Annotated in this window: 109 protein-coding genes, 1 tRNA gene and 2 riboswitches; of the genes, 46 read left to right on the top strand and 64 right to left on the bottom strand. The window is 61.7% G+C overall.

Going from position 1 to position 115343, the window contains the following annotated elements; genetic code table 11:
• The first annotated feature begins 109 nt into the window (after positions 1 to 109).
• Positions 110 to 661, top strand: a complete 552-nt coding sequence (locus ABH939_RS25760) for a DUF4145 domain-containing protein (protein ID WP_404650353.1) — start codon at positions 110 to 112, stop codon at positions 659 to 661.
• Between the two features lie 16 nt (positions 662 to 677).
• Here the strand turns inward: ABH939_RS25760 and ABH939_RS25755 are convergent, their stop codons facing one another.
• From ABH939_RS25755 to ABH939_RS25735, 5 genes are all read right to left on the bottom strand, one after another.
• A complete protein-coding gene (locus tag ABH939_RS25755) occupies positions 678 to 1463 on the bottom strand; it encodes a tyrosine-type recombinase/integrase (protein ID WP_404650352.1) in 786 nt (261 codons plus the stop codon).
• A 9-nt stretch (positions 1464 to 1472) separates the two neighbouring features.
• Positions 1473 to 2090: a hypothetical protein gene (locus ABH939_RS25750; protein ID WP_404650351.1), complete on the bottom strand. Its 618-nt coding sequence runs from the start codon at positions 2088 to 2090 to the stop codon at positions 1473 to 1475.
• A 1-nt stretch (position 2091) separates the two neighbouring features.
• Positions 2092 to 2730 carry a recombinase family protein gene (locus ABH939_RS25745; protein WP_404650350.1) on the bottom strand — a complete coding sequence of 213 codons (639 nt, stop codon included), beginning with the start codon at positions 2728 to 2730 and terminating at the stop codon, positions 2092 to 2094.
• A gap of 239 nt (positions 2731 to 2969) precedes the next feature.
• Positions 2970 to 3413, bottom strand: a complete 444-nt coding sequence (locus ABH939_RS25740; RefSeq protein WP_404650349.1) for a hypothetical protein — start codon at positions 3411 to 3413, stop codon at positions 2970 to 2972.
• A gap of 456 nt (positions 3414 to 3869) precedes the next feature.
• Positions 3870 to 3940 (bottom strand) — tRNA-Cys (locus tag ABH939_RS25735).
• Between the two features lie 233 nt (positions 3941 to 4173).
• On the opposite strand from ABH939_RS25735, the gene ABH939_RS25730 reads away from it, so the two are divergent.
• On the top strand, positions 4174 to 5424 hold the full coding sequence (locus tag ABH939_RS25730) for a multidrug effflux MFS transporter (RefSeq protein WP_404650348.1): 1251 nt from the start codon (positions 4174 to 4176) through the stop codon (positions 5422 to 5424).
• On the opposite strand, the gene mraY is transcribed toward ABH939_RS25730, so the two are convergent.
• Positions 5421 to 6497, bottom strand: coding sequence for a phospho-N-acetylmuramoyl-pentapeptide-transferase (mraY, locus tag ABH939_RS25725; protein ID WP_003941316.1), 1077 nt, complete (start codon positions 6495 to 6497; stop codon positions 5421 to 5423). The genes ABH939_RS25730 and mraY overlap by 4 nt on opposite strands.
• 85 nt (positions 6498 to 6582) lie before the next feature.
• On the opposite strand from mraY, the gene ABH939_RS25720 reads away from it, so the two are divergent.
• Positions 6583 to 7116 (top strand): MarR family winged helix-turn-helix transcriptional regulator, encoded by a 534-nt coding sequence (locus tag ABH939_RS25720; RefSeq protein WP_054825961.1) that lies wholly within the window; start codon positions 6583 to 6585, stop codon positions 7114 to 7116.
• 93 nt (positions 7117 to 7209) lie between these two features.
• On the opposite strand, the gene ABH939_RS25715 is transcribed toward ABH939_RS25720, so the two are convergent.
• The 11 genes from ABH939_RS25715 to ABH939_RS25665 all read right to left on the bottom strand — a co-directional run bounded on the left by ABH939_RS25715 (position 7210) and on the right by ABH939_RS25665 (position 18830).
• Positions 7210 to 7986 (bottom strand): enoyl-CoA hydratase, encoded by a 777-nt coding sequence (locus tag ABH939_RS25715; protein WP_054781510.1) that lies wholly within the window; start codon positions 7984 to 7986, stop codon positions 7210 to 7212.
• The gene (gene mmsB, locus ABH939_RS25710) at positions 7986 to 8879 is read right to left on the bottom strand and encodes a 3-hydroxyisobutyrate dehydrogenase (RefSeq protein WP_003941308.1); all 894 of its coding nucleotides are present in this window, start codon (positions 8877 to 8879) and stop codon (positions 7986 to 7988) included. The genes ABH939_RS25715 and mmsB overlap by 1 nt, the downstream gene beginning before the upstream one ends.
• Positions 8880 to 8902: 23 nt before the next feature.
• Complete coding sequence (locus ABH939_RS25705) at positions 8903 to 9961, bottom strand: enoyl-CoA hydratase/isomerase family protein (protein ID WP_042923165.1); 1059 nt, start codon at positions 9959 to 9961, stop codon at positions 8903 to 8905.
• Positions 9958 to 11118, bottom strand: a complete 1161-nt coding sequence (locus ABH939_RS25700) for an isobutyryl-CoA dehydrogenase (protein ID WP_054187331.1) — start codon at positions 11116 to 11118, stop codon at positions 9958 to 9960. Before ABH939_RS25700 ends, ABH939_RS25705 begins: the two co-directional genes overlap by 4 nt.
• A 14-nt stretch (positions 11119 to 11132) precedes the next feature.
• A complete protein-coding gene (locus ABH939_RS25695; RefSeq protein WP_042445510.1) occupies positions 11133 to 12683 on the bottom strand; it encodes a CoA-acylating methylmalonate-semialdehyde dehydrogenase in 1551 nt (516 codons plus the stop codon).
• A 129-nt stretch (positions 12684 to 12812) separates the two neighbouring features.
• Complete coding sequence (locus ABH939_RS25690) at positions 12813 to 13535, bottom strand: copper homeostasis protein CutC (protein ID WP_050655248.1); 723 nt, start codon at positions 13533 to 13535, stop codon at positions 12813 to 12815.
• 1 nt (position 13536) lies between these two features.
• Positions 13537 to 14316 (bottom strand): glucosamine-6-phosphate deaminase, encoded by a 780-nt coding sequence (nagB, locus tag ABH939_RS25685; RefSeq protein WP_007726140.1) that lies wholly within the window; start codon positions 14314 to 14316, stop codon positions 13537 to 13539.
• A complete protein-coding gene (locus ABH939_RS25680; RefSeq protein ID WP_218694704.1) occupies positions 14304 to 15545 on the bottom strand; it encodes an N-acetylglucosamine-6-phosphate deacetylase in 1242 nt (413 codons plus the stop codon). Before ABH939_RS25680 ends, nagB begins: the two co-directional genes overlap by 13 nt.
• The gene (ptsP, locus tag ABH939_RS25675; RefSeq protein ID WP_218694702.1) at positions 15542 to 17215 is read right to left on the bottom strand and encodes a phosphoenolpyruvate--protein phosphotransferase; all 1674 of its coding nucleotides are present in this window, start codon (positions 17213 to 17215) and stop codon (positions 15542 to 15544) included. Before ptsP ends, ABH939_RS25680 begins: the two co-directional genes overlap by 4 nt.
• The gene (locus ABH939_RS25670) at positions 17215 to 17484 is read right to left on the bottom strand and encodes an HPr family phosphocarrier protein (protein WP_218694700.1); all 270 of its coding nucleotides are present in this window, start codon (positions 17482 to 17484) and stop codon (positions 17215 to 17217) included. Before ABH939_RS25670 ends, ptsP begins: the two co-directional genes overlap by 1 nt.
• A 2-nt stretch (positions 17485 to 17486) precedes the next feature.
• A complete protein-coding gene (locus ABH939_RS25665) occupies positions 17487 to 18830 on the bottom strand; it encodes a PTS transporter subunit EIIC (protein WP_003941307.1) in 1344 nt (447 codons plus the stop codon).
• 327 nt (positions 18831 to 19157) lie between these two features.
• On the opposite strand from ABH939_RS25665, the gene ABH939_RS25660 reads away from it, so the two are divergent.
• Together ABH939_RS25660 and ABH939_RS25655 are read left to right on the top strand one after the other, a co-directional pair.
• Positions 19158 to 19388 carry a glucose PTS transporter subunit EIIB gene (locus tag ABH939_RS25660; protein ID WP_003941324.1) on the top strand — a complete coding sequence of 77 codons (231 nt, stop codon included), beginning with the start codon at positions 19158 to 19160 and terminating at the stop codon, positions 19386 to 19388.
• Positions 19385 to 19843, top strand: coding sequence for a glucose PTS transporter subunit IIA (locus ABH939_RS25655; RefSeq protein WP_003941386.1), 459 nt, complete (start codon positions 19385 to 19387; stop codon positions 19841 to 19843). Before ABH939_RS25660 ends, ABH939_RS25655 begins: the two co-directional genes overlap by 4 nt.
• A 54-nt stretch (positions 19844 to 19897) precedes the next feature.
• Here ABH939_RS25655 and ABH939_RS25650 read toward each other — a convergent pair whose 3' ends face one another.
• The 3 genes from ABH939_RS25650 to ABH939_RS25640 all read right to left on the bottom strand — a co-directional run bounded on the left by ABH939_RS25650 (position 19898) and on the right by ABH939_RS25640 (position 24383).
• The gene (locus tag ABH939_RS25650; protein ID WP_007726130.1) at positions 19898 to 20647 is read right to left on the bottom strand and encodes a GntR family transcriptional regulator; all 750 of its coding nucleotides are present in this window, start codon (positions 20645 to 20647) and stop codon (positions 19898 to 19900) included.
• Positions 20648 to 20796: 149 nt separating this feature from the next.
• The gene (locus ABH939_RS25645; protein ID WP_081558094.1) at positions 20797 to 21570 is read right to left on the bottom strand and encodes an SWIM zinc finger family protein; all 774 of its coding nucleotides are present in this window, start codon (positions 21568 to 21570) and stop codon (positions 20797 to 20799) included.
• Complete coding sequence (locus ABH939_RS25640) at positions 21567 to 24383, bottom strand: DEAD/DEAH box helicase (RefSeq protein WP_404650346.1); 2817 nt, start codon at positions 24381 to 24383, stop codon at positions 21567 to 21569. Before ABH939_RS25640 ends, ABH939_RS25645 begins: the two co-directional genes overlap by 4 nt.
• 63 nt (positions 24384 to 24446) lie before the next feature.
• On the opposite strand from ABH939_RS25640, the gene ABH939_RS25635 reads away from it, so the two are divergent.
• Together ABH939_RS25635 and ABH939_RS25630 are read left to right on the top strand one after the other, a co-directional pair.
• Positions 24447 to 25367 carry an NADP-dependent oxidoreductase gene (locus ABH939_RS25635; protein WP_404650345.1) on the top strand — a complete coding sequence of 307 codons (921 nt, stop codon included), beginning with the start codon at positions 24447 to 24449 and terminating at the stop codon, positions 25365 to 25367.
• A gap of 107 nt (positions 25368 to 25474) precedes the next feature.
• Positions 25475 to 26176: an HNH endonuclease family protein gene (locus tag ABH939_RS25630; protein ID WP_404650344.1), complete on the top strand. Its 702-nt coding sequence runs from the start codon at positions 25475 to 25477 to the stop codon at positions 26174 to 26176.
• A gap of 1 nt (position 26177) precedes the next feature.
• On the opposite strand, the gene ABH939_RS25625 is transcribed toward ABH939_RS25630, so the two are convergent.
• Positions 26178 to 27410: an amidohydrolase family protein gene (locus ABH939_RS25625; protein WP_404650343.1), complete on the bottom strand. Its 1233-nt coding sequence runs from the start codon at positions 27408 to 27410 to the stop codon at positions 26178 to 26180.
• Between the two features lie 158 nt (positions 27411 to 27568).
• Between ABH939_RS25625 and ABH939_RS25620 the strand changes: the two genes are divergently transcribed.
• The gene (locus ABH939_RS25620) at positions 27569 to 28204 is read left to right on the top strand and encodes a TetR/AcrR family transcriptional regulator C-terminal domain-containing protein (protein ID WP_054187324.1); all 636 of its coding nucleotides are present in this window, start codon (positions 27569 to 27571) and stop codon (positions 28202 to 28204) included.
• Here the strand turns inward: ABH939_RS25620 and ABH939_RS25615 are convergent.
• Positions 28191 to 29765 (bottom strand): molybdopterin-dependent oxidoreductase, encoded by a 1575-nt coding sequence (locus ABH939_RS25615; RefSeq protein WP_020908339.1) that lies wholly within the window; start codon positions 29763 to 29765, stop codon positions 28191 to 28193. The two genes, ABH939_RS25620 and ABH939_RS25615, sit on opposite strands and share 14 nt — an antisense overlap.
• A 127-nt stretch (positions 29766 to 29892) precedes the next feature.
• Between ABH939_RS25615 and ABH939_RS25610 the strand changes: the two genes are divergently transcribed.
• Both ABH939_RS25610 and ABH939_RS25605 read left to right on the top strand, forming a co-directional pair.
• Positions 29893 to 30711, top strand: coding sequence for a shikimate 5-dehydrogenase (locus ABH939_RS25610; RefSeq protein ID WP_314677775.1), 819 nt, complete (start codon positions 29893 to 29895; stop codon positions 30709 to 30711).
• Positions 30712 to 30724: 13 nt separating this feature from the next.
• Positions 30725 to 31186 (top strand): DUF6328 family protein, encoded by a 462-nt coding sequence (locus ABH939_RS25605; protein ID WP_003941357.1) that lies wholly within the window; start codon positions 30725 to 30727, stop codon positions 31184 to 31186.
• A gap of 1 nt (position 31187) precedes the next feature.
• On the opposite strand, the gene ABH939_RS25600 is transcribed toward ABH939_RS25605, so the two are convergent.
• Positions 31188 to 32024 (bottom strand): sulfurtransferase, encoded by an 837-nt coding sequence (locus ABH939_RS25600; RefSeq protein WP_404650342.1) that lies wholly within the window; start codon positions 32022 to 32024, stop codon positions 31188 to 31190.
• Between the two features lie 22 nt (positions 32025 to 32046).
• Positions 32047 to 32670, bottom strand: coding sequence for a LysE family translocator (locus ABH939_RS25595; RefSeq protein WP_003941342.1), 624 nt, complete (start codon positions 32668 to 32670; stop codon positions 32047 to 32049).
• 102 nt (positions 32671 to 32772) lie between these two features.
• Here ABH939_RS25595 and ABH939_RS25590 point away from each other — a divergent pair, with 102 nt between their 5' ends.
• From ABH939_RS25590 to ABH939_RS25580, 3 genes are read left to right on the top strand one after another with little or no spacing between them, the layout of a single operon-like run.
• Positions 32773 to 33246, top strand: coding sequence for an Lrp/AsnC family transcriptional regulator (locus ABH939_RS25590; protein WP_003941284.1), 474 nt, complete (start codon positions 32773 to 32775; stop codon positions 33244 to 33246).
• 36 nt (positions 33247 to 33282) lie between these two features.
• Entirely contained in the window at positions 33283 to 34521 is a 1239-nt protein-coding gene (locus ABH939_RS25585; RefSeq protein WP_064112973.1) for a benzoate/H(+) symporter BenE family transporter, read from the top strand.
• Positions 34518 to 34967: a thioesterase family protein gene (locus ABH939_RS25580; RefSeq protein WP_042447890.1), complete on the top strand. Its 450-nt coding sequence runs from the start codon at positions 34518 to 34520 to the stop codon at positions 34965 to 34967. Before ABH939_RS25585 ends, ABH939_RS25580 begins: the two co-directional genes overlap by 4 nt.
• Here the strand turns inward: ABH939_RS25580 and ABH939_RS25575 are convergent.
• On the bottom strand, positions 34964 to 35992 hold the full coding sequence (locus ABH939_RS25575; protein ID WP_003941376.1) for a phosphotransferase family protein: 1029 nt from the start codon (positions 35990 to 35992) through the stop codon (positions 34964 to 34966). The two genes, ABH939_RS25580 and ABH939_RS25575, sit on opposite strands and share 4 nt — an antisense overlap.
• Before the next feature lie 221 nt (positions 35993 to 36213).
• On the opposite strand from ABH939_RS25575, the gene pdhA reads away from it, so the two are divergent.
• From pdhA to ABH939_RS25550, 5 genes are read left to right on the top strand one after another with little or no spacing between them, the layout of a single operon-like run.
• Entirely contained in the window at positions 36214 to 37302 is a 1089-nt protein-coding gene (gene pdhA / locus ABH939_RS25570; RefSeq protein ID WP_007726109.1) for a pyruvate dehydrogenase (acetyl-transferring) E1 component subunit alpha, read from the top strand.
• Positions 37299 to 38276, top strand: coding sequence for an alpha-ketoacid dehydrogenase subunit beta (locus ABH939_RS25565; protein WP_065351152.1), 978 nt, complete (start codon positions 37299 to 37301; stop codon positions 38274 to 38276). The genes pdhA and ABH939_RS25565 overlap by 4 nt, the downstream gene beginning before the upstream one ends.
• Positions 38273 to 39481, top strand: coding sequence for a dihydrolipoamide acetyltransferase family protein (locus ABH939_RS25560; RefSeq protein WP_099698308.1), 1209 nt, complete (start codon positions 38273 to 38275; stop codon positions 39479 to 39481). Before ABH939_RS25565 ends, ABH939_RS25560 begins: the two co-directional genes overlap by 4 nt.
• Positions 39482 to 39491: 10 nt before the next feature.
• The gene (locus ABH939_RS25555; RefSeq protein ID WP_081558099.1) at positions 39492 to 40697 is read left to right on the top strand and encodes an MFS transporter; all 1206 of its coding nucleotides are present in this window, start codon (positions 39492 to 39494) and stop codon (positions 40695 to 40697) included.
• Between the two features lie 29 nt (positions 40698 to 40726).
• Positions 40727 to 41380, top strand: a complete 654-nt coding sequence (locus tag ABH939_RS25550) for a hypothetical protein (protein WP_007726101.1) — start codon at positions 40727 to 40729, stop codon at positions 41378 to 41380.
• A gap of 393 nt (positions 41381 to 41773) precedes the next feature.
• Here ABH939_RS25550 and ABH939_RS25545 read toward each other — a convergent pair whose 3' ends face one another.
• The 4 genes from ABH939_RS25545 to ABH939_RS25530 form a co-directional block, all read right to left on the bottom strand.
• Entirely contained in the window at positions 41774 to 43204 is a 1431-nt protein-coding gene (locus tag ABH939_RS25545; RefSeq protein WP_003941368.1) for an NAD(P)(+) transhydrogenase (Re/Si-specific) subunit beta, read from the bottom strand.
• Positions 43204 to 43527, bottom strand: a complete 324-nt coding sequence (locus tag ABH939_RS25540) for an NAD(P) transhydrogenase subunit alpha (protein WP_003941319.1) — start codon at positions 43525 to 43527, stop codon at positions 43204 to 43206. Before ABH939_RS25540 ends, ABH939_RS25545 begins: the two co-directional genes overlap by 1 nt.
• Complete coding sequence (locus ABH939_RS25535) at positions 43527 to 44636, bottom strand: Re/Si-specific NAD(P)(+) transhydrogenase subunit alpha (RefSeq protein ID WP_217017510.1); 1110 nt, start codon at positions 44634 to 44636, stop codon at positions 43527 to 43529. The genes ABH939_RS25540 and ABH939_RS25535 overlap by 1 nt, the downstream gene beginning before the upstream one ends.
• Before the next feature lie 527 nt (positions 44637 to 45163).
• On the bottom strand, positions 45164 to 46702 hold the full coding sequence (locus ABH939_RS25530) for an AMP-binding protein (RefSeq protein ID WP_042923127.1): 1539 nt from the start codon (positions 46700 to 46702) through the stop codon (positions 45164 to 45166).
• A 191-nt stretch (positions 46703 to 46893) separates the two neighbouring features.
• Between ABH939_RS25530 and ABH939_RS25525 the strand changes: the two genes are divergently transcribed.
• On the top strand, positions 46894 to 47712 hold the full coding sequence (locus ABH939_RS25525) for a maleylpyruvate isomerase family mycothiol-dependent enzyme (RefSeq protein ID WP_003941328.1): 819 nt from the start codon (positions 46894 to 46896) through the stop codon (positions 47710 to 47712).
• Positions 47713 to 47746: 34 nt separating this feature from the next.
• Entirely contained in the window at positions 47747 to 48370 is a 624-nt protein-coding gene (locus tag ABH939_RS25520) for a Type 1 glutamine amidotransferase-like domain-containing protein (protein WP_003941379.1), read from the top strand.
• Positions 48371 to 48427: 57 nt separating this feature from the next.
• On the opposite strand, the gene ABH939_RS25515 is transcribed toward ABH939_RS25520, so the two are convergent.
• Positions 48428 to 48754, bottom strand: coding sequence for a hypothetical protein (locus tag ABH939_RS25515; RefSeq protein WP_003941297.1), 327 nt, complete (start codon positions 48752 to 48754; stop codon positions 48428 to 48430).
• Positions 48755 to 49328: 574 nt separating this feature from the next.
• On the opposite strand from ABH939_RS25515, the gene ABH939_RS25510 reads away from it, so the two are divergent.
• Positions 49329 to 49598: a GNAT family N-acetyltransferase gene (locus ABH939_RS25510; protein WP_007726096.1), complete on the top strand. Its 270-nt coding sequence runs from the start codon at positions 49329 to 49331 to the stop codon at positions 49596 to 49598.
• Positions 49599 to 49759: 161 nt separating this feature from the next.
• The gene (locus ABH939_RS25505; protein WP_039972654.1) at positions 49760 to 50986 is read left to right on the top strand and encodes an MFS transporter; all 1227 of its coding nucleotides are present in this window, start codon (positions 49760 to 49762) and stop codon (positions 50984 to 50986) included.
• Here ABH939_RS25505 and ABH939_RS25500 read toward each other — a convergent pair.
• Entirely contained in the window at positions 50979 to 52547 is a 1569-nt protein-coding gene (locus ABH939_RS25500; protein ID WP_030536828.1) for a carboxylesterase/lipase family protein, read from the bottom strand. The genes ABH939_RS25505 and ABH939_RS25500 overlap by 8 nt on opposite strands.
• Positions 52548 to 52651: 104 nt before the next feature.
• A riboswitch (TPP riboswitch) is annotated at positions 52652 to 52747 on the top strand.
• On the opposite strand from ABH939_RS25500, the gene ABH939_RS25495 reads away from it, so the two are divergent.
• The 7 genes from ABH939_RS25495 (at position 52735) to ABH939_RS25465 (ending at position 59143) form a co-directional block, all read left to right on the top strand.
• Entirely contained in the window at positions 52735 to 53478 is a 744-nt protein-coding gene (locus ABH939_RS25495; RefSeq protein WP_007726090.1) for a TenA family protein, read from the top strand. It overlaps the preceding riboswitch by 13 nt.
• Positions 53478 to 54506, top strand: coding sequence for an ABC transporter substrate-binding protein (locus tag ABH939_RS25490; protein WP_030536827.1), 1029 nt, complete (start codon positions 53478 to 53480; stop codon positions 54504 to 54506). The genes ABH939_RS25495 and ABH939_RS25490 overlap by 1 nt, the downstream gene beginning before the upstream one ends.
• A complete protein-coding gene (locus ABH939_RS25485; protein ID WP_003941393.1) occupies positions 54484 to 55287 on the top strand; it encodes an ABC transporter permease in 804 nt (267 codons plus the stop codon). The genes ABH939_RS25490 and ABH939_RS25485 overlap by 23 nt, the downstream gene beginning before the upstream one ends.
• An 8-nt stretch (positions 55288 to 55295) precedes the next feature.
• The gene (locus ABH939_RS25480) at positions 55296 to 56090 is read left to right on the top strand and encodes an ABC transporter ATP-binding protein (protein ID WP_404650361.1); all 795 of its coding nucleotides are present in this window, start codon (positions 55296 to 55298) and stop codon (positions 56088 to 56090) included.
• 288 nt (positions 56091 to 56378) lie between these two features.
• Positions 56379 to 56936 carry a LysM peptidoglycan-binding domain-containing protein gene (locus ABH939_RS25475; protein ID WP_404650340.1) on the top strand — a complete coding sequence of 186 codons (558 nt, stop codon included), beginning with the start codon at positions 56379 to 56381 and terminating at the stop codon, positions 56934 to 56936.
• 165 nt (positions 56937 to 57101) lie between these two features.
• Positions 57102 to 57584: a hypothetical protein gene (locus tag ABH939_RS25470; protein ID WP_003941346.1), complete on the top strand. Its 483-nt coding sequence runs from the start codon at positions 57102 to 57104 to the stop codon at positions 57582 to 57584.
• A gap of 212 nt (positions 57585 to 57796) precedes the next feature.
• Positions 57797 to 59143 carry a T3SS (YopN, CesT) and YbjN peptide-binding chaperone 1 gene (locus ABH939_RS25465; protein ID WP_047270244.1) on the top strand — a complete coding sequence of 449 codons (1347 nt, stop codon included), beginning with the start codon at positions 57797 to 57799 and terminating at the stop codon, positions 59141 to 59143.
• A gap of 21 nt (positions 59144 to 59164) precedes the next feature.
• On the opposite strand, the gene ABH939_RS25460 is transcribed toward ABH939_RS25465, so the two are convergent.
• From ABH939_RS25460 to ABH939_RS25450, 3 genes are all read right to left on the bottom strand, one after another.
• Entirely contained in the window at positions 59165 to 60532 is a 1368-nt protein-coding gene (locus tag ABH939_RS25460; RefSeq protein WP_404650339.1) for an acetamidase/formamidase family protein, read from the bottom strand.
• Positions 60533 to 60645: 113 nt separating this feature from the next.
• Positions 60646 to 61764 carry a methyltransferase gene (locus tag ABH939_RS25455; RefSeq protein WP_404650338.1) on the bottom strand — a complete coding sequence of 373 codons (1119 nt, stop codon included), beginning with the start codon at positions 61762 to 61764 and terminating at the stop codon, positions 60646 to 60648.
• A 129-nt stretch (positions 61765 to 61893) separates the two neighbouring features.
• A complete protein-coding gene (locus tag ABH939_RS25450; protein WP_007726076.1) occupies positions 61894 to 63009 on the bottom strand; it encodes a Glu/Leu/Phe/Val dehydrogenase in 1116 nt (371 codons plus the stop codon).
• Positions 63010 to 63226: 217 nt separating this feature from the next.
• Between ABH939_RS25450 and ABH939_RS25445 the strand changes: the two genes are divergently transcribed.
• Together ABH939_RS25445 and ABH939_RS25440 are read left to right on the top strand one after the other, a co-directional pair.
• Entirely contained in the window at positions 63227 to 63739 is a 513-nt protein-coding gene (locus ABH939_RS25445; protein ID WP_003941343.1) for an Lrp/AsnC family transcriptional regulator, read from the top strand.
• Between the two features lie 46 nt (positions 63740 to 63785).
• A complete protein-coding gene (locus ABH939_RS25440) occupies positions 63786 to 64247 on the top strand; it encodes a 6,7-dimethyl-8-ribityllumazine synthase (protein WP_404650337.1) in 462 nt (153 codons plus the stop codon).
• Between the two features lie 56 nt (positions 64248 to 64303).
• Here ABH939_RS25440 and ABH939_RS25435 read toward each other — a convergent pair whose 3' ends face one another.
• Both ABH939_RS25435 and ABH939_RS25430 read right to left on the bottom strand, forming a co-directional pair.
• A complete protein-coding gene (locus tag ABH939_RS25435) occupies positions 64304 to 64483 on the bottom strand; it encodes a hypothetical protein (RefSeq protein ID WP_404650336.1) in 180 nt (59 codons plus the stop codon).
• 212 nt (positions 64484 to 64695) lie between these two features.
• A complete protein-coding gene (locus ABH939_RS25430; protein ID WP_218695626.1) occupies positions 64696 to 65190 on the bottom strand; it encodes a DUF3558 domain-containing protein in 495 nt (164 codons plus the stop codon).
• Between the two features lie 213 nt (positions 65191 to 65403).
• On the opposite strand from ABH939_RS25430, the gene ABH939_RS25425 reads away from it, so the two are divergent.
• From ABH939_RS25425 to ABH939_RS25415, 3 genes are all read left to right on the top strand, one after another.
• On the top strand, positions 65404 to 67080 hold the full coding sequence (locus tag ABH939_RS25425; protein WP_003941369.1) for an FAD-dependent oxidoreductase: 1677 nt from the start codon (positions 65404 to 65406) through the stop codon (positions 67078 to 67080).
• Positions 67081 to 67089: 9 nt separating this feature from the next.
• On the top strand, positions 67090 to 68526 hold the full coding sequence (locus ABH939_RS25420; RefSeq protein WP_003941311.1) for an ATP-binding protein: 1437 nt from the start codon (positions 67090 to 67092) through the stop codon (positions 68524 to 68526).
• A 70-nt stretch (positions 68527 to 68596) separates the two neighbouring features.
• On the top strand, positions 68597 to 68950 hold the full coding sequence (locus tag ABH939_RS25415) for a UBP-type zinc finger domain-containing protein (RefSeq protein WP_404650334.1): 354 nt from the start codon (positions 68597 to 68599) through the stop codon (positions 68948 to 68950).
• Between the two features lies 1 nt (position 68951).
• Here ABH939_RS25415 and ABH939_RS25410 read toward each other — a convergent pair whose 3' ends face one another.
• The 4 genes from ABH939_RS25410 to ABH939_RS25395 all read right to left on the bottom strand — a co-directional run bounded on the left by ABH939_RS25410 (position 68952) and on the right by ABH939_RS25395 (position 70760).
• A complete protein-coding gene (locus ABH939_RS25410; RefSeq protein ID WP_404650333.1) occupies positions 68952 to 69278 on the bottom strand; it encodes a hypothetical protein in 327 nt (108 codons plus the stop codon).
• Between the two features lie 43 nt (positions 69279 to 69321).
• Entirely contained in the window at positions 69322 to 69813 is a 492-nt protein-coding gene (locus ABH939_RS25405) for a DUF3558 domain-containing protein (protein ID WP_257216585.1), read from the bottom strand.
• 68 nt (positions 69814 to 69881) lie between these two features.
• The gene (locus ABH939_RS25400; protein WP_232816907.1) at positions 69882 to 70235 is read right to left on the bottom strand and encodes a hypothetical protein; all 354 of its coding nucleotides are present in this window, start codon (positions 70233 to 70235) and stop codon (positions 69882 to 69884) included.
• 30 nt (positions 70236 to 70265) lie between these two features.
• Positions 70266 to 70760: a DUF3558 domain-containing protein gene (locus ABH939_RS25395; RefSeq protein ID WP_404650332.1), complete on the bottom strand. Its 495-nt coding sequence runs from the start codon at positions 70758 to 70760 to the stop codon at positions 70266 to 70268.
• A gap of 176 nt (positions 70761 to 70936) precedes the next feature.
• On the opposite strand from ABH939_RS25395, the gene ABH939_RS25390 reads away from it, so the two are divergent.
• Positions 70937 to 71992: a 2,3-butanediol dehydrogenase gene (locus ABH939_RS25390; protein ID WP_003941279.1), complete on the top strand. Its 1056-nt coding sequence runs from the start codon at positions 70937 to 70939 to the stop codon at positions 71990 to 71992.
• Here ABH939_RS25390 and ABH939_RS25385 read toward each other — a convergent pair.
• From ABH939_RS25385 to ABH939_RS25375, 3 genes are all read right to left on the bottom strand, one after another.
• On the bottom strand, positions 71982 to 72305 hold the full coding sequence (locus ABH939_RS25385) for a ferredoxin family protein (RefSeq protein ID WP_007726052.1): 324 nt from the start codon (positions 72303 to 72305) through the stop codon (positions 71982 to 71984). The two genes, ABH939_RS25390 and ABH939_RS25385, sit on opposite strands and share 11 nt — an antisense overlap.
• On the bottom strand, positions 72302 to 73891 hold the full coding sequence (locus tag ABH939_RS25380) for an FAD-dependent oxidoreductase (protein WP_404650331.1): 1590 nt from the start codon (positions 73889 to 73891) through the stop codon (positions 72302 to 72304). Before ABH939_RS25380 ends, ABH939_RS25385 begins: the two co-directional genes overlap by 4 nt.
• A gap of 105 nt (positions 73892 to 73996) precedes the next feature.
• Complete coding sequence (locus ABH939_RS25375; protein ID WP_020908376.1) at positions 73997 to 74242, bottom strand: hypothetical protein; 246 nt, start codon at positions 74240 to 74242, stop codon at positions 73997 to 73999.
• 223 nt (positions 74243 to 74465) lie between these two features.
• On the opposite strand from ABH939_RS25375, the gene ABH939_RS25370 reads away from it, so the two are divergent.
• On the top strand, positions 74466 to 74846 hold the full coding sequence (locus ABH939_RS25370) for a helix-turn-helix domain-containing protein (protein WP_007726046.1): 381 nt from the start codon (positions 74466 to 74468) through the stop codon (positions 74844 to 74846).
• On the opposite strand, the gene ABH939_RS25365 is transcribed toward ABH939_RS25370, so the two are convergent.
• The 5 genes from ABH939_RS25365 to ABH939_RS25345 form a co-directional block, all read right to left on the bottom strand.
• Positions 74843 to 76636, bottom strand: coding sequence for a long-chain fatty acid--CoA ligase (locus ABH939_RS25365; protein WP_099698365.1), 1794 nt, complete (start codon positions 76634 to 76636; stop codon positions 74843 to 74845). The genes ABH939_RS25370 and ABH939_RS25365 overlap by 4 nt on opposite strands.
• On the bottom strand, positions 76633 to 77094 hold the full coding sequence (locus tag ABH939_RS25360) for a MarR family winged helix-turn-helix transcriptional regulator (RefSeq protein WP_003941330.1): 462 nt from the start codon (positions 77092 to 77094) through the stop codon (positions 76633 to 76635). The genes ABH939_RS25365 and ABH939_RS25360 overlap by 4 nt, the downstream gene beginning before the upstream one ends.
• An 85-nt stretch (positions 77095 to 77179) precedes the next feature.
• Positions 77180 to 77311: a putative transporter small subunit gene (locus tag ABH939_RS25355; RefSeq protein ID WP_003941363.1), complete on the bottom strand. Its 132-nt coding sequence runs from the start codon at positions 77309 to 77311 to the stop codon at positions 77180 to 77182.
• Positions 77312 to 77338: 27 nt separating this feature from the next.
• Positions 77339 to 78991, bottom strand: a complete 1653-nt coding sequence (locus ABH939_RS25350) for a sodium:solute symporter family protein (RefSeq protein WP_404650360.1) — start codon at positions 78989 to 78991, stop codon at positions 77339 to 77341.
• 387 nt (positions 78992 to 79378) lie between these two features.
• Positions 79379 to 80635 (bottom strand): plasmid pRiA4b ORF-3 family protein, encoded by a 1257-nt coding sequence (locus ABH939_RS25345; RefSeq protein ID WP_404650330.1) that lies wholly within the window; start codon positions 80633 to 80635, stop codon positions 79379 to 79381.
• A 381-nt stretch (positions 80636 to 81016) separates the two neighbouring features.
• On the opposite strand from ABH939_RS25345, the gene ABH939_RS25340 reads away from it, so the two are divergent.
• The gene (locus ABH939_RS25340; protein WP_054831766.1) at positions 81017 to 81607 is read left to right on the top strand and encodes a T3SS (YopN, CesT) and YbjN peptide-binding chaperone 1; all 591 of its coding nucleotides are present in this window, start codon (positions 81017 to 81019) and stop codon (positions 81605 to 81607) included.
• 45 nt (positions 81608 to 81652) lie between these two features.
• Here ABH939_RS25340 and ABH939_RS25335 read toward each other — a convergent pair whose 3' ends face one another.
• From ABH939_RS25335 to ABH939_RS25305, 7 genes are all read right to left on the bottom strand, one after another.
• Positions 81653 to 82648, bottom strand: a complete 996-nt coding sequence (locus tag ABH939_RS25335) for an HNH endonuclease (RefSeq protein ID WP_404650329.1) — start codon at positions 82646 to 82648, stop codon at positions 81653 to 81655.
• Positions 82649 to 82823: 175 nt separating this feature from the next.
• On the bottom strand, positions 82824 to 83315 hold the full coding sequence (locus tag ABH939_RS25330) for a hypothetical protein (protein WP_042447940.1): 492 nt from the start codon (positions 83313 to 83315) through the stop codon (positions 82824 to 82826).
• On the bottom strand, positions 83312 to 84166 hold the full coding sequence (locus ABH939_RS25325) for a ParA family protein (RefSeq protein WP_003940667.1): 855 nt from the start codon (positions 84164 to 84166) through the stop codon (positions 83312 to 83314). Before ABH939_RS25325 ends, ABH939_RS25330 begins: the two co-directional genes overlap by 4 nt.
• Positions 84167 to 84199: 33 nt before the next feature.
• A complete protein-coding gene (locus ABH939_RS25320) occupies positions 84200 to 87124 on the bottom strand; it encodes a Z1 domain-containing protein (protein ID WP_404650328.1) in 2925 nt (974 codons plus the stop codon).
• Positions 87121 to 88638, bottom strand: a complete 1518-nt coding sequence (locus ABH939_RS25315) for an ATP-binding protein (RefSeq protein ID WP_404650327.1) — start codon at positions 88636 to 88638, stop codon at positions 87121 to 87123. The genes ABH939_RS25320 and ABH939_RS25315 overlap by 4 nt, the downstream gene beginning before the upstream one ends.
• Entirely contained in the window at positions 88631 to 90754 is a 2124-nt protein-coding gene (locus ABH939_RS25310; protein WP_230358890.1) for a hypothetical protein, read from the bottom strand. The genes ABH939_RS25315 and ABH939_RS25310 overlap by 8 nt, the downstream gene beginning before the upstream one ends.
• 109 nt (positions 90755 to 90863) lie before the next feature.
• Positions 90864 to 91964 carry an LLM class flavin-dependent oxidoreductase gene (locus ABH939_RS25305; RefSeq protein WP_003940656.1) on the bottom strand — a complete coding sequence of 367 codons (1101 nt, stop codon included), beginning with the start codon at positions 91962 to 91964 and terminating at the stop codon, positions 90864 to 90866.
• Between the two features lie 296 nt (positions 91965 to 92260).
• On the opposite strand from ABH939_RS25305, the gene ABH939_RS25300 reads away from it, so the two are divergent.
• Positions 92261 to 93262, top strand: a complete 1002-nt coding sequence (locus ABH939_RS25300; RefSeq protein ID WP_404650326.1) for an MBL fold metallo-hydrolase — start codon at positions 92261 to 92263, stop codon at positions 93260 to 93262.
• A 42-nt stretch (positions 93263 to 93304) separates the two neighbouring features.
• Here ABH939_RS25300 and ABH939_RS25295 read toward each other — a convergent pair whose 3' ends face one another.
• Together ABH939_RS25295 and ABH939_RS25290 are read right to left on the bottom strand one after the other, a co-directional pair.
• A complete protein-coding gene (locus ABH939_RS25295; protein WP_020908397.1) occupies positions 93305 to 94225 on the bottom strand; it encodes a universal stress protein in 921 nt (306 codons plus the stop codon).
• Positions 94222 to 95667, bottom strand: a complete 1446-nt coding sequence (locus tag ABH939_RS25290) for an amino acid permease (RefSeq protein WP_404650325.1) — start codon at positions 95665 to 95667, stop codon at positions 94222 to 94224. The genes ABH939_RS25295 and ABH939_RS25290 overlap by 4 nt, the downstream gene beginning before the upstream one ends.
• 160 nt (positions 95668 to 95827) lie before the next feature.
• Here ABH939_RS25290 and ABH939_RS25285 point away from each other — a divergent pair, with 160 nt between their 5' ends.
• Both ABH939_RS25285 and ABH939_RS25280 read left to right on the top strand, forming a co-directional pair.
• A complete protein-coding gene (locus ABH939_RS25285) occupies positions 95828 to 97621 on the top strand; it encodes an alanine racemase (RefSeq protein WP_404650324.1) in 1794 nt (597 codons plus the stop codon).
• 31 nt (positions 97622 to 97652) lie between these two features.
• Complete coding sequence (locus ABH939_RS25280; protein WP_404650323.1) at positions 97653 to 98495, top strand: hypothetical protein; 843 nt, start codon at positions 97653 to 97655, stop codon at positions 98493 to 98495.
• Here ABH939_RS25280 and ABH939_RS25275 read toward each other — a convergent pair whose 3' ends face one another.
• Positions 98496 to 99470 carry a TauD/TfdA family dioxygenase gene (locus ABH939_RS25275; RefSeq protein WP_287484189.1) on the bottom strand — a complete coding sequence of 325 codons (975 nt, stop codon included), beginning with the start codon at positions 99468 to 99470 and terminating at the stop codon, positions 98496 to 98498.
• A 111-nt stretch (positions 99471 to 99581) separates the two neighbouring features.
• Here ABH939_RS25275 and ABH939_RS25270 point away from each other — a divergent pair, with 111 nt between their 5' ends.
• On the top strand, positions 99582 to 100130 hold the full coding sequence (locus ABH939_RS25270; RefSeq protein WP_230358892.1) for a nuclear transport factor 2 family protein: 549 nt from the start codon (positions 99582 to 99584) through the stop codon (positions 100128 to 100130).
• A gap of 3 nt (positions 100131 to 100133) precedes the next feature.
• Here the strand turns inward: ABH939_RS25270 and ABH939_RS25265 are convergent, their stop codons facing one another.
• Complete coding sequence (locus ABH939_RS25265; protein WP_287484190.1) at positions 100134 to 100367, bottom strand: hypothetical protein; 234 nt, start codon at positions 100365 to 100367, stop codon at positions 100134 to 100136.
• Between the two features lie 280 nt (positions 100368 to 100647).
• Here ABH939_RS25265 and ABH939_RS25260 point away from each other — a divergent pair, with 280 nt between their 5' ends.
• On the top strand, positions 100648 to 102141 hold the full coding sequence (locus ABH939_RS25260; RefSeq protein WP_287484193.1) for a stealth family protein: 1494 nt from the start codon (positions 100648 to 100650) through the stop codon (positions 102139 to 102141).
• Positions 102142 to 102192: 51 nt separating this feature from the next.
• Here the strand turns inward: ABH939_RS25260 and ABH939_RS25255 are convergent, their stop codons facing one another.
• The 3 genes from ABH939_RS25255 to ABH939_RS25245 all read right to left on the bottom strand — a co-directional run bounded on the left by ABH939_RS25255 (position 102193) and on the right by ABH939_RS25245 (position 106007).
• A complete protein-coding gene (locus tag ABH939_RS25255; RefSeq protein ID WP_058227731.1) occupies positions 102193 to 103560 on the bottom strand; it encodes an NtaA/DmoA family FMN-dependent monooxygenase in 1368 nt (455 codons plus the stop codon).
• A gap of 20 nt (positions 103561 to 103580) precedes the next feature.
• Complete coding sequence (locus tag ABH939_RS25250) at positions 103581 to 104927, bottom strand: LLM class flavin-dependent oxidoreductase (protein ID WP_404650321.1); 1347 nt, start codon at positions 104925 to 104927, stop codon at positions 103581 to 103583.
• A riboswitch (SAM riboswitch) is annotated at positions 104910 to 105023 on the bottom strand. (Overlaps the previous gene by 18 nt.)
• Positions 105024 to 105101: 78 nt before the next feature.
• Positions 105102 to 106007: a phosphodiesterase gene (locus ABH939_RS25245; RefSeq protein WP_230358893.1), complete on the bottom strand. Its 906-nt coding sequence runs from the start codon at positions 106005 to 106007 to the stop codon at positions 105102 to 105104.
• Positions 106008 to 106346: 339 nt separating this feature from the next.
• Here ABH939_RS25245 and ABH939_RS25240 point away from each other — a divergent pair, with 339 nt between their 5' ends.
• Positions 106347 to 107720, top strand: coding sequence for a dicarboxylate/amino acid:cation symporter (locus tag ABH939_RS25240; protein WP_404650320.1), 1374 nt, complete (start codon positions 106347 to 106349; stop codon positions 107718 to 107720).
• A 172-nt stretch (positions 107721 to 107892) separates the two neighbouring features.
• Entirely contained in the window at positions 107893 to 108252 is a 360-nt protein-coding gene (locus ABH939_RS25235; protein ID WP_003940648.1) for an excalibur calcium-binding domain-containing protein, read from the top strand.
• A 52-nt stretch (positions 108253 to 108304) separates the two neighbouring features.
• On the opposite strand, the gene ABH939_RS25230 is transcribed toward ABH939_RS25235, so the two are convergent.
• Complete coding sequence (locus ABH939_RS25230; protein ID WP_404650319.1) at positions 108305 to 109432, bottom strand: alpha/beta hydrolase; 1128 nt, start codon at positions 109430 to 109432, stop codon at positions 108305 to 108307.
• 111 nt (positions 109433 to 109543) lie between these two features.
• On the opposite strand from ABH939_RS25230, the gene ABH939_RS25225 reads away from it, so the two are divergent.
• Both ABH939_RS25225 and ABH939_RS25220 read left to right on the top strand, forming a co-directional pair.
• Positions 109544 to 112726: an SNF2-related protein gene (locus ABH939_RS25225; protein ID WP_404650318.1), complete on the top strand. Its 3183-nt coding sequence runs from the start codon at positions 109544 to 109546 to the stop codon at positions 112724 to 112726.
• Positions 112727 to 112839: 113 nt separating this feature from the next.
• Positions 112840 to 113415 carry a TerD family protein gene (locus tag ABH939_RS25220; RefSeq protein ID WP_003940660.1) on the top strand — a complete coding sequence of 192 codons (576 nt, stop codon included), beginning with the start codon at positions 112840 to 112842 and terminating at the stop codon, positions 113413 to 113415.
• An 81-nt stretch (positions 113416 to 113496) separates the two neighbouring features.
• On the opposite strand, the gene ABH939_RS25215 is transcribed toward ABH939_RS25220, so the two are convergent.
• Positions 113497 to 114786 carry a plasmid pRiA4b ORF-3 family protein gene (locus ABH939_RS25215; protein WP_404650317.1) on the bottom strand — a complete coding sequence of 430 codons (1290 nt, stop codon included), beginning with the start codon at positions 114784 to 114786 and terminating at the stop codon, positions 113497 to 113499.
• Positions 114787 to 115343 lie beyond the last annotated feature (557 nt).

The following is a 115343-nucleotide window of genomic DNA, read 5'->3' as shown; positions in this document are numbered from 1 at the left end:
CCGCATCAATGACGGAGCGCGGGACAGCTTGTGATACAACACATTCATGGGATTCGATGATTCATGGGCAATGCGTACGTGTGGATACTGCGGGCTTAAGCGAGCTCAAATGAACGTCGTGATCTCAGCAGGTAGCAAAACCGCACGCAAGAAAACCCGTCACCACACGATTCTGTCGTGCCCGGATTGTGCGAGACTCACCATCCTTGAGCACACGACGCCAGGGGTGACAGACAGCTTAATCAGAGTGTCACCTGAGTCGCTTGAAGAATCCTCAGTCGTGAAACACCTTCCCGACGATGTAGCCAAGTATTTCGGCGATGCACGCCGTGCGATTGACGCGGATATCCCCGACGCCGCGGCGGTTCAACTTCGGCGCACGCTGGAGGCTGCTGCCAAGAGTCGCGGCATTCAGGAGAAAGTACTTTTCAGGAGCATCGAAAAATTGATTGCGGACGGCCACGTCACGAACAGCTTCAGCGGCGCTCTTGACCACATACGTGTAGTGGGCAACCAGGGTGCGCACGCCGGAGACGAAAGTGTAAGCGAAGCCCAGGCAGAGCAGGCCTATAGATTTACGACGCAGCTACTGCGAAACCTTTTCGAAGTGCCTGGCGAGCTTGATGCGCTCGCGAAGGAATCTAATGATTCGGTTGAGTAAATTCACTTGATGCCGTCTAACTCACCCTCATCTGAACCAAGTTGCAGTTCAGCGCTGGTTGCCCGAGCGCGCCGAGGGCAGTCATTGCATCCGCATGGTCGTCCTGGAACAGGTGCGCGTACACGCCAAGGGTGACGTTGGTGTTGGCATGCCCCATAAAATTGGACAGCACAAACGGCTGAATCCGTGCCGCAATGCACAAACTGGCGTAGGTATGTCGCAAGCTGTGGAAGCGAAAGTCGTCGGGTAGTCCCGCGCCTGCAAGATTCGCCCGGTGGACAGCGGGCCGGTACACCTGCCCGTAGAAGTTCCGATGGACTACGGGCGACTCCCAATCCAATAGCAACCGCTCCTCAGCATCCGCGAGAGGTTGGCGGGCGGACTGCTCGGCCGGGGTCATCCGCTTACCCTTGCGCGGTCCGCTTTCGTGCGTGGGTGCTCGCTTGCCGCTCGGCTTCTGCAGTTTCAGGGCAGCGGCAGGGAACAACGGCGCAGACGGCTCATCCGCTCGCGGGTGCGCTTCAAGGTAGTCGCGCAAAACCGCGACCGTTGCCCGGGTCAGTGGCACCTTCCGCCGGCTCCCCCGTGTCTTGGGGTTGTCGTAGACAATCTCCGGTTTACCCGGCATCGCGTTGGATTCCAGATTAACCAGAGGTCCGTACTTCACCAAGACTGTTCGCTCCACATGAACCGCACCGGGAGCCAGGTGATTTTGCGGTTGAGGCAGCTTGAGATCACCCACCTGCAAACCAGCCAGTTCGGCGGCGCGCAGGCCAGTCCAGGCGGCAACGTGCACCGTCACGTTGTATGGTCAAGGCGTTGCTGTCGCGAGAGCGGCCACTTGGTCCGCAGCAAGGAACTGCGCTGGGTCCACTATGCCGTCAGTAACCTTGTTGGCTGACTTCGCGGAATCGACCACCGCAACGACGGCAGTCCGGTCGGTGGGCAGCGTGACGTGGTCACACGGATTGGCACTGATCCGTCCGTCGGCAACGGCCTGGTCCAGCACCTGTTTGAGAATGAAATACTGATGCTTGATTGTGCTGGGGCGTTTGCCTTCGCTCACACGGCGCGCTATCCAACTGACGATCAGCGGGCGGGTGATCTTCTTCGGCGGGTAGCCGCCGAAGGTCGCGTCCAGGTCCGCGCCTGTATTGAGAATGTAGGCGTACCCCTGACGGGTGCGCGGCTTCAGGTCCATCCGCGAGGCCAGCCAATCCCCCGCCACCGAGCGAAACGTCACCCCTCCGGCTTTCGCGTCGAATGTGGTGCCCCGGTTCTGGTTGAAGTCGACCTCGGTCGCATAGTCCTCGGCAGCCTTCTTGTTCGTGAACCCGCCCTTACTCCGCCCCTTGCCGTCCGGGGTGCGGTACTTGACCACGTAGCGGGTCTGGCCGTTACTCGTCGTCCGCTTCTGTACGTGCGCCATGTCAGGCCACTGCCTTCGTTGTCAGGCCCAGGCGCTTCAACGCGCTACGGACAGTGGAGTAATGCCAGGTGTCGCCTCCGGTTGCAGTGAGCACCCCTTCGTCAGTGAGCCGCGAAGCAATTGCCTTCGCCCCGAAACCTTCTGTATGGAGCACTTGAATGCGTCGCTGCGTCGCCGGAGCGATCAGCCGTCCACGTCCTTGCTGTCGCTGCGCCTCTAGTCCTTCGCGGGTGCGCTCGGCAATCTTGCGACGTTCCTCTGCCGCGACTGCCAGGCGCACGTCCGCGACAAGGCGCTGACTCGGGTCCCCGCTGTCGGCACCGTTGCAGTCCATGAGTCGCCACCCGTATCGCTCCGCTCGCTTGAAGAGTTCGGCGGCGTCCAACTGGTCGCGGGTAGCTCGGTCCAGGGCACGCACCAGCAGCACGTCCGCGACGCCGTTCTCAATCGCGGCGATGGCGACAGACCTACCGTGCATCAGGTCTGCCTTGGCTCCACTGACCACGTCCATCGTCACCGTCAGCAACTCATGACCGCTAGCTTCGCACCAGCGCTCCATCGCATCTCGCTGCGCCGCCAGTCCATATCCGTCGTCGCCCTGCGCGTTGGTACTCACTCGCACGTACCCGATGATCCTCATGCCCGTTCTCTCCCTTGCTGGTTGGGGGGTGTTGCAACACAAGGGTGGTTGCGCCCCCTGCGCCCCAACCGTACCGGCGGGCGTTGCGCCCATGGCGGCGAGTTATGTTGTCTCGCTTGAATATCCGTGACCCCAAGACGATGGCGTCGACTTCGGATTTGAGCAGTTACAAACGGCAGGCCAAGCAACTGCCCACCCGCGCCCATCAAATCCGATGAGGCGACGGATGGGCCGGTCTATTAGCGGTTACGGCGGCGCGCCTGCGGTGCCAGCGGTGGCGTGGTTGCCCGTAACTGGTTGAGTGCGTCTTCCATCGGCATCAGGCCGCCACTTGCGGAATTCTGCGGTTCAGGATCCGGGGCAGGTTGTTCACGGACAGTACGAGACGGCACATGAACGACGTCTTCCAGGTAGTCATCGTCCACCAACTCTGCGTCCAGAAGGTCTCGCCAGCCGAAGGCGGATTCGTCCACAACGTCTCGCGCTGCACGGCTTTCGGCCCTGCTTCCACCAACGAACATTTCGGTAAGCAATTCCTCAAAGGGCTTGCTCGGCCCGACCTCCACCGAGACAGCAGTTTTCGCGCTCAAGCCCGCACGGTCCAACGCATCTTTGATCGCCGCGAGTTTTACCGCTGCCGGGGCGTCGTCGGCGGTGGCGATGCCTAGCAATTCCTTCGCCATACGATCCGCCGCTAGTTCCAATCTGACGCGGGCTTTCGCCTTCACCTGGTTTGTTCCAATTCGGTGATCAGCGAGAAATCGCTGTAAGGACGGGCGGTCGAACCGAGCATTTGCTCTAGTTCTGGAAAGCCGGTCTCCGACCGAACTGAAATACGACGCGGGACTGCCGCGTATGAAGGGATGCGATTGCCCGGCCTCTGACCGGGGATTGTGTACCTGCGGCTGGGCGCTGCCTTGCGGTGCCGTACCGGGTGCCAGGCTAACCCACATTTGCCCCGCTGCACCACGCTCAACCACGGCGAACGCCGTACTTCCGTGGTACCTCCGCAGCAGATGCACAACAGGTAATCCGACAGTAGGCAACCACTCTCCGCAACTACGCAACGGTGCATGAAATAGCGCTCTCACCTGCGAATACAAATCGGGGCTGACCGTGGTGGCCAGCCCCGACGCCCGAGCGGATGACGGGACTCGAACCCGTGTGAACGGCTTTGCAGGCCGGTGCCTAGCCACTCAGCCACACCCGCGTCAGTGAGTAACTCTGCCCTGGGTGACGATCTCGAACCACAGTTCCGCTCAGCATGATTCGAGTGCATTCTCGCCAAGCGTTCCAGTCTCTGGGAAAAGTGCGGGCCTTTCGGGAACAAATCGGTCAGTCTCGATGCTGACTCCCTCGGTGGGCGCAGGTCATTCGATTGCGGCCCGAATTTCGACCGAACGACCGAGCAGTTCGCCAGACCCAGACAACCCAGAAGGTTTCATGAGTGCCGAGAACACCGCCATCGCCCCGCTTGTGAAGACAGCCCCGCTGGAAACGAGCAGTATCGACCGTAAGCCGAGCGTCGGGAAGATTCTTGCCCTCGGTTCCATGACTGCACTCGGACCCTTCACCATCGACATGTACCTGCCCGCGCTGCCGGATATCGGTGCCGATCTCGGAGTCTCGTCGTCAACGGTTCAGCTGACGATCACCGGAACCCTCATCGGCCTCGCACTCGGACAGCTGTTGGTCGGGCCGCTCTCGGACACTCTCGGCCGCAAGAAGCCGCTGCTCGCCGGGATCGGTGTGCACATCCTGGCTTCGCTGCTGGCGGTCTTCGCACCGAGCATCGCGGTCCTCGGCATCCTGCGGGTTTTCCAGGGCATGGGCGCGGCGGCCGCGGCAGTGGTCACCATGGCGATCGTGCGCGACCTCTACAGCGGTAACACCGTTGCCGTTGTGATGAGCCGGCTGATGCTCGTGCTCGGCGTTGCGCCGATCCTGGCGCCCAGCATCGGTGGCGCCCTCCTCGTCTCCCTCGACTGGCGCGGGATCTTCGTCGTCCTGGCACTGATCGGCGTCGGCACGGCGATGATCGGTGCGTTCGGACTCTCCGAAACACTGCCGAAGGAAAAGCGTCGCCCGAGCGGATTGACGTCGGTTCTCCGAACCTACGGTTCGCTGCTCGGCGACCGCACGTTCATGGTCCTCACGCTCGTCTCCAGCGTCGGCATGGCGTCGTTGTTCGCGTATGTCTCGGGCGCGTCGTTTGTCTATCAGGATCAGTACGGCCTCAACCAGCAGGAGTTCGCACTGCTCTTCAGTGCGGGCGCGATTGCGTTGATCGGCGCTTCGCAGGTAAACGTCCGACTGCTCGACCGGTGGACTCCTCAGCAGATCACCAAGTGGGCCCTCGTGGCTGCCGTTGTCTCCGGGGCCGTCGTCATTGCTGTCGCGGTCCTGGAACTGGGCGGGCTCGCTGGATTCGTGATCGCACTGTGGGTCATGGCCGGTGCCATCGGGTTCGTTCTGCCCAACGCCCCGGCACTGGCGCTCGCTCGTCACGGCGAAGCGGCCGGTACTGCCGCGGCAATGCTCGGGGCATTCCAGTTCGGCGTCGGTGCGGCCATCGCGCCGGCAGTCGGCCTGCTGGGAAACACGAGCACAGCCCTGGCCGTCACGATGACGGCGTGTGTGTCGCTCGGTCTGATCGCTCTTCTGGCTACGACCCGAAAGAGTGAATCGGTCTAACCGGCAGCGGAGAACCACTCGCTGTAGAAGGTGGCAAGTCCCAGGACGCACGAGATCGCGACGAAGATCCAGAATCTTGCGATCACGACGGTTTCCGGCCAACCGAGTAACTCGAAGTGATGATGGATCGGGGCCATCTTGAATACGCGTCGACCGGACGATCGGAAGACCAGAACCTGGATGATCACCGACAGGATCTCAGCGACGAACAGGGCGCCGATGATGACCATCAGCAGCTCGGTGTGCGTCGTGACGGACAGGCCGACAACCAGGCCGCCGAGTGCCAAGGAGCCGGTGTCGCCCATGAAGATCTGAGCCGGGGCGGCATTCCACCAGAGGAAGCCGAGGCACGCCCCGCCTGCGGCGGCAGCGACGATCGCGAGATCCAGGGGGTCACGAACGTCGTAGCAACCGGCGGCAGGCTCGAGGACACACGAGTTCCGGTACTGCCAACCGGCGATGACGACGTAGGTCCCCAGGATCATGCCCATCGACCCGGCCGCGAGACCGTCGAGGCCGTCGGTGAAATTGACGGCGTTGGACCAGGCGAACACCAGAATGCAGAAGAAGACCACAAAGCCGATGGCACCCATGGAGAACACCGAGATATCTCGCACATGGGACAGGTACTGGCTTCCGGGAGTGACTCCGTTGTTGTTGGAGAACTGCAGGAACAAAATGCCGAAGATGATGGCACTTGCCAGCTGACCGACAGTCTTTGCCGTCTTGTTCAGCCCGAGATTGCGCTTCTTGCGAATCTTGATGAAGTCGTCGAGAAAGCCGACGATTCCCAGTGACGTCGCCAGCGCGAGAACCAGCCAACCGGATGCAGACAGCCGCGGTAGCCGCGAGCCGAAACCGATGATGTGTGCCGCCAGGTAGCCCGCCCACATGCCTGCGATGATCGCGATGCCGCCCATTGACGGGGTGCCACGCTTGCCCTGATGGCTCTGCGGACCCTCGATCCGAATCTCGTGCCCGAGCCCCTGCCGCGAAAGCACACGAATGAGAAACGGAGTCAGGAAGAGCGCGACGAACAACGAGACGCCACCCGCTACGAGGATTGAAATCACCCGTGGGACTCTACAGACGTAAGCGGCTGCGACACACAATCAGACAAGGCACCCGACCGCTTGCCAGCATGGGATGATCGAACCTATGTCTCCCCCCGCGCCGCTCCCCCTCGACCCCATCGAAGAGGCGCATCGTCAGTGGACGGAGCACGGGTGGAGCGACGTCGCCGACGGTATGGCTGCGGTCACGTCGGTGATGCGTGCGCAGCAGATCATGATGGCGCGGGTCGAAGAGGTACTCAAGCCGCTCGGGTTGACCTTCGCTCGCTACGAACTGCTGACGCTTCTCACCTTCACCAGGTCGGGCGCACTCCCGATGGCCAAGGCGAGCGCCCGACTCCAGGTCCACCCCACCAGCGTCACCAATGCCGTCGACCGTTTGGAGAAAGCGGAGTTGGTCAGGCGGGTCCCGCATCCCAGCGATCGCCGTGCGACGCTCATCGAGATCTCTGACGCGGGTCGCGCGCTGGCCCTCGAAGCCACCGAAATGCTCAACAGCAAGGTGTTCGCTCACCCCGGACTCCAGCAGGACAAGCTCGAGCAATTGGTGACGATCCTCACTGAACTTCGCAAGACTGCGGGTGACTTCGACACCGGTGGCGCACCGACCAAGTGGTGAACCGACCACCCGTACACACAAAGAAACTGCCCTCACACTCTCGACGAGTGTGAGGGCAGTTTCAGCGCTGTTGAAATTCGGCGCTGTTGAAATTCAGCGATGCTTGAATTCTGCCGACCGCTTCTCCACGAACGCGGTCATGCCTTCCTTCTGATCCTCCGTCGCGAAGGTCGAGTGGAACACCCGACGCTCGAAGCGGACGCCCTCGGCGAGGGTGGTCTCGAAGGAGCGGTTGACTGCTTCCTTGGCCATCATCGCAATCGGCAGCGACATCTCGGCGATGGTGGTTGCGGTCTTCAGGGCATCGTCGAGCAGATCGGCGGCCGGAACGATCCGGGCAACCAGGCCTGCACGTTCGGCTTCTTCTGCGTCCATGTTGCGGCCGGTGAGGCACAGCTCCATGGCCTTGGCCTTGCCCACGGCGCGCGTAAGGCGCTGCGAGCCACCGATACCCGGAATGACACCGAGCTTGATCTCGGGCTGGCCGAACTTCGCGGTATCCGAAGCGATGATGAAATCGCAGAGCATCGCCAGTTCGCAGCCACCACCGAGCGCGTATCCGGAGACGGCGGCGATCAGCGGCTTACGAGCTGCTGCGACGCGATCCCACGGGGTGAAGAAATCCTCGACGTATGCGTCCATGTACGTCTTGGACTGCATTTCCTTGATGTCGGCACCGGCGGCGAAGGCGCGCTCGGAACCGGTGATCAGGATGGCTCCGATGCCGCTGTCCGCTTCGAGGTCGGCAACCGCGGCGACGACCTCGTTCATCAGCTCGGAGTTCAGCGCGTTGAGAGCCTTCGGGCGGTTGAGCGTGATGACGCCGACGCGACCCTTACGCTCGAGGATGATGGTGTTGAAGTCGGTCACTACTGTCCTTCGGTCGAACGGTCACGGATGTCGTTGATGATGGCAGAGAAGTCCTGACCGCCACCGCCTGCGGCATGGAAGCGACTGTAGAGCTCGGCGGCCTTGAGTCCGATCTCCGCATCGACGCCGTTGTTGCGCAGCGCATTTGCTGCCAGACCCAGGTCCTTGTCCATCAGTGCAACAGCAAAGCCAGGCTGGTAGTCGTTGTTGGCCGGGCTGGTGGGCACCGGTCCCGGTACCGGGCAGTTGGTGGTCAGTGCCCAGCACTGCCCCGAGGCGTTGGACGCCACGTCGAAGAGCGCTTGGTTGCTCAGGCCGAGCTTTTCGCCCAACACGAACGCCTCGCTGATCGCGATCATCGAAATGCCGAGGATCATGTTGTTGCAGATCTTGGCTGCCTGGCCGACACCGGCGTCGCCGCAGTGAACGACCTTGCGGCCCATCACGTCCAGCAACGGTGACGCGGCTTGGAAGTCAGCCTCGGAACCGCCGACCATGAATGCCAGCGTGCCTGCGGTAGCCCCGACGACTCCACCGGAGACCGGTGCGTCGACGCTGCGGTGACCGGCCGCTTCGGCCTTGTCGTGTGCCTCGCGGGCGTCGGCGACGTCGATGGTGGAACAGTCGATGAACAGCGTGCCCGGTGTTGCCACCGGCAGCAGCTCTTCGTACAGACCCAGAACGTGCTTACCGCTCGGCAGCATCGTGATCACGACGTCGGCACCGCGAACGGCGTCGACCGCCGAATCCGCCACCGATGCACCGTCTTTGACTGCCTGCTCCAGCGCCGCAGGTGCCAGGTCGAAACCGACGACCTTGTGTCCGGCCTTGACGAGATTGGCCGCCATCGGGCCACCCATGTGACCGAGTCCGATAAATCCAATGGTGCTCATTAGTGATGCTCCTTCGGCGGTGATCAGTTGCCTTGCGGTTGAGGGGCGAGTCCGAGCTCGTTGTCGCCCAGCGGGGCGAAGTAGGCGTCGACGGATTCTGCCGTGACGTCGTCGAGAGTTGCCGGCAACCACTTCGGGTTTCGGTCCTTCTCCACGACCTGGGCGCGAATGCCCTCGACCAGATCGTGTGAGGCGAGCGCAGCGGTCGAGACCCGGAACTCCTCGTTGAGGACTTCTTCCAAGCTTGCTGCTTCCTTGGCATGCCGCAGAGATCGCAGGGTCACCGACAGTGCAATCGGGGACTTGCCGAGAATCTGCTCCGCTGCCTTCTCAGCTTCGGGGATTCCACTTGCGCGAAGACGCTCGACGATGGTGGATACGTCGTCGGCGGAGTACGCGGCGTCGATCCAGCTCTGCTGGGCCAACAGTTCCGACACCGGAGCCGGCTCCGCGTACTGCGCCACGGCGTCGGCAACCGAAGACGACGCGAGTGCGGCGATGAACGTCTCGATGTTCTCCGACGGGATGAAGTGGTCAGCGAAACCTGCTGCGATGGCATCGCCGGCGCTCAGTCGTGCCGTGGTGAGCGCGATGTGCGTCCCGAGTTCACCGGGAGCACGCGAGAGCAGGTAAGTTCCGCCCACGTCTGGAATGAAACCGATTCCGGTCTCGGGCATTCCGATCATCGAGCGCTCGGTCACGATGCGAATGTCGCCGTGTGCGGACACTCCGACGCCACCGCCCATGACGATCCCGTCCATGATCGCGACGTACGGCTTCGGGTAGTTCGCGATCTCGGAGTTGAGGATGTACTCCTCACGCCAGAAGTCGAGCGAACCGGTCTTGCCGTCCTTGGCGTCATGGTAGATCGAGACGATGTCGCCGCCGGCGCACAGACCACGCTCGCCGGCGCCCGTGAGTACGACTGCCTTGACGTCGTCGTCGGACTTCCATTCCTCGAGGGCCTTGGCCATCGCCTTGACCATCGAGTGGTTGAGGGCATTGATCGCCTTGGGACGGTTGAGAGTGATGAGCCCCAGTCCGTCACGCTTTTCGATCAATACCTCGAGCTCGTCGCTCATGCTGCTCCCTGCTTTCCCTGACCTGATGCGACCACGCTGCGGGCGATGACCACCCTCATGATCTCGTTGCTGCCTTCGAGGATCTGATGAACCCGAAGATCGCGGACGATCTTCTCGATCCCGTACTCAGCAAGATAGCCGTACCCGCCGTGAAGCTGGAGGGCCTTGTTGGCTACGTCGAATCCGGTGTCGGTGGCAAAGCGCTTGGCCATCGCACACAACTCCACGACGTCGGACGCTCCGTCTTCGAGTGCGGCAGCGGCGCGCCACAGCAACGTCCTGGCCGCTTCGAGTTCGGTACGCATGTCGGCGAGCTGGAACTGCAGGGCCTGCGACTCGATCAGTGCCGAACCGAAAGCTTTGCGGTCCACCAGATATGCGACTGCCTTCTCCAGCGCTGCCTGGGCCCCACCAACCGAACAGGCGGCGATGTTCAGCCGGCCGCCGTTGAGACCCTTCATGGCGATGCGGAATCCGCTGCCCTCTTCACCGAGCATGTTGGCGGCAGGAACTCGCACGTCTTCGAAGATCACCTGACGGGTGGGCTGCGCGTTCCAGCCCATCTTGACCTCGTTGGCACCGAAGGACAGTCCGGGCGAATCCTTGGGCACGATGAACGCCGAGATCCCCTTGGCGCCGGCAGATCCGGTGCGCGCCATCACGACGTACACGTCGGAAGTGCCTGCGCCGGAGATGAACTGCTTGACGCCGTTGAGGATGTAGTCGTCACCGTCGCGGACGGCCTTGGTGCTCAGGCCCGCAGCATCGGAGCCAGCGCCGGGTTCGGTGAGGCAGTAGCTGCCCAGTTGATCCATCGAGCAGAGTCCGGGGATCCATTTGTGGCGCTGTTCGTCGTTGCCGAACTGGTCGATCATCCACGTGACCATGTTGTGGATGGAGATGTACGCTGCGATCGACGGATCGCCCTTGGCCAGCTCTTCGAAGATCCGGGCAGCGTCGACGCGACTCAGTTCACTGCCACCCACGTCTTCACGAATGTAGATACCGCCCATCCCCAGGGACGCCGCCTTACGGAGGACGTCCACCGGGAAATGCTTGGTCTGATCCCACTCCACTGCGTTGGGCGCCAGATGCTCGGCCGCGAAGTCGCGGGCAGTGTCACGAATCGCCCGCTCGTCATCGGTCAGAGTAAACATGGAAAGTGTTCCGATCAGTTCATCGTGGGGATGACGAAGTGGTTGTCAGGAGCGGAGTCTACGGAGCGACCCTCCTGACCTGCTTCCTTCTTGCCGGAAGGCCAGCGCTGCGTCACGGTCTTGGTCTTGGTGTAAAAGCGGAAGGAGTCGGGACCGTGCTGGTTCAGGTCACCGAATCCGGAGCGCTTCCAGCCACCGAAGGTGTGGTACGCGATCGGGACCGGGATCGGCACGTTCACGCCGACCATGCCGACGTTGACGCGAGCGGTGAAGTCACGTGCGGTGTCGCCGTCGCGGGTGAAGATGGAGACGCCGTTGCCGTACTCGTGTTCGGTCGGAAGACGCAGTGCCTCTTCGTAATCGGCAGCGCGGACCACCTGAAGGACGGGTCCGAAGATCTCTTCCTTGTAGATGCGCATGTCCGAGGTGACGTTGTCGAACAGGGTTGCGCCGGCGAAGAATCCACCTTCGTGGCCTTCGAGGGTGAAGCCGCGGCCGTCGACGACTGCCGTTGCGCCCTCGTCGATGCCGATCTGCACGTAGTTGTTGACGCGGTCGAGGGCATCCTGGCAAACGAGCGGTCCGAAATCGACGCCTTCGTCGTCACTGCGACCGATCTTGAGCTTCGCGACGCGCTCCTTCAGCTTCGCGACAAGAGCGTCCGCGGTCTCCTCGCCGACGGGAACGGCAACCGAGATGGCCATGCAACGCTCGCCGGCGCTGCCGTAGCCCGCACCGATCAGGGCGTCGGCAACCTCGTCGAGGTCCGCGTCCGGCATGACGATCGCGTGGTTCTTGGCGCCACCGAAGCACTGTGCGCGCTTGCCGTGAGCTGCGGCCGTCTCGTAGATGTACTGAGCGATCGGCGTGGAGCCGACGAAGCCGACGGCCTTGATGCGATCGTCGGTGAGCAGAACGTCGACAACTTCCTTGTCACCGTTGACGACGTTGAACACACCCGCGGGCAGTCCTGCTTCGAGGAAAAGCTCGGCCAGGCGCAGCGGCACGGAGGGGTCACGCTCGGAGGGCTTGAGGATGAAGGCGTTACCGGCGGCGAGGGCGGGGCCGGCCTTCCACAGCGGGATCATCGCGGGGAAGTTGAAGGGCGTGATGCCGGCAACGACGCCGAGCGGCTGACGCATGGAGTACACGTCGATGCCGGTGCCGGCACTCTCGGTGAATTCACCCTTGAGCAGGTGCGGAGCGCCGACGGCGAACTCGATGACCTCGAGGCCGCGCTGGATGTCACCCTTGGCGTCGGCGACGGTCTTGCCGTGCTCGGACGAGAGGAGGCGGGCCAGAGAATCCATCTCGGCCTGAGCGAGCTGCAGGAACTTCATCAGCACGCGGGCACGCTTCTGCGGGTTGAACGCTGCCCACACCTGCTGCGCCTCTTCGGCATTGGCGATGATGGCTTCGGTCTCGGCCTTGCTCGCGAGGGGAACGCGGGCCTGCACCTTGCCGGTGTTGGGATCGAACACGTCCGCAAATCGATCAGATGTCCCGGGAACACGCTTGCCACCGACGAAGTGCGTCAACTCGTGAACCGTCGCATTTTCAACCATTGTGCTAACCCGTTCCTTGCTCGTATGGACCGCCCAGGAGGCAGCAGTGAATATGTCTACCATCCTATAGTTGGATGTCCATGTATGTCTAGAGCCCAAGGGCTGTGCGCCTTTATTAACCGCGGGGGGTTAATAAAGGCGCACAGCGCGGAGCGCGGCCGCCGCTTCCTGCGCGACTACTGCATCGGTGACGTCGTATCCGTCCGATCCCCCACCAGGTCCGCCGGAAACTGCGACAACCTTGCGCGCCGAGAGATGCACCGCATCGACGCCGACGGCAGCGATTGCCGGGATGTCGTCGACGGTTATTCCGCCACCGGCCATGATCTGGATCCGGCCCGCGGCATGTTCGACCATTCGACCGATCTCGTCGAGTCCCTCATTGCAAGTGTCCGCACCCCCGGACGTCAGCACGCGGGTCACGCCCAGGTCGATCAGTTCGTCCAGCGCGGTCAGACGGTCGGTCACCACGTCCATCGCACGATGTACTGTCACCTCGACTCTCGCCCGGTCCACGCATCCGATGATGCGGCGCAGCACGACGGTGTCGATCGAATTGTCTTCTGTCAGCGCGCCGATCACGATGCCGGAAGCTCCACCGGCCACAGCAGCATGTACGTCGTGCTCCATCACCCACACTTCGTCGGGTGAGAACACAAAACCTCCGGCGCGCGGACGGATCAGCGGGTGAACCGCGATCCCCACTTCCGACACAGCCTCGATCACTCCGATGCTGGGCGTCAATCCCCCCGTCGGGCCGAGTGCCGCACACAACTCGACTCGAGTCGCTCCCACCGAACGCGCGATCCTCGCCCCCCGCACGTCCTGCACAGCCAGCTCCAGAACCGTCATGTCAGAAGGACTGCCACGACGGCTTGTGTTCGAGCGCATACCGGTAGTAGTCGGCAAGTTTGAGTGAACTGGCCGCAGCTTCGTCGATGACGACGGTGACATGGCGATGCAATTGCATCACCGAAGCCGGGCAGAAAGCAGACAACGGACCTTCGACGGCAGCGGCGATCGCGTCAGCCTTGCCTTCTCCGGTCGCGATCATTACCAGATGCCTTGCATCGCTGATGGTTCCGAGCCCCTGGGTGAGCACGTGATGTGGGACGTCGTCCACACCGTCGAAGAAGCGTGCGTTGTCGATCCGGGTCTGCTCGGTCAGCGTCTTCACGCGGGTTCTCGAGGTCAACGACGATCCGGGCTCGTTGAAGCCGATGTGGCCGTCGGTACCGATGCCGAGCAACTGCACGTCCACTCCCCCGGCCGCCGCGATGCTCTGGTCGTACCGGGCGATCTCCTGCTCCGGGCACGGCGCTTCACCGTTGGGACTGGACACCATCGCGGGATCCAGGTTGACGTGATCGACGAACTCCGACCGAATCACCGAGTAGTACGACTGCGGATGGCGTTTCGGCAATCCCAGGTACTCGTCGAGCAGGAATGCCCGAGCCAGCGAGAAGTCGAGTTCGGCGTCGCGATGCCTCGCTGCCAGTTCACGATAGGTTCCGATCGGCGACGACCCCGTTGCGAGACCGAGCGTCGTCGCCCCGGCTCTGACGTAGCCTTCGACGATGTCCGCGACGGTCGAGTCGACCTCCGCGGGTGTCGGCTGAATCACGATTTCCATGATTTTTCCTTTCCGGCGACTCTTCCGCCGAGTAGTACACGCCCCAGGCGCAATTGACGATCGGTGACCACGATGTCGGCTCGGCAGCCCACGACCAGCGATCCGATCAGGTCGCCAAGTCCCAGCAGACGCGCTGGGCTCCGAGTTGCCGCTGCGACAGCATCTTCCAGCGCGACGCCGCCGTCGAAGACAGTGCTGCGAAGCACGTCGAGCAATCTTGCAGTCCCTCCGGCGATGGCACCGGAACTGCCGTCGGTGGTCGCGAGTCTTGCTACACCGTCGGCAACCGTGACGTCGAGCGCACCGAGTTGGTAGTCGCCGTCGTCCATTCCCGCAGCGGCCATCGAATCGCTGACCAAGGCGATCTGGTCCGGTCCGACAGCATCGAAGACCATCGACACGGTCTCGGGTGCAAGATGCACACCGTCTGCGATCAGTTCCACCACCATCTCGCCTCTCGCGGCAGCCGCCAGGCACGCCGCGACGGGACCCGGAGATCGATGGTGCAGGGGCGGCATCCCGTTGAAGAGGTGGGTCGCGCTGATCTGTCCGGCCCAATCCCCGTGCACCGCAGCATCGATCCGCGCCGACGTCGTTGCCGCGTCGGCATCGGTGTGACCGAAACTCGGCACGATGTTGCGATGACGCATGATCGCGAGCAACTCTTCGAAATTCTCGGTCTCGGGCGCCAAGGTCATGGACCGCACGGTCCCACGCGCGGCGTCACACACGGCTTCGAGCAGATCCGGATCACCGGGAATGATCGCCGCCGGATCCTGGGCACCGCAGCGGACGCCGTTGATGAACGGCCCCTCGAGGTGGATACCCAGAAGTTCTCCGCGTTCGACCAGATCGGCGAGCATCGTTGCTTGTCGCACCAGATCTGCGCGCGGTGCGGAGACCAGGCTGGCCAGCATTCCGGTCGTGCCGTGCTCGCAATGGTGCGCCGCCGCGCGGCTCGCTCCATCGGCGTCGGTGTTCGGGAAACCAGCACCCGCGGCGCCGTGGCTGTGGACATCGATCAAGCCGGGCATGATCACCGCGTCGGTGCGTTCCGGAATGACGACGACGGGTGTGGACGCCACATAGTCCGCAGCCGAGCCGACCCAACTGATCTTTTCGCCGTCCACGACGACGACTCCGTCGTGAATCTTCCCGGCCGGAGATCCGATCACAGTTCCCCGCAATACGATCGGATCGCCGACAGTAGCCGAGCCTGATGTACTCATGCCGACTCGCGAATCCGCGCGACGGCCGCTCTACCCTCGATCGGGTTTCGCGCGCCCCGCGCCGCCGCGGCCATGTCCTTGCACACCGCCAGATCGAGAGAGGCCAGTTGCGCGCGAACTGCGCCCAATGCCGGGACCGACATCGACAGACTCGTCACGCCCAAACCGACCAGAACCGGAGCCAACAGCGGGTCAGACGCGGATTCTCCGCACACACCAACAGGTTTTCCGGCATCGGCGCCCGCCTGACCGACCATCGCGATCAGATCGAGGACCGCCGGCTGCCACGGATCGAGCAGTTGCGCCAGGCCTCCGGCCATACGATCCACGGCGCAGGTGTACTGGCTCAGATCATTGGTACCGATACTGACAAAATCGAGGTGCTCGAGGATATCCTTCGCCCGCAACGCTGCAGCTGGAACCTCGATCATCGCTCCGACCTTGCCGATCCCCCGCGAACGCGCAAGTTCTGCAAAGTCCTTCGCCTCGTCGGCCGTAGCTACCATCGGCGCCATGACCCACAGATCGGCACCCGTCGCATTGCCTGCCGCCGCGAGGGCGTCGAGCTGGCTGATGAGCGTGTCGGGATAAACCGTGCCGACACGGAGCCCGCGGATACCAAGGGCCGGATTCTCCTCGACCCCGAGATCGAGAAACGGCAACGGCTTGTCCGAACCCGAATCGAGAGTGCGGACCACCACCTTCTGTCCGGCGAAGTGCCCGAGCACCGACGCGTACGTCTGTGCTTGCTCCTCCACCGACGGTGCGTCGTGACGCCCGAGATACGAGAATTCGGTACGAAACAGTCCGACGCCCTCGCAATCCGCCGCTCCGGCCCGCGCGGCGTCCTCGAGGGTTCCGATGTTGGCCGACAACCTCACCGCGAACCCGTCACGCGTGCGTCCTGGACCCTGTGCCGAAGCCGACTGCTCTGCCACGAACGATGCTTCGAGGACAGCGCGCTCGCGCATTTCTGCCGAGGGATCGATGGTGACCGTCCCGGTGGTGCCGTCGAGGATGAGAAGTTTCCCCTCCGCCAGCAGATCGGTTCCCGAACAGTTGACCACGGCCGGGATTCCGAGCGACTTCGCCAAGATAGCCGTATGGCTGGTCGGACCTCCTTCGGCAGTCAACAATCCGACCACGTCACTGGTGCCCAGCGTCGCTGTATCCGCCGGAGCGAGGTCGCGCGCCACCAGTATGTACGGGTAACCGGGAGTGGGGATTCCGGGCATCGGCTCCCCTCGAAGAACGGCCACGGCTCGCTGCCCGAGATCGCGCAGATCGGTTGCCCGTTCGGCCATGTACCCGCCGAGCGCCGTGAGCTTTTCACAGAAGGCGTCGAAGGCAACTGCGACGGCGTGTGCGGTCGGCAGCCCCGATTCCAGGTTCGCCTTGGCTGCCTTCACGATGCCCGCGTCGCGCGCCATCGCAGCCGACGTCGTCAGGATCTCCGCGGAGACGCCCTCGACTGTCTTTGCACGCGAGAGCAGTTCCTCCGCGACGGCGTCCAGTGCCTCACGGATCCTGATCAGCTCCGCCTCGGGACTGCCTGTGATCGGGTCCGACGCCGAGGTCGGCTCAGGCGTGGAGAATCGCAACCACGGCGCGCAGACCGAACCCGCGCTCACTCCGATACCCGCGATGCGGTGGTCCACACTCGCCGTCATCAGGCTTCGTCCAGTTCGGATGCGAGAAGCTCTGCGAGCGAACCGACCGCAGCGTCGGAGCCGTCACCGTCAGCACGCAAGGTCACCGAATCCCCGAATGCTGCACCGAGAGTCATGACAGACAACATGCTGGAGGCATCGACGGGTTCGCCGTCGCCGAGCGCGATGGTGACGTCTACCGGTAGATCGGCTGCGGCGCGCGCGAAGAGCGCTGCGGGTCGTGCGTGGAGTCCGACGCGGGATCCGATTGTCGTGGTTGCGATCGCCATGTTCAGCGTCCTTCCAGTTCCTTGTCGAGCTTGTTTTCCAGTTCGGCGACGAGCGGGGCGTCGGTGCGGCTGTCACCTTCGGCAGCCAGTGCCAGTTCGGCCTCGAGCAGCGCTGGGTCGGGCTCACCTGCAGCCACCTCGACCTCTTCTTCTCGTCCTGGCGTGCGCAGATTCCACTTCTTGATGACGAAGCTGAAAAGGAAGTAGTAGATCACGGCGTAGCCGAGTCCGATCGGGATCAACATCCATGCGTTGGTTGCCTTGCCGAAGTTCAACACGTAGTCGAAGAAGCCTGCGGAGAACGTGAATCCGTCGTGAATCCCCAGCGCATTGACCAAGGCCATCGACGTTCCGGTCAGGAGCGAGTGGATGACGTACAGGGGCCACGCGACGAACATGAAGGAGAACTCGAGCGGCTCGGTGATACCGGTGAGGAATGCGGTCAGGCCGGTGGAGAGCATGATGCCGCCGACGAGCTTCTTCTGAGAAGGCTTGGCGTTGCGCCAGATTGCGAAGGCTGCAGCGGGGAGGGCGAACATCATGATCGGGAAGAAGCCGGTCATGAACGTACCGGCGGAGGGGTCGCCGGCGAAGAACCGGTTGAGGTCACCGCGAACGATCTGACCGCTCGCGTCCTGGTAGTCGCCGATCAGGAACCATACGGCGGAGTTCAAGATGTGGTGCAGGCCCGTGGGGATCAGGAGGCGGTTCGCTGCGCCGTAAATGCCGCCGCCCACAACAGTATTGGAAGCAACTGCTTCACCGACCCAGTTGAGGCCGGAGTTGAACAAGGGGTACACGAATGCCATCAGGACACCGACCACAAGACCGGTGATCGCTGTCAGGATGGGAACGAGCCTGCGCCCGTTGAAGAACCCGAGATAATCGGGAAGCTTCGTTCGATAGAACCGCTGCCACAAGATCGCCGACAGCAAGCCCATCACGATACCGGCGAGCACACCGTAGTTGATCAGGGATTGATCCCCGTTCGGGTCCGTCTTCCCTTCGAGGACGATCGGCGACATCGCCTTGAACACGCCGTCGATCACCATGTAGCCGACGACGGCTGCCAAGGCAGTCGATCCGTCGGCCTTCTTGGCCCAGCCGATCGCGATACCGACGGCGAAGATCAGCGGCAGCCACGTGAAGACTGCTTGTCCTGCCGCAGAGATCACTGCAGCAGCACTGTGCATCGAACTGAATCGCCCGAGCAGGTCGTCCTGGCCGAGGCGGAGCAAGATTCCCGCAGCCGGCAGAACGGCGATCGGAAGCATCAAGCTTCGGCCGAGGCGTTGAACCCCGGCGAACACTTTCGATTCCTTCTTCGGGGTGTCTTCGAGAGTCATCAAGGACCTTCTTCGTTCGCCGGGCCGCGTCGCGATCGGCCGCTGGTTCTGGAAATTCGGGTGTCGTACACGTGCAGGTTTCGTGAAAATGCAGGTCACGGTTCTTGCTCGGAAGTGAGGCCGAAACCGTTTTGTCGAAACTGTTGTGGAGCCGGACTTCCAACGGGTACTGTCCGGTCATAACCAGTTGTAGTTTTACCTGGTGGAGGCGAGTTGTCAACACCCAAATGTGACATACGTAACCGGGATAGCCTTGACCAGCAACTAGTCAGCCCACCTGTACGACCGTTCAACGATCACGACCAACCCGACAATCAGGAGCAGCAAATGTCGAAAGCGGAAGCAATCATCAAGGGCCTCGGCGGCGCAGAGAACATCGTCGAGATCGAGGCTTGCATCACCCGCCTGCGTACCGAGGTCAAGGACGGAGCGAAGGTGAACGAGTCCGCTCTCAAGGCTGCCGGCGCACACGGCGTGCTCAAAGCCGGAACGGTTGTCCAGGTCATCGTCGGGCCCGAGGCCGACACCCTTGCCGAGGACATCGAGGACATCCTGTGACGGTCGTCCTCGCCCCGCTCCCCGGTCGGGTCGTCGCACTCGCTGACGTACCGGACCCGGTGTTCGCTCAGCAGATGGTCGGCTCGGGCGTCGCGATCGAACCCGCTCGCGGTCAGGGCCCACTCACGGTCGTGGCGCCGATCAGCGGAAAGATCCTGAAACTTCACCCCCACGCGTTCGTGATCTTCGGCGAGAAAGCCACCGGCGTGCTGGTCCATATCGGCATCGACACGGTCAAGCTCGAAGGCGACGGATTCACCCTCATCGCCGCCGAGGGTGACACCGTCAATGCCGGTGATCCCGTCGTCAGCTTCGATCCAGCGCACATCGACACGACCGGTTACTCGGCGATCTGCCCGGTAGTCGTGATGGATTCCAAACCGGACACCGTCGAATCCCCTTCCGTCGGTGGGGACGTCGCCACTGGCGACACTCTGTTCGACTGGTCGGCGTAACGCAAAGGGCGAGCACACCGGAAGGTGTGCTCGCCCTTTCGCTTCGAACGATGACTATTGGTCGCCGCGCGTTTTGGGCCGCGCTTGGCCCTGGACTTCCATCTGCAACTGGTAGCGGTCGGATCGGTACCAACTGCGAGTGTGCTCGACCGGTGCGATCTCGCTGAACGACACTCGATCGAAGTACAGAACCGGAGCGCCCTTACGAGTGCCCAGGAGAGTCGCGATCTCCGTACTGGCACCATCGGCACTGACTGTCTGCTCTGCCCGATCGATCGGCTTGTCGTACTTGTCGGCGGTTGCCCGATAGATCGAACCCGTCAAGTCCATGTCGAGTAAACCCGGCAACAGTTCGGGATTGAACCAGCCGTCGTCCACGCTCACCGGCTCGCCGTCGGCAAGGCGCAAGCGCTTGACGTGGTAACCGTCGGAACCCGGTCGCATATTCAGTGCGGCAGCAGTATTTTCGGGGACCGGCCCCTGTTCGCTGACCAGGACCACCGTCGTGGGGTGATGCCCCTGGGCGCGCATTTCCTCGGTGAAGGATGCAAGGTGCAGCTTGGATTGGACAGCACGGTGCGCAACGAAGGTTCCCTTGCCACGCACGCGAACGAGGTGTCCGTCATTGACCAGTTGCCCGATTGCCTCGCGAACGGTGATCCGACTGACGCCGTAGTCCTGCATCAGGTTTCGCTCGCTGGTCATCAAGTCGCCAGGCTGGAGTTCTTGGGTGCACTTGCGCAGGAGAATGGTGCGCAACTGTTCGTGTTTGGGTATTGCGCTGTCGCGCAAATGAACGGGCATCACAGCGACTGTCCCTCCGAGAAATGAATAGTCGTCTATTCGCCGACGACAACGACCTGAAATCGCAGGCAGGTCCCGACCGGACCGGTCCAATTAACGATACTGGAATTTACGACAGGAAACTAGCACCAGTCCGGAGTTGTCCGATTTCAACCGTCCAACCGTCGGTAGATGGACCGTATTTCGTCCAAGGCGACGTTCTGCTGAGCCATGTCCAATCCCAATGCCGCAACCGCCTCGCGCAACCGCCTGATATCCAGATCGTCGATCGCCGCGCGAAAAGGCACCTTCGGTAGCGCAGGGAGGGCAGCCGCGATTCCGAACCAATTCTCGACGTCCACCGAAACAGTCGACTCGTCTTCTACTCCCCCGATCAACTGCTCCAGGTCGACCCCGCGAAGTCTCAGCAACCTGAGCGGATCGGTGTCGATTCGCTCCGCGGTCAAGAACGCCACGGCCGCAGCGTGTTTGCACGGCCAGCCGACATCGGGGCAGGTGCAGTCGAATCGGAAAGCCGACGGGCCGTCCGGTATCAGTTGGGCAGCAAGCATGTCCGGGACAGTGCCGGACACCAGCGCGGCAAGGCTTCCCGGCACTCGGCGGATCTTGGTGATGATGTCGTCGATATCCGATTGATCAAGAGTGTCGATCGACAGCGTGGAAACGAACGGTTGAAGTTGGCTGCCCTGAACCTCGGCCGTCACCACTCCCGGTTCGATGTCGAGCGCCAAAACCTGACCCGAACGCGCATACGTACGCCCACGCGTGACACGAGGTTTGTCGCCGATCTCTTCGACGACGCGGACAAAAGCCTTGCCCCAGAATGTTCTCCCGAACGCTGGACGAGGTTTGACCGGCGCGGGTGCTCGCCGTCGGGACCCGGTGTACTCGCTGAAATCGGGGCCCTTGCCGCGCGGACTCATTCGCCCACCGCGTCGTCGCCGAGTCGCAACAACTCGTCCAATTGCTCGACGCTCATCTCCGTCACCCAGTTCTCACCGGTCCCGACTGCAAGTTCGGCGAGTTCACTTTTACTCGCGATCATCGTGTCGATTCGCTCTTCCAAGGTTCCGACGCACACCATCTTGCGTACCTGAACGTTCTTTCTCTGACCGATGCGGAAGACACGGTCCGTCGCCTGGTTCTCTACCGCCGGGTTCCACCATCTGTCGAGGTGAACCACATGGTTGGCCGCCGTGAGATTCAGACCCGTGCCGCCGGCCTTGAGCGAGAGCACCATGATGGGCGGGCCGCCTTCACCTTGGAATGCCTCGACCATGGCGTCGCGCCCGGCTTTCGACACTCCGCCGTGGAGAAACGGAACTTCGGTGGTGAACCGGTCGGCCAGGTACGGCACCACCAATTCGCCGAACTCACGAAACTGTGTGAACAACAGAACCTTCTCGTCGTCGCCGATGACCGACTCGACGATGTCCTCGACCAGTCCGAGCTTTCCCGAACGGTGTTGCCCGCGGCGCATCACCGGCGAACCGTCGCGCAGGAAGTGCGCGGGATGATTGCACACCTGTTTGAGTTTGGTCAGCGCAGACAGGACGGCGCCCTTGCGCTTCATCCCTTCCGTCCCCTTGATCTGCGCCATCATCTCGTCCACCACGGCGCGGTACAACGCGGCCTGCTCTTCGCTGAGATTCGCTCGAACCGTCATCTCCAACTTCTCCGGGAGATCCGCGATCACGGCGGGATCGGTCTTCACGCGCCGCAGCACAAAGAGGGACGTGACGGCTCGCAGTCGCGAGACGGCAAGCTGATCTTTTTCCCGCTCGATCGGTACGACAAACCTTTTGCGGAACATCTGCTCCGAGCCGAGTACACCGCGATTGGCAAAATCGAGGATGGACCGCAGCTCGTCCAGTCGGTTCTCCACCGGCGTTCCGGTCAGAGCAACGCGATGATCCGCGGGGATGCTGCGAGCAGCTCTCGCCTGAGATGTTTTGGCGTTCTTGATGTGTTGAGCCTCGTCGAGCACTACGCGCCGCCAGTCGAGATCCTTGAGGGCCGCGACGTCGCGGGTCATGAGCGCGTAGGTGGTGATCACGAGGTCACTCTCACGAACTGCCTGTTCCAACTCCGCCCCGGTAGCGCGATCCGAACCGTGATGAACGTAGACGCGCAAGCTCGGCACGAATCGCGCCGATTCACGCTGCCAGTTACCCACAACCGACATCGGGCACACCAAAAGGGTTGCTGTCTTGGACTTCTCGTGCGCAAGTAACGCCAACAGTTGCAGCGTCTTACCCAGACCCATGTCGTCGGCCAGAACAGCGCCGAGCCCGAGAGCACTCATGTACGCCAACCAGTCGAGACCGCGTCGTTGATACGGACGCAAAGTCGCGTTGACCGTCGACGGTACCGCGACCTGCCGCGGAGCCACCGACTGGTCGAGCAGTGCCGAAGCCCATCCGGTTGCCTTCACTTCCTCGACCGGCAGGTCTTTGAGGTCGTCGGCGATCAAATCCTTGATCAGATCGACGATCGCTCGGTCCCCGCTCGAGTGCCGCTGACTGACAAAACGAGCCGCGCGGGCCAGGACGTCTTTGTCCGCCTGAACCCACTCGCCGCGCAACTGGACCAGATCGGACTTCGCATCGACGAGTTGGGTCATTTCCTCGGCGGTGAGTACCTTGTCTCCGAGCGCCAATTCCCAATCGTATTCCAGCAATTGGTCCATACCGACCGTACGATTCTCCGCAACGATCGGAGATGCCGCCGAGGTCACGCGCACACGCAGGGATGGAGACACCACGTTCCATGCGCGAGGAAGCAGCAGCGTGATCCCTCGCTCTCGCAGGACAATCGCGCCGTGTCCGACCAGGTCCATCACGACAGGTGTGGGCAGCAACAGGTCGAGGCTGTCCTCGTCACGCGGCACGTCGCGAAAACGTGGGTAAGCCTTGATTGCGTCTTCGAGCTTGCGACTGCCGAGCTGGATACGTTTGGGATCTGCCCGGTGCAGTCGAACACGTTCGGGCGCTTCACCTTCGGGACGCAAACACACTTGCAGACGCCACAGCGCGTCGTCGTCCGGATCGGAATTGTCGTCGAGTTCAGGCTCGATCAGCCGCAGAACCCGGTCCGGCTCTCCGGCTGTGAACGTCGACCCCCATTCGGCGAGTCCCTCGACCGCTCGTACCGACACGTCGTCGAAAGCATCCCCGGACAATACGGCCTGCCACAGCGGGGTCTGCACCACCGGATTTGAGTCCCCGAGAGCACGACGGACGATCGGGTCCGTGAGTTCGTTCGTGATGTCTTCGATCGTCGCCCTCGGCGAACCGACCGCCCGCTGCACCGGCGGCATGGCCACTACCAATTCGCCGATCCAGGCGCGCTGGCGTTCCCCCACAGACAACTGCCACCGCGGCCACCAACTACCCTCGGCTCGCGTCAGCGCCGGCACCACCCGTCCGGCGCGCACCCACCGGTCTATTCCTCGCGCCACATGTACGAGAAAGTGCAGGTCTCCCGCAATTCGCTGATCGTCGGCCTTGAACCGCAGCAGGAGATCGACTGCGTCCGGCGGCGCCAACGCAACAGCTGCGTACTCACTCTGCAAAGGTCCGCCAGGTACGGGCGGCATAGCGACATTCACACGATGACGGAACTTGCGATGCAGGACAGCACTGACCGGATCACGGGGATCGTCGGTCCCGGCACCGTCGTGCCCGTCGACCCACAGTTTGAGCCCCGATCCCGGTGACCAGAGTCCATGCAGCATCCGACCATCCAATCAGGTGCCACCGACACCACTTCCGGCCTACCGGGCAATAGGCTGGCAGGCATGACGACGGCATACGGCTTCACCGAGTACGGCGGACCCGACACACAGTCCTACTTCGACGTCACCTTGCCCCCACCGGGTGCCGGCCAACTGCTGGTGTCGGTCCGAGCGGCGGGCGTCAACCCCGCTGACTGGAAAGTTCGCGCGGGTACTCGAAAAGATACTGTCCCGGTGACGCTGCCTGCGGTTCTGGGCCGCGAAGTGTCCGGTGTTGTCATCGGAGTAGGTCCGCGGGTCACCGAGTTCGAGGTCGGCGACGAAGTGTTCGGCGCTACCGCGCCCGGCTTCGGCGGCTACGCCGCGTCGACATTGCTCAACGTCTCCTCGACAGCACACAAGCCGCCTACCGTATCCTGGGCCGATGCCGCAGTGCTGACGGTTGCGGCAGGAACGGCCTACGACGCACTCCACGATCTCGGTCTGAAACCCGGGGCGACACTCCTGCTGCTCGGCGCCGGCGGCGGCGTTGGTCGCAGCACGATCGCGCTTGCTCTGGCGCGGAGTATCAACGTGATCGGTGTCGCGAGCGAGTCCAAGAGAACCGCGATCGAAGAAGCGGGAGCACGTTGGGTTGCGTCGGGGGACGGCTTCGCAGACGACGTGTCCGCGTTGTCCCCAGTCGGAGTGGACGCGGTTTTCGACCTGGTCGGCGGAGACACTGTCACTCGCGGCGCTGAGCTCGCCCGACCGGACGCGCCGATCCTGAGCATCGCCGATCCTCTGGCTGCGAGCCGACTCGGCGGCGGTGGTGTCGAACGCCGAAGAACTACAGCAGTATTCACGGAGGTCGCGGCGCTCGTGGCCGACGGGATCCTCGACCCGTCCGTGTCCGGGCGGTACCCATTCTCCCGCGCTGGGGAAGCGCTCGCTGCAGTCGAAGACGGCCATGCCGCCGGCAAAGTAGTGATCGAGTTCGGCTGATTCCTGTCGGCCCACGATGGTTCAATCACCGTCTACGACGGACGGCGTTGAATCACCGTCTACGACGGACGGCGTTGAATCACCGTCTACGACGGGCGGGGGCACAGGTGGTTGCACGGTTATCTGCGATCCTGTCGACGCTCGCGCTCGTATGTCTCGTCGCGTCCTGCGGATGGTTCGGGGACGAGCGTCTCGAGTCGGCCCCTGGCAGCCCCACGCGATCGGAACTGGAAGAGTTGCTGTCCCGGACAGCGATTGTCGACACCCGACCACATCCGGGTGGATACCAGCGCGGCTGCGGTAACGGCGAGGCCTGCGTCTTCGGCCCCGCGTGGTCCGACGACCAGGACGCTCCAGGTGGCCACGACGGGTGCGATACCCGCAACAACGTTCTGGCCCAAGATCTCTCGGACGTGGTGTTCAAACCGGGAACACGTGACTGCGTCGTACTGTCGGGCGCGATGACCGACCCGTACTCCGGAGATCGCATCGAATTCGAACGCAGCCAGGCCAAGTCCGTCCAGATCGACCACGTCTTCCCACTCGCCGCGGCTTGGGACTTCGGCGCGAACTCCTGGACGCCCGCGCTTCGGATGAGGTTCGCGAACGACACGTCACTGAACCTGTTGGCCGTCAACGGCCCCGACAACCAGTCGAAAGGCGACAGCACGCCCAGTGAGTGGTTGCCGCCCAATCCTGCATACCGATGCTTTTACGCCGGCAAGTACCTGACCGTCGCGATTTCCTATGGCTTACCAGTCAGCCGAGCTGATCATTCGGCCCTGACGGACCTTGCCACTCGCTGCTGATCTAGCGGCAGTCCTTCACCACTCGCCCACTCTGGATGACGAGTGCGATCCGCTCACGATCGGCAAAGATCGAGGGATCCGTCAACGGATTGCCGCGGAAGGCAACGAGGTCGGCGAACTTACCGACTTCGATGGTGCCGACCTCGTCGGCGATTCCGAGAATGTCGGCGTTGATCCGGGTAGCGGAAACCAGTGCATCCATGGGTGTTTCGACCTTCGCGCGCAGGACCAACTCCATCCCACGGCCCGTTTGATCGGTACCGATGAGGTCGGATCCCAGCCCCACTCTGACCCCGGCATTTCGAGCGGCGAGGAGCCCGTCGATCTGCCCCTGCATCATCTTTCCGATGCGAGCCGAAATCGATTCGGGCAGACCTGCCGACGCCGCACTGTCCGAGAGCGCCTGCACCACAGCCAACGTCGGCACCAACGCGACGTCGTGCTCGGCCATCAACTTGGCAGTCTCGTCGTCGATACCTGAGCCGTGCTCGACGCATTTCGCGCCGGCAGTGACAGCGTTTCGGATTCCCTCGTTGTTGTGGGCATGCACCGTGACATAGGTACCGCGCGCATTGGCTTCCTCGACGGCAACTTCGATCTCGTCGACCGTGAACTGGGTATCGGTGAGCTTGTCATGAGTCGATACCACTCCCCCGGTAACACACAGTTTGAGGAAGTCCGCACCCCTGCGGAACGTCTCGCGAACGTTCTTTCGCATTTCGTGCGGACCGTCGGAAAGCAGAGACATACACCGTAATCCGGGGATGTCATGATCGGACCAGTCCGAAGTCGGCTCCCATTCGGCCGCCAGGTGTCCGTGTCCACCGGTCTGGCACTGGATCGGGCCGCACTGAATGATCCGCGGACCCGGAATCTTGCCCGAGGCGACAACTCCGGCGAGTCCACCGTCGATTCCGCCGCAGTCACGAACAGTGGTGAATCCCCCGTCGAGGGTCGATGCGCAGGTCGCGAACATGTCTGCAGCGAGCTCGGCTACCGAGATCTGACGCCGCAGGCTCGGTGCGAGATCGCTCGATCCACCGAGATGAACGTGTGCGTCGATGAGGCCGGGCGTGATTGTCAGCCCAGCGCAGTCCAGCACCTCCGCCCCCGTGGGTGGCGTGCCACCGAGTGCACTGATGCGCCCGTTTTCCACAGCAACAGCGCAGTTCTCGATCGGGTCGGCGCCCGTCCCGTCGATGATCGTTGCACCGGTCAGCCATACGACAGACATATTGAATGTTCCTCCGACGTGTACCGATCGCCGGAAGATTCCGCCGACATACCGAATAGGGTTCGGTTAGTATGATGCATATCGGCTCCCGAAATCAAGGAGTTGTCATCACTCGATGAAGTCCGAGATTGCTGACGAATCCCTCACCAGGAGAATCGATGCCGCGTCCCACCCAGCCGATACTGTCCACGCGAAACATCACCGACGCGGCTCTGGATGCTGTCGACGCGACCGGCGACTTCACCATGCCCGGGATCGCCAAGCAATTGAACGTGACTCCGTCTTCGCTCTACACACATATTTCGGGTCGATCCGAGATCGTCGAACTCATGCGCATCCGCGTGATGTCGTCGATCTCTGTCCCCCACCCACCCCCAGGATGGAGCGAACGGATCAGCGCGTGGGGGTGGGCCTATCGCCGAGCTGCCGTCGAACATTGGCGCCTCATCCCGCTACTCATGACACGCAGCGTCCGCACCGAGGTGACTTTTGATATCGATACTGCACTGGTTCAAGCATTTTCGGACGGCGGTTTCGATCCGACCGACACTCGTCACGCAATCTCCACGCTGGACAGTTTGGTTCTCGGATCCGTCGTGAAACTCTCGACGCCGGATGTCGCGTGGACTCAATCCTCGAACCCGAGCGAGGTCACGCGCGAGGCTACGACCCCGCTGCGAACCGACGACACGTTCGACTTCGGCCTGCGAACCCTGATCGCCGGATGGATGGCTCAACGCGTTGTTCGTCTGTATACCGAACCTCATTCGGATTCCGACGTCACTTCACGGTGAACGACCTGGTGTGCCATCCCGTGGCACCACCGGGAATCGGCGGAGTGCGCTCTTCCACCTGAACGTTCCCGTCCAAATCCGTCGCTCTGACCTGCACCGTGTGCAAACCCGAGCCTGCATCCCACATCCACGACCATTGACGCCAGGTGTCGATCGAGTACTCCTGCGCCAGTGTCGCCGGTTGCCATTCACCGTTGTCGACGCGAACCTCGACCTTCTCGATCCCGCGATGCTGCGCCCAGGCCGTTCCCGCCACCAGCACCTGGCCCGGCTCGATGGGAGCCAGAGCTGCCGGCACCTCGATACGCGAGGACGTCTTGATCGGTGCCTGCGCACCCCAACCGCGCTGGGTCCAATAGGCCTCGACCTTGTCGAAACGCGTGAGTTCCCACTCCGTCACCCACTTGGTGGCGGAGACGAAACCGTACAGACCGGGAACGACCTGCCGAACGGGATAGCCGTGCTCGAACGGCAACGGCTCACCGTTCATCGCCACGGCGAGAATCGCGTCACGGCCGTCGGTGACTATCTCGACCGGGGTGCCGACTGTGAAGCCGTCGACGCTGGTCGAGAGGAGCATGTCGGCGTCGGGATGGACACCGACTTCGTCGAGCAGGTCCTTCATGGGATAACCGATCCACTTCGCGTTCCCGGCCAGAACGCCGCCCACCTCGTTCGAGACACACGTCAGCGTGATGACTCGCTCGATGGGCGTTCGCGCCACCAGATCGTCGAACGACAACGTCATCTCGCGGTCCACCATTCCGTGAATCCGCAGTTCCCACGAATCCGTCGTCAATTGCGGAACGAGGAGTGCAGTGTCGATTCGGTAGAAGTCGTCGTTGGGCGTGATGTATGTCGACGCACCCGCAATCGCGATGTCCGCACCCGCCGGAATCGGCGGCGCCGGGTCAGCGGCGGTGGGCACGACAAAATCTTCACGATTCGCTACTGCTCCGGCGATTCTCTGCCCCACGAACTTCCCGGCCGCACCCGCTGCCGCAGCCACTGCCAACGCCGCACCTGCCAGCAGGAGGAACTGACGACGAGGCAACCACGAGTCGGCGACGCCCGGCGAGAGCGGCACTTCGAGTTGTGTGATCAGCAACCGCAAGGTGGCGACGCCCGCCACCACACCGACCAGCGTCGGGAACACGTACATCGCATCGGCAGTCGGCCGCTGCATCGCCGCATACACACCAACCGCGCCCAGAAGAACGAGAATGACGCTGCCGATCGGGCGGCGTCGCCGTTCCAGGAGCCCGGCCACCGCACCGAGCAGAACGATCAAGATCGACATTCCGATGAACAGCGCCGGCTTGTCATTGGTACCGAAAGTGTCGATCGCGAACTCGCGAGCCCACGCCGGCGTTCGGTCGACGGTAGTCGCACCTACCGCGTAAAAGGGCGACGCGTCCGGGTTGATCGGCAACGCAACCAGTTCACCGACGCCCAGGACGACAGCCGCGGCCAAGACCCCGGAGATCGCGTGAGCAGCCCATCTACGACGCGGTGGACGAGATTCGGTGCTCGGGTGCTCGTCGATGTTCTGTGTGACCATGTCGTCTCGGCTCTGTCGGTGCGAGTGGTGCTTCGATCGGATACCCGACATTCGGCGCTGCGGGCCATCCGGATGGGTGCACTCCTCCATCAAGAACTACTCCGAACTCGCGATTAGAGTGGGAACGATGACCGTCGACCTCAACAAGGACACGCTCCTGTGCATGTCGCTCTCCGGGCGACCGAGCAACATCGGCACCAGATTTCACAATTACCTCTACGAGGAATTGGGCCTGAACTTCGTCTACAAAGCCTTCACCACCGAAGACGTGCCAGCCGCGATCGCCGGCATACGAGCACTCGGGATTCGAGGCTGCGGGGTGTCGATGCCGTTCAAGGAACAGGTCATCGAGCACATCGACGTCATGCATGATTCGGCCAGCGCCATCGACTCCGTCAACACGATCGTCAACGAGTCCGGAGTGCTGCACGCCTACAACACCGACTATCAGGCGGTGGCCGATCTACTGCGTGACAACAACGTCGACACGAGCCTGTCCGTCGCTGTCGCCGGCAGCGGTGGCATGGCAAAAGCAGTCGTCGCCGCGGTGCGCGACACCGGATTCACCGACGTCACCGTGATCGCCCGCAACCAGCAAGTGGGGTCATCGCTCGCGAAGCAGTACGGCTTCGACTGGCAGGCCGAACTCGGCGAGCTTCGTCCCGGTGTGCTGATCAACGCCACCCCGATCGGTATGTCCGGCGGCGCAGAAGCAGATGCACTGTCGTTCCCCGAACACGCAGTGCGCGCCGCCGATGTCGTCTTCGACGTCGTCGCGATGCCTGCGAACACGCCACTGATCGCGTTGGCGACCGAACTCGGCAAAACGGCGATCACGGGAGCGTCGGTCATTGCCCTTCAGGCCGCCGAACAGTTCGTGCTCTACACCGGCGTGCGTCCGAGCGCGGAGCAGATCCAGCGAGCGTCGGAATACTCACGGGCGTAGGAACCACGTCGCCGTGAACGAGACCGGGGAGACTCCACCTCAACAACTCGCGCGGAACTTCAACGAGTTGTTGCAAGAACTGCGCGTCGCGCTCTCTGGTGTTCAGATCCTGTTTGCCTTCTTGCTGGCCGTGGCATTCACCGAACGCTACGAGGAAGCGTCGGCGTACATCCGCGGCATCCACTTGGTGACGGTGATCCTTGTTGCCATCTCGTTCGGGTTCCTGATGGCACCCGCGGTCTGGCATCGCATGCTTTTCCGCCGTGGGCACCGCGAGAACATATTGCCCGTGGCCAACCGATTCGCCCTGTGCGGCATAGCCTTTCTGGCCGCCTCCATGACCGGCACGGTTCTGTTGATCGCCGAGGTCGCCGTCGGCGGAGTTGCCGCAAAGGTTTTGGCAGCGTGCGCCGCGATCATGTTCACGGCGCTGTGGTTTCTCGTGCCGTCATTCATCGATCGCACCAAGAGCTGACTCAGGCTCCGGTGTCGACGGCGCGAGTGCTGTCGTTGGACCACTGTGACCACGAGCCCGGGAACAGCGTCGCGTCGTAACCGGCGATCGCGAGCGCCGCGATCTCGTGCGCTGCAGTCACTCCGGATCCGCAGTACACCGCCACCTTGTCTCCGACGCCCAGTCTGGCGAATCGCTCACGCAGGTGGGTCGTATCCAGGAATCGCCCGTCGCCGGTGATGTTCTCGGCGGTCGGCGCGTTCACCGCACCGGGGATGTGCCCTGCGACGGGATCCATCGGCTCGACCTCGCCGCGGTACCGCTCCCCGGCTCGGGCGTCGAGAAGGACACCGCCCTCGCTCGTCCAGTTGCCGACACCGTCGATGTCGACAGTCGGCATGTTGCCGCCGGTGAAAGTCACGTCGCCCGGGCTGACGGACTCGCCGATACCGGCCGCCAACGGCAGTCCTGCGGACTCCCAGGCCTGCAGCCCGCCGTCGAGCAGTCGGACATCCGAGAGTCCGGCCCACCGCAGCAGCCACCAACCACGAGCAGAGGCCGTGTTGCCGGTGGCGTCGTAAAGCACCACCGAATCACCGTCGTCGATTCCCCAACGACGCGCCGCGGCCTGCAGGTCTTCGAGACTCGGCAGCGGATGCCTTCCCGTGCCCGGCGACGGCGGCGAGGCAAGTTCCTCGTCGAGGTTCACGAATACCGCACCGGGAATATGGCCGTCGCGAAAATGCTGCTCGCCGTTCGAATCACCCAGCGCCCATCGGACATCGAGCAATCGCGGCGCAGCGCCGGCCTCGATGAGAGCGGACAGTTCTTCGACGTCGATCAGCACGGGAAGTGTCATGAGCCCATCCTGACACGACCACTCATGCAACCCCGAAGAAGGCACCGAGACCCACCAACAACACTCCCGTCACCACGTCGATTCGCTTGCCGACGCCAGGGCGACGCAGCTTCTTGCCGGCTCCGGCTGCCAACACCACCACGATCGCCCACCACAGCGCCGCGGCGACCACCGTCGCGCCCGCCAACATCAACGTGCGCAGCCCTGCGCCTTCACCCGGCTCGATGAATTGCGGGAGTAGCCCGAGAAAGAACAACAGCGCTTTCGGGTTCAGCAGGTTCGAGAGGAAGCCGTAGCGAAATGCTGTGGTGACCGCGATCGGTTCTTTCGCTGCCGGAATTCCCTCGTCCGAGGCTCGGGCCTTGAAAGCACTTCGAATCGCGGAGATGCCGAGCCAGGTCAGATATGCCGCCCCGGCGTAGGTGAGCGCGGAGAGCAACTGCGGCCGTGTCGCCACAAGTGCGGAGAGACCAAGTGACGCGGCAGCGGTGTGAACGAAGAGCCCGGAAATCACACCGGCGGCCACCACCGCGCCGGTCCGACGATCTGCCAGAGAATGACGCAGGATCAGGACAAAATCCGGTCCCGGCGTGAACAGGACGATGGATAGCAGGGAGCCGAAAGCGAGCCATTGACCGACACTCATCCGAAATACCTCACACCCGAGCTGATTCGAGACACATGTTCATGCCAGGAGTGTGCAACTGGATCCGGGAAGTTCAAAACGACTCCGGATATAGTTCGGCAGATGACGAAGAATGAGCCTCTGGATCCGGTGGACTGGAAGATTTTGGCCGAATTGCAGAACGACGCGTCGATCACCAACAAGGTGTTGGCCGATCGAGTCGGCTTGGCGACGTCCTCGTGCCACGAGCGCGTACGACGCCTACGCGCCAACGGCACGATCAGCGGCATCCATGCGGTTGTCGATCCGGCAGCCGTTGGCCGGTCGATGCAGGCGATCATCGCCGTTCAATTGCGACCACACCGCCGCGACCTCGTCGACCGGTTCACCGCCGACGCGCTAGCGCTGCCGGAAACGCTTGCGCTCTTCAACGTCTCGGGGCCCGAGGACTTCTTCCTCCACGTCGCGGTCCGTGACAGCGCTCATCTACAACGGGTATTGATCGACCACCTCGCCGCACATCCCGAGGTCTGGCACGCCCAAACGCACCTCATCTACGGCAAAGCGGTCACCTCACCCATCCGACCGGACAGGTAAATCGGGCCTCGAGCGGGTCGGGCAGAATCACTGACCATGTCGGACTCCACAGATACCACCGAACCGGAAGCCGTTCGCAGCAACTCGCAACCGATGAGCGCAGGCATCGTCACGGCCCTCGTCGGCTTCACCAGTTCGTTCGCGGTGGTCCTCACCGGCCTCGCCGCTGTCGGCGCGGACGCGACCGAGGCGGCGTCCGGACTGCTGGTTCTGTGTGTGACCCAAGCGTTGGGAATGCTCTGGCTCTCACGCCGGTATCGGATGCCGATCACCCTGGCCTGGTCGACGCCCGGTGCCGCTCTGCTCGCCGGCGCGGGAGCCGTCGAGGGTGGGTGGCCGGCGGCGGTCGGAGCATTCATCGTCGTCGGAATCGCGATTGTTCTGACCGGACTGTGGCCGACGCTCGGAAGGATCATCTCGGCAATCCCGACGCCCCTCGCGCAGGCGATGCTCGCCGGGGTTCTGATGCCGTTGTGCCTGGCGCCGATCATCGCCGTCCGGGACGCCCCCGCAGCGGTCGCGCCCGTCATCCTGGTTTGGCTTGCCGCGCAGCGCTTCTCCAAGCGATGGGCGGTTCCGCTCGCGTTTCTCACAGCAGCGGTCGTGATCGGGATCAGCCTCGTCACGTCGGATCGAGTGCTCGACGCCGGCGCCATGATTCCCCGCATTGATCTCACCGCGCCGTCGTGGACCTGGCAGGCAATGATCGGCATTGCGATTCCCCTCTACATCGTCACGATGGCTTCGCAGAACATTCCCGGTGTGGCCGTGATGAATTCGTTCGGATACACCGTTCCCTGGCGACCGTCGATGATCGTGACGGGTATCGGCACCATCGTCGGCGCACCGGCCGGTGGCCATGCGATCAACCTCGCGGCGATCAGCGCAGCCCTGGCCGCCGCCCCCACCGCACATCCGGATCCCAAACGTCGATGGATCGCTGCCTTCACCGCAGGCTGGGCGTATCTCGTTCTCGCTGCCGGCGCGGCCGCGGTGGCCGCTCTGGTAGCCGCCGCACCGGCCGGAGTCGTGGAAACTGTTGCCGGACTGGCGCTCCTGGCAACGCTTGCCGGCGCCCTCACGTCGGCGCTGAGCGAGGCGAGTGAACGTGAAGGCGCCGTGGTCACGTTTCTGATCGCCGCATCCGGGGTCAGTATCCTGGGAATCGGATCGGCATTCTGGGCACTGTTGGTGGGGCTGATCGTGCGCGCCGTCCTACAGGGCACCACCCTGCCCCCACTCTCGCGAAAGTCCTCACTACAGTCGAAGCCGTGAGCACAGCGCAGACGCCCCCGTCGATCAGCGAGTTTCCCGTTCTCTGGCCCGTCCCGACGCGGTGGGACGACAACGATCACTACGGCCACGTCAACAACGTGACCTACTACTCGTACTTCGACACCGCGGTCAACGCCTGGCTGATGTCTTCCACTGGAACCGACATCCGCACCCTGCCTGCCATCGGCGTCGTCGCCGAGACGTCGTGCCGGTACCTGAGCGAACTGTCGTTCCCCGAGCAGTTGCAGGTGGGTATCTCCGTCGAGAAGCTGGGCACCAAGAGCATCGTCTACGCCCTGGCGATATTCCACGAGGTCGACGGTGGCAATTGGGAACCCGCTGCCACCGGCCGCTTTGTCCACGTCTACGTCGACGCCGACACCCGTAAGCCGGTGGAGATCCCGGCGGCCATCAGATCTGCAGCCGGGACCTTGACCGAAAACTAGCTCAGACCGAGCTGATCTGCCGTCAAGACGGCGCGTGCAACGATTCCGTCGATCAGCGCGACCGTCGGGCCGCCGTGCTCGGCCTTGTTGCGCGGATCGTCGAGGATACGTCGCAGCACGCCCTCCGCGATGATCGAGAGCTTCCACAGAGCGAGTACGTGCCAGTATCCGACCGCTGACACGTCGCGGCCAGTCGCCTCGACGTAGGCAGCGACCAGCTCGTCACGGTTCGGGAAGCCTTCCAGCGTGGACGCCATGAACGGACCGGCAACCTTGTCACCGGCTTCCGGCCAGTACGCGAGTAGCGCACCGAGGTCCGCGAGCGGCTCCCCCAACGTGCACAGCTCCCAGTCGACGACGGCAACGATGCGCCCCTCGGCCGGATCGGTGATGACGTTGTTGAGGTGGAAGTCGCCGTGAACCAACGTCACTTCGTTCTGTTCCGGAATGTTTCGGTGCAGAATCTCGGCCAATCGGTCGACATCCGGAACATCGCGGGTCTTGGACTTCTCCCACTGCGCCGACCACCGCTTGAGCTGACGCTCGGCAAAGGGCTTGCGGCTGGCCAGGTCGTCCAGCCCGGTCTCTTCCAGGTCAACTCCGTGGATGCTGGCGAGGGTTTTGGGCATCGCCAAGCCGACCGCGCGACGCTCGTCCTCGGTCAACTTCTGAGCCACCGGAACGCCGTCGATCACAACGCCGTCGATGTAGCTCATGAGGACCAGCGGAGCGTCCGTGATCTCCGGATCTTCCGTGATGCCGAGGATCTTCGGAACCGGCACTTTGGTTCCCTGGAGCGACGACAGGATGCGGTGCTCGCGAACGACGTCGTGCGCGGACGCCAACAACGTGCCGAGTGGAGGTCTGCGCAGTACCCACCGTCCTCCGCCCGCATCCGTCACGGAGTAGGTCAGGTTCGATTGCCCGTTACCGATCCTCTCGAAAGTCAGTGGTGTCGTGGCGCCGACCCCCAGTTCGGCGATCCACGCGGAAACAGCTTCTTCGTTCAAACCGACTGCAGTCACCGCACCGATGCTAGCGGTTGAAGTCCGATCGGTTGGCCGTACCGACACGTTTGTTACTCGCCAGTTCGCAGTTCAGGTCTTGATACGGCAGTGAAAATACTTGCGGATTTCCCAATCAGGGGGATCCTGATGGTAGAGCGACAACTGCATACGACACATCGGGATTGTGCGGCGTACTCACGAGGCGCGCCGGGCATGAGCAGAAACCGAGGTGAGCGAAGATGATCGACAACCTCGATTATCCGGTCCAACTCATCCAACCGAACGGCGCACGGGTGTGCCGTCCCGAATTCGACCGCCTGATAACGGACATCGGGCCTGACGAACTGCTGTCGTTGTATCGCGATCTCGTCGTGAGTCGCCGAATCGACACCGAAGCTGTTGCCCTGCAGCGTCAAGGCGAAATCGGTTTGTGGGCTCCGATGCTAGGCCAAGAAGCCGCCCAGGTCGGTTCCGCGAGAGCGCTCGCCCCAGACGACTTCGCGTTCACCAGCTACCGCGAACATGCCGTCGCGTACTGCCGGGGTGTTCCCCCCGAATTGCTGACCACCATGTGGCGAGGAATCTCCCATTCCGGTTGGGATCCAGAACAATTCAATGTCACCAATCCGGCGATCGTCGTCGGCTCCCAAGGGCTGCACGCCACCGGATACGCACTCGGCGCACACCTGGACGGCGCCGAGATCGCAACGATCGCGTACTTCGGCGACGGCGCCACAAGTCAGGGCGACATCGCCGAGGCGATGGGATTTGCCGCCAGTTTCCGTGTCGGCGTTGTCTTCTTCTGCCAGAACAACCAGTGGGCAATCAGTGAACCGGTATCCCTCCAGTCACGCACGCCCATCTCACATCGGGCAATCGGTTACGGCATCCCCGCGATCCGCGTCGACGGTAACGACGTCCTTGCCGTGCTCGCCGTGACGCGCTCGGCGCTCAATCGCGCACGCGAAGGCAGCGGCCCGACGTTCATCGAGGCGATCACCTGCAGAATGGGCCCGCACACGACCTCCGACGATCCGAGCAGGTACCGCACCGATACGGATATGTCGGAGTGGAGAAGCCGCGATCCGCTCGAGCGAATGCGTCTGCTCCTCGGCCGTCGCGATCTTCTCGGAGAAAACGAACTCAGCACCATCGCGGCAGCCGCCGACGACGTCGCCGCTGGACTGCGACGCGCAACCATCGCGCTCGCCGATCCGCCCCCGTCAGCGCTCTTCGATCACGTCTACGCCGAGGCACACCCACTGATCGACGCTGAACGCGAAGAGCATCGCGCGTATCTCCGTAGCCTGGAAGGGGCTTCGTCATGACCGTCATGAATCTGGTGACCGCGCTCAACACCGGCCTTCGACGCGCACTCGAAGACGATCGTCGCGTTGTCATCATGGGCGAGGACGTCGGCCGTCTCGGCGGCGTATTCCGGGTTACCGACGCCCTGCAGAAGGACTTCGGCGACACCCGGGTGATCGACATGCCCCTCGCCGAATCAGGGATCGTGGGAACAGCTTTCGGTCTTGCCTTGCGCGGATATCGTCCGGTCTGCGAAATTCAATTCGACGGGTTTGTCTACCCGGCTTTCGATCAGATCGTCTCGCAGGTGGCCAAGATCCAGTACCGCACCCGAGGCGCTGCCTCTGCGCCACTGACGATTCGGATTCCCAGTGGCGGCGGAATCGGTGCGGTGGAACATCATTCGGAGTCGCCGGAAGCGTACTTCGCTCACACCGCGGGACTGCGGGTGGTGTACCCGAGCAATCCGATCGACGGTTTTCACATGATCCGCCAATCCATTGCGGCCGACGACCCGGTGATATTCCTCGAACCCAAACGGCGCTACTGGGATACCGCCGACGTGAATACCGATGCTGCGCCCGAGCTTCCGCTCCACCGTGCTCGCGTCGCCCGCTCGGGGAACGACGCGACAGTGGTTGCGTACGGATCCATGGTCACCACCGCACTCGACGCCGCGCGGATCGCCGAAGAAGAGGGCCATGATCTGGAAGTGGTGGATCTGCGTTCACTCTCCCCCGTCGACTTCGACACGATCGAGGCGTCGGTGAACAAGACAGGCCGGCTGGTCGTTGTCCACGAGGCTCCGAAGTTTCTCGGCGTCGGCGCCGAAATCGCAGCACACGTCGCGGAACACTGCTTCTATCAGTTGGAGTCACCGATCCTGCGGGTCAGCGGATTCGACATCCCCTACCCGCCCGCCAAGCTCGAGCGATTTCACCTTCCGGACGCCGACCGGATCCTCGCAGCACTCGACCGGACGCTGGCAGCATGAGTACAGGGCACGAATTCCGGTTGCCGGATCTCGGCGAGGGCCTGACGTCCGCCGATCTGGTCGAGTGGACGGTCGGCGTCGGCGACACGGTGGCACTCAATCAAGTTCTCGCCCAGGTAGAGACAGCCAAAGCTCTTGTCGAACTGCCGTCGCCCTACGTCGGCGTTGTCAGAGAACTCCTCGTCGAACCTGGCACTACCGTTCCGGTGGGTACTCCGATCATCCGTATCGAGGAGCCTGCAGATTCACCGTCTCCAAGTGATTCACAGTCTCCGAGCGTGCTGGTCGGATACGGACCCGCGGCCGAGAGACCGAGCCGCCGACGGAGCAAGATCACGCCGGACTCGCAATCCGCGGCGAATACCGAACGACAGCCCGCAACACCCGCGGCGCGGCGCGCGGCCCGCGAAGCCGGCATCGAACTGAGCGAAATCACCGGCAGCGGATTCGACGGCGCCGTCACCGCAGCTGACGTCGCAGACGCGCTTACCGTGCAGGCGCCTTCGGATAACGCGACACGCCTGGCCTCGTCCGGCATACGAAAACAGATGGCGTCGGCGATGGTTGCCAGCGTCCGCGCTCCGCAGGCCAGCGTCTTCCTCACCGCCGATGTCACGCCTTCGATGGAACTGCTCGGCAGGCTCCGTTCCTCGGAGGCGTTCACCGGACTGTCCCTCACTCCGCTGACTCTCGCTGCCAAGGCAATGGTGGCGGCCGTCGCCTCGCACCCGATGGTGAACGCGCATTGGGACGAGGCCCGCGGCGACGCCGCCGTCGACGATGACGTGAATCTCGGCATCGCCGTCGCCTCCGAACGTGGACTGTCCGTGCCCAACATCAAGAGCGCCCAGACCCTGAGCCTGGTCCAGCTCGCACGCGCGGTGACCGAACTGACCGTCGCTGCCCGTGAGGGAAATACGGACGTCCGTCACCTGACGGGTGGCACCGTCACGATCACAAATGTCGGAGTCTTCGGCGTCGACGGCGGCATTCCGCTTCTCAATCCGGGAGAAGCCGTCATTCTCTGTCTGGGCTCGGTGAGCGAGCGTCCGTGGGTGATCGAGCGCAAGATCGAAGTGCGGAGCGTCGTGACACTGACGTTGACGTTCGACCACCGCGTGCTGACCGGTGAGCAGGCCGCGAGATTCCTCTCATTTGTCGCAGAGATGCTCGCGAACCCGGACCTGTTGCTGACTCACCTGTAGAAAGGAACGAGTGAGCGTCAACCCCACCGACCGCGCAGTCCCCACCTCCGCCCTGGTGCGCGCCCGCGCCGGCATCTTCGGCATTTTCGGCATCAACGGATTTCTCCTCGCGATGTGGGTCGTCCACATCCCGTCCATCGAACACCGAGTGGGGATCAGTCACTCGACGCTCGGCTCACTTCTTCTCCTTCTTGCAGTCGGAGCCATTGCCGGCATGCAGTTGAGCGGCCCGCTCGCAGATCGATACGGCAGCAGACGCATGGTCGTCCTGGCGGGTAGCGGGCTGGCATTCGCCACTCTCGGCCCGGGGTTTGCCACGAACACCTGGCAACTGGGCGCTGCACTTGTCGTGTTCGGCTTTGCGAACGGCGCGTTGGACGTGTCGATGAACTCGCAGGCCGTCGAGGCCGAACAGTTGTACCGGCGCCCGATCATGGCGGCCTTTCACGGCATGTTCTCGGTCGGTGGCGTATTGGGCTCTGTCATCGGATTCGGCACTCTCGCACTGGATCTTCCGCCGTATGTCACGCTCAGCATCGCGTCGGCAATCGGCTTGCTGGCAGTCTGGTTGTGCTCGCGACCCCTTCTCCCTCACGTCGACGTGCATGCCGAAACCGGGTCGACTACCGGAAAGACACACGGCAGATTCTCGGCTCGCGTACTTGCCCTCGGAACCCTCGCCTTTGTTCTGATGCTGGCCGAGGGAGTGGCAAACGACTGGAGCGCGCTGCAGGTCAAGGAAGATCTCGGTGTTTCGAATGCCGTTGCCGCACTGTCGTTCGGCGCATTCTCCGCCATGATGACCGTCGGCCGGTTCACCGCGGATCGGATCAGCGCGGCGGTAGGCCCGGTGGCAGTGGTTCGCTACGGTGCGTTGCTGTCGTCCATCGGAATGCTGACCGTCGTGGTATCCGGCTGGCTACCACTGACGTTGCTCGGTTGGGCCCTGTTCGGCGCCGGCCTGTCGGGATGCATTCCGCAGATCTTCACCACGGCCGGAAATCTGGGCTCAGGTTCGGCCGGCACCAACATGTCTCGCGTCGTCGGCATGGGATACATCGGATTCCTCGCCGGTCCGGCAACCATCGGCTGGGTCACCAAGCTTGTGCCTCTCACCACAGCAATGTTGATCCCGTTTGCATGCGTCCTGGTCGCAGCGGGTTGTGCGGGTGTCGTTCGGCGCGATTCTCCGACCGCCTACAGACCTCACAGCTGATCCTCACGATCGGCACAGACTCAACAGGGATGCTGGTACTCGTGACCGTCTCGACCTCCACCCAGCACCCCGCTCCCTCCACAACCACTCGCTTCCTCGTCCTTGCCGCGATCGCCGTCGTAGCGCTGGGCGTCTTGTATTTCGTGCGACCCACCTCGCCCGGTTTGAGCGTCCCGGAACAGGTGCGCGCACTTGCCGAGTGGACGGTAGGCCGATTCGACGTCACCGCTGTACTCGCAGCCACTACCGCTCTGGCCGTCGTCTCGATGGTCCGCGGACTGCCATACGGCATCGGCGCGATCCTGCTCCTCGGAATGGGCGCCAATCTCACCAACGCGGCATTCGGTTCCTGGCTCCCCGATGTGCCCCAGGACCTATTGCCCAGCGGTCACGTCGCAGCGGCGACCGCGCTGTACTGCTCGGCGATCTTGATCTCCGCCCCGCAGTGGCGTCCGGTGGTCGCCGGGCTCGGATTCGTCGGAGTTGCTGCGATCGGTGCCAGCGCGCTCGCCGCCGAGCTGAGCGGCCTTTTCGGAGTGATAGCTGGCATTCTGATCACCCTGGTATGGGCCTGTGCCGCAGCCATTTTGATGGCACGATCGCCCATCGCCGCGAAACGTGAAGAGCTACGCCCGGATACGGCAGCCATCGCGTTCTCCAGGCACCGGAGCATCCGACTTTAGTCCTAAATCTTTGGGATTCAGAGATTTTCGCCGATAGCTCTCCCGCCACGGTTGGACATGACGTATGTTCTGAAATGTCCGAATCAAGTAGTTCCACAGCGAAGGAGTCTTTACCGTGAGCCTCGAAGATCTGAACCCGCTCGAACTGATCCAGAAGTTGATCGAACTACTTTCCGGCTTCTCTTCCGACCCCGAAACCCCCGAGGTTCCGTAAAACGTCGCCAGAGGCGCCTGTTCCGAGTTTCGTCTCGGACCAGGCGCCTTTGTCGTTTCAGCACAAGAAGTCGTTTCAGCACAAGAAGTCGTTGCATCACACGACATCTTTGCAACAAACGGCCACGAAAAAGGCGTCCACTCGCAGCTGCGAGTGGACGCCCCTCCCTAGTACCAGCGCTAGAGCGCCTTGAGTTCCTCGGTTACTTCGGAGACCGACTTCTTGGCGTCACCGAAGAGCATCGAGGTGCCCTCGGCGAAGAAGAGCGGGTTCTCGATACCGGCGAAACCGGAGTTCATCGAGCGCTTGAGCACGATGACGGACTTCGACTGGTCGACGTTGAGGATCGGCATTCCGTGAATCGGTGAGCTCGGATCGTTGCGCGCCGCCGGGTTGGTGACGTCGTTCGCGCCGATCACCAAGGTGACATCGGTACGAGAGAACTCGTCGTTGATGTCGTCCATTTCCTTCATCGCGTCGTACGAGACATCCGCCTCTGCGAGAAGAACGTTCATGTGACCGGGCATACGGCCGGCGACCGGGTGAATGGCGTACTTGACCTCGACACCCTTCGACTCGAGCAATTTCGCCATGTCCTTGACGGCATGCTGAGCCTGCGCGACCGCAAGTCCGTATCCTGGTACGACGATGACCTGGTTGGCGTAGGCCATCTGGATGGCCGCGTCGGCGGCCGAGGTCGCCTTTGCCGTGCGCACGACACCGTCGGAGGATGCGGCTTCACCGCCACCACCACCGAAGCCGCCGGCAACGATGGCCGGGATGGACCGGTTCATGGCCTTGGCCATGAGGTTGGTCAAGATGGTGCCCGAAGCACCGACGATCATGCCGGCGACGATCATCGCCTGGTTGTTGAGCGCCAAACCTGCAGCAGCAGCTGACAAACCGGTCAGAGCGTTGAGCAGCGAGATGACGACGGGCATGTCCGCGCCGCCGATGGGCAGCACGACCATCAGTCCGAGGATGCCCGAGAGCACGAGCACGCCGACGATCCACAGTGAGCTGGTCGGGCCTTCCGGTGAGATCGCCTTGATACCGATGATCACCGAGAACGCAACGGCGGCAATGAGCAGCAGAGCATTGAGCGGCTGCTGGAGCTTGCCGATTCCGATCGGACGACCAGGCAGAGTTTCCTGCAGCTTCAGAAACGCGATCACGCTGCCCCAGAAGGAGATCGATCCGATCACCGCGGCAAAGAGCGAAGCGATGACGATGTGTACCGTCGGCGACTCGCCGTGCTGGAATGCGGTGAAACCGTCCGAGTCCAGGAACTCCGCGTACGCGATCAACGCGACCGTGCCGCCGCCGACACCGTTGAACAGTGCCACCAACTGCGGCATGGCCGTCATCTTCGTCCGGAGCGCCGGCGGAACGCCGAGCACGACACCGATGACAAGGCCGGCAGCGATGAGGATCCAGTTCCCCATCTCCGCATCACGAATGGAGATCAGAGTTGCAACGACGGCGATGAGCATGCCGACCGCGGCGATCTGGTTACCGCGGACTGCGGTCTTCGGGCCGGTAAGACCCATGAGGCCGTAGATGAACATCGAGAACGCGACAATATAGAGCGCATTGACCAGGTATTCCATTACTGGTCACCATCCTTCGACACAGACTTGGCGGCCGGCTTGGCCTTGAACATCGCCAACATGCGGTCCGTGACGACAAAACCACCGACAACGTTCACGGTTCCGAAGACGAGCGCGACGAACAAGATGATCTGTAACCCGATCGAGGGATCGTGCACCTTGCCCAGGACGACCAACGCGCCCAGGACGACGATGCCGTGGATGGCGTTCGTACCGGACATCAACGGGGTGTGCAGGGTGTTCGGAACTTTGGAGATCACAGCGAAACCGACGAACCCGGACAACACCAGGATCGCGATGTTCGCCAGTAGTGATGTGTACATCAGGCGCCCTTCTCTTCACGGGTGACGCACGCACCGGCCAGAACCTCGTCGGAGAAATCAGGCGCCAAGGCGCCTTCCACCAACATGAGTTCGATCAGCGCGGAAATGTTCTTCGAGTACAACTCGGACGCATGCTCCGGCATGGACGCCGGCAAATTCAGCGGAGAGCAAATGGTCACGCCGTGCTTGACGACAGTGTGACCCGGCTCGGTCAGCTCGCAGTTACCACCGGTTTCACCCGCGAGGTCGACCACGACACTGCCCGGCTTCATGCCTTCGACCGCGGCAGCGGTAACCAGGCGCGGCGCGGGACGACCCGGAACCAGAGCTGTGGTGATCACAACGTCGAAGCCCTTGATCGCATCTTCGAGTGCCTGCTGCTGCTTCGCTCGCTCGTCGTCGGTCAACTCGCGGGCGTATCCACCCTCGCCCGCCGCATCGATTCCGAGGTCGAGCCACTGTGCACCCACCGAACGCACCTGGTCGGCAACCTCAGGACGCACGTCGTACCCGGTAGCGCGGCCACCGAGACGCTTGGCTGTCGCCAGCGCCTGCAGACCTGCCACACCCACTCCGAGGACCAGAACCGTCGCAGGCTTCACCGTGCCCGCAGCGGTGGTGAGCATCGGGAAGAACCGCGTCGACTCCGATGCTGCCAACAGAACAGCCTTGTACCCGGACACGTTCGCCTGCGAGGACAACGCGTCCATCACCTGCGCGCGGGAGATACGAGGAATCGCCTCCACGGCGTATCCCTCGATGCCGGCGGCCTTCAACTCGGCGATGCGGTTGTCCGCATTACGCGGATTCAGGAAACCGATGAGCTTCGCGCCGGTACTGATCCGGGCGATCTCTTCTGTCGACGGAGGCGCAACCTTGACCACCACGTCAGCAGTCCACGGATCGCCGATCTTCGCGCCGGCAGCGGTGTACAACTCGTCGGGAATCAACGCCCCGAGACCGGCCCCGGACTCGACGACCACGTCGACACCCTTGCCGATCAAAGCGGACACAATTTTCGGCACCAATGCGACCCGACGCTCACCATCACTCGATTCTCGAGGGACGCCGACCGACGGACGCACTTGTGCGCTCTTCGATGTTTCCATTTTCCATTACCTTCTGCGGTTGGTGGTTCGCCTGCTGCGACGAGCGGCAACCAGCATGTGATGAGCGGAAGATGACCCGCTTTTGGGTGAATGGTGACTGATAGTAGCCAGAGTTAACGCGGCGTAGGGAAACCGACGACGCACTTTCTCCATCTGAATCGAGTCCGAACAGTATGTTTGGACATACCTGAAGAAGCCTACTGTGAGGCCGATCACACCGGAATGGCGGACTATTCCACTATTTGAAACGGCCGAAAGACGTAAAGGCATCAGAATGACGCGCCGAATAATCACCGTCGAGCGAGTTTACGAACCGGCTTCCGAATGTAACGCCGTCCGACTCCGCGTAGACCGACTCCGGCCACGCGGCCTCAAACGCGAAAACCTGCAGTACGCCTCGCACCGTCCTCGGATGCTCGACCCGTTGTTCTACTGACAGCAAGCAAGGACCTGCCGTACGGTCACGCGCAGGTCCTTGCCGACTATCTCGCAGAATTACTCTGATGTCCTAGTATTTCACTAGAGCATCAATTGCTCACATATTGAGACCGCAACTTGTGCTTGACGAGCTTTCCTGTAGCGGTCCTAGGCAATTCGTCGGCAAAGTCAATGCTTCTCGGAGCTTTGAAATGTGCGACCTGACTGCGAACGTATTCCAGCAATTCCTCGGCGACATGGGCACCAGGCTCGATTCCCTCCGCTAGTTGGACAACCGCCTTGACCTGCTCACCCATTTCCTCGTCGGGAACACCGATGACCGCCACGTCGAACACCTTCGGGTGCAAAGTAAGGATGTTCTCGGACTCCTGTGGGTAGATATTCACACCACCGGAGATAATCGTGAACGCGGCGCGGTCGGTCAGATAAAGGAAACGCTCGGAGTCGATATAGCCGATATCTCCACTCGTCGTCCACGTCGGATGATCCGGATGCTGCGCGGCAGCCGTTTTCTCGGGATCATTGTGGTACCGGAACGGCAAAGTCTCCCGCTCCCAGAACACGGTACCGATCTCGCCGACCGGAAGATCGCGCCCGGCGTCGTCACAGATGTGCACGATCCCCATCACTCCGTCACGCCCGACGGAACCCGGATGCGACAAGGCCTGCTCACTGTTGATGAAGGTAGCGCCCGAACCCTCGGTCGAGGCGTAGTACTCGTAGATCACCGGCCCCCACCAGTCGATCATTGCCGTCTTCACTTCGGGCGGGCAGGGAGCAGCAGCGTGAATGGCGACCTTCACCGTCGAGACGTCGTAACGATCACGGGTCTCCTTCGGAAGTTTCAACATTCGAACGAACATCGTCGGTACCCACTGACTGTGCGTCACAGCGTATTTACCGATCAACTCCAGCGCGGTTTCGGCTTCGAATGCATCCATCAAGATCACGGTTCCGCCGACCGAATTGATCACGCCGCAAAAACGCAGGGGCGCCGCGTGATAGACCGGAGCCGGGCACAAATAGACTGTGTCGGAATCGAACCCGTACATCGGTGCGAACACCGCGGTGTACGGATCCATGGTGGTGTTCACCTCACCCTCCGGGAGATCTCCTTTGATCCCCTTCGGCCTGCCGGTGGTTCCCGACGAATACAGCATGTCAGCCCCACGCGGCTGCGAGTCGAGTGGAGCAGTGGACTGCGCATCGACCGCTTCTTCGTAGTCGTCGAAGCCCTCGAGGGCGCCGCCGTACACCAATCGGTGCCGCACGCGTGGAATCAGCTTCTCGTCCAACGGAACTGCTGCGGACGCCTGCCCCGACGCCACCAGAATTGTCGCCTCGCAGTCGTCGACGATGTAGGCAGCCTCCGCAGCCGTGAGATGCCAGTTCACCGCGGTGATGTAGAGGCCGGATCTCAACGCTGCCCAGTACACCTCGAACGCCCGGAGATCGTTGTTCGAGATGAGAGCGACGTGGTCCCCAGGCTTGGCACCGACACTTCGGAAGTATCGCGCCAACTGCGTCGACCGTTCGTCGAGTTCCCGATAGGTGATGGACTCACCCGTCGCAGGGCGAATGACGGCGGGCTTGTCCGGTGTGGACTGGACAAAATTTCCTGGAAACACGAAGACTCCTCTGTCGGTGACGACAACGCCGCGTGAGCCTGATTCGGCGTCGACAATCCTGGTCTACCACAGGAACTCTGCCACCCTCGGAGGTTTGGCGACACCGACTCGAAGCATGGGAATGCCCGCTCACTTATCCGCCGGGACATACAGTGAGGAGAACCGCACCGTCCGAAACAGGAGATGTCCACATGAGTGGTTGGCCCCAGGACTCAGTAGTCGACGCATTGACCGAGGAATGGAGAGTCATCGACGCACTGCTGGCCGAACTCGACGGCGATCAGTGGTTGGCACCGTCGAACCTTCCGGGGTGGACGGTTCACGACATCGTGTCCCATCTGATCGGTACGGAATCACTGCTCTCGGGCATCAATCCGCCGTCGATCAATCTGGACGTGCACGCATTGCCCCACGTCCACAACGAGATTGCGGCGTTCAACGAGCGCTGGGTCGAAGGCCTGCGGCGGACACCGCACTCGGACCTGCTGACCCGATATCGCGAGATCACCGCCGAACGAACCGAAGCGCTGCGCTCGATGACCAGCGCGGACTGGGACGCCGAGACACAAACACCGGTCGGTCTTGCGCCCTATGGCCGGTTCATGCGTATTCGGACCTTCGACTGTTGGATGCACGAACTCGACATCAGAGATGCAGTTGGCATTCCGGGTGAGGAAGGCGGATTGCGCGCGGAGACTGCATTCGGCGAAATCACCAGCGCGCTCGGATTCGTCGTCGGAAAACGAGGAAAGGCGCCAGAGGGAGCACGGATCACTTTCGAACTCGAAGGGCCACTTGCCCGTTCACTTCACGTCTCGGTCGACGCGCGAGCAACACTCGTCCCGGAGCTGGACGGTCCGGCGACCACGACCATCTCGATGAGCTCACCGCTCTTCACCCGAATTGCCGGTGGCCGCGTCCACGCGTCGGATCACCGAACCGACATCTCGCTTCGCGGTGACACCACGGTGGGCACACGCGTCGTCGACAATCTGGCGTTCACGATTTGAGGGCTGGGTGGGTAGGTCGCGAAGGTACTGAGAAGTGAAACTGTTTCTCTCGTCCTACCGATTCGGCGACCACCGCGAGGCCTTTGTCGATCTCGTAGGCCGCGGCGCTCGCATCGCAGTCATCGCCGCGGCTGCAGATTCGTGGCCCGTCAATGCCCGCAGTTCAGCAGTCACCAGCGAACTGACTCCACTACGGGCAGCCGGCTTCACCGCAGAGGAAGTGGATGTCCGAGACTTCCTGGGTGCACCGGAAGCACTGGAACTCCGGCTCCGCGATTTCGACTGCCTGTGGGTTCGCGGCGGAAACACGTTCGTCCTGCGAGCTCAGCTAGCTCGAAGTGGCGCTGACCGGGTCATCGAGATGCTGGTTCGTTCAGGCGTCGTGGCCTATGCGGGATACAGCGCCGGAGCGTGCCTGGCGACTCCGACTCTGATCGGGCTGGACGCGTCGGACGACCCCGCTGAAGTCATGCCAACGTGCGGTATCGACCCGATCTGGTCGGGGCTCGCGCTGATCGACTTCGCGATAGTGCCGCACGGCGGCGATTCGCTACTCGAAGATCCACAGGTGACTGCGCGGACGGTTGCGGCCCTGACCACGGCGGGCGTGCAATTCACCGTGCTCACCGATTACGAGGTGATACTCGTCGACCGTTGATGTAACGCAGACGGTTGATCTTGACGCAGACTGAGCAGTCGACTCGGCCCGACCGGATCAGCCGTGCTCTGCCACCGCGGTTCCGGCTGCCGGCGACTGACGCTCGAGCCTCGTCCACGCGATCTCCCAACGCTTGACAGAGACCTCGTCAGCGTCCTCGAGAAGGGCGTCGAGGAGCAGGCGTGGATTTTCGCGCCATGCCAGTTCAGCGGCATGGACTTCCGCAGCCGAGAACAACCCGGAAGCCTCGAGATCACGAATCCATTCGCAGATCTCGCCTCGGTGAATCCGTGCGATGGTCTCGTATCCCAGACCTTCGTCAAGGAAGTCGTACGAAAAAATTGCGGCAAAGTAACTGTTCGACTCACGCTGCCCGAAAATCATGTGCGTTCCTTCCTCGAAGTTGTCCGACGAAGACTCGAAATCGAACCGTTGAGCAGCGACGCCAAAGTTTTTTTGGCGAAGTTGTAACGCTTCTTCTATCCCCGACGATTCAAACGCTAACCCCCCGAGCGGGTCTTTGGGATCACGTCCGAGAAACGATCTGATGACCAACGCAATACCCCTGGGGTTTCCGGCCACTCGCACCCATCATCGACACGCAACCAGCGCGCCGCTGACCTGCAATTTGCCCGTTTCAGGCCCTCCACTTAATCCATCCGAACAGACGACAAAAAACTTTGTGACCGGTCCCACATATTGGGATAGTTACGATCGTGATGCATATGTATCACCCGTTGTGGGCACAAAAGTACGGGCAAATCGGCACGTACAGACCAGTTTTGTTCGTTCTCCATGGCGACAAAGGCCCCTTGAACGGTCGTCCAGTTGTAGTTGCGCTAAGTAACGGATCCCACGTCGGCAACCGATATTGCGGACGGCCTGCCAGGTAGCGTGCTCCAGAGAACGTAGACGCGGCGCGGCGCAACCGGCCGCCCTTTCGAAACGGAGCCCGAAGATGACCGAGACAGTGGCGCACAATCCCGCGGAAACGCGTTTCGAGATCCGAGTCGACGGCGAACTCGCCGGTTTCGCCGAGTACTCGGACCATTCCGGCGTCCGTGATTTCCACCACACGGTGACCTATCCGCAGTTTCGTGGGCGCGGGCTTGCCGCCATCGTGGTGCGTGAAGCGCTCGATCAGACCCGGAACGAGGGATTGAAGATCCTTCCGACGTGCTCGTACGTCGAGAAGTTTGTTGCGGAGAACCCCGTCTACCAGGCATAACCGAACGAGAACGGCCGGCGAAAAACCAGTCGCGAACCTGCAGACCCCGCTGCTAGCGTCGATGGTGCCGTCGTCGAAATCCTGGGCGGCACCATCTCGGGGAAGGAAAGAACGTGGTCGCCTCAGCAGATCGGCGTCCACCTGCGTCCCCGGACGTAGCTATCCCCAGCTATCTCCCTCTCGTACTGGTCAATCTCGCGACGCTGTTCTCGGCGATCGGCAACGGTATCGCCATCGTCGTGCTCCCCTGGCTGGTTCTCGAACGAACCGGTAAGGCTACCGACGCGGCGATAGTTGCCGGCGCAGCAGCCATTCCGCTACTCGTGTCGAGCCTGTTTTCGGGGACATTCGTCGACAAGTTCGGACGCCGTCGAACGTCGATGATTTCCGACGCTCTCTCCGCGATGTCCGTTGCAGCGATTCCGATCATCGCGGCCACCGCGGGCTTGACGATCCCGGTGATCGCGGCGTTGGCCGCACTCGGCGCCGTGTTCGACCCCGCCGGAATGGCGGCGAGGGAGTCCATGCTGCCTGCAGCGACTCGGACCGCCAAGTGGAAGCTCGATCGAACCAACAGTGTGTACGAGGCCAACTTCAACGTCGCGTATCTGATCGGCCCTGGCATCGGCGGTGTCCTCATCGCAACGATCGGAGCGGTGAACACGCTCTGGGTCACGGCGGCAGGTTTTGTGTTCTCGATAGTCGTGGTCGCCTTCATCCGGCTTCCCGGCGCCGGAGTGCCCGAACACGAACACCGTCCGAAATCGATCTGGCACGGCACACTCGACGGTCTTCGGTTCGTCTGGAACAACAAACTGCTGCGCACCCTGGCGCTGATCGACATGGCAGTCGTCGCGCTCTACATGCCTGTGGAGAGTGTCGTGTTCCCGGTGTACTTCACAGAGTTGGATCAACCGGCCCAACTCGGATCGGTGTTGATGGCCTTGGCGATCGGCGGCATCATCGGCTCTCTCGCCTACGCCCCACTGGCGCCGATCATGTCCCGGCGGCTGATCATGATTTTTGCCGTCGCCGTTCTCGGCATAGCGATGCTGGCCATGGCGCTCCTACCTCCACTGTGGGTGATCCTCGTACTTGCCGGACTGCAGGGCCTCGTCTACGGACCAGTCGGCCCGATCGCCAACTACGCCATGCAGACGCACAGCCCGGAGCACATGCGTGGACGCGTCGTCGGTGTCATGACGTCGACGGCCTACGCCGCAGGCCCGCTCGGCTACCTCGCGGTCGGCCCGCTGCTCGATCAACTCGGAATCGCGTCGACCTTTGTGGCCCTGTCGATTCCGATCATCCTGATCGCCGCAGTCTGTGCCTCTCTGCCGGTGCTTCGCGAACTGGATCGTCCGCGGCACTCGACCGACGTCAGTTGAACCCCATCACGTCGTTGCCCCAGGCGACGCGCAATCCGTGATCGGGGTCGCTGACGAGGGTGTCGGCGGAGTCGATCAACAGCGTCGACCGCTTCTCTTCCTCGTACGGCGCCCAGTGCTTCGAGCCGTCGAGGGCCGCCGGCACTGCATGCCTGGCGAAGGCCAACCATCGCCGTTGGATACGGCCGGCCACCTCCATCGCGGCCTTCCGACCGCCGAGCCAGAACGTGGGGTCGACGTTCAGGGTTCCGAAATTGCCGAATACATAAGGTAATTCGGTCGCGTGGCCCGCGCCGATCCGCGCCGCCTTGAGCATCGGCGTCGCGTGATCGAAGCGGTAGACCCATGTAGGGGAATGCCTGCAGTGCGCGTCTGCGATCCAGAGGGTCGGCATGCGAAACGCAGCGTCCCGTGACAGTGCCAGCGCGCCACTCGGTTTCGCATGGTCAGGGTAAGCCGACATGATCTCGGCAAGTTTGGTCGCGGAGATGTCGGGGTGATCGTCGGCCAGTAATTGGAGCATTGCCTCGACGGACTGCGCACTCACCGGCATCAGCGGAGACTTCATGAACTTGAAGATCGACGCCTCGTCCTTGTTGGAACCGATGATCAGTGGGATTCGGTGCGCGTAACCCTTCTGGAAAGCCGCAACCGGGTAGTGCGGCACCAGATCGCGATCGACAACGGGTGCCATCGCCAAAGTTCCCGGAATCCGGGTCGGAATTTCGTTGACCAAATCATCGCTTGCCTTGACGAGCAGTTCCAGATCCGTGGTCAGCAGATCGCCTGCGTCTTCGGGGTCGATCGAGAGCAGTTCGAGAAACCGCTCTGCAACGGTCTTGGCGCGCTCGGCCCCGTAGACAGAGGTCGCGGGAGGACTCTGGGCAATCGCACGATGGAACAGACCTTCGGCGCTCGGACAGGTCATGAGCGTCGTGATGGATCCTGCGCCGGAGGACTCCCCGAACACGGTCACCGCACTCGGGTCACCACCGAAGGCGTCGATGTTGTCTCGAACCCATTCGAGTGCCGCAATCTGGTCTCGCAGACCACAGTTCGACTCGAAAACGGTATCCGCGGTGGAAAATGCAGACAAGTCCAGGAACCCGAGTGCGCCGACGCGATAGTTGAAGGAGACGAGAACGACGTCACCGGTTTCAGCCAGATGACGGCCATCGTAGATCGTTTGGGCGGCGGATCCGAGGCAGTAGGCGCCGCCGTGAATCCACACCATCACCGGTCGCGGCGTGGCGTCGGGTCGCGGGGCCCAGACGTTGATCGACAGGCAGTCCTCGTCGATTTTGAAGGCCCGATCGATCGGAACCGCCGGACTCTGGCCTTGCGGCGCGATCGGCCCGAACTCACGACAGTCGCGCACCCCGTCCCACGGCTGTGCGGGTTGTGGCGCTCGGAACCTCCGCTCACCCACCGGCGCCGCTGCGTAGGGCATGCCCTTCCACGCGAATACACCGCCATCCGGATACCCGCGGGCTTCTCCGCCTCGCGCCCGGATCACCAGAGTTCCGTCCTCGCCGAGATTTGGTCGAACGTCGGTCTCCATGTCTGAATCCCCTCCCGACCCGCGCGTGTGGCAATCAAGACCAAACCTACCAATCTCGGACGGGTGTGCGCCGAGTACGCAACCCCTCGGTGTTAAGGTCGCCTAGTTCTGACACGGGGTGCTCCGCATGGGCGGGGCTGAGAACACACCCGGGAACCTGATCAGGTAATGCTGACGAAGGGATGTCATGGCTACTACGCAGCCTGCATACAATTCTGCCGAAAACTCGGTGGCCACAGCGCCGTCGACGGATCGGTTCACAGATCGACTCTGGGCCGAGACGAAGGCCCTCCGCGAGTCGATCGACTCACTGGAGTTCCTCCGCCGCCTCGGCGACGGAACATTGCCTCTCGACGCGTTCCGCACGTACATCGAGCAAGACAAGCTTTATCTCGAGGGGTATTCGAAAGCGTTGTCCCTGGTCGCGGCCCATGCCCCGGATCCGCAGTCCGCGGGCTTCTGGTCGAATTCCGCGTCCACGGCAGCGACAGTGGAATCTGCGCTTCACGACGGACTTCTCACCGGTGGAATTCTTCCAGCGGGATCGGGAAGGCTCGAGCATTCGCAGGCCTGCCTGGGATACGTCTCGTATCTGACGGCGACTGCAGCAACTGCGCCTTACCCGGTCTCCGCAGCGGCAGTACTCCCCTGCTTCTGGATCTACGCCGAGGTCGGCCGCGATCTTGCCGCTTCAGCGCGCGAGGTACTCGACGCCGATCCGTCGCATCCGTACGCACAGTGGGTCACGACCTACGACGCACCCGAATTCCACGAGTCGGTGGCGCAGGCCCGCGTACTGGTCGATGCTGCGGCCGAAGCTGCCACCGAGACAGAGCGTGAGGCGATGAGTGAAGCATTCCGCATCGCCAGCCGCTATGAGCTGATGTTCTGGGATTCCGCACTCCACCAGCAGCCTTGGCCGGCGTCGTGATGTCGTTTGCGGCGCTGCGCCGCACGCTTGCCACGTCTGCCGCGATCGCAGCCGCGTTCACAGTTCTGACCGGATGCGCCTCTGACACCGGCTCTTCCGACGGGACCATTCGGTTCGCACTCGACTGGACACCGAACACGAACCACACCGGTTTGTACGTAGCACTCCAAGAGGGCTACTTCGAGGACGCCGGCCTGGACGTCTCGATCCTGCCGTACAACAACACCTCGCCCGACACCCTGGTCGATGCCGGCAATGCGGAGTTCGGCATCAGCACACAGAGTCAGGCCACGTTCGCCCGTGCAGCCGGCGCCGCCACGACGTCCGTCATCGCGCCACTTCAGCACCGCGCCACCGGCATCGGCGTGAAGGCGGATCGTGCGGACATCACGCGCCCACGTGATCTCGACGGGAAGACGTACGCCGGGTTCGGCGATCCCGGCGAAGTCGAAACGCTGCAGCAGATCATCCGCAACGACGGCGGGACCGGGAACTTCACGACGGTCACGCTCGGAACTTCCGCGTACGAAGCCGTGTACTCGGGCCAGGCAGACTTCACCGTCTCCTACTTTGCTTGGGAAGGCCTCGAAGCGGAGCGAAACGGAACTCCGATGCGGTACTTCCAGTACACCGATTACGGCTTCCCCGATGCATATTCGATCGTGATCAACGGCAACCAGCAGTGGTTGAAGGACCATCCCGACGAGGCACGCAAGTTCGTCAAAGCCGTTCAACGCGGATATCAGACTGCTGCCGACAACCCGGACCAGGCCGCGCAGGATCTCATCGACGCGAACCCCGGAGCATTCACCGACGAAGACCTCGTGCGTGAGAGTCAGCGGATGCTCGCCGCCGACTACATGAAAGACGCCAACGGTGTTGTGGGCGCCCAGAATCTCGAAACCTGGTCGGGCTACTCGGGATTCCTCTTCGAGAACGGATTGCTCGCCGGACCCGACGGGAAGCCGTTGACCCAGAAGCCGGACTGGTCGGAGTACTTCACCAATGAGTATCTCGACGCGTCCTGACGTGAGCGGACGGTTGGTCTCGACCATGCGGCGGGCGCTTCCCGCGCTCGCCGTGGTGGTGCTCCTCGTGGCGGCGTGGCAGATCTACGTCGAGATCAGTGGGATTCGGCCGCAAGTACTTCCGTCTCCGGGGCGCGTTTTGTCCCAGGGGTGGGACAACCGCGAGATCATCTCCGGCCACGCCTGGTCGACATTGCAGGTCACGTTGGTCGGCTTCACTGTTTCATTGGTGTTGGCCTGGATTCTTGCTGTGGTCGTGGACTTTTCGCCGTGGTTGTCACGCGCGCTGGTACCACTTTTTGTCGTCTCGCAGACGCTGCCGATCATCGCCATCGCGCCGCTGATGATCATCTGGTTCGGCTTCGGGCTGTTGCCGAAGGTGTTGGTGATCGCCCTTGCGACGTTCTTCCCCATGACCATCGGACTCATCGAGGGATTTGCCGCGGCCGATCGGGAAGCGGGCGCTCTCCTGCGCAGTATGGGCAGCACTCGCTGGCAGGAGTTCCGATACGTTCGCCTTCCTTCGGCAATTCCGCGATTCTTCACTGCCCTGCGCATCGGCATCACGTATGCGGTCGTGGGTGCGGTGTTCTCCGAATACGTCGGCGCTACTTCCGGTTTGGGTATCTACATGAGCACCCAGAAGAACTCCTTCCGCACCGACCTGGTGTTGGCGGCCGTACTGGTGACCGCGTTGATCAGCGTCACGCTGTACTTGCTGACGTTCGCCATCGAGCGCATCGTTGCACCATGGGCGATGAACGAAAGGTCGCGGACATGACTGACCCGATGGTCGAGGATGCAATGGTCGAAGTCCAGGACCTGACCAAGAGGTTCGACACGGCCGGAGAATCGCGTCTCGTGCTCGATTCGGTGTCCTTTGGCGCCGACGCGGGCGAATTCGTGTCGGTGATCGGGCCGAGCGGCTGCGGCAAGAGCACGATCTTCAACGTCCTGGCCGGGCTCGAATCCCCGACCGCGGGTTCGGTCCGTGTGGGCACGCGCGCAACGGAATCCGAAGCAGCCGCCGAGGTGCACACCGCGTACATGCCGCAGAAGGATCTTCTGTTCCCTTGGCGCTCGGTACTGGACAACACGGCCCTCGGTTTGGAAGTGCAGGGAGTCGGCAAGAAGGAAGCACGCGAGCGCGCTCGCGAGTTGTTCCCGGCGTTCGGACTGTCCGGATTCGAGGACGCCCGGCCGTCACAGCTGTCCGGCGGCATGCGCCAGCGAGCGGCGATGCTGCGCACCGTTGTTCAGGGCAAACCTGTCCTGCTGCTCGACGAGCCGTTCGGCGCACTGGACTCGTTGACCCGCACCGAGATGCAGGCCTGGCTGCAAGACGTGTGGCAGCAGTACCGGTGGACCGTGCTGATGATCACCCACGATATTCGTGAAGCGATCTATCTGTCCGATCGCGTGGTCGTTCTGTCGGCGAGGCCGGCAACGGTCAGGTGCGTCGTCGACGTTCCCTTGCCGAGGCCACGCGAACTGGACATGATCACCTCGCCCGAGTTCGCCGACGTCGAGCGTGAACTGCTTGCCGTTCTCCACGACGAGACGCGCAAGTCGCTACACCCCTAGCGGTTACTGACAATGCGCTGAGAGCGCGCCGATTTCACCTGCCGTTCAAGAGAAAGTGCATCGCAACGGTGCAACTTCGCGTAGGATGTCGCGGCGCGTTCGCCCAAAACGCCTTAATATCAGCAAGATCCGAACGCTCGACACGCAATCCGTCAACGCTGCACAATTCTCTGTACTCTTCGGTAACGTACACTCGGTCGCCTACGAGACCAACGGCCAGAAGGTAACTGGACGGTAAAGCGGAATCGTGGAGGCACAGTCATCGCAACAGATTTGGAAAGGGACAGCGTGAGCACACTGCAGTCAGGTCAGAGCCTCGGAGTCGGCCAGGAACTCAAGTCCGACAACGGCGCATACACCCTCACCTTGCAGGACGACGGCAACCTGGTTCTGTCCGAGGGCGGACAGGCTGTTTGGGCCGCAGGCACCAACGGATCCGGCGCCAACCGCGCCGAGGTGCAGGCTGACGGAAACTTCGTCATCTACAAGGACTCCGACGCCGTGTGGGCATCGCAGACCGCAGGCAACGACGGTGCCTCCCTCTCGGTTCAGGACGATCGCAACGTCGTTCTGTCCGCCGGCGGAAATGCTCTGTGGTCTTCGGACACTGCAATCGCAGCGCCGGCCGCCGAGGTTGCCCCGGAGCCCGCTCCGGCACCCGAGCCCGAGCCTGCCCCCGCCGCTCCGGCAGCGCAGAGCTACACCGTCGAAAGCGGCGACACCCTGTGGGCGATCGCAGAGCGTTTCTACGGTGACGGCAACCAGTACCAGCGCATCGCGGATGCAAACGGCATCCCGAACCCGGATCTCATCAACGCCGGTCAGGTACTGACGATCCCCGCCTGATTCACTGCTTGACCTGGCCCTGGGTGCCGACGTCCGCGTCGACACCCAGGGCCTTTTGTGTTCTACGCCACACAGATTCGCGTCCCGCCCAGCAGGCCCTGATACTCCATTGCGGCATCTTTTCGCCTACAGTACTTCCGTACTGCTCCCGAAGGACAGGTGTGCATGAAAGACAGAACAGTCATGATCGGCGCTGTCGCAGTGGCCGCTCTTTCTCTGACATCAGGCCTCGTTTTCGGCGGAGCAGCCGGCGCATTCGGTGCCGGCGGCCCTGTGGTGAAGCCTCCCACTCTGGTCTCGTCGGTTTCCGTGGAGTCCGTCGCCGGGATCGAACCGGCCGCGTTCTACAGCTCGGTTGCAGTCCCCACGGTTGTCATCCCGCCGACGCCGACCTGGCGAATCGCCGACGAGACGACCGCTCCTCGCAATCAGCCGCTTGTGGTGACCGCGACAAGCACGAGCTCCGCCACCTCGACTACGACGGCCACCAGTACGACAACACCCGTCTCATCCACCACAACTGCGTCGGCTACCGCGACCTCGTCACCGACCGCGACGGCCACAACCACCAAGACCAGCACCACCCCCGTTGTCACGACCGGATCCACGCCGCCCGTCGTCGAGGTCTCGCCCGTTCTCGCCGGATAACCCTCGCTCTTTCGCCCGCACACCGCCTGGCGTGACGGCGGTTACAGGCACACTTCAGTCGCCGCTCTCGAATAACCGATCTACCTGCAACTACCTTCCTCGCCGTCACGGTTCGTGGTCCGCTGCAATCCGGTCGACCGGAAAAGGACAGCAGCATTGTCGGAGCCTCGCGATACCGTATAGGTCTGAGCTTTTGCGGAAGGAGGTGGCTGATGAGCGCAATGGGCTTCGATCTCGATGTCAGTGTCGACCGGGCGTGGGCAGAATTTCAACGTCGCCTCGGCGATCACATTTCCATCATGGTCGACGGCGACGTTCTTGCCGTGGAATCGTCCACCGGCGACTTCGATCCAGCTGACGGCGCAGCGCCATGCGTTCAGTTCCTCGTGTGGGACGAGAACACAGTCCGCTGCGAGGTTCCTTCCAACGACTTCCTTCATCCGCGCTATCGACTCGAAGATGCCGACGAACAAAAGTTGATCGCACTCGGCTGGAATCCGCCTTCCGAGAATCTGGAGGATCCGAACAACTCCCCCGCCTTCTGCGTCGACAAGGCGCAGAACTGGGCCGATCAGCTCGCAGCGATGACTGTCGCTGCATTCCGTGATGTGTTCGGTGTGCAGCACCCGGCTTTTCTATCCAGCGATCTCACCGGCAACGAGCAGACTCCGGATTTCGATCCGTCGGTCGTCGAGTCGACAGAACTTCCGACACTCGACCCCACCGCGGCCTACATGCCCAACGACATCGACCACCTCAAGGAGTTGGTCACTCTCGCTTTGCTTCCCATGCTCGGCACTCTTCCCGAGCGAGACAGCGACGGCGACATACCCATTCGTGTCGGTTCGACTGTCATGTTCGTCGGTCCACTTTCCGAGTCCATGGACGTGCAGTTGTTCTCCCCGCTCGTTCAGGACATCAGCAACCGCACCCGTGCAGCCGAGGTCATCGCCGATCTCAACCGCAAGTGGTCGCGCATCAAGTTCGTCTTGATCGACGACCGTCTGTCGGTGTTCCTCGAGGTGGCGGGTTCGCCATTCGTTCCCAAGCAACTCACCGATACGTGCGCCGCCCTGACGTCGTTCCTGCGTACCGTGGACGACGAGTTCGCCGCACGCGTCGGCGGAGACCTCTTCTTCGCGAACAAGAGCGGTGACTCCTCCTCGCTGCAGCCCGATCTGACGGCCGAGGACCTGCCTCCCGAACTCGAGACCCTGCTGCACCTCGATCTGGACGTGGCCGAGGATCTCGACGCGGTAGCCGATGTCTGTGGTCGTGATCGCGATCTGATTCTTCAGCTCCTCCACATCAGCAACGAATGGCAGATTCAGCTGCGCAGTCAGGCTGTGGACGCCCACAGTCGCGGAGACGCCGAAGAGGCTGCGGGATACGAGGATCAGGTCGGCGGGTGGGAACTCATGGTCGACCGTCTGCGAGGGGCCTTGCGACTGGTGGTCCTACCCAATTCTCGAACCGAGACGCCGGCAAAGCCGCAACCTGAGCAAATGGGCTTGTTCGCCGATCCCTTGCAACAGAGCCTCTTCGACGATCCGTCCTGACAACACGGATCGCCTTTCCCGCTATTCGAAGTGGGATTTGAAGATCTGTCCGTGGACGCCCACGGTTCGATCGACAACCTGCGAGACCGTGAAATCGGCTGCGGCAGAAAGATAGGCGTAGGCCGTCGCTCGATCCATTCCGCGATCATGCTCGAGGAAGTCGAGCGCGTTGACCACCGCGCGCCGCATGGCGCCGTTGAGGTCACTGTTCTGCCCATCGACCGAACCGTTGGGGTCGGACAGGCCGATCGGAATCCAGGCCTCCTCGGTCTCAGCGAACGGGTATCCGAAAGCCACCGATGGAGCGTCACCGGAATCCTTCTTACACACGCTGAGTCGGAACGTGCCGCGCAGCGATCCTTCCATCGCGGTCAACGCTGCCTCACCGTCTCCCATCGCCATGTGGGGGTCACCGACGTAGAACAGGGCGCCTTCGGCAAAGACCGGCAGATAGAAGGTTGATCCGACACCGAGATGCCTGATGTCGATGTTTCCGCCGCCCAGCGTCGGAGGAATGGAGTTCGACGACGAGGATGTCGGGTCGGCATCCGAGGAATAGGCAACTCCCATCATTCCCATGAAGGGCCGCAGGGGAAACCGCACCTTCGACTGTCCGAAAGGCATCACGCCCTTGCCGTCTTCGATCGCCGTGAAAGTGGAAACACCGCCGTACTTCAACGGGTCCTTTGTTGCGCGCCCGTCTGTGGCGACCGGCGGCATGACTTCGTCCAGAGTGATTCCCGCTGGAGCGGTTCCGTCTGCTGTGACGGCGAGAGCGCCCTTGCCGTGTCTGCTCGACACAACGCCGTACGGCACGCGGGGAATGGCTTCGAGAGTCTCGATCTTGAGTACGTCTCCAGGCTGGGCGCCTTCGACGAAGACCGGGCCGGTGACGACGTGCGGTCCGTCCTTGTCGAAGTTTCGTTCGGTTCGGTTGTATTCGGCCGCAACGGCAATCGCATCCTCGAGCACGTCCTTCTCGGAAACGCCTTTGCTACCGAAGTATTCGAGAGGATTGCGCCCTTGATCCTCGAGAATTCCCTCGTGCGAGAGGGCGTCGATCGTGACGGTCTGGCCCGACTTCATCCGCATCACCTCGCGGGTGTGGATGTTGGGCACATAACCCCACATGACGTCCGACGGATCCGAACTCAGATAGTGATCGCCACTGACGTTTCCGCTGCCCGGTTGCAGAATCGGAATGCCATCGGCGAACGGTAGTGCAGAGGAGGACGATCCAGCCGGTGACGCGTTCGAGTGCGCGCATCCCGAAGCCACACCGGCAACTCCTACGCCCGCACCGAGGGCAGCGACTGCCCTCATGAATCCGCGTCGGCCAAGACCTTTCGTCAGGTCTTCGGCTGCGTTGCGGGCAAGAGTGTATTCCATCGAGATTCCTCCGGAGTGCGTGACGATGTGCGACTGCGAAGAAAGCTAGACCCGATTTGTTACTCGTTCATTACCATTTCATGGCAAGGAAATACCGCTGACTGAGAATGAATTCAGCGACGGCGAAGCCGCCAGAGCGAGGTCGTCTCTCGTGCCCGGGCAGCGTGAAGCGCATCGGTTCGGTCACTGACCTTTGCGTGCGTCGGTTTGACGTCCATGCGATCGACAACAGTGAGCCCACCGGCCGCAATCAGATCGTGCAGTTCGGATCGCGTTCGGAGACCGAGGTGTTCGGCAATGTCCGAGAGGATCAGCCACGCTTCTCCCCCGTCGTCCAGATGCGCTGCGACACCAGTCAGGAAGCCCTTCAGCATCGCTCCAGCGGGGTCGTAGACGGCGTATTCGATGGGCGAGGTGGCCTTGGCCGGAATCCAGGGAGGATTGCAGACCACCACCGGAGCGGTGCCTTCGGGAAAGAGGTCTGCTTCCACCACGGTCACCTGATCGCCGTAGCCAAGCCGCGAGAGGTTGCTACGAGCGCATTGCAGTGCCCGGGGGTTCTGGTCGGTGGCCGTCACCGTCTGAACTCCACGCCGCGCCAGGACGGCAGCAAGAACGCCGGTGCCGGTGCCGATGTCGAAAGCCGATTCCGTCGACGGCAGTGGCGCAGACGCGACAAGATCGACATACTCCCCGCGGACGGGTGAGAACACTCCGAAGGCGGGATGCACTCGTGCGTCGAGAGCCTCGATGAAAACACCTTTGCGGTGCCACTCGTGAGCGCCGATCGCGCCGAGGATGTCACGCAACGAGCGAACCGAAGGCTCACCGGTAATCCCGAAAGCTTCGGTCAACGCGACTTGCGCGTCCGGGGCTCGCCGGAGTGGAATCGACAGATCTGCATCCAAGGGAATGAGCAGCATGCCGAGGATCTGCGCGCGGCGTCCTTGGGTCTGCCGGTGGAGATGGAAGGCTTTGGCTGGGTCGTCGGACGCTCGGCGCGGCTTGCGGTCAATGCGCGACGCGACGGCCTTCGACAGTTGGCGAGCGTTCTGAAAATCTCCGCGCCACAACAACGCCGTGCCTTCGCATGCCAAGCGATAGGCGTCGTCGGCCTTCATCGTGTCGTCGGCGACAACGATGCGCTTGGGCACCGGGGCGTTGCTCGTCGAACCCCAACGGGCCGATTGCTCGACGTCGTTCTCGGTCCACACTGCGAATTGTTCAGTCATGTAAGCCCTTCCGGCGTCCGACGCATAGCGGCCGGTCTACCGGCTGATGTGGTCCAGATCTGCAAAATCTGCTCGTCTGGTGTCCACACTAGTCGGGACCGGCCGCGCTACATGACTGCGAGAGGGATGTCAGCCCTTGGCGACGCGAGCTGCCTCGGCGATCCGAGCCTCGGCGACCGCGTCAGCAGCCTCGCCGGCGAGGATTCCGTCGTTCTTCGACTTCGCGAAGATCTCGGTGACCGTGTCGAAGATCTTCTCGACCTTGAGCTTGACCTCTTCGGCCGAGTTGCCCTTCAGCTCGCCGGCAACCTGGATGAGGCCGCCGCCGTTGGCGACGTAATCGGGGGTCCAGGTGATGCCGCGGTCGCGGAGGATGTTCTCGACCTCGGGCACGGTGAGCTGGTTGTTGGCAGCGCCGCAGACAACCTCGGCCTTGATCGAGCGTGCGGTCGTGTCGGTGAGTGTTGCGCCCATCGCACACGGTGCGTAAACGTCGAGATCAGCGTCGATGATGCTGTCGACGATGCTCACCTGCGGGAAGTCCGCCTTGACACGGTCGAGCGCTGCGGCGTTGACGTCGGTCGCGAGAACGGTTGCGCCGTCTGCGAGGAGGAGCTTGATCAGCTCGTAGCCGACCTTGCCTGTGCCCTCGACACCAACAGTCTTGCCTGCGAGCGACGGAGTGCCCCAATGCGACTGTGCCGCGGCGCGCATCGACTGGAATACGCCGAGGGCCGTCATCGGAGCGCTGTCGCCGGAACCGCCGACCGTAGCGTTGCGGCCGACGACGAAGTCGGTGTTACGACCGATGATGTCGAGATCGTTGGAGTTGGTTCCGACGTCACCAGCGGTGATGTAGCGGCCGCCGAGGGTCTGGACGAATTTTGCGTAGGCGCCGAGCAATTCGTCGGTCTTGGCCGTTGCGGGGTCGCCGATGATGACGGCCTTGCCGCCGCCGAGGTCGACGCCGGCAACCGCAGCCTTGTAGGTCATGCCGCGCGAGAGGCGCAAAACGTCTGTGACTGCGGCAGATTCGTCGGAGTACGGGTAGAAGCGCGTTCCGCCGAGCGCGGGACCGAGCGTCGTGGAGTGGATGGCGACGATGGCCTTGAGGCCGCTCGCGGGATCCTGGAAGAAGCTCACCTGCTCGTGGGGGTAATCGCGCAGGTAGTCGGCGCGATCAAACACGCCCGCAGTGTCGTCATGGGAAACAACGGAGTTCACGGGCTCGGCGGTGAGAGTCATTGTGGGATAGACCTTTCCGAAGAATTACGGGGTGCAGTCGAAATATTGGGGCGAAGTGTTCATTGGGTACTATTGGGACAAATAACCCAAAGAGAATCCCGCTGAGCAATTCGTGGAACCAATGCTCTGCCTGAGTTACGATTTGGTCAATGCAAATCTCTTGAACTAGTCAATTCGATCATCCAGTGACTCAAATCACTGAGGAGAGGTTCACAAAGTGCTCAGCATCGACAAGCTCGACGTCCAGTTGCTCGGACTGCTCAGCAAGGACTCGAGGATGAGTGTGGCCGAGTTGGCCAACTCGTTGGGCGTCGCCCGCAACACCGTCCAGTCGCGAATGAAGCGCATGGAATCCAACGGACTTCTCACCGGGTTTCGGCCGAATCTCAATCTCCCCGAGGTCGGTATCCCGATTCAGGCATTTGTCGGTCTGGAACTCGAGCAGGGCAAGATCAGCGCAGTCGCGCGGAGTCTGACCGAGTTGCCCGAGGTGATCGAAATTCACGCGACGACCGGTCGCGAGGATTTGCTCGTTCGCGTCGCCACCTCGACGCACGCGGCCCTGCAGAAGTTGGCCGAGCAGATCGTGTCACTTCCAGGCGTCACGCATTCGACCACGACCATCGCTCTGACCAATCCCCTTCCGTATCGAATTCAGCCTCTCCTCGAGCACCTCACCAATGACGCCGGCTGGGGTCGTTCGACCGCCTTCCCCCGTCAGCAGGACTAGGACGGGTGGTCGCGTCGATGCTTCCCAGTGCGCTAGTTTCATGGTTATGAGTGAGATCCAGGGACAGCGCATCGCGTTCATTCAGGCGACGTGGCATCGCAACATCGTCGACCGTGCACGCGACGGATTCACCGACGCGATCGTCGAGCTCGGCTACTCCAAGGACACGGTTGATTTCTTCGAGGTACCGGGAGCTTTCGAGATCCCGCTGCATGCTCGGCGGTTGGCCAAGACCGGCCGCTACCAGGCCATCGTTGCCGCAGGTCTGGTCGTCGACGGCGGTATCTACCGGCATGACTTCGTGGCGACGGCTGTCATCGACGGTCTGATGCGCGTGCAGCTCGACACCGACGTTCCGGTTTTCTCGGTGGTCTTGACGCCGCATCACTTCCACGAGCATGCCGAGCACGTCGAGTACTTCAGCACGCATTTCGTGAAGAAGGGCGCCGAGGCTGCTCGCGCGGTCGACGCCACCGTCAAGTCGTTGAAGGCCCTGCCCACCAGCTAGTCGTTACCCAAGTCTCGCTGAGTCGAATGCCATCGACTCAGCGAGATTTTTTGTGTCTATCGAGGGGTGACGACGCTCGCCAGTGCAGAGGCATTCGAGTCGTCGACTTCGCCGTAGCGGTCGACGCATTGCTGGAAGAAGTCCCGCATCTCGGTGATTACAAGCGCATGACTGAGAAGAGACTTTTCGAGTGAATCGGCACCACCGGTGGCCTTTTGGGCAAACTTGCCAGCCATGTCTTTTCCCGACTGAAGTGTCCCAAAGCAGTCCAAGGCAGTAAGTCTGTTCAAGTTGCCTGCCATGTCTTGCAACTCGGCAAGAAACCCCTCACACGCGACGGCAAGCTGTGCTGCAACATTTGGGTCGAGGTCAATGCTGTGGGCACTTGGAGTTCGCCAGGTATGGGTCTCAGACATTAGATCCTCAATTCGGCCGATAGAACACGTGTTTAACTGGGGAGACGTTGATCGAGCAGGTTCGCGTAATATTGCGTGAGCTCGCATGTCGACCCTTCGGGCTTAAGAGCAAGTTTGGTATCGACGCTGAGCCAAATCGCCCCCTGCGCAGCAGGCAAGGCGACGAAACATCTGACAAGGTCGGCGTCCGCCTGAAGATGGAACTCGACGCCGTCTCGCTGGCCGATCGTCACGGGCTTGAATCCCACGTAGTTCGGATTCTGTTTGGTGGTCTCGATGGAACTTTCGGTCGAAAAAATCGACAAGTAATACCAGGACTCAGTCCACGAACAGATTTTCCAACCCGGCTGCTCGACGCCGGCGATATCAACTTCCTCGGTAGCCGGATCAAGCCCCACTTCTTCCAGAACCGAGTCCGGGATGTCCTTGCACGGATCGAACAAACCCTCTTGGCCGGATGCAGGCTCAGCCGCCCCCTCCACGACTGAGCTGCATCCTGCCGCAGCCCACACCAACACCCCAGCCATGAGCAGTCGCCCAACCCCCACCGACCCCCGCATGACACCCCCTGTTGATGTGGACCCACTGTATTGGATGCACCGGAGGCTCGATCGGTTCCCGCAATCTTGAAATTCCCAGTTCAGGTTCGCCGGTTCACTCAGAGCGCATCTTCAGCGATTGACGCTCAGCTCAGCAGTCGCATACTGGAGAGGTTGACTACGACTTCGGGAAGGCACCGAGTGAGCGCACCGAAAGCCCCGGCCAAACCAGCGATCCTCAGCGTCGACGACGATCCTGGTGTTTCGCGTGCCGTCGTTCGAGACCTCCGCAAGCGGTACGGCGAGAAGTACCGAATCATTCGCGCGGAGTCCGGCGACCAGGCTCTCGAAACCTTGCGTGAAATGAAACTTCGCGGCGATGCAGTCGCTGTGATCGTCGCCGATTACCGCATGCCTGGTTTGAGTGGAATCGAGTTCCTCGAACAGGCAATGGACCTGTATCCCGTAGCTCGGCGCGTTCTACTGACCGCGTACGCCGATACTGATGCTGCGATCGACGCCATCAACGTCGTCGACCTCGACCACTACCTCCTCAAGCCTTGGGATCCCCCGGAAGAGAAGCTGTACCCCGTCATCGATGCGCTGCTCGATGCCTGGGCAAGTTCGAGTCATCACCCCGCCGAGGAAACCAAGGTGATCGGCCATCGTTGGTCCGAGCGATCATCCGACGTCCGAGAGTTCTTGGCACGCAACCAACTTGCCTATCGCTGGTACATGTCAGACGAGCCGGAAGGCCAACGACTGCTCTCGGCTGCCGGTACCGACGAACTGCGGCTTCCCGTCGTCATCGCATCCAATGGGGATGTCCTTGTCGAGCCCACTGACGCCGAACTCGCCGACAAACTCGGGTTGAGTACCACCCTCTCCGAAGACTTTTACGATCTCGTTGTCATCGGCGGCGGCCCTGCGGGTCTGGGCGCTGCTCTGTACGGCGCTTCGGAGGGACTTCGGACGGTCCTCATCGAACGGCGGGCGACTGGCGGTCAGGCCGGCCAGAGTTCACGAATCGAGAACTACCTCGGCTTCCCCGACGGAGTGTCCGGCGCACAGTTGGCCGATCGGGCGAGGCGCCAGGCAACCAAGTTCGGCGCCGAGGTCATCACCGCGCGAGACGTCACCGGTTTGGAAATCAACGGCTCGGCCCGCACAGTGCGTTTCGACGACGGTTCGTCGGTCGACGCCCATTCGGTCATCTTGGCGACCGGTGTTTCCTATCGCCAACTGTCGGCGCCGGGGCTCGATACCTACACCGGCCGAGGGGTTTACTACGGATCGGCCGTCACCGAAGCTGCACGGTGCAGCGAGCAGGATGTGTACATAGTCGGCGGCGCCAATTCGGCAGGGCAAGCTGCGGTCTATCTCTCCCGCGGAGCTAGGTCCGTCACCATTCTCATTCGCGGCAACTCGCTCGAAGCCTCGATGTCCTACTACCTGATTCAGCAGATCGAAAAGAATCCGAAGATCACCGTGCGCACGTGCACGGAGGTAGTCGGCGCTGAGGGTGACGATCACCTCGAACGAATCACACTGCGTAACAGAGCCACCGGAGAAGAAGACACTGTCAATGCTCAGTGGTTGTTCATCTTCATCGGAGCCGCTCCCCTCACCGACTGGCTCGGCGACGTGGTGGTCCGCGACGGAAATGGCTTCGTTCTTGCCGGCCCGGACCTTCCGTCCGAAGGCGTCACCCCGGACGGGTGGCCGCTCGACCGCGCACCACATCATCTCGAAACCAGTGTCCCCGGAGTGTTTGTCGCCGGGGACGTACACGCCGAATCGGCCAAGCGCGTCGCGTCGGCCGTCGGAGAGGGCGCGATGGCCGTGATGTTCGTCCACCGCTATCTCGCTCAACAATAGGGAGATTCGATGTCCATTCCTGAATGCAGCCCAGACTTGCTTCGCACCCTGTTCCTGTTCGAGAAGCTCACCGACGATCAGCTCGAATCACTCTGCCAGGCAGGCCATATCACCGAGATCGATCGAGGTCAGGTCTACCTCGAAGGCGAGCCTGCCACCTGCTTCTACGTCCTCATCGAGGGCGAGGTGGTGCTGTCCAAGCTGTCGGGCGGCGAAGACATCGAGATCAACAGGACCACCCAGCGCGGCGTCTACTCGGGAGGCTGGACGGCGTATCTCGGCGATCGTGTACCGCAGGTCTACGCGGGGTCGATGCGAGTGACGACTCCTTCGACGTTTTTCGTCCTGGACGCCGACAAGTTCGGCAACGCGATGCGCGAGTGGTTTCCGATGGCGGTACATCTACTCGAGGGTGTCTTCTTCGGCAAGAAGAACACCCAGCAGATCATCGACCAACGAGAACGACTCCTTGCACTCGGATCACTGTCGGCCGGATTGACTCACGAGCTCAATAACCCTGCAGCCGCGGCGGTTCGAGCGACAGCCTCTTTGCGCGAGCGTGTCGCAGGTATGCGTCACAAACTGGGAATGGTTGCATCGGGCACCTACGACCGCGATGCCCTCGTCACTCTCATGCGACTTCAAGAGGAAGTTGCAGAGGTTGTCGCCAAGGCGCCGACGCTCACTCCCCTCGAAGCCTCCGATCGGGAGGATTCGTTGGGTGAATGGTTCGAGGATCATTCGATTCGAGAAGGTTGGGACCTGGCTCCGACCTTCGTGCAGGCTGGACTCGACACCGCTTGGCTCGAGAACGTTGCTGCAGCCGTTGACGAGTCCGTACTCGAAGGCGCGATTCGCTGGCTGAATTACACCATCGAATCCGAACTCCTGATGAACGAGATCGCCGACTCCACAACGAGGATCTCGACGCTCGTCGGTGCGGCCAAACAGTATTCACAGATGGATCGCGCTCCCTTCCAGACCATCGATGTCCACGAATTGCTCGACAGCACGTTGATCATGTTGGGGCAAAAGATCGGAAGCGGAATCGAAGTCGTCAAGGAGTACGACCTTGCGTTGCCTCCGATCGACGCCTACGCCGCCGAACTCAATCAGGTGTGGACCAACCTGATCGACAATGCGGTGTCTGCCATGGACGGATCGGGAACACTCACCGTTCGGACAAGCCGCGATGGCGACCGCGTGTGCATCGAGATCTGCGACACCGGCGCCGGGATTCCCGATGACGTCATCGACAGGATCTTCGAACCCTTCTTCACGACTAAGCCTGTCGGTGAGGGAACCGGTCTCGGCCTTGATATTTCGTGGCGAATTGTGGTCGGCAAGCATCGTGGTGAGCTGCGGGTCACGTCTGAGCCCGGTAACACCCGGTTCAGAGTTTTGTTGCCAATCGCGGGCCCACCGCGGGACACGCGCGACGACTAGTCGCCCTTGCACGGCCGGTAGGCAAAGCGCACGATGAAATGACCGACTTCAGTCAGCGAGAGGGTGGACCATGACCGACGGACTTCCAGCGGGGATCGATCCGAGCGTGCCGCCCAGTGGCGCGGGATGCGTCGAATGCGATGCGAGCGGCGGTTGGTGGGTGCACCTGCGTCGATGCGCGCAATGCGGTCACGTGGGGTGTTGCGACTCCTCACCGTCACAGCACGCGAGCAAGCATGCGGCCGCGACAAAGCATCCGTTGATGCAGAGCTACGAACCCGGTGAGGATTGGTTCTGGAGCTTCGAAACCAACGAGGCGTACGACGGACCTGAATTGGCGGCGCCCACTTCACATCCCGTAGATCAGCCGACGCCGGGGCCTAAGGGTCGTGTCCCAGCCGATTGGCAGCAACACATCCACTGACTCAGTTCGGTTGGTCGATCGACCTCAAAGTCGAGGCGTTCGACGACTCCTGATCCAATGCGTTGTCGATGCAGGCTTGAAACTGAGCCTGCATTGCCTCCACGACCGCGATATGACTCGCCAACACATCGACGAGCGCATCGTGGCCACCGACGGCCTTCTCCTCGAACTTAGCCTGTAGCGCCTGTGCGGATCCTAGGGTTCCAAACCCTGTCAATTGACCGAGTAGTGCGGCGGAGTTCAGTGCTGCCTCGAACTGCGCGCGGAGTTCAGCGCAAGCCGCGATCAGCTCGCCGGCGACTTTGGCATCGAGATACAAATTCGACATGTGACTCCTGTGTTCGAGGGTGTAGCTGCAATCAGGACCGCTGTCACGGGAGCAATGGAATCACTGTCTCGGCAATTCGTTCCACCAGCGTGCACGGCGTCTCGGCGCGCGCCGCACCGACCTTGGCGCCGACGCGGATCATCGCGGTGGATTGAGAGGTCGCGAACGCGACGTTGCAAGCAGAATCTGTTTTGTCATTGCGTTCCTGGTATATCAGGACTTCGCGCCCGGCGATTTGGGCTCGATGAAGGTCGCGCATGACTGGATTCTGTTCGACCTCTACGAGCGGATGATCGGTCGATGTCAGAGACAAGAAGTACCACCCACCGTTCCACGAGCAAATGTTGAAACCATCGATATGCGTGTCAACGATGTCAACCTCTTTTGTTGCCGGGTCGACTCCGACTTTCTCCAATTCCTCATTGCCGAGAACCTCACACGGATCAAACATCCCAATGACATCGACAGGGAAAGCCTCACCGTCGACCGTCGACGAACAACCCCCAACCAACAGCGCGGCCGCGACCAAGACCACTGCACCCCTCACTCCCACAGCACTCCCCCTCATTCGCTGCCCGGACACTCCAGCGACACTTCGCTGCCTCAATTTGGCAGGTCGACCGACCTCAAAGTCGAGACGTTCGACGACTCCTGATCCAATGCGTTGTCGATGCAGGCTTGAAACTGAGCCTGCATTGCCTCCACGACCGCGATATGACTCGCCAACACATCGACGAGCGCATCGTGGCCACCGACGGCCTTCTCCTCGAACTTCGTCTGAAGCGCTCGACCTGATGCGAGCGTCCCTAAACCACCAACCCAACTCAGTTTCGCAGCAGCAACAGACAAATGCTCCAACGTCATTTGGTATTCGCCGCATGCCGTAACTAGCAATCGCGCCGTGTCCGGATCCAGCGAGAACGAAACCTCGGCCCCGGAGTCCTCATTTGAACTCATGCGTAGCACCACCTTCATCAAGCGAGCGATTCATCTGGGGAGCTCCGGGAAGAGTTTGTCGGTAATCGTCGACGCGAGGCCACACGGATCGATCGGCGTCTCACCGAAATCTGGGGCGATCCGAACGATCAGCACCCCCTGATTGGTCGTCCAAGCTACTGAGCAAATCTGTCCGGTCGCATCGTCACGCTGCCCGAACTTGATAGCAGGGCCGCCATGAACATTCGCAGCCCTTACATCGGCATTGTTGGTGTTCGCTTCGACTTCGTCGAGAGTGTGGTCTGTTGACCAGACGCTCAGCGAAATTCCCGTCCCATCCCATGAGCAGATTTCAAATCGTGGAATCTGAACTCCAAGAATCCCGCGTTCCTCAGTCGCCGGATCAACGCCGACATACCGCAAGGCGCTGTCGCCAATGCCGCTACAAGGGTCAAATAGCCCAACAGCCTCGTCGGCTCGTACTGCATGCCCCTCGACCGTCGAGGAACAACCCCCAACCAACAGCGCGGCCGCGACCAGGACCACTGCACCCCTCACTCCCACAGCACTCCCCCTCGTTCGCGACCCGCTCACAGTATTGGACGCTCCCCAGCACAGATCGGTTCCACGACATTGCATTCCGTTGCAACCCTTCACCCACGCCGATAATCGGCCTAACGTCGATCTACCAGGGGATTCACAACGAAGTGAGGTGCGGATCAATGAAGGCAGCACGGTTCCACGGGCAGAAAGACATCCGGATCGAAGAGATCCCTGAGCCCGAATTGCGGCCAGGAACAGTCAAGCTGAAGGTCGCATGGTGCGGAATCTGCGGCACCGATCTCCACGAGTACCTCGAGGGACCGATCTTCATCTCCGCACCCGGACACCCGCATCCACTCTCACACGAGAATGCGCCGGTCACGATGGGCCACGAGTTCTCCGGCACCGTCGAAGAGGTCGGCGAAGGTGTCACGGACGTCGAGGTCGGTGAAAATGTTGTCGTCGAGCCGTACTTCGTCTGCAACGAGTGCGCCCCGTGCAAGGCGGGCAACTACCACCTGTGTACGAAGATGGGGTTCATCGGCTTGGCCGGCGGCGGTGGCGGACTCAGCGAGAAGGTCGTCGTCGACCGTCGCTGGATCCACAAGATCGGCAACATCCCGCTCGACGAGGCAGCTCTCATCGAACCGTTGAGCGTCGCCCATCACGCCGTCGTACGCAGTGGAGCCGAAAGCGGCAACGTCGCCATCGTGGGCGGAGCCGGACCGATCGGACTCCTCGTTGCGGCAGTCCTCAAGGGTCTGGGTGTCACGACGATCGTCACCGAACTCAGCGAGGCCCGCAAAGCCAAGGCCCTCTCCAGTGGAGTCGCCGACTACGTCATCGATCCCACCACCGAAGACGTCAAAGCGCGCGTCCTCGAACTCAGCGGAGGCATCGGCGCAGACATCGGTTTCGAGTGCGCAGGCGTCAACGCAGTACTCGACACCATGCTCGACACGGTCAGGCCTGCTGGAGTTGTTGTCAACGTGTCGATTTGGGGCAAGCCCGCGACCATTGACATGCAGAAGCTGGTCCTCAAGGAAATCGACCTACGCGGAACCATCGCGTACGTACGCGACCATGAAGCGGTCATCAAGATGGTCCAGGACGGTGTCGTCGATCTGGCGCCATTCATCACCGGTCGTATTCAGCTCGAAGAATTGATCTCCGAAGGATTCACCACTCTGATCGAGCACAACGACACTGCAGTCAAGATTCTCGTCAGGTCGTAACCGGACGGGGCACCTCCGGGCCCACCGCAGTCAGGGACCCAGGTGCCCGCCCTTTGCCCCATCCGATCTTCTCTCGGTAGCGGCCGATGTGATCGTCCTCGATCACATCGGCCGTTTCCAATGGTGTGGATTGCGGATGCACATACAGCGCATCCGTCGGGCAATATGCCTCACACATGAAGCAGGTCTGGCAATCCGATTGGCGCGCAATCACCGGGACGCCCGACGGCGTCCGATCGAAAACATCTGTAGGACAAACGTCTACGCACTTGTCGCAGCCGATGCAGTCAGGCGCGGACACCAGCTCGATCATGACGCCACCAGTGCAGACCCGACAGATTCAGAAGTCCGGGTCCACACCGAATCCAAACCGCCGGTGAGGACGTGATGGTGCTGCGTCACATCGAGTTCGGGATAATCGTCTCGCTTGCTCATTCCCCGAGTCTCGGTCCGCGCCAACGTCGAGTGGTACATCCAGCGACCGACGGCCGTGATCGCGGCAGCCTGCCGCGCCGCCATCCGACCTGCTGGATCCGCGCCCAGATCCGACCTCACTGCACCCCACAGCGATTCGAGCTCACCGAGCGCTGCGGATACTCGATCACCGCTGCGGAGGTAGTTCTTGTCGAAGGGAATCAGCTGCGCCTGAGCAGCTTTCACCACATCGTCGGCAGCAAACCCGGTTCGTGCCGGATTACGCAATCCGACGGTTCCGGCTCCGCGTAGACCACTGGTAGCCCCGCGTCCGACCGACAGCGCATAGCGCGCAGCACCGATTCCCGCCCATGAACCAGAGGACATCGCCCACGCGGCGTTGTGACTTCCCCCGCCGGTAAACCCTCCGCAGATTCGCTCTCGGGTCGCTGCGTCCCCGGCGGCAAACAGACCTGGAACGGATGACGCGCAATCGTCGTCGACGACGTTGATTCCCCCAGTGCCGCGCACCGTGCCTTCAGCGAGCATGCCGACCTCGAATTTGTCGGTGAAGGGATCGATTCCGCGGCGATCGAATTGAAGGAAGAAGTTGGGTTGCCCCAGCCTCATTCGACGCTGCACCTCGGCGTCGGCCCGATCGATCTGCGCGAACACGGGCTCGTTCCGCAACGTGCTGGCGATGACGGACCTCCCCTTCGCCGAACCGGCCCCTTCGAGCACTCTTCCGTCTGCGTGGAAGAACGTCGCGTACGCGTAGTAAGCCGTCTTGGTGATCGTCGATCCGGCCGCTGCGATTCCGTACGCGTTGGAGAACTCCATCCCAGAGAACTCCGCTCCGACTTCGGCTGCCATCAATGCACCGTCACCGGTATCGACGTTGGTACCCAACGCACCGGACAGAAACGCACAACCTCCGCTGGCGACCACTACCGCGCCTGCCGAGACTCGGTAATCCTGTTGCTCGTGGCGTTGGTAGCCCGCCGCTCCGCGAACTCGCCCGGCGTCGTCCACCAACAACTCCAGCGCCGGCGAATGATCGAGGATCCGCACACCGGTTCGACGAATCCAGGTGCGCATCCGTCGCATGTACTCAGGCCCCTGCAAGCCGGTGCGGATCTGCTTGCCCGTGCTGGAGTCGACGGGGAACGGATATCTGCCCTCCACCGCGAGGAGATCCATGTTGGAGTAGGTCTGCTCGAGGACGCGGTCCATCCAATGGTGGTCGGCAAGATATCCGCCGAGCGCCTCACGACCGGCCTTTGCCCGCTCACGGGCAGTCGTATCCGGTTCGACGTACCAAACACCCGTTCCGGAGGGGGCCGTTGCGCCGCTCGTTCCGCAGTAGCCCTTGTCGACCAGGACGACGTCTGCACCGGCTTTGGCCGCGCGCAACGCTGCCCACGCGCCGGCGGGGCCACCACCGATCACCAATACATCGGTGGAGAGTTCGAGGACGTCCGTCACTGGCCAGCTCCTGTCAGAGGTCTACGCAACACTTCTGTTGCCGTAATATTCCTCGGACGAACTACCCAGCGCCACAGTCAGAATCACTGTGAACTCAACCGGTCGCTACGACGCTTCCCGCTCCTCGTCGGTGCACAACGCGGAGTACTTGGCGAAGGCTTCCTGCAAGGTCAGCGATTTGCGTCGCTCGGCGATGTCGCGGGGCTTTCCCTGTGCAACACATCGACGAGCATGCTCGATCACAGCTTCACGAATGACGCTGGAAATGTCCGCGCCCGTGAGCTCTTGGAGGGTCTCTAGGGCCCTCAGTTCCTCTACGTCGAATCTCACCGTTACCGATCGTCTAGCCACGCTCAGGATGTTACTTGCGGGTACACCAAATTTGGTGAGTTACATATGCGTCGAGTCGAATATCTTTGGGCGCCAAAACCTTCGAATTCCGATCTACGTGGGTAAATAGTTTTCCACTCACGGCACTCATGTAATGCAACGCACACGGCGCTAGCCAGCGTGCCGACGGACACTGTCGCTGTCTATGCTTGCGAAACACTGCCTTCGATCGGAGATATACCGCGTGAGCATCGACCACATCGTTTCCGCAGTCGACGGCGATGCTGCCGAGCGAATCAAAACGGCCCTGACCCAGAGAGCCGCAACCTCGACGGACACGACCACGCTGGTGTTCGACGGCGTCCGGATCGAGATTCCACCGTCGGTCGGCGACGCCGTCGTGCAGCTCCTGACCTACCTCGCTGCCGGGGACAGCGTCGCCCTCGGGCCAGTCGCAGAGCTCCTCACCACCTCGCAGGCAGCAGAGATCCTCGGCGTTTCGGACACGTATGTGCGCAAACTCGCCGACGCCGGGAAACTCCCGATCGAACTACGCGGCACCCACCGCAGGTTCCGCCTCGACGACGTGATGGCTTACCGCGAGCAGTTCCCCAAACGCGCCTAGCTCTTCGCGTACATTCCTTCGATCTCTTTCGAGAACCGATCGACGACGACATTGCGCTTGATCTTGAGCGTCGCTGTCATCTCACCGTCTTCCTCGGTCAGATCGCGATCGAGAATGACGAACTTCTTGATCGACTCTGCATGTGAGACAGCGGCATTGGCGTCGTCGACGGCCTTCTGCAGCTCCGCTCGAAGGTCCTTGTCGTCACGTAGTTCGGCGACGGTGGCACCAGAAGGCTTGCCGTTCTCCACCTTCCACTTCTCGAACACCTCTGGGTCGACGGTCAGCAACGCCGTGATGTAGGTCTTCCCGTCGCCGACGACGACTGCCTGCGAGACGATGGAATGCGAACGGATACGGTCTTCCATCGGACCGGGCGAGACGTTCTTGCCACCCGCCGTCACCAGAAGATCCTTCTTGCGACCGGTGATGGAAAGGTAACCGTCGCTGTCGAGTTCACCGAGATCCCCGGTGCGCATCCAGCCGTTGACGAACGTCTCTTCGGTGGCCTTGTCGTTCTTCCAGTAGCCCTTGAAGACAACCCCGCCGTTGAGTTCGATCTCGCCGTCCTCGGCGATGCGAACCCCGTTGCCGCCCATGGGCTGTCCGACGGTTCCGATCCTCTGAGCACCTGGGACGTTGACGCAGTGCGCCGCAGTAGTTTCGGTGAGACCGTAGCCCTCGTAGATCGGAACTCCGAGCCCACGGAAGAAGTGCCCCAGTTCAGGAGTGAGCGCGCCGCCGCCGGAGATCGCGAACCAGCATTCGCCGCCGAGAGCCTCACGAAGCTTCGAGTACACGAGCTTGTCCGCCACTGCGTGCTTCGCCTTCAAGATCAGCGAGGGACCGCCCTTGTCGAGGGCTTGGCTGTACTCCTTGGCAGTGGCTTCTGCGAAGGCGAAGATCGCGCCGGGAATCTTTCCACCGGACTCCGCCTTGCGTGCTGCGCCGTCACGAACTTTTTCGAATACACGCGGAACACCGAGGATGGTGTTGGGCTTGTACCGCTCGAATTGAGTTGTAATGGTGGCAAAGTCGGACCAGTGTGCCTGCGAAGCACCAGCTTCGAACGTCGCGAGGGACACCGCGCGAGCCAGTACGTGAGCGAGCGGCAGGAAGGTCAGGACTCGGTTTCCCGGAACCGCCACCTCGCCGATCGATGCAGTGAGAATCCCGCGCACCTCGGACAGGAAGTTGCGGTGCGTGAGGATGCATCCCTTGGGACGGCCTGTCGTGCCGGAGGTGTAGACGAGTGACGCAAGATCGTCGGCCTTGATGCCCGCGAGCCGCTTCTTCAGCTCGGTGTCGTCAACGTCGGCACCCTGTGCGGTCAACTTCTCCACAGCGCCGTCGTCGATCTGCATGACGGCTTTGAGCGTGCTTGGCGCGTCCTGAAACAGCTGCTCGTGCGCGCCGGTTTCGACGATCGCGATGACGGCCTCGGAGTCTTCGAGGATCCAGCTGACCTGCCCCTGAGACGACGAGTCGTAGATCGGAACGGTAGCCGCGCCGGCGGCCCAGATGGCGAAGTCGAACAGCGTCCACTCGTATCGGGTCGCGGAGAGGAGTGCGACGCGGTCGCCTGCCTGCACGCCAGCGGCGATGAGCCCGTTTGCGACGCCGGTGACCTGCTCGGCGAACTCTTTAGCCGTTACATCTACCCAACCCTCGCCCTTGGGTCGGGAGAACACCGTCAGATCTGGCGTGCGCTCGGCGTGAGTGAAGACGGTGTGCACCACAGACTCATTGTCGGAGATGGTGAACTGGGCTTTGGCGCTGTACTCACTCACAGGGTGTCATCTCCGTTGGTCTGCGATTCGATGCTGATTCTGAAGCGGTGGAGTGCGCGGGCGAAGTCTGCGACCTCGGACTCGGTCCAATCGTGCAGCCTGCCGGCGACTTGGTCGAGCCGACGCGCGTCGGCGGCGTCGAGGTATTTGCGGCCAGCCTCCGTGAGGTGCAGCGGATTGCCCTGACGAACGGATCCCGGATCGGCATATACCCAGCCTGCCTCGATGCACCCGCGCACTTGGCGCGAGATGGTCGAGCGGTTGACGCCGAAGACTTCGGAGATCTCCGTGGCCTTGCATCCGTCATTGCGGCCGATGAAGGAGAGGAACGAATGCTGGGCGATCGACGGGTGGTCATCGGAATGCCGATCCCCCGTCATCAACTGCCGCGTCAGGTGCACCAGCTCGTCATGAACGGCTGGTGGACCGGTGAGCGCCATTGCTCCGTCGTGTTGCACTGGGCAACTATAACGCTGCCCCCAGTCCCGATTGCAATATGACCGCCGCCACCGACAAGAAGTCCGTCGGTGGCGGCGTGAAAAGTTAGACCAGGTCCTCACCGTTGCGGCGAGCAGTTGCCCAATCCTTGAAGAATCCCTTGCTGATGACTCCCAGCACGACCAAGACCAACGCCGGCCAGATCAGAACATAAATGGTCAGTAGAGCTGTACTCATTCGTATTCCTTCCACTTGTCTCGACGGTTACTTTCCGGACGCTCCCACGGCAGGAAGCTCGTCATCGTCGAAGTCTCCCGTCCGCTGCTTGATCAGTTCGAAATCGAACGTCTCACGCTGATTGACGGACATCGCAAAGCACACGACGGTACTGACGGCATAGGCCACCAAAGATCCGCTGAGCGTTGGGTAGTCGTGGAGGAAGCCGATTGCGAACGGCGCGGACAGCACGATCGCCAGGCCACCGACGATCTGCGCAACCTTCAGGCCGAAGAATCCAAATGCCATGAGCCCCAGCACCACTCCGATACCGACAACGGCAACGATGTCGGAGAAGAGCCCGAACATCCCATCCATCGGCACCCAACTGAATCGGACGGGCAAGAAGGCAGCAAGCGCCACCAGCACCGACACAGTGAAGGCTTTGTTGGTGACCTTTCCCCAATAGAAGCTCGCAATAACCGGGAACACCAGCGCGCCCCACAGCGCGCCGACGAACACCAACAGATCCAGAATGCTCAGTTGCAGACTTGCCAAGGAGATAGCCGCCGCCGTGGCAACTATCATCGTTACTCGGCCGATGAGCAGCATCCGTCGAGGGTTCGCATTGGCCTTGCCTGCGACGGCTTGGCCGTAAACGTCGGTCATCACGATGGACGAGAGCGCAGCAAGGTCCGAGTCTGCCGTCGATGACAGCGCACCGATGATCATGACAAAGAAGACGGCCAGCAAAATTCCGGGCAGGTACGACGCGGCCATCTGCGGAATCAGGTTGTTGACGTCACCATCCATCGGCTCGATTCCGAGGTACAGAGCGAGAACACCCAGCATTCCGACACCGATGACCGTTGCGCCATATCCCACGGTTGCGGTGATGAAGGTGGGCTTGATCAGGTCTTCGCGGACCGCGAACAGACGTTGGGCAATGGTCTGGTTGCCGATTGCGTAGGCAAGAACTGCCGCGATGTACGGTGCGCCCTGCTCGAAGAAGGCAACGCTCGAGAAGAAGTTGCCCTGCTCAGCAGTAAGGTTGCCTGCCCCGGATTCGAAGGCTGCCGGGAACCCTGCCGCAAAGAAGATGAACGGCACCAAAACCGCTACCGCACCGAGCATTCCGATCAGCTGAACGAAGTCGGTCAACACCGAAGCGCGGAAGCCCGACCACAGTGTGTACAGCAAAACGCCCAGCGCAACGATGAACACACCCTGGATGAAGTTGAACGGCGAAAGTAACGCGATCAGCAGACCACCAGCGAGGAAGTTCGACATCAAACTGATGAGACTGCCGACGATATTGGAACCCGCGAGCATCAGCTGACTCGAGCGTCCGTGCCGCGCGTACATGACCTCAGCCAGCGTGTGGGCTTTCGGTGCCACTTTACGAATTCGCTGGCCGAACGGATAAATGAAGAGAATCATCAACGCGCCCCACAAACCGTAGTGAATGGGGCCGGAGATTCCGTAGGTGTAGCCAGAAGTGGCAGATGCGTACATCGACGACGCCCAAATCCAGGTGGCCGTCATACTCGCGGCCGAAACACCAAATCCTAATTTGTTTCCGGCGGTCATAAAACCGTCGGCATTTTCCTGTTTCTTACCAATACGAAGAGAAATCAGAAATGTTCCACCATAAAAAGCAACAAGCAGTGAAACAATTACCAAGGTACTGAACTGGACCATGTCGGACCCCGTCACATGCCACATCCTTCGCACATAATCGGCAGAGCAAAGCACAAAACCCCTGTTCAGGTCTTTGCGTTTCGTTTCTGCACGCCCTAGGAGCGACCGCCATACCAACACCGGTCACATATTCAATTGACTAGCAACACGCACTTCGTCTCTTCGGAAACCCAACCTCCACAAAATAAATCTTCTGCGCAAGCTTTTGGCTCTACCACGCAATTCAACAACTGAGAATCGACCATAGCATGATGGCAATTTCGAACAAAAACTCCGATATTTTCCCACCCGAAAATATTCATGATTCCGCCGCAGAAAAATCGTGCGCTTCCAGCGCATATAACAACTCCGCATCGATTGAAATCGATGCTGGATTCGAGCGCTCAGCTACTTCGACAGGACCATCCTGGCAAACCGTCGACCCCACTCGGGATCGGCGGAAACATGCTGGTCCAGCGGATTGGAGACAATCGCCCCGATCATTCGCAGGTACACGAGAGTGTCTCGCACCATCCACGTCCAATCCTCGTCCCCGAGTCGTGTTCCGTCTGTTGTCGACCAACCCAATGCCGTGAGGCCTTCGATCATCACTTCACTACGTTCGGACTCCGACAAGCCGGCAGCCAACGTAAGGAACAGAATTCGGCCGGCTTCCTGCGCCAACTCACCCTTTCCCAACGGCATGGCCGTCACGATGTGACGCCACAGCTCGCCTTCATATGCAAGCACTGACGCGCCGAGTCGAGTCAGAATCAAAGTGCCTCGGAGTTTCCGGACAAATCCCAGTGTCTTGGCGGCTTCAACGAGTACTGCCAATTGCGAGTCACTCCCTGCCGTGACACCGATCCACTCACTGTCCCAATCGAGTTCGTCTCGGGCAGACGCAACAAGGTCGGGAGGCAGTGACCCGAACGCCGTCAAGACAATCCCACCACCTCGCGCGGAGTTCAGCAGCCACAGCAGTTGACGGGTTGCTCCTTCACGCATCACCTCGAAGTAGTTGTCGTATCCGCCACGAAGCTCCGCTTCGGCAACTGCGGCAAACAATTTCGGCGCGGAATGAACAGACAAGCGGCGCAAGAACTTCTCGAACAGCGAGCTTCCCACCGGCGGCGATTTATGCAGTGCCACTGCAATGGTGACTGCTGCATTGGACTCTGCGGGAACAAAACGTTCGGGATCGAACAGTCCGGTACTCGCCTGCACGTTCAGGAACTCGCGATACCCGATCGGACCGCCAGAATCCTCCGGCGGGCACGCTCTCTCGCCGTCGAGACAGGATGGCTCAGGAATCGGCTGGTCTTCGACAATCTGCTCGAGAACCAACGTGTGACTCCACCTTGCGCGGGCGTTGTACTCATAACGGACGCACTCCCCTACCGCAGTAACTGCCTCGTCGATCCGGACTTCATCCTCACCAAACTCGTCTTCCTGGTATCCGTCGCGCTCGATCACCTCTGGCGCGATATATCGATCTGGGCCATTGTCCGTTGAATGATGGACACTCACCCACTGATGAGCGTGTTGATCTCCCCACCCCATCACCGCCTGCACAATCGAATGAAGTTGGTCCAGTTCGATATTCGACGGGACCGAAAACCGTCTCCAAATAGGCGGCGTGATGCAATCGAGTTCGATCCGCATGACAAAGTTCGCCACCTCCGACCGTCGACGCTGATTCCGCATCTGCCTCGGCGTAAGGACCTTCATCTGGCTTTGCGTCGCTTGATATGCAGGTACCAAACGCAGATGTGAAGCTCGCCGAACTCGCTGACCCGTCATGTATGGAGGCTAGATCTACCTACCGACAGCCGAGATACTCACTGCCACAAGGTTGCCCGATTTGTCGGGGCTCGCATCTTGTCGCTGGTCGGCTGTCAAGTCCAGATCAACACGGACCTACCCAGGCATCTTTGATCATCCACTGCGCGGACAATAGTGTGCGCCGATTACCGTAGACCTGACAGCTACCGAACGAAAACAGTGCCCAGCGCCTGCTCGGACTGGCACAGAACATGAGGATCCATGAGCGACCAAGACACGACCGCCGACCAGCCCCTCCATATCAACGGCGCCATTGCCTTGGTGACGGACGAGCGCGACGAATTGGTTCGCCTGTGCGTTCAAACTCTCGCCGAACTACTGGGCAGTGAGCCTGCCACCGATGACGACGGCGACATTGTCGTGCCGGTTCACGGGTTTGTCGTCTACGTAACTGTTGCGGATGACGGCCCTCAGATCAACGTCTGGTCCTCGGTCCTGACGGGCCTCGGCAATCCCTCGCACGCTGCGACTCGACTGATCGAACTCGCGCAGGAATGGCCACGCCTGCGCTTCGCCTTCAGCGGCGACCACCTACTGGTCTCCACGATGCTCGACGCCGATCCCTTCGCTCCGCAGCATCTGCTGAACCTGATCGACGAGGTTCACGACTTCACTCACGAACTCGACGACGATTTTGCTGAATCCTTCGGCGGAGACCTCGACTGCGACGCCGATGACGACAGCTACGCCGGAGACTGCAATCCCGGCGGTTGCGGCGGAGACTGTGACTGTGCGTGCGGCGATGATGCAGACGGCGTCGACGGTGATCTTGGTATTACACAAGTTAAGTAGTCTGGCTCATCTTCGATCTGCTCCGCAGAGCGCTCGCTGGCGAAGTCACGAAGCGACATAGATCTGCGTGCGGTGCCAGTCCAGATAGACAACATCCGGACGCTCCGCCTTGTCCGGCAAGATCAATCGGTCTCTCAGAGGTGGCTTCCCGAGTGCGGCGCGAAGCGGACCTTCGATCTCCATATCGCTCTCGACGCCGGGCGCGTAATGGAGGTTCAAGTCCTCATCGACGGTGATGAGCCCCGTATCGAAGGCAATGTCATGTGTCGGACACGCGGTGAAGCCGTTGCGACGGTCAAGTCGCTCTTTGTCAGTGCTGTCTCGCCAGGGCTTGATATGGCTTGCAGTAAGGAGGCGCGGCCGGCGTCGGCCACCGATGTTCGCGCTAAGGCCACAGAACACGCAGCGGTGCTCGTGATTGCTGAGTACGCCAGCGGCGAACCGATGCTGGCCGATCCGAACCCTCGAGGTCAGCAATCGCTGGGTGGTCGCGATGGGGATATCTTTACGCTCGCTAGACCACTTTTCGAGCGACTGCTCCAAGGATCTCTCGATCTCACTTTGGACTAACTCTTCTTGTCCCGCCAACCACAGCGTTTCGCCGTTTTCCAATTCGAGGAAGTCTGGCAACGCATGTTCGTCAATTCCGTGGGAACGCGCCGACCGCAGAATTCGAAGGTATACGTCCTGAATCAACACGCTGTCCGAAAGCATCAACGACGCGACTTCGACCTCATATCGCCCGCCATGACTACGTGTTCCATCCAGGTTCGCCATCTTTGCGATAAAGCTCGTGGGCGGACGCTTGAACAAACTCGCAAGATGCTGGACCGGCATTCCCGCTCGATGTGCAGAAGAGCTACCGAACCGGCGATGGTCAACCAACAGCGATGCGCAGAGCGACAACACGACCTCGCTCGGAACGAACGGCACCTGTCGGCTTCCCTTCGGTACCTCCTGACGTGCGAGTACCGATTTCCACTGCGCCTCCAGCGCGGCGGGCGATGGGTCAAGAAACTCGGAGATCACCGAAGGTGCCACTATGCGCCTTCCTGGTAAGCGTCCAACCCGCAAGTTCACACACTAGCCGGCGCCGCGCGGAATCATTCGAAGCCACTCGTGTGGTATCGCCATCCACTGATGAAGGAGTCCGGCGAACCAGTGCGCCAATCTGGCGGCCCCAAGGACCACAACGGCGCGCTGAGAGGAGGAGCCCCTACCGGAACGCACTGCCCTTCGAGGTCAGTGCCTTCACCCGCTCGACGGTCCAGACCGCCAGCACATCGACCTTCCGTTTACGGCCGGTCTCCTTGTGCGTGTCGATCTCCTGCTCCGCGATGATGTCCTTGATCCCGTCTGCATCGAGGGCTGAAAGACGCTCCAGCAGCGCTGCTTCCCCATCGACCTTGAAGACGTCGAACGGGTCGAAAGCCCCCGGCTCCCGCTTCACCTTCGGTACAGCAGCACGACGACGCGGCGCCGGCGCAGAAGCAGGTACCACAACGGCGGATCCATCCGACGGAACTGCGAAAGCGCTTTCGATTGCCTTCGCGAACCGCGGGGTACGGGCAGCTTCCTCCGCGACGACCTGAACCAGCTTGGCCAGCAACACCGAGGCCGAGGCATTAGTTGCACCCAACTTCAAGAGCGCGGCACCGGTCTCCTGCACCTGCACGCGACGACGCGCCTCATCGATACCCGCACTCATAGCTTCGCCTGCGCTTCCGTGAGAATGTTCTGCGTAATTGCACGCATCTGATCGAACTGACCTGCATTGCCGTACTTCACCTTCAAAGTGCTGTACGGGTGAAACTCCGCCGACGCGGCAATCTGATTCGACTCCGCGAGATATTCCGGCAATACGTGTGGGACGTTGGGATCGCGCCGAAGATTTCGCACAGTCGTGCGGTGCACCGCCGAGTTGGACTTGTACTTGGTGATCACCAACCCGAGTTCGAAGAGTTCACGGCCGAGTTCTTTGCCGAACTTCGCGATGTGCGTCTGTATCTGCGGAATGCCGTACGTGGAGAGTACATCCGGGATCGTGGGGATCACGTAGCCGTCAGCCATGGCCAATCCGTTGAGTGTGATCGGCCCGAGATTCGGCGGGCAATCGATCAGAACATAGTCGTAGTACGGCATCACCGGGGCGACGGCATCCCTCAACAATTCAACCGGCTTGGTGGAGTTCCGATCAGCAACCCGAAGGGCACTGATCTCCTCCTGCAGCTCGATCAAATCGAGAGATGAGGGAAGCAGATCCACACCCGTCACTCGCTTGACCGGCGAGACTCCGCGCTGAATCGAAGCTTCGAGATCGAAGTTCGACGTGCCATCGACAGCGTCACGGAAAATGGTTGCGCTGGTCAGCCCTTGCTTGTTGAGTTCGAGCCAGTGATCCTCACTGATCATCATCGTCGTGAGATTGATCTGCGCATCGAGGTCGATCAGCAGCACGCGCTGACCGAATTCGAGCGACATGAACTCGGCCAACCCCGCGGTGATCGTCGTCTTACCGACGCCGCCCTTGAGGTTGATCGTCGCGATCGTCTTAGCCATCAGAACCCATTCCTGTCTCCCACCACAACACACCTAGTTCGCATCGACGATCGCCCCTGTCCCCGACTGCTTGACCCGAAAACCGATTCGCCCCAACGGCTCCGCCGCGTGCGGAAGCGCGTACGAGAACAACGTCGCAAAATCGCGCGAGTCCACGGGACCAGCCTGTGCCCGTTTCAACTGACGAGGAGCCGGATCGTTCGCAAATACCAGAATCAATGCACCGCGAGTCTTCCGATGAAGTGCACCCGCAAGCGGTCCGCCGTTCTTCTTCGGGCTGCCCGCAATGTGCTCGATCGCATCGCGCTCACGAACGGCCGTACCGGTGAAACCTGTTCGGTACTCGCGTTCCTGGCGTTTGCGATTGACGATCGGAAGTTTCTCGTGCCAACCCTTGATCTCGATCGGCTCCCGGGTCTTGGGATACGGAAGCAGAACTGCGAAGTCTTCGAGCAATCCGGATTCGATTGCGGTCGAGAGCGCTTCGCGGTGGGGACCGAAATCCCACCCGTTCGCCCACTCGAACTGGTCGACGGCCTCCAACACCACATGGGCAGGGACGATGCCATATCGCGCAGTGAACGATCGCGAAACGTCATCCTTGTCAACGAAATTGAAGGACCCTGTTTCGTCCAACGACTTCAACAAGGGTGTAACCGCCTCGAAGTGCCGAGCGTTGATCGAACCGTCGCCTCGCGGGGGCTGCATCGTGAAGCTGAAACTTTCACCACCCATGCCTCGATAAACCAGATCGGCGTTGAACATCTTGTTTCGAGCCGTTGGTCTGAGCCACGGCAGCTGCTGAAACACCATCGGCGGCACATCGCGTGGAGTGACCCACGGTTCGCCCTTCTCGTTCACGCCGCTGAATCTGGTGAGCTCGTTCCGGAACTCCTGCTCGTCCCGAACGATCGCCTCGAACGCCTTGTACATGTCGTAGTCCGCGCCGGCGGGTCCGCCAACCGTGCGGCCGATGAACAGGCGCACCAAGTCTCGGTACCCGGGGCGGAATCCGAACCATCGTCCCATCTGCATCAATGTGTCAGCTTGGCCCGTTCGACGCGTGTAATAAGTGATGGTCAGGCCCTCGACCGTGAAGCCGCGACTCAGCTTCGTGCCGCCGACCAGAATCTTCCACACGCCGCGTTCCTGGAAATCGAGGGAATCCTGTTTGTAGTCCTTCTCGGCCGCACCGTTGACCACGATAACGGGGCTGGTTCCCTCGGAAATCTTGTCGTAGGCAGCGCCGATGAATTCCTCCAACTCGGCAAACGAACCAGGATTCTCCAGTTCACTGCCCCGAGCCGCACTCACCACCGCAAAGTCTTCGGCCCAGAGCTTGTCCAGCCGGGAAAGACTCTTGGCCTGGCTGTATCCGGCCGATTTCCACAAGGCCTTGAAGTCGTCGGCTACGGCGTCATGCTCGGCCTGCTTCACCGATTCGTGCACCAGCATCGTGTGGTGCCGATACGGCTTGGCGCCCTTCGATTCCCGGAATAGCTTGATCGCCCCGGTCAGGACAAACGAGTCGAGCGCTCGCAACTGCTCGGCTGAGCGATCCTCGTCGCACTCGGCCCGGAGATCCCGTACGTACGCTTTCTGGTTCGAATTGGCCGGAGTCTTGTCGTCGTCTTCGAGATCGTCTAGATCGTGGAAGTCCGCACCACCCATGTACGGGCCGGGCCGCTCGAGACTGACGATGAAGTCCGAAGGAAAGACGTTGACGCTGTCTTCCGGATCGACAAACACATTGGCAAAAGGTGTTGCGGTGTAACCGATGTACTGGGCACGCTCGAGTAGACCGAGGATCTCAGCAATCTGACCGTTGATCGCCGTCCGCTCGACCTGCTCGGTTTTCATCTTCTTCGGATCGATCGTGTTCACCGATGCCTGATCGGCTTCGTCGTCGATGATCAGGGCAGGAATCTGATCGAGTTCGGTCGGCACTTTCTTCAGATCGGCCACCAGCTTCTTGAGGCTGGAGACGTTCTTCTTCACGACCGCGATGCGAATATTGCTGGGGTACAGATTCTTCGGATCATTCAGCGGAAGGGAGTGATCCACGGTTTCGAAGTGCAGTGCGCTCAGGCCCGCGAGCAGGCTCTTGTAGTCAAAGGTCGAGGTGGTGAGTCGACGGATAGCCGGGATTTCATTGGTCTTGTTCGGATCGATTTCGTGTTCGAGAAAGTTCCCGTCCCGCCAGTCCTCGTCGTTGGCGTAGTCGTCGTCCACACCGGCACTGATGTTTTGACGACCGACCAATTCCATGTCGAGGCGTCGCTGAGTCTGGCTCCGGAGAATCTCGATCGTGCCGGTCAACACGATGACCAAGCGGTACCCAGCGTCGATCGCCTTGGCCACCACGCCGCTGAAATTCGCCGTCTTCCCGCTCTGGACGTAGCCGACCACCAAACCTTTGGACTGATACGGCTCGGGCCGCGTCGGATCCGCAAGCCGGTGCACAACCTCAGTGGTTGCAATGTCCAGCTTTCCGATTGTCGCCTCGTCCCAGTTCTTGTCGGCTAGAACTCGCTTGTAAGCGCGCCAATAGAAGTCGTGCTCGCGGCGGCGTTCGGAGGTGTACCAGGGGTCCCACGGCTGCTGAGCCGCAATGACAACGGGCCCACCTTCGCGAAGGAAGTGCGCATCCATCTCGGCATGGGCGTCGACCGGCAATCCCAACAAGTCGTAGATCCGAGCCCGCCGTTCCGGACTTTGCGGAACAGTCGAGCCTACCCACGTCTCGACACTTTCCGCATCCCACTGCCGTAGACGCGAGGTGAGCGCCGTTCGTACACCGACAGCACTCTCATCGAGGAACACATCGATGATGTCCGCGATGGTCAGGCCATCCGGATAGCTCGCTCGCAGGCGCGCGTTGACCGGGTAGAGCACGTTCTCGGGCGGAAACCCGTCACCGAGTTCACGCGCAACCGCACGGAATACTTCATCACTCACTGCACTACCTGCTCCCGGTGCGCTGCCACTGCGGAAATCAACACTTCCTGCCACGCCTGCATCTTTTCCCTCTGACGAGCGCCGATTCTCGTTCCTTCGAACATCTCACTCACCAACAGGAAGACAAGCGTCTTGAGCACCGGAGCATCAGCCGGGTCGAGACTGCGACGTCCGAGCAGATCACGCCGAAAACGCGCATTGATCCACAAAGTCCGAGTCTTGAGGTCGACTTCGAAGAACTGATCACGCGCCAAGGCTCGCCAACCCACAGCAACAGGATCATCACCGACGCTGAATTCGAAGGCGTCGCTGAAGGAATCGAGCACGTCTTCCGGAAAGCCGGATGCCGGCTCGATGACGCTAATCGGCCGAGGTGCAGAACTTCGGGCTGCCCGCACGACGCGCTCGGCATCGGTCAGATACGAACGGAATCCACCGTTGCAATCCGTGAAGACGGCCCCGTCGACGGCAGCCGACGCAGTGGCGTCGAGCGTCACCCCCGATTTCTCGGGATTGATGGTGATGTGCTGCAGCAGAGAATCGTTCAGATCGACAGCAATTCGTGCCAATCCGTAGTCCGGTCGGCCCCGCACTATCGCGTTCCAGCCGCCGATCTGCAGGAGTCGATCGTGCCGATAGAAGTAGAGCCCCTGCTGGTCGCGGCCGGGGGCGCCGTGGATGCGAAATTCCGGTGCATTGCTCCGGGCGGGCCACAGGTGAGCTTCGGCGGTTACTGTGGCACCGGCGATCGACACGGTAAGTGTCCGAGGGTAGTTGGGGTCGCCGGTGCGCGGATACCGGAACGGGTCGATGGCACTGACTGTGCGCAGCGCGCCGGCGCGTCCCGCTTCGACGTCGAAGACATCCACAGTCAGAGCGATCCGGCCGGATTCGATGAGACGGTGAAATACGACGCCGAGGTGACTGCGCACGTCGTTGATGGTCTGTTCGAGCCAGCTGGTCTGCTCGTCCGCGTGCGCGGACATGAGAAATGTTGTGATGCCGCGCCATTCGACAACACTTCCGGTGTCGAAGGGAAAGCGGGGCGTGACTGCGTCGAAGAATTCTTCGGCTTGCCGGTCCTCGATCACCGAAACTGACTGACGCCCCTGCACTGAGGCCGAGTCGATCTCGCGGCCCTGCGTCGGGTTCCCGGACTTTCGAGACCACACTCGGAGCAACCGAGCCTGACTCAACGACGCCGCCTTCATCCCTACACCGAAATGACCCAGGTCCCCGGCGGCATAGTCGCGTCGGCGGCCGTAGGTCATCGCGGAATCAATGGTGTCACTGTCCATGCCGGAACCGTTGTCGATCACCATCATCGACACGATCCGTGTGCCGTCCTGAACGAACCTGATCAGCACGTGGGAGGCCTCGGCGTCGAGGCTGTTGTCGATCAGATCGGCGAGCGCTGTCGCGATGGTGTGGTGCAAGCCGATGGCGCCGGCGAGGGACTCGTCCGCAGCAAGGATTTTGGTGCCCACTATGCGGGTGTCCGCGACGTCAGTCATGGGATGCATCCTTACCCTCTACCTCGTCGATTTCGGATGCTTCGCCGCGCCTCCATGCCGCCTCCAGGAAGTCCAAAACCACGTCTTCACCACGATCTTCGTACGCGCGCAGTATCTTTCGTGGACGGTCTTCACCGTCCAGACACACGGCTTCGGCGAGAATCCGCACCACATGTCTCTCGGCAGTTCGCAATGGCTCGCGATTGCCAACCTCTGCAAGTGCCTGACGTAGTGGGTCGATGTCAGAGTGAACGATCGCCGGTCGGACCACGCGGAAGGTTCCGTCTTGCCACAGCTCGAGCAACACGTCTTCGCCCTCCACAGCGGAGAGTTCACGCAGGAATCGGCGGATAGTGCCGAACGTCGGCTGCGCTCCGGTCCACCGAACTGCTTGAACGCCGAGGTGGCTCTCCAACTCGATGGTCTCACCGCGCACACAGCCGGCAGCGACTGCAACACCGGCGGGTACAGCAAATCCGGAGCCCCGCAGATGATCTGCGGTCACAGTCAGTCGATACCGCCACGTACTACCTGACCGGTACAGGCGGCGAGTCAACTCTGGCGTCTTCGCAGTGTTGCGTGTCCGCTTGCGCCGGACTATCCCGTCACCACCAATGTTGAACTCACTGGCTTCTTCAGCCTCTCCCGAAGAAACCGGTTCCTCCCCAACGGAATCCGCGCTTCCCCAGGCGTGCAGCCGCCACACTGCGCCGTCGAGCGCCACGCGATCGTCGGCCTCGAGCGCGCGCTCGATCGACCGCTCACTGCGATCGGACTTCAGTAAGTCCACTAGCTCGACGACGGACTTCGGCGATCCGACGGCTTCGAGCGCGCCGACTGCCAGATCGGAGATCCGACGCGCACGCGTCAGCGCAGACTCCGCCACAACGACAACGCCGCACCACGCAAGCCACTTCTCCAGTTCGCCGCGTGACATCGACACCACTTCGGCGACGTCGTCGAGTGCAACCACACCGTTCGGGGACTCAAAGTCCTCGAGCAAGGTCTGAGTCCGCTTCTTGGCCTCCGCGACGCCCGGAGCGGCAGCCCAACCGTCAGTCACCTCGAAGTAGTCGTCGAGACGGTCCAGAACCAACCACAGCGGAACTCCGTAACCAGGCACCTCCGCCGCGATGCTCGGATGCACGTCGAGGAGGCGATCAAGCGAAGCTACCGGCTGAATCTCGACCCGCAGGCTGGCAAGCAGGTTCCCCACCGCCGTCCCGAATCCGCACGCCGCGTTGAGTTTGGCTTTCACGTCGGCCTCGATCTGCCCGACTCGCCCCGAGCCCACACCGAGCTTGGCTCCGATCGCTCCCCTGCGCTGCGGAACTCGCGCCACGATCCGCTCACGCAACACCAACGACTCCCGCTCATCCAGCTGCGAGAAGAGATTGTCGATCTCGTCCATCGCGTCGGTACGGTCCGTGTCGGGCAAGTCGTTCGGCGTCAGAGCCGAGATCCGGGCGGCAACTTCCTGAATCGAGGCCGGAGATTCGTCGTCGATCTCGACGGTGACGAGTGGTCTGCTGTCCTGACCTCGGACCCGTCGCCACATAGCAAGCTGAGCGAGATCGTCGAGCAGCGCTGTGATCGCGGGTGGGGCACCTGCTTCCTCATTGGCCTCGACGCGGGCGAGCGGAGTCGTCATGACCGCACAGACCAACAGGTTGAGCACTATGTCGTGCACCGTCTGTTCGCTCGTTCCGCGCACGCCGAAGATCTCAGCGGTCGTGTGCATCAGCAGTCCGCCGATTGCTTTGTCGGTGGTGAGCCGAGACAGTGCAGTCACTGCGCGAGTATCGAGACTCAACACCTCCAGCGGGAGATCTTCACCAAGTAGCGGAAAGCTCGCTCTTAATACCGCTGCCGCGTGGTGAGCGATGTAGAGGGACGCCAGCTCGGAGAGAACCTTCTCGAGATCGACCTCGAGAACAGTGAACGACGGCGCTTCGCTGAACCACCAATCAGGTGACGGTGCCAGCGGCTCGAGCAGCGCAGCACGATCGGATACGTAGTCGTCCAGCCAAGGAAACAGATCGACCCACAGCGTCTGACTCAGCTCGTTCGCGGGAAGCGAGTTCACACCCAACGTCAACGCACTACTCCCACTCACGGATACCTTCATTGCGGTCAAAACCGACCGCGATGTCGGTAACAAGTTACTGCAGCTTGTGAGCGGTCGCAGCGCCGGACCTGCTTACCCGACAGTCAGACTTCTCCGCTCAGTCGACGGCGGTGAAACCCTTCGCCCGATCTTTGTCGGCCGAGGTCCACAGCGTCGTCGACAGTTCGGCCTTCACCAGCGGGATAACCTCTTCCGCAAATCGGCGCAGGGTGTCCTTCTGCTGCTCGAAGTCGAGCACGTGATTGACCGACACCGATTGGAAATCGTGGCCGTAGCTCTCGTGATAATCGAGGATCTTCTCGGCGACTCGCTCCGACGACCCGACCAGCGCCGGCCCACGGTCGACGGCCTCCTCGATGGTCCGGAAGCTCGTCGACTTTCCGACCGCTTTGGGATCGTGCTTGCGTTTGTCGGCCTGCGCAACGGCGCCTTCGTAGATCGGTCGGAACTCTTCGATGGCCTGCTCGGTCGTGTCGGCGAGGAACAATCCGCCCGAACCCGATCCGACGTACGCCTTGGACGGGTCGTGCCCGTACGCCAGGTACTGCTCGCGGTAGTGGTCGATCAGCACTTTGTAGTTCTCACGAGGCTGGAAGGCGTTGGCGGTGACGATGGGGTCGCCCCACTTCGCCGCGAGTTCGACGGCCTCGAACGAGGTAGCCGATCCATGCCAGATACGGAACGGGCCGTCATACGGACGCGGTAGCGTCGTCGCGTCCTCGAGCGATGGTCTGTGAGTCCCCACCCACTTGACGTTTTCCTCGCTGATCAGCAGTTTGAGGAGTTCGTAGTTCTCGGTGAGGTATTCGTACTGCTTGGCGATGTCCAACCCGAGGAGCGGGTACTGAAGGACCTCGTTGCCCTTGCCGATCACGATCTCGAGGCGTCCCCGGCTCAGCTGATCGATGGTTCCGAAATCTTCGGCGACTCGAATCGGGTCCAGTAGCGACAGAACGGTGACACCAGTCGAGAGCAGGATTCTGTCTGTGGCCTGCGCAATTGCCCCCAAAACGACGGTTGGCGCCGACGAAAGAACCGGCCCGGCGTGGCGCTCACCCACCGAGAACGAATCGATACCCAGTTCTTCGGCGAGAACCGCCAGTTCGACGACGCGGTTGAGCCGATCGGACGGGGCAACTTCCTCGCCGGTCACTGGATGGGGTGGGTTGAAAATGATGTCCAGAACCTGAAAACGCATGACCCGTCTTTCTCGATAACCACACAGCACGCCTGTCCCTCGGAGGCTAGTGCGCGACTGCTCGACGGATCCGCCATCCGAGGACGCGCCCAACGCAACGAATTCGCGAAATACGCTATTCAGCAAGATCTTTCGACTCAATGAGACCATTCAGTCGATAAAACTCTCCCCGATCCGAAGTCGACCGAAAACATGCCGAACTCCCGCCAGGCAGGACCTGTGTCACCGACCAATCAAGCGCACGGTAAACATGAAGTACTAAGAGTGCGTTCCCTTATCGTTAAGAGGTACTTGTTATGAACGGTGCGGCAGCCATCGGTGATGGCATATTTCAGATTCCTGTCCCGATCACGGACAACCCGCTCGGCCACACGCTCGTCTACGCCATGGAATCCCCCGGCGGACTGATCTTGGTCGACGCCGGATGGGGTGACGACAACGGCTGGCAGGACCTAAACGCAGGGCTCGCCAAGATCGGGCATTCGGTGACCGACATCGAGGGCGTCGTGGTCACGCACTTCCATCCGGACCACACTGGACTGTGCGGCCGGGTCCGCGAGGCGTCCGGCGCCTGGATCGCCATGCATGAGGACGACCACTACCTGTTCGATCAGATGTCGACTGCGCGTAACGACGAGTGGATGGCATATCAGCTCGAGAACATGGAACGCGCTGGAGCACCCGCAGCCGACCGCGATGCATTCCGGCTTGCTGCCGCGGGCGAGTCTCCCGTGGGCCCCGAGTCGGCCCCCGACCGCCTTCTCGCGGACGACGAGATCATTGCACTCACCGGCCGCGGCCTCCGCGTTGTCTACACCCCCGGCCACACGCCTGGTCACGTCTGCTTCTACCTCGACGACGCCGACGTCATGTTCACCGGCGACCACGTCCTGCAGAAGACGACACCGCACGTCGGCAACTTCGTGTACCCCCTCGACGAGCGTGACGCCCTCGCCGACTTCCTCGACTCGCTCGCACGAGTGCAGAACATGAACATCACCCGCGGTCTCGGCGCTCACGGCATTCCGATCGACGACGTCGGAGGTCGCGCCGGCGAGCTGATCGAGCATCACCAGGAGCGACTCGATCACCTGCTCCAGGAGTTCGCCGACGACAAGCTCACCGTGTGGGACGTCGCGGCAAAGATGAAGTGGTACAAGCCGTGGGCCGAGATTTCCCCGATGGGAAAGACGATGGCGTTGTCCGAAGGTGCAGCTCACCTTCGCCATCTGGTTGCCCGAGAGCAGGTCTCTCAGGTTCCCGGCTCCGAGCCCGCGCTCTTCGCTCGCTCCGTCTGAAAGATCAGGGCCGACAAGCACTCCGCTCGTCGGCCCTGATCTCTATTCCGCTTCGGCCTGATCGACTATTCGGGTCGACGCCGATCGCGGAACCACCACCACCGGAACCGGTGAGTACCGCACGATCTTCGCCGCCCGACTGCCGAGGAAGACCCGCGCCAGTGGACCTGCCTTGCTCGAGCCGACTGTCAGAACGTCACCTCGATCCCACTCGACGCCCTCTAGCGCCTCGGCCCAGTTACGACCATGGCTGATAACCGATTCCATGACGTCGGGTATTTCGGGCAGTGCACGCACGCGCTCGAAGGCAGCGTTGGTCTCGCGCTCGACCACCTCGGCCCACTCGGAGATGACCGGTGAATCCCCCTCGGTCCCGAGCGTTGTCGTGTACTGCGCGTTCGCACGAACTGCAAACGCCGCCAATCTGAGTCCGGCATCGACACGCGCAGCCACGGTCGCGGCGGCGAGCACCAGATCGTCTTGATCGGGTGTGCCCGAGTAGGCGGCGGTGACGCGGCGAACCACCTCACCGGGCTTGGTTCGAAATCCCCTCGGCGCCAGGGCGACCGGAACGTCGGAGCTGTGCAGCAAGCGGGAGGTGACACTGCCGAGAGCCACGTGACCGAACACCCCGGCTGTGGACGAATCCAGGACGATCATCTTGGCTTCGTGCTCGTGAACAAGATCGAGCAGGCCACTCGACGTCGACTGAGCCTCATGCACGACATAGGTCACATCGACGTCGGAGGGCATGTCGGCCCGCGCTTTCGCCAGCGCCGCTTCGGCTTCGGCTCGCAACTGCTGGTGGTATTCGGCGTCGACACGCGCCATTCCGGGCGGTGGCGGCGAGGGAATCACCGCGCAGATCACCAACGGTTCACCGGACGAGCGCGCCAACAGCGTTGCCAGATGGACGGTTCCGGAACTGTCACCGTCGGGTGCGTATCCCGCGAGCAGCGTCATGACTCGGACTCCGATCCCAATTCGGCGCGGTTCTTCGCCCCGAGGCGCGAGTGCTTCATACCGTAGGCGAAGTACCAGATGATCGCGACGGTCACCCAGATGAGGAACACGTAGATCGTGACGGTTCGGAGGTCCTTGATGATCCACAGGCAGCCCAGGATCGAGAGGATCGGTGTCACCGGATAGCCGGGAACTTTGAAGCTGCGCGGCAGGTCCGGGTCACTGCGCCGCAGGATGATGACCCCGACCGAGACCACGAGGAAGGCCACCAGGGTTCCGATGCTGGTCATTTCGGCGAGGAAGTTGATCGGAATGAAACCGGCCAGAATGCTGATGACGACGCAGACGATGATGGTGTTGGGCACCGGCGTCAGAGTCCGCGGGTTCACCTTGTGGAAGATCGACGGAATCATGCCGTCGCGTGACATCGCGAACAGGATGCGGGTCTGACCGTAGATGACCACGAGCGTGACGCTGCAGATCGAGATCACCGCACCGGCGGCCAGAAGTGTTCCCGGCCAGGTAGATCCGGTCACCTGTTCGAGGATGGCGGACAGTCCGGCTTCCTGACCTTCGAACGATGCGGAATCCTGTGCACCGATCGCGACGGCGACAACGGCGATGTAGATCGCGGTGACGGACACAAGTGCAATGAGGATCGCGAGTGGGAGATTGCGACGAGGGTTCTTCACTTCTTCACCGGCGGTGGACACTGCGTCGAGGCCGATATAGGAGAAGAAGATGATTCCGGCGGCGGACATGACGCCGCTGAATCCGAACGGTGCGAAGTCGGCGAAGTGATTGCTGTTCCATCCGGCGATGCCGACCACGATGAAGAGCAGCAGAATTGCGAGTTTGATCGAGACCATGATGGCGTTGGCCTTGGCCGATTCACTGGCGCCGCGGATGAGCAGAACACCGCACAGGCACACCAGGATCACTGCGGGCAGATTGATGATGCCGCCCTGCTCCGGCGCTTGTGACAGCGCGTCGGGAATCTGGAACCCGAAGAGGTTGCCCAGTAACTGGTTCAAGTATTGCGACCATCCGACGGACACCGCCGCGGCCGAGACTCCGTACTCGAGAAGCAGACACGCGCCGACGGCCATGGCCGGAAGCTCTCCGAGCGTCGCGTAAGCGTAGGAATACGACGAGCCCGACGCTGGGACAGCTCCGGCCAACTCCGCGTAACAGATCGCCGTGAGTCCCGCGACGATACCGGCAACAACGAAGGAGATGATCACTGCCGGACCGGCAACCGGGACCGCCTGCGAGAGGACGAAGAAAATACCGGTGCCGATCGTGGCGCCGATGCCGAACATGGACAACTGCGCCAAACCGATACTGCGGGTCAGCTCACCGCCGTTGGTATCTGCGCCGGTCTCCTGGTCTATCTGCAAAGCCGGCTTGCGCCGAAGTACGTGTTTGACGAGAGTAGCCATCGACGCTCCTCTAGAGTGCCTGGTAGGAAACTGTTGTATCCTCATACTGCACGTAAGTGTCCTGCGACACAACAGTCGGAGCAAAGTTGCCCAGCTCACGCCAACCGTCCGGTCTGGAATGCCCGGATCGTGAACCGCCTTCGGAGAAAACGGGGAGATCATGACCGGACCGACCATCACCGTCGACCTGCGTCGTATCGAACAGAATGCGCGCGTCCTCGTCGAGGCGTCCAGCGCTCACGGTATATCGGTGGCCGGTGTCAGCAAATCTACGTGCGGCTCCCCCAAAGTGGCACGAGCAATGGTCCGCGGCGGCGTCACGCAGATCGCCGACTCCCGCCTGGACAACCTGGCCCGCATTCGCCGCGACGGCATCACCGTTCCCCTGATGCTGATCCGCGCACCGTCGCTGAACGAGATCGACGACACGATCCGCTACGCGGACATCAGCCTCAACTCCGAGTTGACGACGATTGCTGCTCTGGGCAGAGCAGCACAAACGCGAGGAGTCGTCCACGACATCGTGCTGATGATCGACCTCGGAGATCTCCGCGAAGGGATCCTGCCGGCGGAGGCGTTGGACGTAGTCGCTGAAATCCTTCCCATCGAGGGCATCAGACTGATCGGAATCGGCGCGAACCTCGCCTGCGTCGGCGGCATCCAACCGACCGTCGACAACCTGTCGAATCTGGTCTACCTAGCCGACGAAATCACGAAGCGGTTCTCGATCGAACTGCCGATCGTTTCCGGCGGCAATACGTTCTCGCTGCCACTACTCGAGACGGGCACGATGCCCGAGGGGATCAACCATCTGCGTTTGGGCGCCAGCATCGTACTGGCCGAATCACCTACTCCCCCAGGACTGTACGAACTGCTGAACAACGATGCCTTCACTCTCACCGCGGACATCATCGAGGCCAAGGTCAAGCCGTCGCGGCCGTATGGAGTCTCAGGGGAAGACGCATTCGGCCGACGCCCCGTCTTCGACAACGAGGACAAGCCGAGCCGACGCCTGATCTTGTCCATCGGCCGCGAAGACATCTCGCCGGAAGGCTTGACCCCGATCGATCCGCGCCTGAAGGTGATCAGCGCCAGTAGCGATCACCTCCTCGTCGACGCCGGAGAAACAGGCGACGAATACCGACTGGGTGGCACCGTCGACTTCACGATCGATTACGGCGCGCTCTTGATGGCGATGACATCGCCCTACGTCGAAAAGCGCTACGTCCTGGGCACCGAACCGATCGATGCCAATGCGACCGTCGAATTGATCGACCTCGAAACTAGCGGGCTGGCAAGCCATCTCCTCGATCACGGTCTCCGCGAGGACATGTCCGGAATCGGTTTCAGCTGCATTCAAGGAGAGAACGCCGCCGCGGATCTCACGACGTTGCCGCTGTGGCTCACTGCCGAGGCCTGGCAGAACACCAAAATTCCGATCGCCACCGAACCCGGAACTGATTTGGGTGCAATTATTTTCGCCTCCCACGGCGATATCGAACAATTGCTGTCGTCGGCGGTGGATCTGCATGGCCCCAGCTTGGAGAACACCGTCTTGGTGGGCGTCAAGAACGCCACGGTCGATCACAAGCGCGCACTCGACGAGTACGGGGTATTGCTGGTGACGATCGACGAGATCGATCGCCATGGCATGGCGGCCTTGATGCCTCGCGTCCTCGCCGCGGCGGGTCAGGGTGTGAACGGAGTCCACGTCCACTTCGACCTGGACATCATCGACGGGCGTGTTCTCGGCGTCGACGACACGACGCATCTGGGCGGCCTCACATTCCGAGAAGCGCACCTCGCCGCCGAATTCATCAGCGAGACCGGCCTGACGAGATCGATTTCGATCGGCAGCGTTGCGGGAGCGGGTTCCGATCCTCTCGGACGGCAAGCGACCTTCGTCGACGGACTGGTTGCATCGCTGCTCGGGCGCAAGGTGGTCAAAGCCTGACGTTGTCGGCAGCCCTTGCGAGAATCGTTCGATGATCACGCGGAGCTCCGGTCAGCACGTATTCATCGCACTCGGCACGCCGTGGCTCGATGCCGTGGTCGCGTTTCTCGAACCCCGTGCCCGTGTCGATCCCTGGATCATGCGCGGAAAGATGGCCATCGGCGACCTGCTGATCACTGTTCTCGACACCACTCCTCGCACGCTGCTCTGCATCGAGACCGTGGCTGCGCCGTTCGACGGCACGTCGCGGATGGAAGTCGATGAACGCCCGTACGAACTCCACGGTTTGCCCACCGTTCCAGAACTCGAACAACGATGGTCCATCACGTTTCCCACGGATCCTGGGCCGGTCGACGACGCACTGGCCGACCGGATTCTCACGGCCGGCCAGTCGCACTACGCGCACTACTTCGGCGACATCGACACGCTGGATCCGACGTCCACAGCTGCCCACGCCCGAACGTTGATGAACGAGCGGGGAAACTGCACAGGTTGCAGCGCACCGATGCCGTTGCGAAAGTTCAACAGCAGCGATCGCCTTCACTTTCATTCCGCATCACGGATCTTCAGGCAGGCTGAACCTGGTGACGACTACCCAGCCGTCCTGTGCCGCAAATGCACCGGAAGGATGGCCACGTCCGGGCACACCAACTTCATCGACTACATGCTGGCGAAAAATCCACCGTGCCCAGAGTGCGGTGCACACAGAACCGCTCAGTGTTCCCCGGGGATGCCGGTCCATCCATTCGATCACCTACCGTGGCTCGCCGGAACAGGCTGCGTCGTGGGACCGGACACCCCGGAATGGACGTGCCGAGCGTGCAGTCACTCATGGGGACAGATGTTCCCGCCGGATCACCCGCAGCACGACTGATCAGTTCGCGGCGAAGCCGGGAAGCCGATCGATGTCCGCGATGATCGAATACTCCGCGGCGTCACCCCGGAGGATTCGACTCTGCTCGCCGTGGACGTCGACGGGGACGTCGCCGGCCAATGTCACTCGGTGCACACTGCGCGCCTGAGTCCCGTAGTCGGCGATACCGTAATGCTGAGTCGCCTGGTTGTCCCAGATCGCCAGGTCGCCGGCCGACCAGTTCCATCGAACAGTGTTTTCCAACTTGATGATTCGTGCCTGCAGGATCTGGTAAAGAGCTACCGACTCCGACGGCTTGAGCCCGACGAACTCCTTGAAGAAGTGACCGAGCAGGAGGGTCTTCTCCCCCGTCGCCGGATGGATACGCACCACCGGATGTTCGGTCTCGTAGATCTCACGGGTGAATTCGGCGTAGTAGGCCTGGCGCTGCGCGTCTACCGGGTTCGCCTGATCGACAACCTCGGCATAGTCGTAGGCATTGGTGTGAACGGCCCGCAAATTCTCGACCAAGACCTTGAGTGAAGACGGCAGTTGGTCGTACGCGGCGGTGGTCGACGCCCACGTGGTCGCTCCGCCGTACTCGGGAATGGTCGTCGCTCGCAGAATCGAGGCTTTCGGGATGCGGTCGACAAACGTCACGTCCGTGTGCCAACTGTTGGCGGCTCGGTCGAGCACCAACAGCTTGTCGCCCCTGGACTTCACCGTCGGATGCGGGGTGGTCTGGGTGCCGAGGGTTCCGGCGAATTCGTACTGCGACGTGTCGTCGAGATGATGCTGCCCACGGAAGAACACAACCTTGTGCGCTGCCAGCGCATAGTTGATCGCGTAGGCGGTCTCTTCGGACAGATCCCCCGAGAGGTGTACGCCGTCGATGCGGGCGCCGATCAGCTCACCGACCTTGTGGACAGTGATTCCGCCGGCAGCGTAGATCTGCTCCGGGGTCTGGGTGACACGTTCGAGTTCGGTGACGGACATGGCGATCTCCTGTGAGTCGGTCAAGCCTACGGGCGCGGCAGTCGTCATGGCGCTGCCTACTGTGAACACTCAATCATTTACGCTGCGGGCTCGAATACGGTTGAACTCGAGGTGATCTCAAAGTTCGCCGCTCCCTCGCCGGAGAATATTGCCGCTCACTGGGACGAGGCCGTCGTCGTTGTCGTCATGAGCTGTAGCGTGCGATCTGCCGCACCCACGTCTACGGAGGACAGCATGCAACCCGAGGGCCCTGCCGAACAGATTCGTTCAACGCTCGCTCGCATCGCGCATCTTGCCGATACCGGCTCGGTCGAGGATTACGTGGAGCAGTTCACCCGCGAGGCCGAATGGAACATGCCGGCCAACCCCGATCGCGGTATCCCCGCACAGGTACGACGTGGCCGCGAAGAAATTGCTGCTGGAGTAGTCGAGCGTCGAGCCGCCGGCATACAAGGCCCGGGCACATTCACACGCCACGTCACCACGGCGATCGCCGTGGACGTGACCTCGGAAACGACAGCCCGCGCGGATGCGGTGTGGACGTTCTACGTCGACACAGCCACGTCGCCCGAACTCAGCGGCGTCGGGAGCTACGCGGACGAGTTCGAACTCGAAGACGGGCGGTGGCGACTGTCGCGACGAGTGATCTCGCGCGGCTGACGGTCAGTCTTCTTCGCCGGTGATCGCCTCACACCAGTCTTCGACCTGATCGATCCCCTCTTCCGTCCATTCCGGGCTCATGTCTTCGAGTGCATCGAAGACAACCTCGCAGGTCAGCATCTCCGGTGAACCCTCCGACCCCGCTGCCGCGGTTCGCTCCGCAGACGCTGTCGCAACTGGGCCGGCGGCCAGCGCAACCGCCATCGCGCCTGTTCCGACCATCGCTTTCACACGCATCGGTTCTCCTCCTTCACTCTCGCTTCGGTCCTCGGGGTACCCGACTCGCCCCGCGCTACCCATCCCCGTCACTCATGTCCGACTTTCGGCGCCGACGGCATAGACTGAGCTCGTCGCGACCACGCTCTCGCAGCGTCGGGGGCGACAGATACACAGCTGGATCAGAATCGGAAGGCATCCCATTACAGAATCTCCCGCTCCGCACGACATCTACTTCGTACCCCCGGAGCAGGACAGCCCCAATCCCGTGGAACCGGCGTCGGCCGCGTCACGCGCACGGATGGGCGAGCTACCCGAGACCGTCCGATTCAAGAATCGTTTTGCCCTCGCGATCACGACCACCACGCCGCTCGAAGCGATGGTCGAAGATCTCCTCTTCATCCGCGACATCCTCGACGCCGCAGGAATCGAGTATCTACTCGTCCGCGGAAACGACGAGCGCCCGGTCATCGCGGTCAGCTGGACGGAACGCAAGAACCTGCGGCAGGCACTTGTCGAGGGATGCGCAAACGCACCCTTCTATTCCAAAACCGTCGACGCGAAGAAGAGTCCAGCGCTCCTTGTCGCGGACGGTGCCCTGTCGAAAACCAACAAGTCACGGATCTTCCGCTTGTTCCGTCCGAGGGTTCACGTCGCAAGCGGTATGAACTACGGCGCGAACATCGGCGTTCAGATCGAATTGTGGTCGATTTCCGACGAAGAAATCGTCCTACCCGTCGAGAACTCACTGACACGACGAACCGTCCTCCCCGAAGAAGCTGTCCGAGGAACCGTCGAGCGATTCGGCCGGATCTGGCCGACCATCGAGAACATGTTCGCCGATCATGCCTCCGATATCAGCTTCGATATCGATCTTGTCTTTTCCTGGGTCGACGGTTCTTCCAAAGAGTTTCAGGCTCAGCGCGCCAAGCGCATGCAGAACTACATCGTCGGCGAGGGCGACGAATCAGAAGCGCGCTTCCGTCAGATCGACGAGCTCAAATACGCACTTAGATCTATCCACATGTACGCGCCGTGGATCCGGCGGATCTTCGTCGCAACCGATTCCGATCGTCCGGACTGGCTTGCCGACGATCCGCGAGTCACGTTCATGCCCAGCGAAAAGTTCTTCGCCGATCCAAGTGTGTTGCCCACCCACAATTCTCAAGCTGTCGAGTGCCAGCTGCACCATATTCCGGGTCTGGCAGAGCATTTCCTCTACTCCAATGACGACATGTTCTTCGGTCGCCCCGTCGGCCCTGACATGTTCTTCTCCCCCGGTGGGATCAGCATGTTCATCGAGGCCGACACCAGAATCGGATTGGGACACAACGACAACGACCGCAGCGGGTTCGAGAATGCGGCCCGCGTCAACCGCCGTCTGCTGCAGGACCGCTTCGGTATGATGACCACCAGACATCTGGAGCACGCAGCGACGCCACTACGCAAGAGCGTGATGGCCGAGATGGAACGCGAGTTCGCCGAAGACTTCGCGGCCACTGCAGCAAGCACCTTTCGCGCGAGTTCCAATATCTCGGTGACCAATTCGCTGTACCACTACTACACGCTCATGAGTGGACGGTCGGTGGTGCAGAAGTCCGCAGCCGTCAAATACGTCGACACGACGGTCAAGGCCGGTTTGCGCGACATGGACTCACTGCTCGCCAAGCGCTCCATGGACTTCTTCTGCCTCAACGACGGCAGCGCTCCGGAGATCGATCTGGAACTTCGCACACGCAAGATCACGGAGTTTCTGGAGAGCTACTACCCCATCCCTGCTCCCTGGGAAGCCTAGACGAAACGAGGGCCCAGCCGATTTCGGCTGGGCCCTCGCCACTTCGGTCGATCAGCGTGCTGTCACGTGCTCCCGCTGCACCGGAATGGGCAGTCCGAGATTGTCACGCAACGTCGTTCCTTCGTAGTCACTGCGGAGGACACCTCGATCCTGCAACAGCGGCACCACGTCGTCGACGAACTCGTCGAGGCCGGTCGGCACGAGGTGCGACCCGAGGATGAATCCGTCCGAACCGTCGTTGCTGACAAACGAATCTATTTTCTCGGCAACCTGCTGCGGTGTACCGACGATCGGTCCACGCTCGAACTGATCGATCACCACTTCGCGCAGATTCAACTTCTTGCTCTCGGCTACCGCGCGCAGTTTTGCGACGGTCGCGAAACGATCTTGGTGAATGAAGGCGCGGCCCTGGATGATCGGCGGAGCCTCGGGATCCGGAGCGATATCGGGTAGTGGTCCTTCGGGGTCGTACTTCGACAGATCGAGATTCCAGATCTGTTCGAGCAGAACCAAAGCGGTCTGGCCGGTGACCTGCTGGTCGCGAATCTCTCGGTACTTCTCGATCGCATCTGCCTCCGAGGTGCCGAGAACAAAACTCGCCGACGGCAGGATCTTGATGTCACCCGGGTCACGTCCGGCCGCGACGGCACGTGCTTTGATATCGCGATAGAAATCGGCCGCCTCGGGCAACTGACCGTACGGTGAGAAGATCGCGTCGGCATTGCCAGCAGCAAAATCGCGCCCCTGCGGCGACACCCCGGCCTGCAGAATAACCGGGCGCCCTTGCGGACTGCGCGGCACCGTGAATCGGCCGTTCACGTCGAAATGTGATCCATGGAAAGCAAATTCACCGGCATCCGGTCGCGCGAGAAAGCGCCCTGATGCCTTGTCGGCCACGATGTCGTCATTGCGCCACGAATCCCAGAGTTGACGCACCAGCGCTACGGTCTCCTCCGCACGCTCGTATCGTTGCGCACGATCCAGGTATCCGCCGCGACGAAAGTTCTGGCCGGTGAATGCGTCGAACGAGGTGACGACGTTCCAGGCGGCACGTCCTCCGGACAACTGATCGAGCGTCGCGAATTGTCTTGCCAGCTCGTAAGGCTCGTTGAACGTGGCGTTGATGGTGCCTGCCAAACCGAGGTGTTCGGTCACTGCTGCCAACGATGCGAGCACGGTGAAGGTGTCCGGCCTACCGATGATGTCCTGATCGAAAATCTGTCCTGCACGCTCACGAAGGGCAAGGCCTTCGGCGAGGAAGAAGAAGTCGAACTTCCCACGCTCGGCGGTTCGAGCGGTGTGTTCGAAGGAATCGAACTCGATCTGGCTGCCCGCCTGCGGATCCCACCATGCAGTGTGATGGTTGACGCCGCCGAGGTAGGCACCCAGGATGACCTGCTTACGCTTCTGAGAACTCATGAAAATGTATTCCTCGTCTGTCAGGCGGCCGGAGTACCGGCGGCGTAGCGGTTGGGAACGTCGATGGGTAGGCCAAGCAGTCCGCGAAGATTCGTCTGCGGATACTCGGTGCGGAATACGCTGCGTCGCTGCAATTCAGGTACCAGCTCACCTGCGATCGCGTCGAGGTCGTCCACGACGACGCCCGGCCGCAACCGGAAGCCGTCGATTCCCAACTGCTGCCACCGGAGCAGAAGATCTGCCAACTCAGCCGCGGTGCCGGTGAAGGTCAGCGCGTCCGAACGGTATTCGGCGCCGGCCTGGGCGTCGAGGCGAGCGAGCCGTTCCTTTCCGGTTTCTTCCGGAGCATCGAAGAATACGACGATGTCGGTGAAGACCCGAAGCGGTTCGCCGGTGCGCTGCACGTGTTCTTCGGCTACTCGCACTTCACCCAGGATTGCCGTGACCTGCTCGTCGTCGAACGGCGTCACGAACACCAGATCGGCCGTCCGCGCCGCCAGCTCGTACGCGACCCGCTGATGAGCCAATGCGGTGACGACGGGATGCCCCTGCGGCGGGCGCGGAGTCACCGACGGTCCACGGACGGAGAGGTACTTTCCCTCGAAGTCGATGTAGTGCAGCTTGTCCCGGTCGATGAATCGGCGCTGCTCCACATCACGGATCTCGGCGTCGTCCTCCCAACTGTCCCAGAGTCGCCGGATGACGTCAGCGGCCTCCGCAGCTTCGTCGAACAGGTTACGTACGAAGTCCGGGAGGACACCTGAAACGATCGACTGACGCTCGGCATCGGTGAGCGCTGGGATATCGCGTCGCCCGAACTGTGCCGCCTCGGATTCCGAGGCCGACACCTTCACCTGCCATCCGGCGCGACCACGCGAGGTGTAGTCCAGCGTGGCAACGGCTTTGGACACGTGGAACGGCTCGGTGTGAATGGTGGTGATGGTCGGGATCAAACCGATGTTGCTCGTGATCGGTGCCAGTCGGGCGGCCACGAGATGTGCGTCGAGCCGAGCGCGCACCCGGTCAACCGCGTCGTCGACAGGCTCGAGTGGGTTGGCCGGCACCGAGAGACTGTCCTCGATGGTGACGAAATCGAGCAGACCACGCTCGGTGATCGTCACCACGTCAGTCCAATACGACGCGCTGAACAGCTCACTCGGGCGCGAGTGCGGCTCTCGCCAGGCCGCTGGGTGCCAACCGGCACCGTCCAGCGCTACGGCGAGATGCAACGGAGCAAGATGAGAAGAGGGGGTGGAGGTCATCGGCGCATACTCCTGTTCGAGAACTACTCGGGAGCGCACAGTGCCGACCGCAGAAACCGTCAGCACCCGACTGACGGTTCTCGTGGCGACTGCCGCTTGCGACACGCACCGCGCGTGTCGCCAGGTGTGATTCCGGGGCACCCCATCGGCATGAAGGGTTGCCGTCCAGCTAGCCGGTCCTTGTTGCTGGAGCTCTGCACCTACCTCGACGGTAGTGAGTACGCGACCGCCCGGCAATCACCCGGAACTGCGCGTGGGTGCCGGAAACCGCCTGCGACCTCAGATGATCGAGCGTGCCGCCTTTTCGCTCTCGAGGATTCGAATGCCGGCAGCACTGAGCCTCCGGGCACCCTCGGCCGCGTCGACGGGCTCACCGACCGTCACGTGCGCACCGAGTGGAACGACCGAATGAACAATTGTCTCGTCGTACACGTGCACCAGATTGCACCCCTGAGCCCCGTCACGACCACGCTGACCACCGACTTCCACGTTCAAGTCCTGGGTGTAACACGTCGACGACGCCACGGAAACCGGAATGCCGGCGAACGTCGCCGTCGTCGAATAGTGCAGGTGCCCGGCAAGAATCGCCCGGACGTCGCTGCCACGCAAGACGTCTGCCAACCGGGACTGATCGCGCAACTCCACCAGAACCGCGAGATCCTGAATACACGGAACAGGCGGATGATGCAGCGCCAGAATTGTTCCGTCGGGCGCCGGCACCGCCAATTCTGCTCGTAGCCAATCCAATTGGCCATCCGTTATCTCACCGTAGTGATGCCCGGGAACCGACGAATCCAGGGTGATCACCCGCAGTCCGTCAAGGTCGTAGACGTTGTCGACGGGATGATCGGTGGCGTCCTCGCCCAACAGCAGAGATCTGAACGTAGGGCGGTCGTCGTGGTTGCCCATCGCCCAGACGACCTGCGCATCGATCTCGGCCGCCACGGGTTCCACGATGGCTTTCAATTCCGCGTATGCGTCGGGGTGTCCCTGGTCGGTCAGGTCGCCGGTGAATATCAGTGCATCCGGGCGTGCGCCCGAGGCCACGATCCCGCTGAGAACTTCCCGCAATCTCGTCGACGCATCCACGGCGTCGTACAACTCCCCCTGAGCCACCAGATGCGTGTCACTGAGGTGCACCAGGAAATGCTTCGGACGCGGGTACTCGGCATTCCGAACGCTCATCGGTCTCTCGCTTCCGCTTGCCGACGCGTAGGCGCCGGTGCGGCACCTACTGATCGTCGAGACTAGTCAACCGACCAACAGTGACTGATCGGGGCACACCCGACGAACACGAAGCGAACTCCCGCGGCGACCCTCGGGATCGAGTAGTTGAAGCTGCGAGTAGTGTGTGGACAGTGTTGTTCCTGACCAGTCGGCGTTACGTCGACCTTCGCCTGCAGGCGAGCGCAATGTGTACGCGCTCGCTCTGACCTGACGCGTACCAGGAAACATTTCTTCGAATCTGCCCGGCCTCTGGTGCCGCGCTGCGTTTCGCTCCCTTGATTTTCGAAAGGCATAGTCATGCCCAGCTCCACCTCCACCGGCGTGCCGGAAAAGTCCACGTCCCGTTTTCCGTCCTGGGCGACAGCATTCGGACCGCAGATCGTCGCCGGTCTCGTACTCGGCGTCATCATCGGTCTCGTCGCCCGGGCAATGCCTGATGCGGCCGACGGCAACGTCAACTGGTTGGTCGGCACCGTGCAGACCATCGGTTCGAGTTACGTCAAGCTGCTCACCGTTGCGGTGATCCCGCTGGTGTTCACCGCCATTGTCAGCTCCATCGCCAACCTGCGCCAGGTCGCCAATGCAGCTCGCCTGGCCGTACAGACCTTGCTCTGGTTCGCGATCACCGCTTTCATCGCTGTGATCATCGGCATCATCGTCGGCCTGATCACCGATCCCGGTTCACGGACCGACGTCGCCGCCGAAGCCGCGAAGGAACCCAAGAGTTCCGGTTCGTGGTGGGCGTTCATCACCGGACTGGTTCCGAACAACTTCCTCGGGTTGGGTGCAAAGACTTCCGTCGCCGAAGGCGTGGCGACTACATCGCTGAGCTTCAACGTCCTGCAGCTGCTCGTCATCGCCGCTGCAATCGGTATTGCTGCACTCAAGATCGGTCCCAAGGCTGCGCCGTTCCTCGAGTTCAACGCTTCGCTGCTCGCTATCGTCCAGAAGGTCCTGTGGTGGATCATCCGCCTCGCCCCGATCGGCACCGCTGCGCTGATCGCCAACGCTGTCGCCACCTACGGATGGGATGCAATCGGCTCGCTCGGCGTCTTCACCGCGGCCATCTACATCGGTCTGGCCATCGTCTTCTTCGTGGTCTACCCCATCCTGATTGCCGCGCACGGCCTCTCGGTCCGAAGCTTCTTCTCCGGTGTCTGGCCTGCAACTCAACTCGGATTCGTCTCGCGCTCGTCGATCGGCACTCTGCCTCTGACCGAACGCGTCACCGAACGCAACCTCGGTGTTCCGCGTGAGTACGCCTCATTCGCCGTTCCGCTCGGCGCCACCACGAAGATGGACGGTTGCGCCGCAATCTATCCCGCGATCGCGGCGATTTTCGTCGCAGGCTTCTACGACGTTCCGTTGACCTTCACCGACTACCTGTTGATCGTCGTCGTCTCGGTCATCGGCTCAGCGGCAACGGCCGGAACCACCGGTGCGACAGTCATGCTCACACTCACACTCTCCACCCTTGGTCTTCCCCTGGCCGGCGTCGGACTGCTCCTCGCAGTCGAACCGATCGTCGACATGGGCCGTACCGCAGTCAACGTCACCGGCCAGGCACTGGTCCCGGTCATCGTCGCAAAGCGTGAGGGAATCCTCGACAAGGAGCGCTTCGACGCTCCCCGCAACGGTGATCCCTTCGCCGAGGAACTTGTCGACGCGTAACCCTCGATGACTACAGCAGCGTCCTCGCACCTGAGCAATACGGTGCGGGGACGCTGCTTTTCACCCCAGATTTCACCCTTACCGAAATAAACCATTTGGTCGTTATGACCAGTATGCTCAGCCGGCACAGCCCTCCGAAGTGGAAGGGCTGCCCAGTTGAACACGAGGTCACATGAAGCTCCGCCGTCTGGCATTCAGCGTCGCAGGTTGCGCCGCAATCACTCTGGTTGCCGCGCCCGCCGCTCAGGCATCCACGGTTTTCGATTTCCTACCGATCGAGATCGCACGCATGATTCCGACTGGCTCTGCCGACGCAGTCCAGCCGTTCCTTCCCCCGGTCTTCGCACCGCCGGCGCCGCCCGCTCCGCAAGCGCCCCAGAACCAGCCGGCACCGCAGAACACTCCCGCACCAGCGCGGTACTACCAGAACTGCACAGCCGTTCGTAATGCCGGCGCAGCTCCGTTGTACCGGGGCCAGAACGGATACGCCCCGCATCTCGACCGCGACAACGACGGCATCGCCTGCGAGTGATCCAACGCTCGGGTTGTGGTGCATCCACAACCCGAGCACTGTTGTCGAACCGTCAGACGCCCAATGCCCGGGACAGAGTCGGCCACGCCTTCGGCAGTCGTTCACGCCAATACGCCCACGCGTGCGTGCCGTTCGGCTCGTAATCCACCTGCGCCGGAATCTTCAGCTCCTGCAACCGAGCGTCGAACATCTTGGTGCAGGCGTGGGCGGCAACCTCGATGCCGCCGCCGATCACCAGACGCTCGAGCAGTTCAGGAGTCTGCAGCGTCTCGTCAGATCCGGGACGACCGTTTGCCGTCGACACGTAGATTTCCTTGCCACGCAACTTCTCTGCGTTGATCAACGAATCGTGTGCCTCCCACTCCGGGCCCCCTGGCACACCCCAGATGTTGGCCGGATCTCCGCTTCGAGAAGAAATCGTGGCCTGGACGGCAGTTCGGCCGAGCGGATCCATCGTGGAATAACAACCGCTGAACACGGCAACGCCGCGATACATGTCCGGAAAGCGTTGGGCGAGCATCATTGCACCCATCGCGCCCATGGAATTGCCGGCAATCGCGTTGATTCCGTTGGTCTCGAGTCGCGCGTCGATCAGCGGTGGCAACTCCTCGGTGATGAAGGTTTCCCACTTGTGCAGTCCCAGCCGCGGATCCGGATTCTCCCAGTCCGAGTACAGGCTCGCGATTCCGCCATTGAGCATCACGACGTTGACGTTCTTGTCGGCGAAGAACGCCGGGGCGCCGCCGATCGTCGTCCATCCGCTGCTTTTCTCTCCGGCGTCGACACCCTCGAGCATGTACAGCGCTGGGCGCGGAACCGAATTGTCAGCGGGTAGCAAAATCTCGACGCCGACCTCGCGTCGAAGTGCAGGCGACGCCACCGTCAGCCTGACCGCCTGTGGTGCGGTCACCTTCTCGCCGACGATGGCCGGGACGACGATGTCGTCGCGCAGGTCCGGTTTGGGGCCCGGATCCTCCTGAAGTGGTCCCGGGATCGTCGACCCCGAGCTCACGCTTCCCTCGACGCTGCCCAGACTTCCCGAGCTTCCCGAACTACCCGAGCTTCCGGAACTCGGCGCTGCCGTCGACAGTCCGCCCAATTGCAAAGAAAGTGCACAGACGGCCAAACACACCGCACCTGTGCGCGCAGATCGAATCCACGCACGCCGCTCAGTCCTCATGAAACTCCCAAACCAGTCAAAGATGTTTCCGTGAACATACCGTGCAGTTCGGACTTTCTTGGACAAACGACCACGACAAGATCTGTCGGACGCCGCCACTAGGCTGGCCCCGTGCAACAGGACTCAGTCAAGGCCCTCGACCTCGACCGAGTTCGCGCTGTCGTCGACACGACAACCTACGACCGCGGACTTACCTACCTGCGGCAGAATGCGGTCGTGTCCATCAGTTGGAACGGCACCCCGGATACCTTGACCGGGGCCGTGACGGGGACCGCGCGGGAGCCGTACGCCTGCACAATCTCGATAAGTCACAGCGTGGCCGGTGCTGCCACATTCACGCGTGGCATCTGCACGTGTCCCGTGCGGATGAACTGCAAACACGTGGTCGCGTTGGTACTCGCAGCGGTGGCCGAGGCGAACACGACGCCACGACAACTCGGATGGGACCGCGCGCTCGAGGAGTTGCTCCGACCAGACCCCGACGGCCGCACAACTCCCGGACTCGGCATTCAATTCATCGCGCGAACCAAAGGCGCATCGACAAGGCTCCTCGTCAAACCAGTGCAACCAGGAGCGAGAGGGTGGATCTCCGGCGGACTCGCCTGGAACAAACTCGGAAGCACTTTTCAGTTCCCTGCCGACCACATCCGGGTTCTACGCGACATTCATCTCCTCCACAGCGCCGGCAACCATTACCGAAATCAGAATGCAGCGGAGATCGATCTTGCCGGGTTTCCGAGCCCGCAACTCTGGTCGCTTCTTGATGAGGCGATCAGCGTCGGCGTTTCACTCGTTCACTCGAAGGCCGGCCTCGGCAACATCTCCCTACTCGACGACGCCAACATCTGCCTCGACGTCCACGGAGCGGAAGACAACAACCTCCGTCTCACTCCCCGAATTCAGACCGATGGGCACATCATCACCCATTCCGACTGGGGACTTGTCGGTACACCGGCACATGGTGTCTTCGCGCTCGACGCCGCCAACGCGATCACGCTCGCACCGCTGCACACGCCGGTCACCCACCAATTGAGGCAGTTGATCGACTCCGGAAAGTCAGTCGACATACCCGCCGAGCATCGAGATGCGTTCACTTCGCGGTTCGTGTTCAAACTCGGAAGCCTCGCTCCCGTCCTATCTTCCGACGGTGCTTACAACCCACCTACTGTGTCCGGTCCTCGGCTACAAGTGATGGCCACTTACGAAGGCGACCACCGCATCGACATCGAATCGGCATGGAAGTACACAGTCGATGCCGACGAATTGATCATTTCTACCGCGGACACAACCACCGACGAGTCCGAGATCCGCAACCACGTTGCCGAAGATGCCATTGCCAAGAGCCTCGGTGCGGCCGCGGCGAAGGCCACTCTCGCGGGAACTTTGACCGGCCTCGATTCCATGCAGTTCACACTCGACCTCCTGCCCCAACTCGAAGCGCACGACGCCATCGACCTCACGGTTGCAGGAACCCCTGCCGACTACCGGCCTGCAGACGACGCTGTAGTGATCAGCCTCAGCACATCGGCCCCGGACGGTGACAGCGGATCCGACTGGTTCGATCTCGATGTCACCGTCGATGTTGCGGGACAAAGCGTTCCGTTCACAACACTGTTTTCCGCTCTGAGTAAGGGCGAGACTCACATACTGCTACCGGACGGCGCCTTCTTTCGGCTCGACGCACCCGAACTACTCGGCCTACACCGTCTCATCACCGAAGCGCGGTCGCTACTCGATCGACCTACCGGCAAACTCGCGATCAGCAAATTTCAAGCCGGGCTGTGGGAAGAATTGGCGGCGCTCGGAAGAGTCGAACATCAAGCAGCAGCATGGAAGAAGCAGATCGCCGGATTGCTCGGCAGTTCGGGCATCGATCCCGTCGAAGTCCCGGACACGTTGACGGCAACGCTGCGTCCCTATCAGGTGGACGGATTCCGTTGGCTCAACTTCCTCCGCCAGCACAGTCTGGGCGGCATACTCGCCGACGACATGGGCCTGGGCAAGACACTGCAAACCCTCGCAATGATCTGCGCTGCAAGGCAATCGAATCCAGCCGCGCCTCCCTTTCTGATCGTTGCACCCACCAGCGTCGTATCCAACTGGAAGTCCGAAGTGGCGAAGTTCGCACCGACCCTCCACACCGCTGTCATCACGGACACGCTGCGCCGCAGAAAAACCGATCTGGCCGCACTCGTCGACGGGGCGGACATCGTCGTGACGTCGTACGCCCTCTTCCGCCTCGACACCGATGCATATTCCGCGGGCCGCTGGTCCGGACTGGTACTCGACGAAGCCCAATTCGCCAAGAACCACAAGTCCAAGGTCCACCAGTGCGCGAGGGCGGTGAACGCACCGTTCAAACTCGCGATCACCGGAACACCCATGGAGAACAATCTTCTGGAGTTGTGGTCGCTGCTCGCGATCACTGCACCGGGACTGTTTCCCAGCCCCACCACCTTCACCGATTTCTACCGCACTCCCATCGAAAAAGACGGTGATGCAGAACGATTGGCGCAACTGCGACGACGCGTCAAACCGCTGATGGTGCGGCGCACCAAGGAACAGGTGGCTGCGGACTTGCCGCCCAAGCAGGAGCAGGTACTCGAGATCGAGTTGCATCCGAGCCATCGCGCGATCTACGACACCCACCTGCAACGCGAACGGCAGAAGATTCTCGGACTGCTCGACGACGTCGACAAGAACCGGTTCACGATCCTGCAATCGCTGACGCTGCTACGCCAACTCAGTCTCGACGTCTCGCTGGTCGACGAGGAAAACGGACCCGTCCCATCGGCCAAGGTCGACGCTCTCGTCGAGCAATTGGACGACGTCATTGCCGGCGGACACCGTGCGTTGATCTTCAGCCAATTCACCGGGTTCCTCGGTTCTGTCCGCAACCGACTCGACGAGGAAAGAATTCCGTACAGCTATCTCGACGGTTCGACGCGCAATCGCGGTGAAGTGTTGGAGGAGTTCAAGTCTGGTGCAGTCCACGTCTTCCTGATCAGCCTCAAGGCTGGTGGTTTCGGCCTCAATCTCACCGAGGCCGACTACTGCTTCATTCTCGACCCCTGGTGGAACCCGGCCGCCGAGGCACAAGCGGTCGACCGTACTCACCGCATCGGGCAGACACGAAACGTCATGGTCTACCGCCTCATTGCCAAAGACACCATCGAAGAGAAGGTCATGGCGCTCAAAGCCAAGAAGTCGGCATTGTTCTCGAATGTCATGGACGCCGAAGGCACACTGGGCACCGGACTCGACGCCGAGGATCTTCGCGCGCTGTTCGAGTGAGGTGCCTATTCGGTCGAACCGCACCTACCCGCTCACGGTAATGTGAGTCGCGAACGGACAACACAGAACTCCCGAACGAAGAAATCCACTTCGTTCGAACGAGAGGAACCTGAATGGGCGTCACACTTGCCAAGGGCGGCAACGTATCTCTGTCGAAGGCCGCACCCAATCTGACCAAGGTCGCAGTCGGTCTCGGCTGGGATGCACGCAGCACCAGTGGTGCCGACTTCGACCTCGACGCCAGCGCGTTGGTCACCGGCCCGGAGCGCAAGGTCCTTTCCGACCTTCACTTCGTCTTCTACAACAACCTTCGCTCGCCCGACGGATCCATCGAGCACACCGGCGACAACCTCACCGGTGAAGGTGACGGCGACGACGAGGTCATCAACGTCGACCTCCCGGCTGTACCGCCCAACGTCACCAACATCTTCTTCCCCGTCTCGATTCACGACGCCGACGCGCGACTCCAGTCCTTCGGACAGGTCACCAACGCCTACATCCGCGTCGTAGATCTGTCGAACGGCTCCGAATTGGCACGCTACGACCTCTCCGAAGATGCATCCACCGAGACAGCCATGCTTTTCGGTGAGCTCTACCGCCACAATGGCGAATGGAAGTTCCGTGCAGTCGGACAGGGATACGCATCCGGACTCGCCGGAATCGCCCGCGACTACGGCGTGAACATCTGATCTCTATCGGTACACGAAACGGGGTTCGATTCGGCATTGCCGGATCGAACCCCGTTTCGGTTGTCTGCGTCGACGCGCGAGTTAACGCCGCAGGATCGCCCTCGCGAGGTGAACAGCCCAGGGCGAGTCCGCTTTGCTGCCGAACTTCCCCAGCTCGTACCCCGTAGCGCCGATCAATCCGAGCACCTCTACGGTGCTCCCGGACGTATCACGTCTGGAAGTCTGAGCTCCAGCCATCAGGATGCTCGACGACCGAATCGACTCCAGCGCTCCCGCGACGAAACGATGACGATCCGCCGGCGACATGCCGGCGGCTACGGCAAGGAGGACGAGGAGTTCCACCGCTCTCTGCGAGCCGCCGGGCGCAACCGGAACTCCCTCGACGATCACCGACCACGTCATTGACGCGTCCCGCTCTGCCGACTGTCCCCGCTTCGTCAGAACAATCTGCCCTTTGTGCTTTCGCACCAGGCCGAACTTCTTGAGCACTGCGAAGAGTGATCGCCCTTGTGGAAGGTTTACAGGTCCTAGTTCAGGTTCGTCGAGCATCGCGTCGACCGTCGTGAAGAAATCATCGGCACCGATCCCTTCGACACCGATCAGAGCCAGAACCGCTTGAATGCGTTGGCCCGCCTCGACGTGGACCAACTCCCCGATTGCCGACTGATCGTCAATGGCGGCTCGGGCGAGGACCGCATGCAGTTCCGGGACTCGCGAGGGTCCCAGGCATTCGACGAGCTTCGCAATGTCGTACGACGCAGCGATCTCGTCCGGTCTAGGACTATGCAGTCGATTATTGACCTCAGCGATCTCGAATCGTGTCGGCTCGAATTCAGTTTGTGGCCATTCGAGGGTCCATTCATGGGAGCGCAGCTTCTCCGAAGCGAGCACACCGAGGAGTTGCTCGTACTCGTCAGGTCCGACGCATTCCTCTGGCGGACAAGCACCGCGACCCGCGGCACACACAACTTGGAACCCTTCGGGCAGTACTTCGGAAGATTCAAGTGTCAGCGTGTGGCGCCAGTTCCCGAAGCGTCCGTAGCGATAACTGATTTCATCGCCAGGCGAGACCATGACCTCGTCCAGGCGTACCGCGGACTCTACGATCGCCGCTCGGCCGGCCCGACGCTGCTCGGCGTTGCTTCCGGAAGCTACGTACTCTTCGACCTCGCCGGGAAATCGGCTGCCGGACTTGGACCACGCGTGCGATTGACGGTCACTCCACCCCATTGCCCGTTGAACCACCGAATGCAGGTCATCCAGATTCAGATCCGACGCGACGAGGATTCGTCGCCAGATCTGAGTGGAAACATTGTCGACACTGATACGTATCGCGTATTGCGCCGGTACCGCGCGCCTCTTCGAACGCAACGATCGCGCAATCTGAATGCCCCCACGCCCTCCGCCAGCTTCTTGTACAAACCTTTGCAGTTCTTCAGGTTCCGTCGGAACGAGTCGCAAATGCGACACCCTCGAGCTGCTCAACCCCACCATGAGACTCAGCCTAGGCCAAAGTGCTAGGGACGAAGGCACAAAATCGGGGAGTACTTCGGACTTATGAGACGGTTCACAATCTATACCTTGGCTAACAAGTCGCTACGTGCGTCGGCGGCGGCATCTTCCTCGCCCAATTCCTGCCCTGATGGTGTGAACGTACCGTTCCCCTCGTCTAAGAGGGTGAGCGTGTCGTTCACTCGATCCCGGGCGGGGTGCCGGCGGCGTTGCCCGCCCCTGATGGTGTGAACGGTGCGTTGGGTCGATCTGAGGCGACGAACGTACCGTTCACTCGAAGTCGGGGGTGCCGGCGGGGGTGCTTTCGGGTGTTGGCGGGGTGGGGTGTTTTGGGTACGAGAAAGCCCCCCAACCATCACTGGTTGGGGGGCTTCTCTAATGTGTGTTCGGCGGTGTCCTACTCTCCCACACCCTGT

Origin of the sequence: Rhodococcus sp. 27YEA6 (assembly GCF_044908235.1) — a bacterium.
In the GTDB taxonomy this organism is placed as follows: Bacteria; Actinomycetota; Actinomycetes; order Mycobacteriales; family Mycobacteriaceae; genus Rhodococcus_F; species Rhodococcus_F qingshengii.
Note: the sequence above shows the minus strand (reverse complement) of the source record. Positions and strands in the feature narration are given on the sequence as shown.

Coding starts and splice junctions, on each gene's coding strand:
- ABH939_RS25535 (WP_217017510.1), bottom strand. CDS start 44,636: ATGGAAACATCGAAGAGCGCACAAGTGCGTCCGTCGGTCGGCGTCCCT.
- ABH939_RS25745 (WP_404650350.1), bottom strand. CDS start 2,730: ATGAGGATCATCGGGTACGTGCGAGTGAGTACCAACGCGCAGGGCGAC.
- ABH939_RS25690 (WP_050655248.1), bottom strand. CDS start 13,535: ATGACGGTTCTGGAGCTGGCTGTGCAGGACGTGCGGGGGGCGAGGATC.
- ABH939_RS25720 (WP_054825961.1), top strand. CDS start 6,583: ATGTCTCCCCCCGCGCCGCTCCCCCTCGACCCCATCGAAGAGGCGCAT.
- ptsP (WP_218694702.1), bottom strand. CDS start 17,215: ATGACGGCGAGTGTGGACCACCGCATCGCGGGTATCGGAGTGAGCGCG.
- ABH939_RS25325 (WP_003940667.1), bottom strand. CDS start 84,166: ATGGCTAAGACGATCGCGACGATCAACCTCAAGGGCGGCGTCGGTAAG.
- ABH939_RS25640 (WP_404650346.1), bottom strand. CDS start 24,383: ATGCTGCATGGACTCTGGTCACCGGGATCGGGGCTCAAACTGTGGGTC.
- ABH939_RS25415 (WP_404650334.1), top strand. CDS start 68,597: ATGACCGACGGACTTCCAGCGGGGATCGATCCGAGCGTGCCGCCCAGT.
- ABH939_RS25615 (WP_020908339.1), bottom strand. CDS start 29,765: ATGGTCACACAGAACATCGACGAGCACCCGAGCACCGAATCTCGTCCA.
- ABH939_RS25305 (WP_003940656.1), bottom strand. CDS start 91,964: ATGCGTTTTCAGGTTCTGGACATCATTTTCAACCCACCCCATCCAGTG.
- ABH939_RS25355 (WP_003941363.1), bottom strand. CDS start 77,311: ATGAGTACAGCTCTACTGACCATTTATGTTCTGATCTGGCCGGCGTTG.
- ABH939_RS25665 (WP_003941307.1), bottom strand. CDS start 18,830: ATGACTCTCGAAGACACCCCGAAGAAGGAATCGAAAGTGTTCGCCGGG.
- ABH939_RS25220 (WP_003940660.1), top strand. CDS start 112,840: ATGGGCGTCACACTTGCCAAGGGCGGCAACGTATCTCTGTCGAAGGCC.
- ABH939_RS25635 (WP_404650345.1), top strand. CDS start 24,447: ATGACGACGGCATACGGCTTCACCGAGTACGGCGGACCCGACACACAG.
- ABH939_RS25510 (WP_007726096.1), top strand. CDS start 49,329: ATGACCGAGACAGTGGCGCACAATCCCGCGGAAACGCGTTTCGAGATC.
- ABH939_RS25280 (WP_404650323.1), top strand. CDS start 97,653: ATGATCACGCGGAGCTCCGGTCAGCACGTATTCATCGCACTCGGCACG.
- ABH939_RS25590 (WP_003941284.1), top strand. CDS start 32,773: ATGACGAAGAATGAGCCTCTGGATCCGGTGGACTGGAAGATTTTGGCC.
- ABH939_RS25275 (WP_287484189.1), bottom strand. CDS start 99,470: ATGTCCGTCACCGAACTCGAACGTGTCACCCAGACCCCGGAGCAGATC.
- ABH939_RS25660 (WP_003941324.1), top strand. CDS start 19,158: ATGTCGAAAGCGGAAGCAATCATCAAGGGCCTCGGCGGCGCAGAGAAC.
- ABH939_RS25430 (WP_218695626.1), bottom strand. CDS start 65,190: ATGGCTGGGGTGTTGGTGTGGGCTGCGGCAGGATGCAGCTCAGTCGTG.
- ABH939_RS25345 (WP_404650330.1), bottom strand. CDS start 80,635: ATGCGGATCGAACTCGATTGCATCACGCCGCCTATTTGGAGACGGTTT.
- ABH939_RS25695 (WP_042445510.1), bottom strand. CDS start 12,683: ATGGTTGAAAATGCGACGGTTCACGAGTTGACGCACTTCGTCGGTGGC.
- ABH939_RS25625 (WP_404650343.1), bottom strand. CDS start 27,410: ATGTCTGTCGTATGGCTGACCGGTGCAACGATCATCGACGGGACGGGC.
- ABH939_RS25600 (WP_404650342.1), bottom strand. CDS start 32,024: ATGACACTTCCCGTGCTGATCGACGTCGAAGAACTGTCCGCTCTCATC.
- ABH939_RS25455 (WP_404650338.1), bottom strand. CDS start 61,764: ATGACTGAACAATTCGCAGTGTGGACCGAGAACGACGTCGAGCAATCG.
- ABH939_RS25265 (WP_287484190.1), bottom strand. CDS start 100,367: ATGCGTGTGAAAGCGATGGTCGGAACAGGCGCGATGGCGGTTGCGCTG.
- ABH939_RS25245 (WP_230358893.1), bottom strand. CDS start 106,007: ATGAGCGTTCGGAATGCCGAGTACCCGCGTCCGAAGCATTTCCTGGTG.
- ABH939_RS25450 (WP_007726076.1), bottom strand. CDS start 63,009: ATGACTCTCACCGCCGAGCCCGTGAACTCCGTTGTTTCCCATGACGAC.
- ABH939_RS25705 (WP_042923165.1), bottom strand. CDS start 9,961: ATGAGCGACGAGCTCGAGGTATTGATCGAAAAGCGTGACGGACTGGGG.
- ABH939_RS25495 (WP_007726090.1), top strand. CDS start 52,735: ATGGCTACTACGCAGCCTGCATACAATTCTGCCGAAAACTCGGTGGCC.
- ABH939_RS25595 (WP_003941342.1), bottom strand. CDS start 32,670: ATGAGTGTCGGTCAATGGCTCGCTTTCGGCTCCCTGCTATCCATCGTC.
- ABH939_RS25295 (WP_020908397.1), bottom strand. CDS start 94,225: ATGACGCTGCTCGCGGGATACGCACCCGACGGTGACAGTTCCGGAACC.
- mmsB (WP_003941308.1), bottom strand. CDS start 8,879: ATGAGCACCATTGGATTTATCGGACTCGGTCACATGGGTGGCCCGATG.
- ABH939_RS25460 (WP_404650339.1), bottom strand. CDS start 60,532: ATGGAATACACTCTTGCCCGCAACGCAGCCGAAGACCTGACGAAAGGT.
- ABH939_RS25260 (WP_287484193.1), top strand. CDS start 100,648: ATGGGCGAGCTACCCGAGACCGTCCGATTCAAGAATCGTTTTGCCCTC.
- ABH939_RS25385 (WP_007726052.1), bottom strand. CDS start 72,305: ATGATCGAGCTGGTGTCCGCGCCTGACTGCATCGGCTGCGACAAGTGC.
- ABH939_RS25750 (WP_404650351.1), bottom strand. CDS start 2,090: ATGGCGCACGTACAGAAGCGGACGACGAGTAACGGCCAGACCCGCTAC.
- ABH939_RS25760 (WP_404650353.1), top strand. CDS start 110: ATGAACGTCGTGATCTCAGCAGGTAGCAAAACCGCACGCAAGAAAACC.
- ABH939_RS25255 (WP_058227731.1), bottom strand. CDS start 103,560: ATGAGTTCTCAGAAGCGTAAGCAGGTCATCCTGGGTGCCTACCTCGGC.
- nagB (WP_007726140.1), bottom strand. CDS start 14,316: ATGGAAATCGTGATTCAGCCGACACCCGCGGAGGTCGACTCGACCGTC.
- ABH939_RS25470 (WP_003941346.1), top strand. CDS start 57,102: ATGAAAGACAGAACAGTCATGATCGGCGCTGTCGCAGTGGCCGCTCTT.
- ABH939_RS25315 (WP_404650327.1), bottom strand. CDS start 88,638: ATGACTGACGTCGCGGACACCCGCATAGTGGGCACCAAAATCCTTGCT.
- ABH939_RS25485 (WP_003941393.1), top strand. CDS start 54,484: ATGAGTATCTCGACGCGTCCTGACGTGAGCGGACGGTTGGTCTCGACC.
- ABH939_RS25240 (WP_404650320.1), top strand. CDS start 106,347: ATGCCCAGCTCCACCTCCACCGGCGTGCCGGAAAAGTCCACGTCCCGT.
- ABH939_RS25480 (WP_404650361.1), top strand. CDS start 55,296: ATGGTCGAGGATGCAATGGTCGAAGTCCAGGACCTGACCAAGAGGTTC.
- ABH939_RS25435 (WP_404650336.1), bottom strand. CDS start 64,483: ATGGCTGGCAAGTTTGCCCAAAAGGCCACCGGTGGTGCCGATTCACTC.
- ABH939_RS25525 (WP_003941328.1), top strand. CDS start 46,894: ATGAGTGGTTGGCCCCAGGACTCAGTAGTCGACGCATTGACCGAGGAA.
- ABH939_RS25540 (WP_003941319.1), bottom strand. CDS start 43,527: ATGTACACATCACTACTGGCGAACATCGCGATCCTGGTGTTGTCCGGG.
- ABH939_RS25515 (WP_003941297.1), bottom strand. CDS start 48,754: ATGATTTTCGGGCAGCGTGAGTCGAACAGTTACTTTGCCGCAATTTTT.
- ABH939_RS25730 (WP_404650348.1), top strand. CDS start 4,174: ATGAGTGCCGAGAACACCGCCATCGCCCCGCTTGTGAAGACAGCCCCG.
- ABH939_RS25465 (WP_047270244.1), top strand. CDS start 57,797: ATGAGCGCAATGGGCTTCGATCTCGATGTCAGTGTCGACCGGGCGTGG.
- ABH939_RS25650 (WP_007726130.1), bottom strand. CDS start 20,647: ATGCCCGTTCATTTGCGCGACAGCGCAATACCCAAACACGAACAGTTG.
- ABH939_RS25585 (WP_064112973.1), top strand. CDS start 33,283: ATGTCGGACTCCACAGATACCACCGAACCGGAAGCCGTTCGCAGCAAC.
- ABH939_RS25740 (WP_404650349.1), bottom strand. CDS start 3,413: ATGGCGAAGGAATTGCTAGGCATCGCCACCGCCGACGACGCCCCGGCA.
- ABH939_RS25400 (WP_232816907.1), bottom strand. CDS start 70,235: ATGAGTTCAAATGAGGACTCCGGGGCCGAGGTTTCGTTCTCGCTGGAT.
- ABH939_RS25410 (WP_404650333.1), bottom strand. CDS start 69,278: ATGTCGAATTTGTATCTCGATGCCAAAGTCGCCGGCGAGCTGATCGCG.
- ABH939_RS25300 (WP_404650326.1), top strand. CDS start 92,261: ATGAACGGTGCGGCAGCCATCGGTGATGGCATATTTCAGATTCCTGTC.
- ABH939_RS25340 (WP_054831766.1), top strand. CDS start 81,017: ATGAGCGACCAAGACACGACCGCCGACCAGCCCCTCCATATCAACGGC.
- ABH939_RS25670 (WP_218694700.1), bottom strand. CDS start 17,484: ATGGCGATCGCAACCACGACAATCGGATCCCGCGTCGGACTCCACGCA.
- ABH939_RS25285 (WP_404650324.1), top strand. CDS start 95,828: ATGACCGGACCGACCATCACCGTCGACCTGCGTCGTATCGAACAGAAT.
- ABH939_RS25620 (WP_054187324.1), top strand. CDS start 27,569: ATGCCGCGTCCCACCCAGCCGATACTGTCCACGCGAAACATCACCGAC.
- ABH939_RS25680 (WP_218694704.1), bottom strand. CDS start 15,545: ATGAGTACATCAGGCTCGGCTACTGTCGGCGATCCGATCGTATTGCGG.
- ABH939_RS25545 (WP_003941368.1), bottom strand. CDS start 43,204: ATGGAATACCTGGTCAATGCGCTCTATATTGTCGCGTTCTCGATGTTC.
- ABH939_RS25330 (WP_042447940.1), bottom strand. CDS start 83,315: ATGAGTGCGGGTATCGATGAGGCGCGTCGTCGCGTGCAGGTGCAGGAG.
- ABH939_RS25490 (WP_030536827.1), top strand. CDS start 53,478: ATGTCGTTTGCGGCGCTGCGCCGCACGCTTGCCACGTCTGCCGCGATC.
- ABH939_RS25610 (WP_314677775.1), top strand. CDS start 29,893: ATGACCGTCGACCTCAACAAGGACACGCTCCTGTGCATGTCGCTCTCC.
- ABH939_RS25700 (WP_054187331.1), bottom strand. CDS start 11,118: ATGTTTACTCTGACCGATGACGAGCGGGCGATTCGTGACACTGCCCGC.
- ABH939_RS25420 (WP_003941311.1), top strand. CDS start 67,090: ATGTCCATTCCTGAATGCAGCCCAGACTTGCTTCGCACCCTGTTCCTG.
- ABH939_RS25230 (WP_404650319.1), bottom strand. CDS start 109,432: ATGAGGACTGAGCGGCGTGCGTGGATTCGATCTGCGCGCACAGGTGCG.
- ABH939_RS25290 (WP_404650325.1), bottom strand. CDS start 95,667: ATGGCTACTCTCGTCAAACACGTACTTCGGCGCAAGCCGGCTTTGCAG.
- ABH939_RS25350 (WP_404650360.1), bottom strand. CDS start 78,991: ATGGTCCAGTTCAGTACCTTGGTAATTGTTTCACTGCTTGTTGCTTTT.
- pdhA (WP_007726109.1), top strand. CDS start 36,214: ATGATCGACAACCTCGATTATCCGGTCCAACTCATCCAACCGAACGGC.
- ABH939_RS25500 (WP_030536828.1), bottom strand. CDS start 52,547: ATGGAGACCGACGTTCGACCAAATCTCGGCGAGGACGGAACTCTGGTG.
- ABH939_RS25390 (WP_003941279.1), top strand. CDS start 70,937: ATGAAGGCAGCACGGTTCCACGGGCAGAAAGACATCCGGATCGAAGAG.
- ABH939_RS25440 (WP_404650337.1), top strand. CDS start 63,786: ATGAGTGAGATCCAGGGACAGCGCATCGCGTTCATTCAGGCGACGTGG.
- ABH939_RS25645 (WP_081558094.1), bottom strand. CDS start 21,570: ATGAGTCCGCGCGGCAAGGGCCCCGATTTCAGCGAGTACACCGGGTCC.
- ABH939_RS25550 (WP_007726101.1), top strand. CDS start 40,727: ATGCTGGTACTCGTGACCGTCTCGACCTCCACCCAGCACCCCGCTCCC.
- ABH939_RS25565 (WP_065351152.1), top strand. CDS start 37,299: ATGACCGTCATGAATCTGGTGACCGCGCTCAACACCGGCCTTCGACGC.
- ABH939_RS25560 (WP_099698308.1), top strand. CDS start 38,273: ATGAGTACAGGGCACGAATTCCGGTTGCCGGATCTCGGCGAGGGCCTG.
- ABH939_RS25235 (WP_003940648.1), top strand. CDS start 107,893: ATGAAGCTCCGCCGTCTGGCATTCAGCGTCGCAGGTTGCGCCGCAATC.